We start from the raw sequence: 115,343 nt of genomic DNA, 5'->3' as shown, positions 1-115,343 counted from the left end.
TTTCATTAGCGAATGAAAAGTTCTTAGGAAATCGTGAACCGTTGCTTGAAGAAGGGGTTGAGCTTTTAAAAGACGTGATTTTAAAACCATTAGTGATTGATGGTGGTTTTAAAGAACAAGTGGTTGAAATAGAAAAGCGTTTATTAAAAGAATACATTGAATCGATTTATGATGATAAAGTATCATACGCCTTACAAAAGCTTGTTGAAAATATGTGTGAAGGTGAAACTTTCAGTATTAATTCAATTGGTTATGTGGATGATTTAGAACAAATTAATGGTCAAACATTAATGGAAACATATGAACAGATGTTAAATGAAAATCAAGTGAATATTACAGTGGTCGGAGATATTGATCATGATAAAGTTTATGAAATCTTTAAAAATCACTTCGATTTTGCGCACCGTTCAGTAAATTTACAAGTCGTTGATCATCAAGATAAAGAAATCGAAGAAGTGAAGGTCGTTAAAGAAGAACAAGATATTTCACAAGGGAAATTAAACATCGGATATCGTACCCATACCCGTATTGGTGATGAAGATTATTTACCATTACTTGTATTCAATGGTATGTTCGGAGGATACGCACACTCTAAACTCTTTATGAATGTTCGTGAAAAAGCATCATTATGTTATTACTGCGCATCTCGCTTAGATAACTATAAAGGTGTGATGTATGTTTACTCTGGAATTGAGTCTCAAAACTATGAAAAAGCCCTTAAAATTATTGATGAGCAACTAAAAGATATGGTGGCAGGTAATTTTACAGATAAAGAAATTGATTTAGCTAAGAAGTCATTAATTAATTCAAAATTAGAATCAATGGATCAAGCTTCAGGAATGATGGCGCATGAAGCTTTAAATAAATTATTACCAACTCCATTAACAGTAGAAGAATGGGTAAACCAAGTGAATTTAGTGACAGCTGAACAAATTGTTTCAGTTGCTAAAAAGATTAAAGAAGATACAATCTTCTTCTTAACAGGGAAAGAGGTGACTGAGTAATGGAGTTTAAAGAATTCCCTCAACTACAAGAAAAGTTATATTATGAACAATTAGAGAATGGTTTAGAAGTATACATGTTACCTAAACGAGGTTTCAATAAGTCATTTGCAACCTTTACAACAAAGTATGGATCAATTGATAATCATTTCGTTCCAATTGGGCAAAGTGAGATGAAATTAGTTCCTGATGGAATTGCGCACTTTTTAGAGCACAAAATGTTTGAAAAAGAAGATTATGACGTGTTTGAAAAATTCTCTGCACATAGTGCCTCATCTAATGCTTTCACATCGTTTACAAGAACATGCTATTTATTCTCTTGTACGAGTGACTTAAAAGAAAACTTAACAACATTAATTGATTTTGTACAATCTCCTTATTTCACAGAACAAACCGTGGAAAAAGAAAAAGGGATTATTGCGCAGGAAATTAAGATGTATGATGATAATCCAGATTTCCGTGCTTACTACGAAATTATTGGAAATCTATTTAAAGAACATCCAGTAAAAATTGATATTGCTGGAACAGTCGAATCGATTCAACCGATTACAGCAGAATTATTATACGAATGTTATAATACGTTTTATCATCCATCAAATATGTTATTATTTGTGATTGGAGATTTCGATGTTGAAGAGATGATGGCATTAGTCCGTGAAAATCAAGCGAAAAAAGATTATAAAAAAGAAGAGCCAATTCCACGTGAATATCCAAAAGAAGAGCCTCAAGCTGTTCGTCCGGAAAGTACGTTAGAAATGGAAGTTGGAACAGCAAAAGTTTTTGTTGGAGTTAAAGATGCAAGTGCGGATCAAGATGGTAAAGATTTGCTTAAAAAGGAAGTGGCCTTAGACATTATTTTTGATTTAATATTTGGTAGCTCATCAACGTACTATGAAGAGATGTTAGATAAAGGCTATATTAATGATACGTTCTCATATGAAACAAATTGTGAATTATCATTTGGCTTCTCAATTGTTGGTGGAGATACACGTTATCCTGATGAGTTAGCACACAGTATTAAAGAAAAATTATTAACAATTCCAACGATGACATTTGATGAAACTGAATTCACACGTATTAAGAATAAAAAGGTTGGACGTTTCTTATCAGCATTAAACTCGGTTGAATTTATTGCAAACCAATTTACTCAGTATGCATTTAATGGAGTTCAATTATTCTCAATTCTAGATATTTTAGATGAATTAAGAATTGAAGATTTACAACAATTAGCAAAAGATTACTTTGTTGAAGATCGTATGAGTATCTTTAAACTTTTACCTAAACAAGCATAAAGAAAAGCTCCCTTTTGGGGAGCTTTTCTTTATAGCTATAATGAAGAAAATAAAAAAGGAGAACTGGTGGGGGGCACCAGTTCTCCGAGAGGGGAATAGTATAAGGTTGCATTGGTACTTAGCGAAAAAAGTTTGCTAAGTTCATAACCCAATACGTTTGTTTGATGAGGGGATGTAAAAAATTAAAAATGGAATGAAAAACAATAATGAAAGGAATGTATTGCATGAACGGGGGGGGTGTTCATGAATACATTTGAAATTATATCAAAATTCGACAAAATAATGTGTCCTTTCTGTGTTCAGTTATGAAAACTTACATGAACACGTTTTCTTTTGAAAAAAGAAAAAATATAAAAGGAAGTTATAAAAGATGAGCGTATATATAGATAAGTGCGCACAAATAAAGAAGTTAAAGGAGATTATTGATATGTTAAATAATGTTGTGTTAGTTGGGCGTGTTGTACGCCAACCTGAATTGATTCAAACTCAAGAAGGGAAAAAAGTTTCGACTGTTACACTGGCCGTAACGCGTTCCTTTAAAAATGCAGCCAGTGGTGAATATGACACTGACTTCATCAATATTACGTTATGGGAAGGGATTGCTAAGAGCGTCGTTGAATATTGTGGTAAAGGTGCTATCATCGGTGTTAAAGGACGTTTGGTTCATAAAACATATGAAATTCCTAATCATAAATCATTACGTGCAGTAGAGGTGGTTGCAGAAAAAGTATCATTTATCCAGACTCGAACTGGTGATCAAAGAAGCGAATTAGAGAATCAGGAAGTACAAATTGAAGAAATAGCTATGTAAATTAAATGAAGCTAAAAAAGTCGTTACTAATGTAGTAGCGGCTTTTTTTATAAAAGTAAGTTAGTTTGAAAAACATAAAAAGAAGTTATTTAAAACGGCTTGAACTTCAAAGCATTATCTGTCAAAATATTAAGATAGAGTTTAATGAAAAGCGGTGACATGATGATTATTACAACAGCATTTGATGAAACAGAAGAATTGATTATAAAGGCGAAAGAGTTGTCTGAATCTTTGCAAGTTCCATATATGGCACGAAATAAAAAAACCGTTAAATATCTACTTGAGCATGTCGATCCTCATATTTTTGTTGTGAATAACCAACGTGGACTAAGTTATTATGAACAGGGACAAGAGGAAGTCTTCTTTCATCCGAATATGGCGATGCATCGAATTAAGCAAATTAAGAATGGGCAATCGGATAGTTTAATGACGGCTTGTCAGCTTAAAGAAGGAATGACTTTTTTAGATTGCACGTTGGGATTAGCTTCTGATACATTAGTTGCAAATTATATTGTTGGACCTACTGGGAAAGTGATCTCACTTGAGAAAAGCTTCCCTCTATCTGTTTTAGTAAGGGAAGGATTACAGTATTATGCCACTAATGAAAAGCTGGAGTGGAAAGCAATAATTGATCAAGTATCCATTATTAATACTGATAATTTGGATTATTTAAAACAATGTCCAGATGAGTCAGTGGATGTTGTTTACTTTGATTTTATGTTTAATCAATCAGTAGAAAGTTCACATGGTATTAAAATAATTAAGCCAATTGTATCATATGATGTGATGACGGAAGAACATGTTCAAGAGGCATTAAGGGTAGCTAAAGAGCGTGTCGTTGTTAAATCGAGTTATGGGAATCATCAGCTAGGGAAGCTTGGTTTTCAAATAGATCGTCAAAATCAAAAACGTCATTTCTTCTATGGAGTTATTGAAAAATCTTACAAATAGGTTCATTAAGTGTGCATCGTTTATACTGTTCGGAACGTAGAAGTCAATAAGATTGAATGAGTGAGGAAAGAACATTATGATTTCATTGATTGTTGCCTTTGACCGTCATCAATTGATTGGGTCAAAAAATCGATTGCCTTGGCATTATAAAGAAGACCTTGCTTATTTTAAGCAAACAACGATGGGGCATGATATCCTGATGGGACGTCAAACGTTTGAATCCATTTTATCGTATCAAAATAAGCCGTTACCAAATCGACATCATTATGTTTTAACAACTACAACGAACTATGATTATGAAGAGGTAACGGTACTTGCGAATTGGAAAACGATAATACAGAATTATCCAAAAGAAAAAGAGTTATTTATCATTGGGGGACGTTCGGTTTATGAACAGATATTACCTTATGCTGATCGCTTATATATCACACATATTGATCAAGTATTTGAAGGAGATACCTATTTTCCAACGATTGATTGGAACGAATGGGTGTGTATGAAAGAGTACTTAAGTGGTGAATTACGATTTGCTGTTTATGAAAGGATGAGTTAAGTTGTTAAAATTTTTATGGATTGTATTAGGAATTTTATTAGTTATTATTGTGTTAGCTATTATTGTTGTTTTATGTGTGAACGCTCGTGTTCAACAATTAAAAGATGAAAAATATTCTGCACAGGAGCGTTTTTCATTTATTAGTTGGGTTGTTTCATGGGCGATTCCAGTACTATTTAATGTAAAAGTGAATGCTAAAGGATTAGAAAAGTTAGACCAAGTTAAGCATGGAGTTATTTATGCAAATCACCAAAGTAATATAGATATTGTCGCAATGTTAAAAGCGATTAAAAAACCACATGGCTATGTCGCGAAAAAAGAGTTAGATAATATTTTCTTATTAAGTGATTCAATGCGTTTAATTCAATGTCAATTCATGGATCGTACAGATGTTAGACAATCAGTTAGAGTCATTTCTGCAGCGGCGAAAAGTGTTAGGGAAGGACATTTAATGGTTATTTTCCCTGAAGGGACACGTATGGTTCAGGCTGAAGTTGGTAGTTTTAAAGCAGGAAGTTTTAAATTAGCTCAAAAAGCAAAGGCGGATATTGTGCCAGTAACCATTTATAATAGTTATGAAGTATCTAAACGTTGGCCACGTCGTACAGTAATTAATATGGAAATTCATGATCCAATTCCATACGAAGCATATGAATCATTGTCGACGAATGAAATTTGTGAACAAGTTGAATTAATTATTAAAGAGCCAATGAAGGCATAAAAAAAAGACTGTTTTGATTTTCAAAACAGTCTTTTTTTTGTCAGAAAAATACATAAATAGGTATAAAAAAATGTTTTATTCAAAAAATATAAATATCTTTTATGATGGAGGATATAAAAATCGTGGAACCTCGACAAGAGAAGGAGTCATTGCAAGCAGTGGTTAAAATAGAAGAATGGCTTTTTCTTATCTTACTTGGAATGATTCCAGTCATCAATTTAATTGCCTTTCTTTACTTGAGCTTTAGTCGAAAGATTAATGTTAACAAGCGTAATTTTGCAAGAGCTGTCTTAATTTACTTAATCATTATCTTAATCTTAGTGATTTTGACAACTATTTTGTTATAAAAAGGAGTCATCGACATGAAAAAAAATCGTTCTGTTCAAAGTAATCAGGATTATCCGAGTGCTTTTTCTCACGCTTGGCAAAATGAGATAAATCGCTGCATGTTTGGAAATTTATTAACTCCATTTGAATATGGAAATGAATTTGGGTCAGAATTGATATTTAATGATTTATCTATGACATCAGATGAAGAAAAAAAGAATAGTAAAAAATAAAACTGTGAAGGAAATACCTTTACAGTTTTTGTTCCTTAAGACGAAGTAAAACGCTTACTGAAGTTGAGATAAGAAGTGATAATCGCTCGATTATCACTTCTAAATGGAAGATATGTTCGTTTATCGATAAAGACTTACTACATTTGTGGCGTAAGATTTTGGCTTACGATGTTGATTGATGAATAAATCTTTAACAATGGTTGACTGATAGACGATTCTCACATGATTTCCAAGACATTTAATATTATGTTGGTTGAAGTAGTCAATAATTCGTGATTCAAGGGTCATATTTGAAATTTGAGAGAAGATATTTTTCATCGTATCTAAATCAATTTGTTGATCATAAAGAAAAAGATAGATGACTGTTTCTTTATTTTCGCATAAAATTTTGTGTTGTCGAAACATGTTTTCACCTCAGTTTGTTAAGGTTATATTTCTATTTTTCCACGAGCCAGTCTAAGTATTCAATAAAACAAATTTTTTAGCATATATTTTATTGAAGCAGTTTCAAGAGGAATAACTTTAGGGTATAATTTAAGGGGATTTTATTCTGTGTAAAGAAATAGGTGATAATAATGAGAATGGTAGATTTAATTTCTAAGAAGAGACATAATATTGAGTTAACAACCGCTGAAATTGAATGGATTATTAATGGATATACAAACAAAGAGATTCCGGATTATCAGATGTCAGCTTTATTAATGGCTATTGTTTTTAATGATATGACGAAAGCAGAACGTTTAGCATTAACTCAAGCAATGGTTAATAGTGGAGATGTTGTTGATTTATCGGCTATTGAAGGAGTTAAAGTCGATAAACATTCAACAGGAGGTGTTGGAGATAAAACGTCTTTAATCTTAGGTCCTCTTGTTGCATCAATGGGGGTACCTGTTGCGAAAATGAGTGGTCGTGGTTTAGGTCATACTGGTGGAACACTTGATAAACTTGAATCAATCTCAGGAATGAAAATTGAAATTGAGATGGATCAGTTTATTCAGCAAGTGAATGATATTAAGTTAGCGATTATTGGTCAAACAGGAAATTTAGCCCCAGCTGATAAATATTTATATGCTCTTCGTGATGTAACCGGAACTGTTGAGTCAATTCCTTTAATTGCCTCTTCAATTATGAGTAAGAAAATTGCAGCGGGTGCAGATGCGATTGTCTTAGATGTTAAGTTTGGAGCAGGGGCCTTCATGAAAACATTAGATGATGCAAAAGAATTAGCCACTGCAATGGTTGAAATTGGACGTGATGCGGGTCGTGAAACAGTTGCCTTTTTAACAGATATGAATCAACCATTAGGATTTGCCATTGGAAATGCCCTTGAAGTCAAAGAGGCGATTGAGACATTAAGTGGAAATGGTCCTAAAGACTTAGAAGAGCTTGTTTTACAATTAGCGAGTCACATGGTTGTGTTAGCCAAAAAAGCTGCTAATACTGAGCAAGCTTATGCGCAACTAAAAGAAAAATTACAAAATGGTGAAGCTTTACAAAAGTTTAAAGAGTTTGTTGCGGCACAAGGTGGAGATACTTCTCAAATTGAAAATCCTGAATTATTACCAACGGCGTCTTCTGTTATCCCAGTTACTGCAACAGAAGCTGGATATGTTGAGAAGATTGACGCATTGTCAATTGGAATTGCTGCTATGAAATTAGGAGCAGGTCGTGCGACAAAAGAAGATACCATTGATATGGGTGTTGGTGTAGTATTAAATAAAAAAGTTGGGGAAGCCATCAATCAAGGTGATGTCTTAGCTTATGTTCATACAAACCAAGCAGATTCCCAAGAAGCTATTGAATACATTAAAAAAGCTTATGAGATTTCTTCATCTCCAGTTTGCTCACCTACTTTAATTTATGATATTATTGCCTAGGTTAATCTAATTTTAGTTTGACAAAATAGGTGTGTTTATTTTTGTTTTTTTCATCTAGTTTTAAAGGAGTCGAAAGCTTATCGACTCCTTTTTATATTTAATTCAGTTATTCAACGGACTTGAACAAATTGGGTGAGTGTCCCTCGTTTTTCTATTTTATCCGCTAATCTCTTCATAAGTTGCAAAACAAAAATTAGCGGACTTCCTAGAGACACTGCATATTTTAATTCTTCTTTTCATACATGTGTAGTAACGCTGCAGGTAGAAAAAGAGGTGCAAAAATGAAAATAAGAAAAGTGTTAATCAGTCTAGTTACATGCTTTATCGTTAGTTGTTTTATTCATGTGACCATCGTTCGAGCCGATGACTTAGTGACGGATGGAAAAGCAGCCATTCTAATCGAAGCGGAAACCGGAGAAATTTTGTACGAAAAAAATTCACATGAACAACTTGCTCCAGCTAGTATGACGAAAATGATGTCAATGTACTTAATTCTTGAAGCAATTAATAATGGATCAATGCAATGGGATGAAGTGATTCGCGTAAGTGAACATGCAGCGAGTTTAGGTGGATCACAAATCTATTTAAAACCAGGTGAAGAAATGCCAGTACGCGATTTGTTTAAAAGTATTGCTATTGCTTCAGCTAATGATGCAGTGACTGCGCTAGCGGAACGTGTAGCGGGTACGGAAGAAGCCTTTGTAGAAAAAATGAATGCAAAGGCCAAAGAGTTAGGAATGAATGATACAGTCTTCAAAAATCCAACAGGATTAACAGAAGAAGGCCATTTGACAACTCCTTATGATATGTCGATTATTGGACGTCATTTAGTACAAGATTATCCTGAAATTATAGAATTCTCTGGACTTTATGAAGATTATATTCGTCAAGATACAGAGTCACCATTTTGGCTTGTTAATACGAATAAGCTTCTAAAATATGTAGATGGTGTAGATGGCCTAAAAACAGGATACACGCAAGAAGCAGGTTACTGTTTGACAGCGACAGCGAACCGTGGAGAGATGCGCGTTATTGCTGTTGTAATGGGAGCAAGTAAATCCGATATTCGTAATCAAGAGGTGACTCGCCTAATTGAGTATGCTTATGGACAATATGAACTTATACAAAAACTTGAAGGCCAAAAAGTTGTTTCAAATGGTTATAATATGCTAGCTAAAAATCGTAGTTTTGAAATTGTTACATCTGAACCAGTAACAGTGCTTAAAAAGAAAACGGATGCTGAACAAGAATCAAAATACGATGTAAGTTTAAATGAAGAAATTAAATTACCGATTCAACCGGGTGACCAAGTTGGAACATTAACTTACTACTACAATGGAAAAGCATACAAGGAAATTCCGCTAACCGTTAAAGAACCAGTAGAGAAAAATAGTTTTATTGGACTTTTAGGATATATAGTGTCACAAATTTTATTCGGGGAAAATGCATAACATGTTTTATGCATTTTCCTCTTTTTTTTTAATTTTAAGACAAATAGAGTGGTGATTTTAATCTTTCTTTATTTACGTATAAAAAAATAAAAACACTATAATTGTCGAAAATGACATATAAACTCAAACTTTCATTTAAAATGAAATCAATCTGACACGGGAAGGGGATTATTATGAGTATAACTGTCTCACTTTATGTTGAAAATCAAGTGTTATATGTGAATTTAAATGGAGAGTTAGATCATCATACATCTGATCAATTACGTAGCCGACTTAATACTGTGATGAGTGAATCACAGATTAAACATATCGTTTTTAACCTTAAACATTTGGACTTTATGGATAGTTCAGGAATTGGGATTATTTTAGGACGATATAATCAATTAAAAGCTGTCAATGGATCGGTCATGGTTATTGGTATGAAACCATTAGTCGCGAAAGTGTTTGAATTATCAGGACTTTCACAAATTATTAAAGTAATTAATGATGACTCGCATCTCGAGTCTGTAATTAGGGGGATTGCATAATATGAATAATGAAATGCATTTACAATTTCCTGCAAAAAGTATTAATGAAAGTTTTGCAAGACTTGTCATTATTGGCTTTATTGCACCGCTTGATCCAAATGCACAAGAATTAAATGAAATTAAAACGATTGTCTCAGAAGGCGTTACGAATGCCATTATTCATGGCTATGAAGATAATGAAAATGGAATCATTGATATGAAAGCAAGTCTTGAGGGACGACGCTTGCGTGTGACAATCCAAGATTTTGGAAAAGGGATTGAAAATATCGAATTAGCTAAACAGCCTCTTTATACAACGAAACAAGAAGAGGAACGTAGTGGACTTGGATTTATGATCATGGAGTCATTTAGTGATCAATTTGAAGTTAAATCAGTTCTAGGAATAGGAACAACCATTTCATTTGAAAAAGAATTTTTACCAGTAGATTCATCAACGAAGTAACATGACAAACATGATACTTAAATGACAAGGCATGAGGGATGGTTAGATGAATAAAAAAGAAATTCAAGAGCTGATTAAAAAGGCTCAAAGTGGTGATGAAGAAGCAAAGTTAATATTAGTTAAGAATCATATGGATTTAGTTTGGTCGGTTGTTCATAAATTTGGTCATTTAGAAGTTGAGAAAGATGATTTATTTCAAATTGGATGTATGGGCTTATTAAAGGCAATTATTCAGTTCGATGCTTCTTATGATACGACATTATCTACTTATGCGATTCCTCTAATTATTGGAGAAATTAAAGCCTTTATTCGTGAACAGAGTCCGATTAAGATTAGCCGTAGCATTAAAAGTAATATCCATAAAATTCAAGAAGTTAAAGATCAATTAAATAAGTCATTAGAACGAGAGCCTACGATTAAAGAACTCGCAGAAGCAACAGAATTAACAGAAGAGCAAATCATTTTGGCATTAAATGCTCCAATGAATGTGGCTTCTTTAGATAATTATGAAAAAGAAGATATGCCACTGATTGAGCGAATTCCAAATCATCAAGAAGGGATGCAACTTGAGCAAAAGATTGTGTTAAAGCAATTAGTCTCAAGTTTAGATCCAATCGAGAAAATGCTCATTTATTTACGCTTTGACTTAGGATATACGCAATCTGAAGTAGCAAAACGCTTAGAAATTAATCAAGTAGCTGTTTCTCGTTTGGAGAAGAAGATTCTAAAAGAATTAAAAGAAAAAATGACGATTTAAAAAGAGCGTGTCTCAAAATGACTGAAGTTTTATAGTCATAGAGCGATACGCTCTTTTTTTGTTTTTATTCGTATATACCTGTCATCAATGTTAATTTTAAGTCTATCTATTATTATCACGCATGACAAATAGAAGGTGTTTATGTTGCAAAAAATGAGTTTGTATGATTATTTTTTGATTGTCATCGAATGATAACAATCTTTTTTATTAGTTATTTATATGAAATGTTAGTTTATAAGGAAATTTGAGTGACTAGCTAATAATTTCTAGAAAAAAAGTCATATTAAAGTGTAGAGTTCATTTTTGAGGAGTGGTGACAAGACGTGAAAACGAAAAAATATGAAGAAGTCATAAAAAATCATGAAGTAAAACCCAATTATGTAAAAAACGCTGCTGTTTCATTTTTCTTTGGTGGCCTAATCTGCTTGGGTGGTCAATTACTGATCGAAATGTATATTCATTGGTTTGGGTTTGTTCGTGAGACCGCTAGTACACTTACGTTAGTAACTGTTATTTTGATTACAGCTATTTTAACCGGTTTAGGTGTTTATGATGAGTTTGGCCAAATTGCAAAAGCGGGAGCTTTCGTTCCAATCAGTGGATTTGCGAACTCATTAACTTCAGCGGCGTTAGAAAGTAGAAGTGAAGGAGTGGTCCTTGGAATTGCAACGAACCTCTTTAAGCTAGCAGGGGCTGTTATTGTGTTTGCTGTTGTTTCTGCTTATGTGTTTGGAATTATTCGCTATTGTTTAGTAGAGTTTAATATTTTCCCTCAACTTAAAGAGTTTGAGGAGATGATGAGGGTAGTGGGGTTTCTAATTATCCGATGATGATTAATCAATGAATTTCATAAGAAAAGGATGGTAGCGATGAAAGTTGGAAGTCAATCATGGAAATTTACTAATAACGTCTATTTACTCGAGACGGCAACGGCAGTTGGTCCATTAGAGTCACAGGGACCATTAAAAGATGATTTTGATATTTTATACGATGAACCTTACTGTGGTCAAAAATCATGGGAACAAGCGGAATCACAATTAATGAGAAGTGCTATTCAAAAAGTTATTAATAAAGCAAAAATTAAAGAAAGTGATATATCTGTTTCATTTGCTGGAGATCTTGTGAATCAAATTGTTCCAACACACTATGTCTTTAGAGAAACTAACATTCCTTTTTTTGGGATTTATGGAGCGTGTTCAACATCAATGGAGTCTTTATTATTAAGTTCCATTTTTGTTGATAGTGATAATGCTAAAATTGCATTAGCAGCAACAAGTAGCCATAATTCATCAGCAGAGCGTCAGTATCGTAATCCAACAGAATACGGTGGCCCTAAACCGGATACAGCTCAGTATACCGTAACTGGTTCAGGTGTTGCGTTAGTAAGTCATAAAAAAACTAAAATTCGTATTGAATCTGGAACTGTTGGAATTATCGTTGATGCTGCGCAAAATGACGCAAATGATATGGGATCAGCGATGGCGCCAGCCGCGGCTCAAACGATTAAACAACATTTCCAAGACTTAGGGCTTGATCCTTCATATTATGATCTTATTTTGACAGGTGATTTAGCAACGTGTGGAAGCCCAATTTTAATTGATATATTAAAAGGTGAAGGATACGATATTAGTCAACAACATAATGATTGCGGAAAGTTGATTTTCTCTGATGACCAACCGGTATTTGCTGGTGGTAGCGGTTGTGGCTGCTGTGCGGTTGTAACTTATGGGCATATTAAAAAATTATTAGAAGAGAAAAAACTAAAACGTGTATTAGTCGTTGCAACTGGTGCTTTATTAAATCCAATAATTTTACAGCAAAAAGAAACAATTCCATGTATTGCACATGCTGTTGCTTTATGTGCTGCAGATTAAGTAAAAGATTAAAGATAATTTTAATAAGAAAGAAGCGATTATAGAGATGATATTTATAAAAGCCTTTATTGTCGGTGGTATTATTTGTGCAATCGGACAATTGATATTAGATTATTTTAAGTTAACGCCGGCACATATTACTTGTGGATTTGTTGTTGTAGGAGCTGCACTTGATGTATTTGGATTATATGATAAATTAATTAAATTTGCTGGAGCTGGAGCTCAGCTTCCAATCATGAGTTTTGGACATTCAGTCATTCACGGTGCCATGGAAAAATCAGAACAGTTAGGTTTTATTGGAATCGGGATGGGAATGTTCGATTTAACAGCCGCCGGAATTACAGCCGCCATTTTATTTGCATTTATAGTTGCCTTGATTTTCAAACCAAAAGGATGAGAGATAAAGGACAGATTTATCAAGGGAAAGGTGGGATAATATGGCCTACGATCCATATGTACCAGTCGAGAAAAATATCGATGAGACTCAAAAGATATTAGAAGACAAGTTAGGCTTCGGAAAAAGTTTTGATGTTGGTCAGCGTGAGATTGTCGTAATGGAACGTCGCATTCAGCTGTATTATATAACAGGGTTAGTTGATTCAGAACTAGTTGTAGATTTAATGACGCAGTTATTGTTATTAAATAGTTTACCACATCCAAACGATGATGTTTTTCAAACGATTCATAATCGACTTGTTCACCAGCAAGTCACGGTTACAGATAAAGTCAATGATATTTGTACCTCTGTTTTAAGTGGATTAGTTGCGATTATAGTTGATAAAGAAACTCAAGCTTTTGTTGTCGATGTTCGTAGCTACCCAGGACGTGGTCCTTCAGAACCAGATACAGAAAAAACAGTTCGTGGATCAAGAGATGGTTATACAGAAAATATTATTGTCAATACGGCTCTGACGCGTCGCCGTATTCGAACAGGAAAACTTCGAAATATTATTTTGAAGGTTGGCGACCAATCGAAAACAGATGTGGTATTAATGTATATTGAAGGTATTGCAGATCAAGGTATGGTTGATGAGGTAAAGCATCGTATTGAGCAAGTTAAAGTCGATGGATTAACGATGACTGATAAAGAATTAGAAGAATTTATTACTGGTCAAGTCTATAATCCTTATCCTCTTGTACGATATACGGAGCGTCCAGATGTTGTAGCTGCTCATTTATATCAAGGAATGATTGCCATTATTGTTGATACGTCACCAAGTGTTATGATTGGACCCGTGACTTTGTTCGATCACTTAACAAGTGTGGAGGAGTATCGTCAAACTCCTGCTGTGGGAACCTTCTTACGCCTTATTCGTTATGCTGGGATTATTGTATCAGTCTTCCTAATGCCAACATGGCTATTATTCGTGCTTCATCCAGAATATTTACCTGATTTTCTGAATTTTATAGGACCACAAGAAGAAGGCAATATCCCAATTGTTCTTCAAGTTATATCAGGTGAAATTGGAATGGAGTTTTTACGTCTAGCCTCTATACATACGCCAACGGCTATTTCCTCAGCTCTTGGGATCGTATCTGCGATTTTAATTGGTCAAGTGGCTGTTGATGTAGGATTATTTGGACCAGAAATTTTATTCTATGTAGCTATTGGAGCTTTAGGTGCTTTTGTTACACCAAGTTATGAGCTAGGACTAGCTAATAAAATGTTTAAATTATTTATTATTGTCGGAACAGCACTTTTAGGATTATGGGGGTACATTGGAACGATTGTTGTTGGATTAATTTTCTTAGCAACAATGAAAAGTTTCGGTAAGCCATATTTATACCCACTGATTCCATTTAACTTTAAAGCTTTATTAAAAAGTGTCATTCGTTATCCAATTCCTTATCGATATAATACGCATAAAAGGCAAGAACAACAAAAATCACAACCTGAATAAAAGAGGAAAGTTCCTAATCACTCATGATTGTATGATAGTGAAGGAACTTTTTTTCAATTCTTTAGCTTATTGAGATAAATAGAGAAGTTAGGGATATCATGAACTAAACATCAATAAAAGGAAGTATGTTTTTTTCTTAGACTTATTGTACAAATGTTAAAAATTCGCTACAATTAAGAAATGTTATTAAGTAGGAAGTAGGTGGGTTATGAGTTATGAAGTACGAATTGATGCGTTTGAAGGGCCACTTGATTTACTTTTACACTTATTAAAAGAAGCCAAAGTAAATATTTATGATATTAAAATTGCCGAGATTACGCAGCAGTACTTAGATTATATTCATGCCATGGAAGATTTGAAGCTTGAGATTGCGTCAGAATATTTAGTAATGGCCGCAACTTTAATTGAGATAAAGAGTAAGAGCTTATTACCGAAACAGGTCGTTGAAATAGAAGATGAATATGAAGAGGATTCAAGAGAAGCTTTGATTCAACGATTAGTTGAATATCAACAGTATAAAGAAGTGACGAAAGAGTTACGAGAGTTAGAAGAAGAACGTGGACAGTTCTTTACGAAACCACCGATTGATTTTTCTGATTATATTGATCAAGAAGCTAAGCTTCCACAAAACCTTCAAGTAGAACAATTAATTTCAGCTTTTGAGAAATTACTACGTCGTCATAAATTAGCCAAACCATTGAAGACAAGAATTGTACCACAAAATATTTCCGTAGAAGAACGAATGCGATCATTAGGTCAACAGTTAAAATATAAGAAACGCGTTGCATTTATAAGTTTGTTTGATCGTTTTGATAAAGAATATATCGTTGTAACCTTTTTAGCACTACTTGAACTGGTAAAAGGAAATCAAATCAGTATTTCTCAACAAAATTATTATGAGGATATTTATATTTCTAGTTTAGAAGGTGATGAAATTGTTTAAACAAGAACGTTTAGGTATTTTAGAAGGGTTATTATTTGCTGTTGGTGATGAAGGGATTAGTACACAGCAATTAGAATACGTTTTAGAAGTAAATGAAGTTGAAATTAAATCATTATTGATTGAATTAAGAGAACGATATGCAAGTATTAGTAGTGGAATTGATATTATTGAAGTTGCAGGTGTCTATAAAATGACAACTAAAAAAGATCATGCAATTTATTTAAAACGTTTAATTCAAAACCCAAATCAACGTGGATTATCGAATGCGGCACTTGAGGTTCTAGCGATTATTGCCTATCGTCAACCAATTACCCGTCATGAAATTGAAAATATTCGTGGGGCAAGTAGTGATAATGTTCTAAGAAAGCTTTTAACGTTCTCTCTTATTGAAGAAGCGGGACGTTTGGAAGGACCAGGACGTCCTATTTTATTTAGAACGACGGACGATTTCTTAGATTACTTTGGTATTAAGACATTAGAGGAATTGCCAGAGTTACCATTTGTTACACCAGACTTTAATTTAGATGAAGAATCAGACTTATTTAGTTTCTCTGAGGAAGAGTAAATACTCATTATCATTTTGTACATACTAAAAAGGTATCCTATTTTAAGTACAGGAGGTTTTAGTATGCCAAAAGATCCGAAAAGTAAAAAAGTATCTAAAGCTAAAGCTGCTAAAAATACAGTAGATGTAGAAATTGCAGCTGAAGTGGTTGATGATTCAAAACCAAAACTTAAAAAAGGTAAAAAACCGAAAAAAACATATAATTAAGCATTGAGAGCTAAAGCTACCTTATCAATAGATGGGGTAGCTTTTTTTGTTAAAAGTCGTATACAAATCGTGTAGATGTTTAAAAATCTGTCATAACAGGTGCTTTTATTCACTGATATTTTACGGACATTCATCATACAGTTGTAATAGTTACAGGACTGAGGTGAGCAGAAAATGAAAAAAATTAAGATACTATTGACTATTGCGATATTCGTTGTCTTATTAGCGAACGATTCGAACGGGGTATCGGCAATGGAGATTAGTTCGCAATGTGGGATTCTGATGGAACAATCGACAGGGCGTGTGTTATATGAAAAGTGTCCAGATGATCAAATGTATATTGCAAGTATTACGAAAATCTTAACAACCATTGTTGCGATTGAAAATGCAAATCTGGATGAATGGGTAGAAATATCTGATAATGTCACACGCCAAGTGGGTTCAGCTTTGTATTTAACGTTAGGCGATCAAGTGAAACTAATTGATTTACTATATGGTCTCATGCTTCGATCTGGGAATGATGCCGCAATGGCAATTGCGGAATTTGTTGGGGGCGATGAAGCAAGTTTTGTTAAGATGATGAACGACAAGGCAAAAGAAATCGGAATGACAAATAGTGTATTCCAAAATCCTTCCGGGTTAGATGAGACCACTTATAATTTATCGACGGCTAGAGATATGGCACTTATCATGCAATATGCGATGAATAATCCAATTTTTAGAGAAATTACAAGAACAGAAACACATAAGGCAACCACTAAAAATGGGATGACTTATGTTTGGCACAATAAACATAAATTAGTAACTGGTTATTATGAGTATGCTATTGGGGGAAAAACAGGGTTTACAAAGCAAGCTAGACGAACGCTTGTGACATCTGCACGTAAAGATGATATGGAATTAGTTGTAGTAACATTAAAAGCAGGAGATGATTGGAACGATCATATGAATTTATTTAATTATGGATTTGATAATTATCAGATAAAGACCATTATTGAACCAGGGGAAATTCAAGTCTCGAATCAAACATTAAGTGATAAGTTATATGTTGAAAAAATGGTCAATGTGATTGTTAAAAAAGATGGAAGTGAAAAAGTGACAACTAATTTATCATTATATAAAAAAGCAAAGGACAATGAAGTTGGGGTACTGCAAGTTTTAATTAATGGAGAAATTCAACAAGAGATTCCTGTTTATAAGGCTATTACACCAAAAGTTGAAAGCCAATCTTGGTTTGATAAATTAATGAATTGGTTTACAGGGGCGGTGAGCTTCTAATGATACATAAAATATGGATGGGACTTTTTACAGTCGGTATTATCTATAGTTTTTTTTATGGAACAACAAGTGAAGTCAATAACGCGATTTTATCTGGAGCACAAGAAGCTATTAATTTAGTCATTTACCTAGCAGGGATTATGGTGTTTTGGACGGGCGTGTTACAAGTGGCTAATCATTCGAAGATGCTTGATGTCCTTTGCAAGGTATTGGCTCCAGTGACACGCTTTTTATATCCAAAACTTCGAGCGGATCATCCAGCTTTAAAATATTTAACGACAAATATGGTAAGTAATTTATTAGGATTAGGAAGTGCCGCCACGCCAACAGGTCTTAAAGCAATGAAAGAATTACAAGCGACCAATCCCGATCCAAGCAAACCTAGTTTTGAAATGTATACACTTCTTGTCATGAATACAGCAGGATTTACAATTATTCCAACTACTATCATTGGGGTGAGGCATATGTATCATTCAACTAATCCGAGTGAAGTGTTTTTACCTATTCTATTTGCTTCAGGAATCACGACGATTGGTGGGCTAATCATTCATAACATTTATAGTCGAATGAAACGAATTCCTTCGTCTGGTGATAAAACGATTGCTAAGCGCTATGAAAGAAGGTGATGCGGTGGGAACGATTAGTGTCTATGTTTTACCTGTATTTTTACTTTCTGTTTTCATGATGGCGTTTGTTAATAAAACAAATGCGTTTGATCACTTCGTTGAAGGGGCTAAAGAGGGGATGAGAACGACAGTATCTCTCGTTCCGAATATTGTTGGAATGATTGTAGCAATTAAAGTGTTTCTTGCCTCAGGGATTGTTGATGCCATTGCACAGTTTCTAAATCCTGTCTTAACAGCGATTCATGTGGATGCTCATGTGTTACCTCTTATGATTCTTAGGCCACTTTCAGGATCAGCTGCTTTAAGTGTAACAACGGATTTAATCTCTATTTATGGTCCAGATTCAACAGTTGGTCGTTTAGCTTCAATCATGCAAGGAAGTACAGATACAACGATTTATATTATTACGGTTTATTTCGCTGCAGTGGGACTAAGTGAAATGAAACATGCCCTTAAACTAGGGTTAACAGCTGATTTAATCGGATTTTTTGCTGCTATTTTAGCAGTCTCACTTTTCTTTTAAGAGTTAAATCACATATGAAATAACACCTCGATTGGATTAAACATTGATTTTTACTTATAATAAAGGTAAAATGATGGTTAAATACAAATTCTTGTCGAATTTAGTATCATCTCTGATTGGAGGATTTTTTACATGGAACGATTACAGAAAGTTATTGCCCATGCTGGAGTTGCATCACGTCGTAAGGCAGAGCAACTAATCTTAGAAGGAAAAGTAACTGTTAATGATAAAGTAGTTCGCGAATTAGGTGTTAAAGTAACTGGAAAGGAAAAAATCGAAGTAGAAGGCATCCCGCTACAACGTGAGAAAAAAGTTTACTATGTTTTACATAAACCACGTGGATTTGTAAGTACGGTATCAGATGAGAAGAATCGTCGTACGGTTGTAGACTTCTTCCAAGATAAAGTATCAGAACGTGTTTATCCGGTTGGTCGTTTAGATTACGATACAGCAGGTGTTTTATTAATGACTAATGATGGTGATTTTGCAAATAAAATGATGCATCCAAGTGGAGAAATCGATAAAGTTTATTTAGCACGTGTTAAAGGAATCGTGACACAAGAAAGTTTAAAGCCATTAGCTCGTGGAGTTAAAATTGATGGATATCAAACGAAACCAGCAACAGCTCAATTAGTGTCAGTGGATAAGAAAAATCAATCCTCATTAGTTCGATTAGTGATTCATGAAGGCCGCTACCATCAAGTTAAAAAGATGTTTGATGCAATTGGATTCCCTGTTAAGAAGCTACGTCGTGAGCAATTTGGAAACATTGATGTAGCTGGACTTGCGGCGGGAGAATTCCGTCCATTAACGCCACATGAAGTTAAAACATTAATTTCGATGGCAAATGATAAAAAAGAAAAACCGAAATTACGCTTTACAAAAATGCGTCAATTCTAAAAAAGAGCGATTAGTGATCACTAATCGCTCTTTTTTTGAATAAAACATAAAAAAATCCTACATAATAATGTGTGATTTGGTAATATTAGTTAAAAGGTGAGTCTTGAACTTTGATTGCTTCAGTTGGGCATCCTTCTGCAGCATCAATAACATCAGCTTCTAAGCTAGCTTCAATTGCAACAGTACCAGTGTTGTTATCTCCTGAAAATACGTTTTCTGCGTATCCTTCATCATCATATCCGAATACATCTGGAGCTACAGCACCACATGCACCACAAGCGATGCACTCATCTTTTGAAACAATTGTGAATTTAGCCATTGTTTTGTCCCCCTTCACAGGAATGATAGTTTGATATCGTATAATTCAGTTGAATTACATGACTTATTATAAACTAAAAAGACAAAAAAATTCAAATTTAATACTCTAAATAAAATAAAATTATGATATAATTACCTAGTCTTATTTGTTTTTTTTACAAAATAGTAAATAAATCGATATTAAATGTCGGTGCATGATATAAAAATTGTTTAGGAAAAAGGAGTGTGAGTGAGGTGGAACAAAAGGCGGATTATGCTGAATTACGAAGATTGTACTTTAGTCATCCTGAAAAAGATAAAACGCCATCTCATTCGATTGAATCTAACTTTGAATCAGAATTAGATGAACCACTTGAAACGCCTTCTTCTCGTCTACATGAGGTGATGACATCAACTCTAGATGCGAATGAGATGTTTTCATCGATTGGTCAAGATGAGGTAAATGAATTTACGACGCAATTAAGTCAACGTTCAAATGACATTATTCATGCGTTACACGATAAATATGGGGCCCGTACCTATTCAAAAATTACCCAAATGATTAAAAGTGAAGATTTCAGTGAATGGGAGCAATTAGAACAAGAATTACTTTCTGTTCAAGTGGAGTCATTAGTTGAGGAGTCAAGCGATGCTAAATTAGAACCGTCTGGTTTATCACTGTTTGAAGATTCATTTGAAGAATTAGCACTTGATGCGGACGCAGATTTGGATTATTTAGATGCCCTTGTTCAACATGATTACGGCCGTTTACGAAAGTTACAATCTGATAGTGAATGTATTAGCTCTATTTTTAGTGAAATTATTGAAAATGAGCAAAAATCAAGTTCTAATTATCAAGATGATGTTTTTAATAAAAATATTGAATTAATCTTTAATTCAGATGTTGATTTAGATGATTGTGAGTGGGAAGAATTTGAGCGACCGATGATTCAACCGTTAACAACAGATTTAAATGAAACCATTGATCAATTGAAACAAAATACTCAATCATTAGAGACGGAGAAAGTAGTAGCAGTTGAACATAAGCAAGCAAGTTTAGAAGTTTTTTATTCTGAACAAAAGAAAGAACAATTAGCAGTGGACGAAGCAACAATGATGGATGAAGTCGTTACTCAACCTATTAAATACAATAAAGTTAATGCATTAAATATGTATATTTTAATGACAGGAATAGTTGTTTTAGCCATTATAATCTATTTAGTGTTACAATCTAAATAAGTAATTTGATTAAACTAAACAGAATCGAATTTAATTCGATTTTTGTTTAGTTTATTTTTTGTAAATATTATGAATAATTGGGGTGAGAACCCTATTTTGTTGTTGTTTATAAATGAAATAATGTGATAAAATAATTACAGTCGAGGTGATAATATGGTTCGTTCTAAAGTAATTGCAATTGATGGACCAGCAGCAGCAGGAAAAAGCACAATTGCTCAAAAAGTAGCTCAAATGTTAGGGTATGTATACATTGATACAGGTGCGATGTATCGTGCAGTAACGCTAAAAGCATTAAATCAAAATATTGATGTCGAAGATGAAGAAACAATTGCAAAAATGCTTCAAGATACAAGTATTCGTTTAACGAATGATAAAAAAGTATTCTTAGATGGAGAAGATGTGACGGATGCAATTCGACAACCGATTGTATCACAAAATGTTTCAGCCGTTTCAGCTCATAAATTTGTTCGTGATGAATTAAAACGTCGTCAAATTGAGTATGCTAAAACAGATAATGTGGTCATGGATGGACGCGATATTGGGACAAACGTATTACCAGATGCAGATTATAAAATCTTTATGACTGCTTCTGTGGAAGTTCGTGCACAACGTCGTTATGATGAAAATTTAAGACGTAACATTCCATGCGATTTAGAAACTTTAAAACAAGAAATTCAAACGCGTGATGAATTAGATTCAACACGTAAACATTCACCATTAATTAAGGCTGAAGATGCGATAGTCGTAGATACTTCAGATTTAACAATTGATGAAGTGATCGATGCAATTATAAATATTGTAAAAGGTGGGGAAAAGTAATGAAACAATTCGATGGTTTCAACCATGAAGAAATGACAATGGGTGACGTATTAGCAATGGAAAACTTTGATTTACCATCAGTAAATGATGTGATCGAAGGTGAAGTTGTTCGTGTAACAAATCAAGAAGTAACTGTTGATATCCATGGGGCAACCGAAGGAACAATTTATTTAAGTGAATTAACATTAGATAAAGTTGATTCAGCTAAAGAAGTTATTAAAGTTGGAGATAAAATCAAAGCGATGATTAAAAAAGTAGACGATGAGCAAATCTTATTATCTCGCCGTGCTTTACTTGAGTATCAACGTTTCCAAGACTTAAAAGTAGCGTTTGAAAAAGGGGAAACATTAGAAGCAAAAGTTGAACGCACTGTAAAAGGTGGATTAATTGTAAACATCGGAATGGAAGCTTTTTTACCAGCCAATATGATTGACGTTGTGTATGTTTCTGATTTAGAACAATATGTAGGACAAACCGTTTCAGTACGTATTGTTGAGTTCAATGCTCGTAATAAAAAAATTAAAGTATCTCGCAAAATCGTTGTGGCTGAGCAATTAAAAGCACAACGAGAAGACCAATTCTCAACATTAACAGTTGGAGAAGTGGTTGAAGGGACAGTTGTCCGTATTGAAAAATACGGGGCATTCGTTCGCTTTGGGGCTTTAGAAGGATTAGTACATATTTCTGAGATTTCTCACTTACCAGTAGAAAAAGTTGAAGATGTGTTAGCTGTAAATCAAGCAGTGACAGCTAAGGTGATTAAAATTGAAGGAACAAAACTTCAATTATCAATCAAAGCTATTTTACCAACTCCATTTGAACAATTCGTTTCAGCCCATCAGGTAGGGGATATTGTTGAAGGTGAAGTTGTTCGTTTAATGGATTTTGGAGCATTTGTTGAGGTAGCACCAGGCGTAGAAGGATTAGTTCACCTTTCTGAATTATCTTGGGATCATAAAGTGAAGCTTGAAGATATTGTATCTGAAGGAAAACGTGTATCTGTACGTGTTCTTTCAATTGATAGCCAAAATCAGCGTTTAGCTTTATCAATCAAAAAAGTTGAACAAGATCCATGGGTAGCCTTCGGACATAACGTTGGAGATGTAATTAAAGGTCAAGTGACGAATATCACGGACTTAGGGGCATTTATTAAAGTTGCTCCATATATTGAAGGTTTATGTCATTATACAGAAACTTCATGGAATCCTAATGTGAAATTAGCGTCATTAGTTGCTGTTGGGGATGAAGTTGAAGTGAAAATTATTTCATTAGATGCTAAAAAACATCGCTTAGGATTATCTTTACGTCAAGTAAAATCAAATCCTTGGACAGAAGTAACATTTAAATCTGGAGATGTGATCACTGGGAAAGTAGAATCAGCGAATGATCGTGGTGCTTTCGTGGCAGTTGCTGAAGATGTCGTTGGCTTCTTACCAATGAATCAAATCACTGAAAAACGTATCTCTCGTGTAGAAGATGCGTTATCAATTGGACAAGATGTTGACGTAAAAGTAGTTCGTTTTGAACCAAATAATTTTAAACTAGAATTAAGTATTCGTCGTATTAAAGAAGATGCAGAGCGCGAAGAATTCAATAAATATATGCAACAACAAGAAACAGTAGAAAATGAAACATTAGGGGATTTATTTGGGGACGCTTTAAAAAACTTACTATAATAAATTCCAAGTTTCAGTTATAAAAAGGGGGAATTTCCCCCTTTTTATATTCATGATTGAAAATTTGACTAATGCCGTCAAAAACTACTATAATATTAACGATTTATTTTTTGTGTAAAGATGAAAGAAGGTGGCAACATGGTATTACCTGTAGTAGCAATCGTAGGACGTCCGAACGTTGGAAAGTCTACAATTTTTAATCGTATAGTAGGATCACGTGTGTCAATCGTAGAAGATGAGCCAGGGATTACTCGTGACCGTATTTACAGTAGTGGAGAATGGTTAACACGTAAATTCAATGTTATTGATACGGGTGGTATTGAAATTGGTGATGAACCATTTATGAAACAAATTAAGCATCAAGCGGAAATCGCAATGGATGAAGCCGATGTTATCGTATTTGTTACAAATGCTCGTGATGGAATCACACAAGCGGATCAAGAAGTGGCAAATATGTTATATAAGACAAATAAACCAGTCGTTTTAGTTGTTAATAAAGTGGATGACGTAAACTTTAAGGAGCAAATTTATGAATTCTATTCATTAGGTTTAGGTGATCCAATTGCAACATCAGCTGTTCATGGGATTGGATTCGGGGACATGTTAGATCAAATTGTGTTAAACATGCCTGAGAAAAAAGGAATGGAATATGATGAAGATGTCACAAAATTCTGTTTAATCGGACGTCCAAACGTTGGGAAATCTTCGTTAACAAATGCGCTTCTTGGTGAAGAACGTGTTATTGTTAGTGATATTGCTGGAACAACACGTGATGCAATCGATACAGAGTTCACTAAAGATGGACAAAAATATGTAGTTATCGATACTGCTGGTATGCGTAAGCGTGGTAAAGTATATGAAACAACTGAAAAATATAGTGTTCTTCGCGCTTTAAGTGCTATTGATCGAAGTGATGTTTGTTTAATTGTAATTGATGCCTCTAAAGGGTTAATCGAGCAAGACAAGCGTGTGGCAGGATATGCACATGAAGCTGGAAAAGCAGTTGTGATTGTAGTAAATAAATGGGATGCAATTGAGAAAACTGATAAAACGATGAAAGAATGGGAAGATTTAATTCGTACTGACATGGCGTTCTTAGACTATGCCCCAATTGTCTTCTTATCTGCTTTAACAAAACGTCGTTTACATACTTTATTTGAACCATTAAATTTAGCGGCTGAAAACCATAAGAAACGTGTCGTAACACATGTCTTAAATGATGTCATTATGGATGCAGTGGCAATGAATCCAACGCCAACTCATAATGGACAACGTTTACGTGTTTACTATGCGACACAAGTTTCAACACAACCACCAACATTTGTTATTTTCGTAAATGATCCTGAATTATTACACTTCTCATATAAACGTTATTTAGAGAACTGCTTACGTCAGGCATTTGGATTCGAAGGTACACCAATTCATATCATTGCAAGAAATCGTGATTAGTGATAGGTTAATGAGGAGGATTTATAATGGCTAAGAATGTAACAGTAGTGGGTGCTGGGAGTTGGGGAACAGCATTAGCACAAGTTTTATGTGATAATCAAAATAATGTAAAATTATATGACTTAAATCAAGAAATTGTGGATGATATTAATCAAAATCATCGTAATTCACGTTTCTTTGCAGATGTTCAGTTACCAGTTGGACTAGTTGCAACAACAAATTTAACAGAAGCATTAAAAGATGCACAAATAATTTTACTTTCTGTTCCAACGAAAGTGATTCGTGATGTCTTAAAAACGATTAATGAGCATTTAGATCACGCTGTCATGATTATTAATGCAAGTAAAGGGATTGAACCTGGAACGCATAAGCGTGTATCTGAAATTGTAGCTGAAGAAATTGATCAAACTTACTTAGAGGCGTTTGTTGCCTTATCGGGACCTTCTCATGCTGAAGAAGTGATTGAGCGTGCGCTGACAACCGTGACTTGTGCGGCAACAGTAGCAGATAAAGCAAATGAAATTCAAAAAATGTTTAATAATGAATATTTCCGTGTTTATCGTGTCGATGATTTAATCGGTGTTGAAATTGGTGGGTCAATTAAAAATGTGATTGCACTTGCTGCTGGAATCATTGCGGGACTTGGATATGGAGATAATCCGAAAGCCGCTTTAATCACACGTGGCTTAGTTGAGATTAAACGTCTTGGAGCAGCTGTTGGAGCAAAAGAAGAAACATTCAGTGGTTTAAGTGGTTTAGGAGACTTAATCGTAACATGTACGTCTGTTCATAGCCGAAACTGGCAGGCTGGATATAAAATCGGAAGTGGTTCAAATCTTCAAGAGGCGATTGATAGTATGACGATGGTCGTTGAAGGAGTACGAACTTGTCAAGCGACATATGAAATGGCACAAGCTTTACAGATTGAAATGCCAATTGTTGAAACAGTTTATGAGGTTATTTTCAATAAATTAGATCCACGTGTTGCAATTGCTCAATTAATGACTCGTGAGATGAAACCTGAGTTTTATTAATGATAAAAAACTTTTAGGCTTGGACAAAAAATATAAATTATTTGCCTAATAGGTACAAATTACCTCCTGGTGTCATATGTTATATTGAACATGAGACATGAGGAGGTTTTAATTATGTTTGATAATCTTTTTGGACGATTTGGGAAAGATGTAAATGTGAATCAAGCGGATCTTTTTAATATTGCCGACCAAGCTTCTACAATGGATTTGAAAAATGAAGAGCAAGTTCGTGCTTTGATTCAAAGTGTTGGGGCAATGGTAGGACGTAAAGTAGATAAATCAGTTGAAGATCAATTAACAAAAATGATTATTAATGGGGAAGTTCCAACTGATATGAATGAATTATTAAAAATGATGATGTAACCATCATCAATGGTTTTAATTAAGATGGTATTGATTGAGAAAAGAACTTAGCTACGCTAAGTCCTTTTTTTGTTTGAATAAAGTAAAAGATAATCAAGAATATAAAATTCATTAAAAGTTATCATATCTGACACACAGTGATGCATATAATTCGAAGAAAACGCAGGCCTGCAGCCTAATTCACAATCAAATTAGGTTAGAGTGAATCATAAAAATTCATTCAATCGCAGTACAGTAGAAAAGTTTTTAAAAGTTTTATTTAAATTCTCTCATAAAGTAGAGGATAAGCATCATACATTGATATTGACAAATATAAGTGAAAATGGAGGTTTACGATATGGAAACTAATGAACTGATGAGAGACGTCTTTGCCCGCACTAATGGAGAATTCTATTTAGGTGTAGTAGGAGCAGTTCGTACGGGAAAATCTACGTTCATCAAAAAATTCATGGAAACACTTGTTATTCCATTAGTTGAAGATGAAAACGTAAAAAAACGTATGATTGATGAATTACCTCAAAGTGCGAATGGAAAAACAATTATGACAACGGAACCAAAATTCGTTCCAGCACAAGCCGTAAATGTAACGGTTGAAGGAGAAGTATCAGCAAATATTCGCTTAATTGACTGTGTGGGATACGTGATTCCGAGTGCGGTTGGTTATGAAACAGAAGAAGGACCACGCATGGTTAATACACCATGGTATGAAGAACCAATTCCATTTGTTGAAGCCGCAGCAATTGGAACACAAAAAGTGATTGAAGATCACTCACATATTGGAATTGTAATGACAACTGATGGATCGATTGGAAACTTTGATCGTGAGGATTACTTAGAAGCTGAGCAATTAGTTATCGAGCAATTAAAAGCGATTAATAAACCATTTATCGTCATCTTGAATACGACGCATCCAAAAACAGAAGATGTGGCGGAGTTACGTGGACAATTACAAGATGAATATGGGGTTCCAGTTATTCCATTAAGTGTTGAAAATATGACGAAAAAAGATATCTATAGTGTGTTAACTGAAGCATTATATGAATTCCCAGTTTCAGAATTAGATATCAAATTGCCAAGTTGGGTGGATGCTTTAAGTGATGACAACTGGTTAAAAGCTCGTTTCTTAAAATTAATTAATCAAAGTACAAATGAGTTTTATAAGCTTCGTGATATCAACTACTTAGCTGAAGAGTTAAAAGCAGAAGATATCGTTGAAGATTGCTATATTAGTGCCCTTGATGCTGGGGTGGGGTTAGCTGAATTAGAAATTAAAGTTCCTAATCAGTTATACGATCAAATCTTAACTGAATTAGTTGGACCAATTAAAGATAAAGCAGATTTAATGTATTTATTACAAGATTATGCAAATATTAAAAAAGAATACGAACCAATCGCGGGTGCTTTACAAATGGTAAAACAACTTGGATATGGGATTGCCACACCAGCTATTGAAGATATGACTTTAAGTGAGCCAACAGTCGTTAAACAAGGGGCTCGCTATGGCGTACGCTTAAAAGCGATTGCACCATCTATTCATATGATTCGTGTTGATGTTGAATCTGTTTTTGAACCAATTATTGGAACTGAACAACAAAGTAAAGATTTAATCGACTACATCTTAAAAGATGCGGATGAAAATCCATTATCAATTTGGTCAACTGAAGTCTTTGGACGTTGCTTAAGTGACATCGTTCGTGATGGAATTTCTGCTAAACTATATGCAATGCCAGAAAATGCTCGCATGAAACTTCAAGAAACATTAATTAAAATTGTCAACCAAGGTAATGGCGGATTAATTGCGATCATGCTATAATGTATGCGAAAATTCTCTCATCAGCCTGTTGATGAGAGAATTTTTATTATTATTTTGAAAAATTTTGCTTAGTTGTTTAAAGCTTACGGAATTATTACATAATAGGATAAAATAGTGTTATATCAACAAAATATGCAAATAAATGTTTGCAACCCTATAGGGGGTGTGGTAAACTTTTACTTGCAATGAAACATCTTAGGAGGTATTTAAAACTTATGAACCGTTCTCAATTAGTAGATAAAATCGCTGAAAAAGCTGAGTTAACAAAAAAAGATGCAGATAAATTTTTAAGTGCTTATATCGAAACAGTAACTGAAGCGTTACAACAAGATGACAAAGTAGCTTTAGTAGGATTCGGTACATTCGAAGTTCGCGAACGTGCTGCACGTCAAGGACGTAACTTACATACTGGAGAAACTATTGAAATCGAAGCTAGCAAATACCCAGCTTTCAAAGCTGGAAAAGCTTTAAAAGACGCTTTAAAATAATTGATAGATGATTGACAAGACAACTTCTGATGAGTTGTCTTTTTTTTCATTTTTTTAGCACCTTTAGAACATGGTATAATAACAATAGATTTCATCGTTTAGCATACATGAAAATCAACCATATTACACTAAAGGATAAAGAGGTGAGAGTATGAGTATTCGTTTCATTGTGGGACGATCTGGGGTAGGAAAAACTCGTGTTATTTTAGATGAAATTAAACAGGCTTGTGACAGTGTACCACAAGGGGATCCTATCTATGTCATCGTTCCCGATCAGATGTCATTTCATATGGAGTATCAGTTACTGAAGCAAAGTGAGCATCCGAGTTTAATGCGTGTTCAAGGATTAAGTTTTAGCCGCTTTGCTTATCGTATTTTACAAGAAACTGGGGGATTAAGTCGTTATCATTTGGATCAAGTGGGACTGGCTATTTTACTTCAAAAAGTAATGAACGAAAAAAAGGAAGACTTAACAGTATTCCCGTTTTATGCAAACAAGCCCGGTTTTATCAATAAAGTCAGTGAAATGATTGCGGAGTTTAAAAACTATTGTGTTAGTCCATCGCAGTTATTTCAATGTGTGAATCAACCACATGAAGATCTAAATTGGTCATTACAATCAACGAAAAAAATTAATGACTTGGCGGTTTTATACGAAACATTTCAACAAGTCTCTTTTAATAAATATTTAATGAGTGAAGATTATTATACGCTTTTAAGTGAGCAAATTGCCAACAGCCAAACGGTGGCAAATAGTGATTTTTACGTCGATGGTTATCATATTTTTAATAAGCAAGAGGAATTAATTTTATTCCAACTCATGAAATATGCTAAATCAGTGACCGTTGTTTTAACACACGATTTAAACTCAGAAAGTCAAGTGTTTGAAATGTCAGGGCGTACACTCACTCGTTTACAAAATGGGGCAGAAGAACGAGGATTAACTTATGAAATATGTGAGTTAACCGCACATGAACAGTCTCGATTCTTTAAGGCAAGTGCACTAAATCACTTAGAGAAACATTTTTTACAAGTTCCACTTGTTCCCTCAAATGAAGAGGGGATTTCTTTCTTTACAGCTGCCAATCGTCGAATCGAAGTGGAGGAAGTCGCGAAACGAATTCATCACTTAGTTCATCATGATGGGTGTACTTATAGTGATATCGCCATTTATACAGGAGACGCGGCTGCTTATGATGAATTAATTGCGGCCATCTTTACGAAATTTGAAATTCCAATGTTCTTAGACTATAAAGAGTCTATGTTATACCATCCGTTAATGACGATGATTTATCATTTATTTGATGTTATCTTAAATCAATGGCGTCACGAATCGTTGTTTACGGTGATCAAGACCGGTTTGCTAATGAATGTCGAAGGATTTAAAAAAGGACAGTCTTTTTATGAGTTGTATCAAGCTTATCAACGACAAGTTGACTTATTAGAAAACTACTGCTTAGCTCGAAATCTAAAAAAATCAGATTGGCAAACATCAGAAGATTGGGTCTATGAACGTTATCAAGGTCTTGGACGTGGGTATGTTAAAACGGATGCCGACCTTGAATTAGAACAAAAAGTGAATCGAATTCGTAAAGAAGTCAGTACACTTATTTCTTCCTTTGAATCGAAGTTAAAGAAAGCTAAAACGTACAAGGATTATGCGATCGCTACGTTTAGTTTCCTAGAAGAGTGTCAAGTTCCACAAAAACTGGCATTATTCGAGGAAAGTGCTCAAGAGTTACAAGACTTGAAGCTATATAAACAGCACGGTCAGGTTTGGAATCAATTGCTTTCTCTTTTTGAACAACTGGTTGAAATTGGTCAAGAAGAAGCCGTTAGCTTAGAAGACTTCGTGAATGTCTTTAAGTCTGGGATTGAAGAGATGGCGTATGCAACTGTTCCACCACGTCTGGATCAAGTGTCGATTGGGGAGCTTCGTCGTGCCCGTTATCAGCTCGTGAGTGATTTAACGACACCTGGACAATATGGCATTAAGCATGCCTTTGTCTTAGGAGTTAACGAAGGACAAATTCCAAAATCGATGACGGAAAGTAGTTTATTAAGTGAAACAGAACGTGAATCATTGAAAGCATTTGGAATTGAACTAGCGCCAAGCCTTGTTCAAACGCAAATCGATGAGCAATTTATTTTATATACCGTGTTTACGTCGCCCAAAGAATCATTAACGTTATCGTATGCAAGTAGTAACGATGAGGGAAAAGAATTTTTACCATCGTATATTTATGCGCATTTAAGAAGTTTATTCCCAGATGCTCCTGAAGATCATGTTGGACGTGAATGGGAAGAGGAAGTGTATGAGCATTTAACAACCCATTCACAAACGGTGGCTCATTTAATTGCGACGTTAAAGCAATATCCGAATCGTCGTTCGTACTATGAACCGTTATTAGATTATTATCAAGAAACGCAGCCTATTGTCTACCAAATGATCATGCAAATTTTAAATTATCAAAATGAAGTGACAAATTTAGATGCACAGATTACGAAGCAATTATACAGTGATGAAATTGTTGCTAGTGTTTCACGCTTAGAGCTATTTAACCAATGTGAGTTCGCTCATTATCTCCGTTATGGGTTAAAATTAAAAGAACGTGAACAATATAAGCTTGATTTACCGCATATTGGAGAGCTTTATCATGAGGCCTTAAAACGGATTGCGGAGTTGATTAAGAAAGAGAATCGTACCTTTGCGGATTTAACACCTGATGAATGTTTGACGTTATCAAAAATGGTATCCGATGAATTAAGTGAGCAATTATTATATAAAATTTTACGTCAAAGTAAACGAATGATGAAACTAACGGAACGTTTAACCCAAGTCGTCTATAAGACGTTACTTGGACTAAAATATCAAGGGAATCATAGTGCATTTAAGCCACTATTCTTTGAATTACCCTTTGATACGCAACAAACAACGGGAATTCACTTAAAATCACGCGAGTTACCTAATGGTTTTAAGTTATCGTTAAAGGGAATTATTGACCGTGTCGATGTGGCGAAAAATGAAAAAGGTGATCACGCGTATTTACGAATCATTGATTATAAATCGAGTGAAAAGGATTTAGAGCTTGATAAAGTGTATTATGGACTCAGTTTACAGTTACTGACGTATTTAGATATCGTTGTTTCAAATGCTCTACAGTTAATCGACATGCCAGCTGAGATTGGAGGATTATTATACTTCCATGTGCATCGCCCATTTATTAGTCATGATGTTGATGATTTATTACGGCAAGAAGCGTATGAACAAAAAGTTGAGCAAATGCAGCATGAAAAATATAAGATGAATGGTTATTTACCAGAAGATTATGAAGTCGTTCATTTAAGTGACCAGCGTTTAAGTGAGCAGTCAAAAAGTGATATTGTGCCGATTACACTCAAGAAAGATGGAAGCTTCTCAGCAAGAGGAAATGCAACGTTAACGGGGGAGTCATTACAGATGCTTCGTAGATACACAAATCAAATGATTGAGGAGTCAGCCACAAGAATTACGCAAGGCCAATTAAATATTAATCCAATGAAGTACGGAAAAAGTACAGCCTGTGATTATTGTCAGTATCGAGGAATCTGTCAATTTGATCCCGATTTCTTAGGAAACGAATCCCGACTGTTACCTAAAATGAAAGCTGATCTTGCGTTGGAAGCGATGAAATGTAAATTAGAGGAAGGAGGAGACGGAGATGAGTAATATTCCTAAAAAGCCGGATGATACAATATGGAATGATGAACAATGGCAAGCTATCTATGAGAAAGGACATGATTTATTAATCTCTGCTGGAGCAGGATCAGGAAAAACAGCCGTCTTAGTTGAACGAATAATTCAAAAAATTTTAATTGATCATATTAACATCGATGAATTACTCGTCTTAACCTTCACAGAAGCAGCAGCAGCTGAAATGAAGCAGCGTATCCGTGCTCGTATTGAGCAAGAACTTGCTAAACAACCAGGGAATTTAGTTCTTTCGGCTCAATTAAATAAAATTTCAGCAGCCAATATTTCGACCTTTCATGCCTTTTGTAATAAATTAATTCGTCGTTACTATTACTTACTTCAACTCGATCCAGTGTTCAAAATTGCAGATGACATTGAAGTGGGTATTTTACAAGATGATGTCATCGAAGAATTATTTGATGAACTGGCGGAAATTGAGGATGAGAATTACCTTTGTTTAAGTGAGAGCTTTAATAGTGATCGCGATGACGAGGCGTTAAAAACGATGTTACTGAAAGTTTATGAGTTGGCTCGTTCTAATCCACAGATGCATCAGTGGCTCATGAATTTACGCTCTTTATATGAGTGGGATGGACATGATTTACAGTCATGGCGCTATTATCAGGAAATTGGAAAACTAATTGCGCCTTCGATTGATGAAGCCCTTTTAGATTTAGAAAAGGCACGTGAATTTGCGAAAGATGCTGAAGTCATGGGAATTGATCATAAATATCGGACAGAAGTTTATGACCAAGACGTCGCTTATGCAACTCGTTTAAAAGAAAGCCAACAATCAGCTTATGCTGATTTGCGTGAAGCCTTTAAAAATACGAAATTAGCTACCTTCCCTCGTTTTAATGCAAAACAATATGATAAAGAAGCTCATGAACAGAGTAAAAATGCACGAGATGCTTTTAAAAAACGTTTAGGAAAACTTGAAGAGAAGTATTTCGTGTACTCTAATGAAACACATGCCCGCCATTTTAATGAAAGTGAACACTTAGTCATCGCATTATCAACGCTTGTGATGAAGTTTCATGAACGATTTCTGAAGGCGAAGCGTGAACGTCAGATGCTTGACTTCTCCGATTTAGAATGGAACACGCTTCACTTATTAGTTCAAGAGGATCAACCAACCGATGTTGCAAGGGATATTTATCATCAATTCAAAGAAATTATGATTGATGAGTATCAAGATACGAACTCGATGCAAGAATGTATCATTACCTCAATTGCAAAGGTTGCCCAGCCTGAAATTCCGATCTTCATGGTAGGAGATGTGAAGCAATCAATTTATCGCTTCCGTTTAGCAGAGCCGAGCATTTTTCAAGGTAAGTATCAAGTCTATTCAAGTAATAAAGAGGCCGGAAATAAAATCGACCTAATGAAAAACTATCGTTCACATCAACAAGTCATTGATGCGACGAACTTTATCTTTAAGCAACTCATGGATGAACCAGTTGGAGAAATTGAGTATGATGAAGCGGCCATGTTAAAGCTTGGAGTAACCGGTGAAAATAATGATGAATTTAACAAAAGTGAAGTGCATTTAATTGATAAAAAACAGTTTGATGAAGAGAGTGAAGCAGACTTAAATGCTATCGAAATTGAAGCCCATCATATTGCCCGTCTGATTTTACAGTGGGTAAATAATGGACAAGAAATTTATGATCGTAAAAAAGGATGTTATCGTCCTATTACGTATCAAGATATTGTGATTTTAATGCGTTCACTTGGTAGTGTGACGATTTTCCAAGATGTCTTCAGACTTTATAACATCCCACTCTTTACGGAACAAAATACCGATTTATTTGACTCGATTGAGATTATTAACTTAGTCTCTTGCTTAAAAGTCATTGATAATCCATATCAAGATATTCCACTCGTTGGTTTGATGCGTTCCCCATTATTCTTCTTCACTGAGCGTGAATTGTCATTGATTAAAGTGGCAACAAAAGCTAATTCATTTTATGATTTAGTTCTTTACTACCGACAGGCCGGAGAAGATGAACTGTTAAAACAAAAAGTGGCTCAATTTGTACAGACGATTGAACGTTGGCGTTTTGAATCAAAAACGACATCGTTATCTCAATTGATTATTCGTATTTATGAGCAGACCTTATACTATGAATTCGTTTTAGGACTCCCACATGGCTATTTACGAAAAGCGAATCTTGATGTCTTTGTTGATAAAGCGCGAATGTATGAAAATAGTACGAAAAAAGGATTGTATGGGTTTGTGAATTATATTGATCGTATGCAAGCACTTGGGAAGCATTTCGGAAAAGCAAAGACGGTGACAGCGAATGAAAATGTCGTTCGAATTATGTCGATTCATAAATCAAAAGGATTAGAATTCCCAGTTGTCTTTGTGTCACAAATTCATAAAACATTTAACCGTCAAGATGAATTAGGAAATTATCTCGTGCATAAAAAGTATGGGGTTGCTGTAAAATACATTGATCCTGTGCTTCGACTAAAGCAAAAGACGATTGCTCAAAGTGTGGTAGGGTCGATGATCCATAAAGAGATGTTAGCTGAAGAGATGCGTCTGTTATACGTAGCCATGACGCGTGCAAAATCAAAACTGATTTTTACGGGGGTCTTTGATACTGAAAAGAAATTGGCTTCAATGAATGAAGTGATTAAAGATTCATCTTGGTTACTACCATCAAGTCATCGTTTAAGTGCAAAAAATTATGCAGATTGGGTGATTCCGGCCGTCTTAAAGCATAAAGACTCAAAGGAAATCGTCGAAACGTGTTGTGAAGCGAAGCCGTTCTTCTTAGATGATCAAAGTTCATGGCGTTTACGTATCATTACCGAGCATGAGCAACTAGAAGAACAAGAAATTGAAAACCAACAGGTTGAAATGCAACCACCGGCTCTTGACTTTGAGAAGATTTTTGATCATTCATATGATTATCAACCGCTTGTTGAAATTAATGCGAAACAATCCGTCTCTCAACGAAAAGAAGAAGAAACCACCCCGATGTTTAAAGGGATTCCTGAAGTTAAGCCACAAGTCGCCTATGATCGTCCATCATTTATGAAAGAACAACAAGTGAGTGGACCAGAAGCGGGAACTGCACTACATCAATTCATGCAACACTTGCCGATAAGTCTCGATCATACGCTTGAGAGTTTGCAAGATATGAAAACTCGTGTGATAGAAAAAGAAATGATGACTGAGGCAATGGCTAATAAAATTGATTTACAACAAGTATTAGCTTTCACAAAGAACCCTCTTTATGAACAATTGACGAAAGCAATAAGTGTGAAAAAAGAGGTTCCATTCATGACGCTTGTTAAAGTTGCCGATCATGAACAATCTCAAATTTTATTACAAGGGGTTATCGATTTATTAGCAGAATTTGAGGATTACGTTTGGATTATTGATTATAAAACCGATTATGTTCGTAATTTTGATACTCAATATGAAGAGCTAAAAGAGCGCTACGCGGTGCAAATGAAGTATTACTCAAAAGCCATTAAAGAAATTTATCCCACTAAAAAAGTAAGCTGTTATGTATACTTTTTAAAAGTTCAACAATATATTGTTTATGAATAGAAAAAAGCTGAATCCCAAAAGGGTTCAGCTTTTTTAATCATCAAATTTTACATTGTCTTTAATATAGGCTTTTGTTTTTAAATAGAGCGTACGCTCATGATAATCGACTTCGTTATGTTTAATCTTAATGCCTTCAATATAAGAAGCTAAGACGAGACCGAATAAAATCATGTAAGAAAGTGAAGAACTCCCCCCATAACTAACAAATGGTAATGTTACCCCTGTGATCGGAAGAAGACCAATCGTCATTCCAATATTTTCGATTTGTTGGAAGAATAACATACCAAAAATTCCAATACAAACATAACTGTTATAATGCCCACGGTTTAATGTGGCGGTATTTAAAATTTCATAATCAAATAAACCGCATAAAATAACGGTAATTAACGTTCCAATGAGTCCAAAGTCCATCCCGATGACCGCAAAGATAAAATCGGTATGAGCTTCTGGGAAGTAGACTAACGAACTTTGGAATCCATTCCCAATTAAATTTCCAGAACCAATGGCTAATAACCCTTTAGCAAGTTGCATTCCTTCATTTCCCATCGTTCCAAAGGGGTCAAACCAACCAGAGAAACGACTTAATTTATAAAGGTCAATCTTTAATGTTTCCGTTAGAAACTCAGGAAAGACGCCTACTAATAAAATAAATAAAGTAACGATAACTACTACAAAGCCACCAACACTTAAAATATAACGCCATTGAATACCAGATGCAAAAATCATCAGCGCGACGAAGAATAAAATAATCATCGTAATTCCTGAATCAGGTTGTTTAAAGATAAGAAGAGATGGTGGTAAGACAGCCGCCATAATTTTAACTAACAAATGTAAATCTGTTTTAAATGTTCGTGTCAGATGTGGATATCGTTCATTATGCGTTTGAATAATATCAGCGACAACTAGCACAATTCCAATTTTCATAAATTCAGAGGGCTGGATGGTTCCGATACCAGGTAAATTATACCAAGAAACAGCGCCGTTTGTTGCTTCTTTTACCAATGGAATGGGGATATGAAATTTTTTATAAATGAATAAACCTAATAAAGGAATCATCCAAAAACCGTAAATCCACCAACGAAGGGCGCGAATTCGATCCACACCAATAATGACAACTAAAATAGCGACAAATGCACCTAGACTAACGAACATTAATTGCTTCGTCGCATAGTTAGCCGGAAGGTTAGGATAGTTGATTTTAGCAAGTGGAATGGCAGATTGGATAGCTACAATTCCAATTCCGATAATTAAAATCAAGTACACGATAATGGGATTATATAATAAAATCCGAAATTTATTTAAAATAGTTCTCAAGTTTATCACCTATCACATAAGGATAATTTTATTCTATCAGATAATCGTGGAATTGATAAGTAATTGAAGGGAAATGTTTTGATAAAATCAAATTCATTACTTTAAGTCTACTCTAGAATTAAAAAAAGCTGGTAGTGACTTCTGACGGGTGATTGCATAGATTATAGTATGACGAAGGTAAGGGAGGTTAGTTTAATGGCAAAATCATTTGAAAAAGAGCCACTTTTATTTGTTGATACAACGTATAAAGGATGTTTTGTGAACGAACAAAGCTTTTTTAAAACACCAACGCCAAAGCCAAAAGATATTGTAGCGGATAATTACGTTCATAATTTTGATCAGATGAGTGAAAGTAATTTTAAATCATTAATTCCATCCAATGTGACCATCCGTGAAGTTGTTGAAGAGCGACCAAGTATAGTGCCAACATCTCCATTAGTTGATGAGTCAGAAGCGATTGCTTCTTATGAAGAAGAGAGTTGTCCGTATGAAACTGTTAATATTTTAGTCGATTATGGAGAGCATCCACAAACATCATTCTTTAATGAAAAAGAGATAAATGCTTCAGATGAACAAGATACTTTGGTTGAAGAAGAAATTAGCCCCTTCTATGAAGAAGGTGTTCTGGCAGAAGAAAAGATGAGCGACTTATCTGAAGAAAACACTCTAGCTGAAGAAGATAGCCATTCGATTACAGAAGAAAGTGTTATTCATGAAGCAGAGGATAATGAGGTGATGATAAATGATGTCAATGAAAGTAATCAGGATGTTGTTCATGTTATGAATAGCGAAGGTGCTGAACAAAATGGTTCTGAATTGCAGTTAGATGAAAAACAACAAGAGATTTTAATGTTTATTCAAGATTTAACCAATCGACCTTCAATGATGAAAGCTCCAATTGTTCAAATTGTAAAAAAAGATGGAAGTTTAAAATCGGGAATGATTGAAATTGTAGATGATCGGCACATCACCATTGATAATTTGATGGACGACGTTGAAACTATTTCATTGGCAGACATTGAAGGAATTAGAATTTTACATTTATAAAAAGAAGCCAGTTAGTTGGCTTCTTTCACTTATTAAACTAATATTGACACCCTTTTAAGTTTAAATGAACGTCATCAAGACATTGAATAGCACTGATATCATCTAAATTAATGGTTACGCATGTTTGGGTAACTTTATAGAGTTTAGATGTAGAAGGTGAATATAAGTTTATTTCCTCATTATGATATGGACAAATTGGAATTAATAATCTTAAAACTGCACAATTCCCTTTGACTTCTTCAACTCGAAAAATGAGATGAGAGGCAGAAGTATTCTCTTCACAATAGATAATTTCAAATGGATCGCCATTTTTTAAATATAGAATAATTGGTCGAGTATTAGCTGTTGAACGATGTCCTAGAAATGGCTTATCACAGCGTGTACAAAGACTTTCCTTTTCTTTAGATTGGCATTGATGTTGTAATCGATCAATTAATTTTAATGTGTCTGCTATACAATTTTTCTCAACACAAGAAGGACTAGTTTCACAATGAATAGTATGATAATAACTACAACTCACACGGTTCACCCCCTTACACTTTATAATTTATGCTCACTGCGATAGGCCGTATAGTGAGTTTCCCTAAATATTAAAAAAAGAGGATTAATCCTCTTTTTTTTAAATACAATCACAAATCTCTAATTTTAAGAATACATCATCTAAACACTGAATAGCAATAAAATCATTTAAGTTGACAGTGACACAAGAACGTGTCGGAATGAATTCTGACTCTGGATTATTTGAATTAAATTCATTAAGCATATCACGGTCATTCATACAACAAGTTCTTCTTGTTGTTAAAGCTCTTAAGGTAGCACAATTTCCATTAACATCTTCGACCCGAAAGACTGGAATTGGTTCATTTGGACTATCTGTTAATACGGCTAGTCTAAAGGGTTCACCATTTGGAAGATATAAAATAAATGGCCGTGTATTAGCCTTAGAAGTTTCGCCTAATACAGGCGTATTACAACGAGAGCAACCAATTTCAGTTGGAACAACCGCTTGTTGTAATCGATTAATGAATCTGACTGTGTCAGCTACACAATTTGCTGCTCTATTTGTATTTGAGTTATTGTTTGTTGATGGAGTACTACATTCACAACTCATATCCTCACCTCCTAGATACACTATTAATTTATGCCTATTTCAGACAGATGACTATTTAAAATCCCCAAATTTGATAGTTAATTTATCTATTTTAATTGTTAAATTTTAGGTTTATTTTAAAAAAGATGGTACATACTAAACATGATGTGGAAAGGGGTGCTTGTTAGATGCAAAAAGTATTAGTTCCTATTGGTATTGTCACTTTGCTTGGGTCAGGTCTATTATTTTACTCCTATATGATGAGTGATGAAATGGTGTTAAGACGACTTGGTTATGATAAAACACTGATTGAGAGCCTAATAAAGGAACAACCTGACCTTGTTCAAAATTTAATCGAGGATGATCGAAATAGCGAAGATATTTCAGATTATCTAACGATTAAAGGATTTAATTATGATTGTTATAACGCTTATGTGCAGTTAGCCGAGTATTATCCAACTCTTGAATCGAGTGAAGTGGTTTATTTAGCGACATTTTTAGATCATGTCTTTTTTCCCACTTTGCTTCAGCAAGGATATGAAGAGGAGACCATAAAGACCTGGTTCTCTGATCCTGATTTTAATACATATGTGGAATCAGTTGATATCGTAGCGTTAAATCGTCTATTAAACTATGCTAAAGAAACAGAAAGTGATTTGATGACTTTGTTTAGTTATGTTAATTATGAAAAGCAAAATCCATATTTAAAACTTGATGAAGTTATCTCAGCTATTGATGAATATCAAACAGTTGTGCTACCTAATTTAAAATCTAAAGGGTATGAATCACAAGAAGTTGAGGCATTGTTTTATCAATTTGGCTTATCTGATTTGAAATCATTAATGGAAACGACTTTAAATCCAGATCAAGCTTTTGAGTTGATGGCGGCAAGTAGCTTTGATTCTTCATGTTTTGCCATCTATGATGAAGTGTTAAGTCAAGATGAAAATTATTCGGTGACTTATGCATTGCAATATGCTAAGTATCCGAACGTAAAATCTAAATTTTATCAAGACATCGTTGAAACACCAAATACGAACAGCTTACTTGTTTTAGTGAATCAAAATTATCGTTTAGATGAATTTTATGCACCGACAGATTTTGTTCCTGTGGAGGTGCCAGTCACACCGTATTCTCAAGTGAATACGAATTATTTACGTCGTGACGCTGCTGATGCGACGGAATTATTATTTTCTAAAGCTCAAGAAGCAGGATATGAATTAACACTAAGAACAGGTTATATTTCGTATAGTGTGCAGAAGAATTTATACAATCAAGACGTCTATGAAATGGGGCTTGAGTATGCTGATAAATTCAATAGTCGACCAGGACATAGTGAACATCAAACTGGACTAGCTATTGATATTACGACTCCATCGATTAATAACGAGCTATCACTAGAGTTTGCTGATACTGAGGAAGGAAAATGGGTATTAGCACATGCGCATGAGTATGGATTTATTATTCGTTATCCGGAAAATCGTGAATCAGAAGTTGGTTATTTCTATGAACCGTATCATCTTCGTTATGTTGGAGTTGAAGTAGCAACTGAGATTTTTGAAAACAATTGGACGTTAGAAGACTATATTTTAAACTATGGTTTATTAGATGCTGTATCAGATGAGGTTCAGACTCCGGAAGAAGGAACACTAGAGCAAGACCCTTCTTTAGAGGACTCTAATGAGGCAGATGATACAGATGAAGAGGAATCGAATGATCACCTTGATGAATCAGATCAAGAAGTGTTGCCCGATAAAAGTAATGCTAGTCAGTCTGGTTCAACGGATTCTGAATTAAATGAAGATTCCTCTACCGATGATTCATCATCAGATGAGGATAGACAACAAGCGATTCAAGAAAATAGGGAATTAAGTGATCAAGAAAAATATCAATTATAGATTGATTTATCCCCAGTTTAAAGTGCAGATTTGCACTTTTTTTATTTCCAATTTAACTGAAAAAAATGTCGGGAAATAGGTAATGTTTTAGGCTCGATAAAAAACGTGTCGGGAAATTGTTTGTCGATAATTAGAGGGTAGAAAAAGTTGTCGGGAAATAGTTTAAAAGGATTGTCGAAATGTTCGGAAATAAGGTGGATTTGTCAGAAAAATAAAAAAAGCTAGCGAGGTTTGCGAGAGGTAACCAAAGCTAGCTTTTTCAATAAAAAATGTAATGAATGAGCATGATTGTTGAAGAGATAGTCATATATTTTTAAAGAGGTAGTTATACACAAATAAGGAGGACGTCATAAGATGAAATCTATAAAAATCTGTGTCGGGAGTTCCTGTCATTTAAAAGGATCATATGAGGTGATTCAACTGTTACAACAACTCATTAAATCTGCGGGTTTAGAAACATGTATTGAACTAAGAGCTGCATTTTGTTTAGGTCATTGTACAGAGGCTGTTTCATTGGTGTTACCAACAGGGGAAGTGATAGGTGTATCACCGGATCAAGTTCAACATATTTTTAAGTCTGTTATTCTTCCTCTTGTAATGGAGGAAGAGTAAGATGAGTGTGATTAATTTTGAGTCAACTAATTGTAAGAACTGTTATGCCTGTGTGAGAGCATGTCCTGTTCAATCAATTAAAATAAAAGATGAGCAAGCTATCATTATGGAAGAGCGTTGTATAGCATGTGGATTATGTTTAAAGGCTTGTCCTAAAAATGTAAAAAAGGTTGAAACGGAACTTGAGAAAGTTAAGTCTTATTTAAATAAGGGGGAAAAGGTCGCTATTTCTTTAGCACCGACTTGTTTTGGTGTATTTGATGTTTCAGCCCAAAAGATTTGTGGTGCATTAAAGAAGTTAGGTTGTTTTTATGTTGAGGAAACAGCTGTCGGTGCCTTAGCGGTCACCAATGCTTATCAAAAGATTCAAGAGGAAATGGAAGAGACTTGTTGTATTACAAGTTGCTGCGCTTCAGTTAACTTATTGATTGAAAAACATTTTCCTAAGCTCATTCCATTACTTATTCCTGTTTTAACTCCATTAATGGTGCATGCTAGATTATTAAAACAAAAATATGGTCATGAAACGAAGGTGGTTTTTATTGGTCCATGTCTAGCAAAAAAGATTGAAGGAGAAGAAGATGAGTTTATTGATGCGGTCCTTACAATCGAGGAGCTCATTCAGTGGATTTCTGAAGAACATCTCGATTTTGATCAAGTTGAATCGATGAACTTAGATGCCACGGAACAAAGTCAACGAACGTATCCTATAGTTGGGGGAATGAGTAGTTGCTTTACTAAACGAAAGAAAAACATTGAGATTGTTCCAGTAGATGGCATTGAAGATTGTATTAAAGTCTTAGAAGGAATTGAGCGTAGAGAATTTGAAAATTGTTTTTTTGAGATGAGTGCTTGCCACCATAGTTGTATCGGAGGACCTGCGATTGGTGATAAGGAGGTTAATATTTTCAAACGTAAAATGAGAATTAAAAAATATCGGGAACTTAATGATCCAAATCAAATTCCTGCTTCACAAACCTACCCGCTTCACGTTAACGTAGGTCGAATATTTAAAAATAAATATGCCCCCATCCTTCAGCCAAGTGAAAAAGAAATTGAACAGATCTTAAATCATATAGGCAAATATTCATCTGCTGATGAGCTGAATTGTGGTTCGTGCGGGTATAAAACATGTCGGCAGAAGGCGATTGCTGTTTATAATCATATGGCTGAACCATCAATGTGCTTACCTTATATGAAGCATAAGGCAGAGACATACTCACATGTTATTTTTGATGTGACGCCAAGCATTATTTTAGTAGTCAATCATGAATTAACGATTGTTGATATGAACCCGGCCGCACAACGTTTTTTTGATATTACGAAAGATCAAGCGATTGAGCTGCCCATTTCCGTCTTTTTAGAGGAGGAGCCTTTTTTAGAAGTGATGGAGTCAAAACAAGATTTAGTAGGGTTACGTTTGACACTTAATAATAATCAAACAACCGTAATTGAGAGTATTATTCGAATCGAGCACCAAGAGGTAATGCTTTGTATTTTACATGATTTAACTGAAGAAATTCGTCATGAAGAACATTTACAGCGGTTAAAAATTAATGCGATTGATATGGCTCAACAAGTCATTAATAAACAGATGATTGTAGCACAAGAAATCGCTAGCTTACTAGGAGAGACAACAGCTGAGACGAAAGTAACCTTAACCCGACTAAAAGAATTAATCCAAGAAAATGAGGTATAAGTGATGAATTACTTTGTCGATTTTGCTTGTCGTAGTTTAAATAAGGTAGGAGAAGAACTTTGTGGAGATAAAGTTGAATTTTTTCGAACGACTGATTGTGTGATTGCAGTTTTATCGGATGGACTAGGAAGTGGAGTTAAAGCAAATATTCTAGCAACGTTGAGTTCAAAAATTGCAATTACGATGCTTAAAGCGGGACTTTCGATTGATGAGGTGGTTGATACAATGGTTCATACCCTCCCGGTTTGTCAAGTGAGAAAGCTTGCCTATTCGACCTTAACTATCGTTAAAATTGACGTCTCTAATAATGTCTATGTGGTAGAGATCGATAATCCTAGTGTGTTTTTTATTCGAGATGGAGGGGTAAAACCTTTAGAAAGTACAGAGCGTTGTATTAATGGGCGAACAATTAAAGAAAGTCAATTTGTTTTACAAGAAGGCGATACACTGGTGTTAACAAGTGATGGTGTGATTCATGCAGGCGTTGGGACGATTTTAAATTTAGGATGGAGTTGGCCAGAAGTGTCTTGTTTTTTACAGTCAGTCATTGATGAAGAAAAGACAGCTCGTGAAATCACGAATTTATTGCTTGACGTGTGTTCTGATTTATATGTCGGTCAACCGGGGGATGACACAACGGTGGCGACTTTAAAAGTTATGAAACCCAAATGGGCAACCTTATTTGCTGGACCGCCACAGGTGAAATTAGAAGATCAACAGGTTGTCAAAACACTCATGAAAAGTAGCGGGAAGAAAATTATTTGTGGAGGAACAGCCGCAAATATTGTGGCACGAGAAATTGGTGAAGAGATACAGACGAGTTTTGATTATATTGATCCACGTTTTCCACCGATTGGTTCCATTCGTGGGATTGATTTAGTCACAGAAGGCGTATTGACGATTAAAGGAGCCGTCGAGATTTTAAAAGATGTGCAAATGAATTCGAGATTTGAAAAACTTGAAGAAGGACATGGAGCAGCACGTTTAGCGAAGTTATTGTATGAGGAATGTACGCATATTCAATTACTGATTGGTAGGGCCATTAATGCGGCTCATCAAAATCCTGATTTTCCTAAAGAATTGAGCATTAAATTACGAGTTATTGAGGAGCTAGAAGAAATTTTAATTAAAGTTGGAAAAGTTGTTCATATTCAATATTTTTAAAGCAAAAGGCATCCTCGATTAGTAAGGATGCCTTTTATGATGAGGTTAAAATTTTTAAAAACTCGTCTTCATTTAAAAAGAGGATTTCTTGACCATGATACACTAGTTGAATGGCTTTTTTTAGCTTTGTGCTCATTTCATCAGGAGAGAGTTCATAAATGTTTTTAATCCCTGTCACAATAATGTTTGTCTTTTTCGTAACTGAGCTGCCTACCGTTCCACCTAATTGGCCGATTAAAGCAATCGCTTCTGTGCGTGAGAGTGATTGAAGAGGACCAGTAAAGACGACTGTTTTGTGCTTGAAAAAGTCTGTTTGACTATTAAACAACGGTGAGGTAATTCGTTGGAATTGACGGTTAGAAGTTAAGGTCGAATGCCCTTTTTTGGGTGCTTGATAACCTTTATCATACACTTTTCCGGGTTTAATTCCAACTTGATCAAACACGTCGTGAATCGTTAAGGAATTAAGCTCATCTTTAACTTTTAATAAAATATTTGCGCAGGCAAACGCATCGGCGCCCGCATGATGGTGATTAAATTCAAGTCCTAAGTAATGATTAACAGTATTTAGTTTGGCATTTTCAAGCATAGGAAAGAAGTTTTTTGCTAAGAGCATCGTACAGCCATAGTCAAATGATGGATAAGGAAGGCTATAGGCGTCTAAGGTCGCACGTAAAACACTGATATCAAAGGATGCATTGTGAGCAATGACAAAGTTATTTCTAAAGTAAGGTTCAAGTTCAGGCCAAAGAGCATCAAATTCTTTTGCATTTTTCACATCATGAGCTCTTAATCCGTGAATCCATGTATTCATCGGACTAAATCTTAACTCCTTAGGTTTGATTAAATAATATAATTCATCAACGACTTGTCCATTTTTGACAATCGTCATCCCGAGTGAACAAGCACTCGCACGTTTTTCATTTGCTGTTTCAAAGTCGATGGCGATAAAATTCATGACGAAGCCCCCTATATAATGGTTGTATTCACTATTATAACTGTCAAATGGTTTTCTGTTAAGGGTTAGAAGCAAAAGTACAGAAACTGACAACCATAGAGACTAGCATCAGATTTAATGAAAAAAGAATCATCGAAATATGATGAATGCGTCGTTGATTTACAAAAAATGACGAATTTCTATTTTTAAAGTTTGCTAGAATAATGCCACAGCCCCGCTCATATATTGGGTAGCAGTGACTACATATGAGGGGGCGGTTGCTTTGAATAAAGAAGTTCAAATAAGTGTTCAAAGTTTAGGAAGAAAGCAACTACGTTTAACACCACAACTAACTAGGACATGCTATTTTTATAAGATTGGAAACGATCAAACAAGAAATAATTTATTGCATACAGTTTTATTAATTGACGGCTCAGCAAGTATGCTTCCTTATTTAGAAGACCTCAAGCAGATTGTTCATGAAACCATTCATCAATTAAATGTATCCCATAAACTTTCCATTTTACTATTTGGGAATGAATTTGAAGACGATTGGCTTGTCAATCAAGAGTTTATTATAGATAAAGAGCTACTTACTGAAGCGTTACACAAGCGGCTAGAAGAACGATGTGGTGATGAATGGACGGTGTTATCGTCTGCCCTTGAAACCACATTTGGCATGTTAACGAAACAAAAGGAGAAGGAAGAAATCCAGCTCATTGTGGTGACAGACGGTCATCTTTATCCATCGAGTCATTCCATTATCGTGGAGCAATCGAGATGTTATGGCTGGATGCTTGATTTGGCGAAGCAACACGTCATGACGCATATTGTAGGGATAGGAACATATAACTTGAATTTTTTAACTCGGTTAGCTACGACGAGTCGGACAGGTGATTTTTATCCTTATCAAAACTTAAAGACATATCGAACTCATTTCAAGCAATGGAAAAGTTCACTAAAAAAAGGCGCTCATCAGGAAATCTGTCTATTTAATAAGGACTATTTTCTCATGGCCCAAACGTTACATCTTCATCAGCCTAAACAGTTATTGGCGCTTCCTCAACTCGTGGTGACCTTTGATGAAACGTTAAAACTTGAACAACAAGAAGTTCCAGCGTCAGCTGATGAAGTCTCAAAGGAGATTGAACAACACTTTAAGCTTGCTTATGGCTACTATCTCATCAAGCAACGTCAGATTGATGATGCTTCTTTTTTACTTCAAGAGACAGACCTTTTCCCAATCATCCATCAAGGATATTCCATCAATGAAATAAGTCGAAGTTTAGCATCGATTAATCAAGCCCGATACACACCGCAGGCATTAAGAGTGCAATCGTTTATTCCATTATCGGTGTTTGAATTGATTCAAATGATTTTAGACGATTCCTTCTCTCAGCTTTATTATAAAAATGAAGCTCGATTTCCCATTAAACAAGACGATGGTCGGGTGACCTTTACGGCACATGATAAGCTATATTTTCCAATTATTCAAGTTCGAGCTAGTACGACCAAACAAAATGTGACGTTCACGGTAAAAGTCGAAGGTGTTGCGAAGCAAAATCAAACGGACTTGAAGTTAGATTGTTATATTTTTCGGGAATATTTTTTAATTGAAGGTGGAAATTTAAAGTTACAAACGTTAGCGTGCCGGTTATCACCGACACTCAGAAAGCGATTCGTAGCATTAAAGCTCATTTCAGGGCAACTCAATCATGAATCTGAAATTGATTTAATTGATTTATCACGATTAAAGTTAACTCATTTTCAATGTTTTTCATCTGATATTAGTCAAATGATGGCTCAACAATTATATGAACTCGAACAATTAACCTTGAGACAACAAGTCTTAAAAACACTTATTTCAACGAATCAATCGACGTTTAGATTAGACAAGCATCAAATAGATGAATCGATTAATCGCATCCGGAGTCAGTATCATGTGAGTCCGTCAGGATTATTTATTCCAAGGGTGAAATCAAACGCATTAGCGAAACGGGATGCTTATGATGAGAGCTTCACCAAATGGTCAATAGAAAATTTTCCAAAACAGAGTGAATGGCAACGACTCTATGAAAATATTCAACAACAAGTGCTGATGAGTCAAGAGAATCCTCTTCAGTTATTATATACACGGTTAAATGAGACGAAAAAGCAACGATTAATACTTCAAAATAAAATCTACTTATTAAGAATCCAGTCTCAGTTATGTGGGCAACCTATTTTTTATTGGGATGAGGTATATGAGAGAGAAGTGAAAAAACAAGGTCAACACACGCACCTAACAACTGGGAAAATGCTGACTTCAAAACAAAAAATTGGTGAAATTGTCGTCTGTGAGAATAAATATTACATTCACTCGACAACCTAAGAAGAGACACTAAAATCATTAACAAAGGAGGTATATAGGAGATGGAGATGAATCAAGGACGAATCATTCGCTTAATCATTGCTTCTTTAAATACGGTGTTTATCTTATCGTTCATTGCATATAAGGTGTTTGAATTTCAAGATGCGAAAGCGTTAGTGTTAGCGTATGAAGACATCGCCTTACCAAATATCTTCATTAATGATTTAGACGTGTCGAACTTAAATCGAGATGAGATTAAAGCGATGATTGATGATCAAATAAAGCAGTATAAAGAACGGAAAATCATCGTTCATGTTGGAGAAAAAGATTTTGAAACAACGTTATCACAGTTTAATCCGACGGTTAATCAAGAGATGGACCAGTTAGTTGATGAAATTATTGCGATTGGAAAAGATTTAGAACTAATGGAACAGGCCTCTCAAATCAAAGAGCCGATGCGTTATGAATTTACGGTCAACTATACTTATGATCATGATGAAGTTGAAAAATGGGCGCGAATGATTGAGAAAGAGGTTTATGTTGAAAAAGTGGAACCGAAATTCGAAATGGCTGGTTACGGAATTTTAAAATTAAATGAAGGTCAAGATGGTCAACTCATTTTGACCGAAGAATTAAGGGATATGTTAATTGAGGAACTGGATATAAGTTCTATGGATCCGATTGAGGTTGAGGCAAATGTGATGACTGATCCTCGTGAACGAGATATTGAGCAGTTAAAAATGATCAACACTAAGATTTCCTCTTATTCGACAGATTATCCAACAGGAATTCCTCGTGCTAAAAATGTTGAGCTAGCGGCATCTAAAATCAATCATACGATTTTGATGCCGGGTGAACAGTTTTCTTATGCAGAAAAGGTGTCCCCGGTTGATGGGGCGCATGGTTATGTGAATGCAACCATTTTTTTAAATGGGAGAGCTGTTCCTGGAGTTGGAGGGGGAATCTGCCAAGTCTCTTCAACCCTTTATAATGCTCAACTTAAGGCAGGTATTATCGCCACTGAGCGACGCAATCATAGTTTGCCAGTTAGTTATGTTCCACTCGGTCAAGATGCCACGATGGCGGATAATGCGATTGATTTAAAGTTCATTAACACGCTAGAATATCCAATCTACATTCATACTTATGCGCAATATGGAAGCCTAACGGTTGAAATTTGGTCGAATTCCGAAGCGCTACATGGCATTACTTATCGTCCTAAAACGATCATCTATGATGGCGGGCTAAAGGCAGATACGACGCTTTATGGCTATAATGCTGATGGGGAAGTGGTCTACGAACAGTTTTTACATACGAGCGTTTATAAAAAGAAAACTCATTAAAAAAGGATTCCATCAAGGAATCCTTTTTGTTATTTTAATTTCGTTAAGTTCATAATGAAGCTTTCATCTGGATCGATATAAATCGTTTTTTGATTCTCATATCTGACGAATCCAAGATGGGCAGCAGGTACTTTTTTAACGTGGCGTACGCGTGTGTAATCAATAGGCACACTTGATGATAAGCGCCCTTTTGAGAAATAAGATGCGAGCTGTGCCGCTGAACGAATCGTAGCTTCGCTTAACTCATCGGCATCGCTTCGAACTAAGACGTGCGAACCTGGCATATCTTTAGCGTGGAACCACCATTCGTGACGACGGGCGAATTTATGGGTTAAGTAATCATTTTGTAAATTATTTTTCCCAACGAAAATCTCGACACCGTCTGTTGATAAATATTTCTCGATGTTTGGTTTTCCATTCGTTTTACGTTTTTTTATTTGACGTTTACGTAAATACCCTGCTAACTCAAGTTCTTCTTTAATCTCATAGGCATCTTTTAACGTTGCTGTTTCAATTTGAATCATCAGCGTTTCAAAGTAAGCAATCTCTTTTTCGGTTAACTCGAGTTGCTCTAAAATATAATTCACCGCATTTTTAGCTTTGGTATACTTTTGGAAGTATTTTTGAGCATTTTCAGATGCTGATAACATCGGCTCTAATGGAATATCAAGTTCTTCTAGGTTCTCTGAATAGAAGTTTTGTACACGCACAACTGAGTCACCGCGTTTAATTTGATAGATATTCGCTAAAATTAACTCACCTAAAACTTTATACTGCTCCGCTTTTTCGGAATTCACTAATTCCTCATTTAACTTTTCAAGTTTTTTTACATTTTTGTCATATTCTTGACGGATAAAACGTTCAATATCATGGAATTGTTGTTTAATACGATCGCGTTCAGCTTTTCCAAAATAATAGCGGTCAAACATGTCCCATAATGTAACGCACGGAATCAGTTCTCCTTCAATATGATATAGCGGAAGAAGGTAGAAGTATTCTTTGGACGCTATCATGACATGAGGAGAAGGTGCTTCTTGAATTTTAGTCAAGACATTTGTAAACGAGTCATAGATATTTTGGATTGAATCCGATTCACTGCGATAAATAATTTCGCGAGCAATGAGTGGAGATAAGCCTTGGAATTTAGCGACCAGTTGTTTATCGTAACGCTCACCTTCAACCATTAAGCTTGAGAAGGTTTCAAAGTCAACATCTGTTGGGAGTTGTTTTTCTTGCGTAGGCGGTAAAATATAGGTAGCACCCGGTTGTAAAGAACGATAACGATTGACAAGAGGTGAGATATGTTTAATCGTATCTAAAATACGATGCGTCGCATCTGTTAAAATTAAGTTACTATGTTTCCCCATAATCTCAATATATAAAAATTTAATCATTTGATCACCGAGTTCGTTGATATGACGAATCGTAAACTTGATGATACGATCATGGTTAATCTGTTCGATGTTATAAATAATTCCACCTTCTAGATGTTTTCTTAAAAACATACAAAACATCGGTGGCTCATCTGGATATTGATAATCAAGCTTTGTGATTTGCACACGAGCATAAGATGAATGTGTTGAAAATAACACTTTCTGATTTTTTCCTTGCGCACGAATTTGCATTAAAATTTCGTGGTTTGATAATTGATAAATTTTATTGATACGCCCAGCAAGTAGCGATTCCTTTAAGGAAGCAGCGACACTAGACGTCATAAGACCATCAAAAGCCATTAAAAATCACCTCTTTAACAATGAATTTATATTCAAAAGTATATCATTTTTTAAAACTGTTAGACATAAAAATAACTGAAAAATCTCATAATAATCATACTGTGTGTATAGATATTTCTAAAATGTCTAAAATGAACTGTAAAATAATTCATGATAAATTCTGTGTCGAGCTATTTAATTTTGTTGAAATTCATGCTATTATAGTGGAATGAAAGTTTAAGGAGAAGTGAATGCATGAGATTAGTAGAAAAAGGCGTACTAATAGTCATATCAGGTCCTAGTGGTGTAGGAAAAGGAACTGTGCGCGCATCAATATTCGAACAAGAAAACCATAATTTAGAGTATTCAATTTCAATGACAACAAGAAAACCACGCGTTGGAGAAGTTCATGGTGTGGATTATTTCTTCGTTGAAAAAGAAGAATTTTTAGATAGAATTGATCAAGGTCAATTATTAGAGTGGGCTGAATTCGTTGGAAATTATTACGGAACACCGCTTGATTATGTGAAACAAAAATTAGATGAAGGAAAAGACGTTGTTCTTGAAATCGAAGTTCAAGGTGCATTACAAGTTAAAAATGTAATGCCAGATGCATGCTTCATCTTTATTGCTCCTCCTAGCATGGAAGAGCTTCGTAATCGCATTATGACTCGTGGAACAGAAGCGATGGAAGTTATTAATAAACGTATGCAAAAAGCAGAGTCTGAAATTGGACTTGCTCATGAATACGACTATATCGTTATCAATGATACGGTAGAAAATGCTCGTGATCGTATTATGGCAATCATTGAAGCTGAGCATTCACGCTCAAACCGTGTCTTAGAATATTATAATAAGAATATTGTGGAGGTTGAATAGTAATGACAGGAATGCGCTATCCATCAATCGATAAATTATTAGATAAAGTAGATTCTAAATACAAAATCGCTTACATCGCTGCAAAACGTGCACGTCAAATTGTTGACGCTGGACAATCACAATTAGATTATGTTGACGGATTACCAACAGCTAAATGTGCAAAACCAGTTGGGGTTGCTTTAGAAGAACTATTAAACGACGTTGTTGATTTCGAATTAAAAGAACAATAATGATTAAACCTTAGCGAATGCTAAGGTTTTTGTTTTGCGTACGTTTATCAAAATGTGTCGTGTGTTATAATAAAAGTAATGAATTGGGGAGGTGCCAAAGTGATTGCTGAAGTTGTTGTTGATATTAAAAATAAAGCTGTGAATAAAGTCTTTGATTATACGGTGCCAGAAGAATTAGCACATTTAATTCAACCTGGTGTTCGTGTTTTAGTTCCATTTGGACCTCGCACGATTATGGGCTTTGTTATTTCGTTAAAAGAACAGACGGAGTTACAAAATCTACGCCCGATTAAAGAACTGATTGATGTCGTTCCAGTTTTAAATGATGAGTTGCGTGAGCTTGGAATGAGTTTAAGTGAAGAAACAGGAAGTACGATGATTCAATGTTTCGAGGCGATGATTCCAAATGCCATGCGTGCAAAATATAAGAAAAAGCTTCTTTGTTTAAGTGACACGTTATCGCCCAATTTAGCGTCGCTATTTCAAAATTCACGCGTCATTGATTATGAGCAAATCCCTGCTAACCTTTTAAAAGAAGTTAAACAAGCAATTGAACATAAACAAGTTGAACTCATTTATGAAGTGAAAGATCAGCTTGGTAAAAAGATGATTAAATATATCGCACTTGTCGATCGGAACTTAGATTTATCATCATTTAATCGCGCAGCGAAGCAAAAGCAAGTGTTAGAATATTTAATAGCACAGCCGAACCCCGTTTTAAAGTCTCAACTAATGGATGAGTTACAAGTTACTCATGCCATTATGAAAACACTTGTAGATAAATCGGTCATTAAAGAAATCGAGGTAGAAGCCTATCGTGATCCATACGCAGATGTGGTGCATCAACAATCGAAGGCGTTAAAATTAAATCAAGAACAGCAAGTTGCAGTGACTACTGTCGCTCATGCGTGCGAGGAAAATGCATGCGATATCTTTTTGTTACATGGTATTACAGGAAGTGGGAAGACAGAAGTTTATTTACAAATGATTGAAAATGTGTTGGTTAAAGGGCAACAGGCGATTATGTTAGTACCAGAGATTGCCTTGACACCACAAATTGCAGGGCGATTCAAAAGTCGCTTCCAAAATAAAGTAGCCGTTTTGCATAGTGCTTTGTCAATGGGTGAGAAGTATGATGAGTGGCGTAAGATTTTAAAACAAGAAGTACAAATTGTGGTGGGGGCCCGTTCAGCCATTTTTGCTCCATTTAAAGACATCGGTATTATTATTATTGATGAGGAGCACGAGGCGACATATAAGCAGGAAGAGGCGCCACGCTATCATGCAATAGAGGTAGCTAAACAGCGTGCAATTACACATCGATGTCCAGTTGTGTTAGGAAGTGCGACACCGTCTTTAGAATCATTTGCTCGTGCTCAAAAAGGGGTTTATCGATTATTAACGTTATCGAAGCGTGCCGTTTCTACAGCGAAGTTACCCACGGTCAAATTGATTGATATGCGTCAACATTCAACGGTCAGTGATCAAATGATTTTAAGTGATGTTTTGCAAGAGGCGATTGCAAAGCGTTTAGAGCGTCAGGAACAAGTCGTGTTACTTTTAAATCGTCGAGGTTATTCGAACTTTATGCAATGTCGCGAGTGTGGAGAAGTGGTGAATTGTCCAAATTGTGACGTCTCACTGACCTATCATAAGCCAAATCAAAAATTAAAGTGTCATTATTGTGGCTTTGAGTCATTCATTTTAAGACGATGTCCATCTTGTCAGAGTGAAGAATTACGATTTTTTGGTTTAGGAACTCAAAAAGTTGAAGAATATTTACAAGATCAATTTCGGGGTGCACGTATTATGCGAATGGATGTAGATACGACATCAAAAAAAGGTTCACATCAAGAGCTCATTGCGGCCTTTGAACGAAAAGAAGCAGATATTTTAATTGGGACACAGATGGTTGGAAAAGGACTTGATTTCCCAGATGTGACCCTTGTTGGTGTCTTAGCGGCTGATTTAATGCTTCATTTATCTGATTTTAAAGCCGCTGAACGAACCTTCCAATTATTAACTCAAGTTGCAGGTCGAGCCGGTCGTCATGAATTAGAGGGGGAAGTGCTCATTCAGACCTATAGTCCAGAACATTACGTCATGAAATGTGTCGTTGAGCAAAATTATCATGCATTTTATGTCGAAGAAATGAAGATGCGCCGTCGTTTTGGCTATCCACCATATTATTATTTAGCGAGTGTCATGATTAGTAGTGAAGAGTATAATGATCTCATTATGGCATGCGATAAAGTGAATCAATATTTACGAAATCAACTCGGACATAGCTGTATTATTGTTGGTCCAACTATGCCGTATGTTGGGCGAATCAATCAGCGATTCCGCATGTATTTTATGATTAAATATAAGCAGGAACCAAGGTTAAGAGCTATTTTGTCTCAGCTGTTAATGTATTTCCAAGAAGGTTCAGTGAGCCTATCACTTGATTTTTTTCCAAATCAGTTTAATTAATTAAAAAAACTTATTAAAGATGGTAGTAAAATGTCGATAGATGTGGTAATAATAATTAGAGTCTAGATTTATCGTTTAATCTCACATCCATATGCTAGATGTGATTTGAGCTACAATAGAGGAGGGACAACATGACACGTGTTGTATTTATGGGAACTCCTGACTTTTCAGTTCCTGTTTTAGAAACAATTATTAAAGAAGGTTATGAAGTCGTTGGGGTTGTCACACAACCTGATCGTCCGGTTGGACGTAAACGTATTTTAACACCAACACCAGTTAAACAAAAAGCGTTAGAGCACAACATCCCAGTGTTCCAACCTGAAAAAATTAAAGAAGATTATCAGACAGTTTTAGATTGGAATCCAGATTTAATTATTACAGCTGCCTTTGGTCAAATCATCCCGAAAATTTTATTAGATGCACCAAAGTTCGGATGTATTAATGTCCACGCTTCGTTATTACCAAAATATCGTGGTGGTGCACCGATTCATAAAGCGATTATTGATGGTGAAAAAGAAACAGGAGTTACAATCATGTACATGGATGTCAAAATGGATACAGGAGACATGATTAGTAAAGTGGTTGTTCCAATTGAGGAAAAAGATCACACAGGAAGTATGTTTGAAAAATTAAGTGTCGCTGGGGCGAAGCTTTTAGCAGAAACATTACCTAAATTATTAGCAGGTGAGATCGAGGCAATTCCTCAAAATCATGAAGAAGCGACATTTGCATGGAATATTAAGCGCGAAGATGAGCGTATTGATTGGTATAAACCAGCCAATGTTTTATATAACCAAGTTCGTGGACTTCACCCTTGGCCGGTAGCATTCACGCAATTAGATGAGTTATCAGTAAAAATTTGGTGGGCCGAACCAAATAATCATTTATATGATGCTGAACCTGGAACGATTGTGAAAGTTGAAAAGGATGGAATCGTGGTGGCATGTGGTGATCATGCCGGATTAAAGATTACAGATATTCAAATCTCAGGTAAAAAACGTATGGATGTTGCAAGCCTTTTAAATGGTTCACATCCAATTGAAGTTGGAAAGAAATTCAACTAACAAATAATCTATAGGAGGTAGTAAGACATGGCAAAACAATATGTTGGACAAACAGAATACTCAAAAGATACGAATCCAGTGGCAACAATTGAAATGGAAAACGGTGGAGTAATGAAAATCGAATTATATCCAGAAGTAGCTCCACAGTCAGTTCGTAACTTCATCTCATTAGCAAACAAAGGATTCTACAACGGTGTTATTTTCCACCGTGTCATCCGTAGTTTCATGATTCAAGGTGGAGACCCACAAGGTTTAGGAATTGGTGGACCAGGGTACAGCATCTACGGAGAATTCAAATCAAATGGATTTGACAACCCAGTGAAACATGAACGTGGAGTTATTTCTATGGCGCGTACAAACGTTCCAAACTCAGCTGGATCACAATTCTTTATCATGCATAAAGATTCTTCACATTTAGATGGAAGCTATGCAGCCTTCGGTAAAGTGATTGAAGGAATCGATGTTGTTGATCAAATTGCTAGCGTAGAATGTAACCATTTAGATCAACCAGTCATTGGGCAAGTCATGAAATCAGTGACAGTTGATACTAAAGGTGTTGACTACGAAGAACCAAACAAATTATAATTTCTAAAAGGACTAAACGAAAGTTTAGTTCTTTTTCTATATATAACCTTCATTAATTTTTTCATATCGTAAAAAATTTAAGTAACTATTCAGCCTAGTAGAAAAGAGTATCACAAAAAGGAGTGCTCATTTAGTGAAGTACTCCTTGTGAATGTTATGAAAATTGAATCGTATTTCCCATTAAAATGGTTTCAATACTTTCGATAATATTTAATCCTTGCTTTTGACAAGTAGAGATGAAACCTCTGATTCGGGCGAAACAATGAGCACCTTTTTCTGTTCGGAAACATCCGGATATTTTTTGTTTAGTTTTAGTCATTCGGACATCACGCTCAGCTAAATTATTATCAAACGGAACTTCAACTTGATACAGAAATTCTAATACTTCTTCTTGTCGTTTCGATAAACGATTGAGTAATCGAACGGAATCCGTATTCTTTTCATGCAGTTTTAAAGGATTCTCACGGTAACCCTCTTCGATGATTTGTTGGTATCGTTTCTCAAACTCCTGTATTTTAGATAAGGGTAAAGGAGATTCCGTCTCTTCTGAATAAGTTTTAGCTTCAAGTAATAATTTCGTCATGTTTTTTGCCCACTGTTGGTTCTCAAAATCGATGATTCCTTTAAACTCTCTTAAATGATGAACGTTACATAAAGCATGCGTACAATCATCATATTTAAAATACGGGGTCCAATGGTCATGGATGACGGTTCCTTTGAAAGAGGGAAGAATGCCATTGGCTTCAATTGCTTGAGAGCCACGCTTTTCATGAACAAAGTAATGCGTGAATTTTTGATTTGAAGTCACGTGAAGCCAGTGTCTCTTTCCATTGACATAACAGCCTGTTTCATCTAAATGAAGATGATTTGATGCCAAAAGATTTTCTTTGATTGAAGCTTCAGTCGTTTCTAATAACTCATCACATCGTTTCGTCATATTCACCAGTGTTCCTTGGCTGATGGTCGCTTTGAAAATATCTTGAGTCAATTGTTTCAGACGGTTGAAAGGAATCAATTGATAGTGACTGAAATAAGTTAATACACTTGTTAAATGTGGCCCATATTGTGTCGGTTGTGTGACATGTTTCGGAAATAGTCCTTCATTTTTAAAGTGACAGTTAGGACATACTTTAATTTGGGATTGATGCTCAGTCACTTGAAGCCTTAAGCTCGGTAAATCAAAAACTTGACGTCGAATCGTTTTTTAAGGTTCAACGTTTTCTAAACAACACCCACACCCTTGGCAAGTTTTCGGATGATGTGTGACGACAAGATCCGGATCTTTTACCATTTTTAAGGTTGAACCTTGATGCCCGACTTGACCACCCGTTTTTTTATTTGAAGGTTGACGCAAACTTTTTGTCTTTTTAAAACCATCGGTTGACGGAGGTAAGCTACTATTTTGACTGGTTTGATTTGATTGTTTTTCAAGTTTCTTAAGGCGAGCATCTAAATCTGAAACAGTCTGAGATAACTCAGAGATTTGAGTGGAAAGTCCTTGAACTAAACTAATAACGGATTGAATCCCCTCCTGATAAACTTTGATGATTTCAGATTCTGACATGAGATGACACCTTCTTCTAAAGTTGGAATAGTAAGGATATTATAACGTAAATCTTACAAATAGGTAAGTTATTCACGAGAGCTACATATCATTAACAAAAACACCAAGAAACGGAATTCGTTTACTTGGTGGCTGAATAGTTACAAATTTAATTAGACTGTAGGATTTCTTATACACTGCTACTTGAGGATTAATGCTTCGCATGGTAGGTGACCGAGTATCAAAAAGCCTTAAGAACTATGTATTATTCAAAAAATTTGAAAGATATTTCGGCTTATATATAGTCACACATGAAGCTTATTTATTGAAGGTATAAGTCTTAAACTCATTAAATGTTTATCACATAGGCTAATAATAGAAACAGTAAATTTTTATGATTTATAAAAATGATGATTTCTTATTTATCATTTAAGGTAGCGTTTGTTTTTTTGGAGTAAAGCTAGTAAAATGATAGATAAAAGAGGGGGGAGATTAATGTTTAAAAATATTCATCATGTTGCGATTATTGCTTCTAATTATGAGGTATCGAAATCATTTTATGTGGATGTCTTAGGTTTTGAAGTGATTCGAGAAAATTATCGTATCGACCGTAATTCGTATAAATTAGATTTAAAAATTGGAGACAGTGAAATTGAGCTATTCTCATTTCCAAATAGTCCAAAGCGTCCATCTTATCCAGAAGCATGTGGATTAAGACACCTTTGTTTTAAAGTAGATGATATAGAAGCAGCTGTTAACATGTTAAAAGATAAAGGAATTGAGACTGAAGAGATTCGTCTAGATGAATATACTAATACAAGATTCGTCTTTTTTAGAGACCCAGATGGTCTACCACTAGAGTTACATGAGTAGAAATAAATTTAAAACATAATAATGTTTAAAATTAAAGTGCATATTATTGGGAATAAAAAGGATAGTATGTTAAACTTTAAAGGTAAAAAAACTATATAAAATACTTCGCAATTTTCTAAAGGAGAGATCAGTTAATGGAGAGTTTGAAGCTAGTTGAAAATGTTTACTGGTTAGGGATTCAAGATCACGATCTTGAAGTGTTTGACGTTGTTATGGAAACAAAATATGGAACATCATATAATTCTTATTTTGTAAAAGGAGAAGACAAGGTTGCGTTATTTGATACAGTGAAAGCGCCTTATTTTGAAGATTATCTTCAAAAAATTCAAAAACATGTTTCAATTGATGAAATCGACTATATCATCGTTCATCATACAGAGCCCGATCATGCAGGATCAATTGAAAAATTAATCAAATTAAATCCAAATATTACGGTTATTGCTTCAGCCGTAGCTATTCGTTATTTACGTAACATTGTGAATATTGATTTCAAATCACAAGCTGTAAAAATGAATGATGTATTAGATTTAGGTGGGCGTACATTAAAATTCATCTCAGCACCAAACTTACATTGGCCAGATACTATTTATAGTTATTTAGTAGAAGAAGAAATTTTATTTACATGTGACTCATTTGGTAGTCATTATGCGTTTGATGATGTATTAATGTCAAAATTACCAGTAGAAAAAAATGACGACTACATGGATGCATTATTAAACTATTATAATCCAATCTTCGCACCATTTAAAACGTATGTGTTAAAAGCAATTGCGACTCTTTCGGGATTAAATATTAAGATGATTTGCCCTGGACATGGACCGGTATTAGATGCACGCATTGAAGAAATTATGAATATCTATAAAGAATGGTCAACGGAAGACTTCTCAACAGAAAAATTAGTGGTAATTCCATTCACATCAGCTTATGGATATACAAAGATGATGGCTGAGACAGTTAAAGAAGGAATCGTAATGGTTAACCCGAATGTCACAGTTCGTTTATACGATTTAGATATTAAGAGCTTCCCAGAGGTAAAAGAACAATTATTTGCGGATTTATATGCAGCTGATGCAATTGCTATCGGAGCAACAACTGTGAATAAAGATGCAGTGCCAATCGTTTGGGATGTCTTAACAGGAATGAATCCAGTGACTCATGGTGGAAAATTTGGTGCAGCCTTCGGTTCATATGGATGGAGTGGAGAAGCGGTGGATAATGTTCATGCCCGTTTAACACAATTAAAATTAAAAATGGTTGAACCGGTTAAGTTATGCTTTAAACCTGATGAAGAAAAATTAGCTGACGTATTAACACTTGGAAAAACAATTGGACGTAGTTTATTAGAAGGACGTTTAGTTTGTGATTTAGATTAGTTATTTAAAAGACAGTCATGTTTGACTGTCTTTTTTATAGTGGTTATTTTGAGTGATTCATGTTATAATTTAAGAAAATTTTGGAAGAGAGGGTGCTTGAATGGAATTAGGAAATCAGTTAGATACCAGTCAAGGTTGTGTGATTGAAAAGAAAAAAGGATTAGATGCCTCACAATTAAAAATAATCGCTCTAGTCACGATGTTAATTGATCATATTGGTGCAATTATCATCCCTTTTTTACAAGGATATACTGAAAATATGACCACGTTTATTGCGCTTGAAGGAATGATGGTGATCATGCGTTTAGTTGGACGAATCTCATTTCCAATCTTTGCTTTTTTGGTTGTCAATGGGTTCTATCACACGCGTAATCGGAAAAAATATTTATTAAGATTAAGTATTTTTGCTTTGATTTCCGAGCCATTTTTTGATATTGCTATTTCAGGGAGATGGTTAGAATTCACTCACCAAAATGTCTTTTTCACCTTGGCTTTAGGTTTATTAGCCATTTGGGGATATGATAATATCTCTAAAGATCAAGGATTTAAATTTATAGGGGGATTATTTATTATTCTCATAGGCTTAATAGCTGCAAATTTAAGAACAGACTATGACCTTTATGGAATTCTCACCATTTTTATGATGTATCTCTTTTTTGAAAATAAAACTCGTATGAGTATTATGTTGGTTGTCCTTAATTTATTATTATATGGTCAATCGATTGGCATGTGGTCCTCTGTTTCATCTTTTATTCATGATGGATATGGCTTTGTGACGACCGATGGGTTTGGAATGATTCTACAAGTTTTAGTGTATTTACAGTGTGTTGCTCAATTGTTCTGTCTTGCTGCCTTATGGCCAATTTCGAAATACAATGGAGAGAAAGGATCAATAAAGCTGAATAAATATTTCTTTTATGCTTTTTATCCTCTTCACCTTTTTATTTTAAGTTTAATGATTGTTATTTTGAAGAATATATTATAACTCATTAGCGAAGGCTGGTGAGTTTTTTTTGATATAAGATTTTTATTCATGTAAAATAGTGTATTTTTTACTAAAAATATATTATAATTTACTTAAGTTTTAGTAAAAGGTGGTGTTGGTTATGGCGAGAATGAATATTAAAAAGGCATATAAGAAAAATTTCATGTTAGCAAAAGTGTTATATGAGGATGGCTTTTTTGCCTCTTATCATGTCTCGAAACACTTAAAAAATTTATTACGTATCCGTTCAATTTTATTGTCATTAGGTTCAGAGTGGCAACAATATGGTTATTTAGAAGCTTCATTGTATAAAAAACTTGAGGATTTACAGCATCATACACAAAAAAGTTTAAAACAATCAACCATGAGTATTAAAGAGTGGGAAGCAAAAGTGTATGAATTAGAAGCTCATGTGGAACGATTACCACTTAAGACTGGAAATGAACAGTTATTTTTATATCTTCAAAAGTTAAAAAGTTTAACGGTTGATTTAAATGATAAATTATTAACGTATCATCGCCGTTATGAGCGAGTTGAAGCTGATTTATTATTTATTATGGAACAAGTTGAAAAGGAAGACTTCGTTGCTTAATTTGAAAGAGAAAAAAAGCCTTAAGAACCCTTTAGGAGTTTCTAAGGCTTTTAATATGAGCAGATTAACGTTCATCCGAATCGCTATAAACATAAAATGAATGTTGCAAAGTCATACAGTTTTCATGACTTTATGCTTCGATATATAAGTCCAGATAAGTTTTTTACATTGTAAAAAATTTTAAATCCCTAGCAGTTGAGGATTAGATTGTCTTCGACAATCTGCCAGGTGACCCATTCCCTAGCAATGGTGGATTGTTTCACAAGTGAAGCTGCTAGGTGACCCCTGGACGATAGTCTGCCTTGCATTCCCTACCAATGGAGGAAACATGCTTCGCATGGCAGGTGACTCACGGTATGACTATCATATATTTGAGTTGCTATATTAAATGTAGAAAAGGTTTCTGTTTCTATATAGATTTGTCATCGTGTTTGAATGAGTAGAAATCTTTGGTTTTAGTTAGGTAGGGTTGATCTTTTATTTTTTCCTGCTCATGACGGTAAATGTTTTTTTAAAAATGAATATTTAATGAGTAGATGTTCAAATTTAAAAAATAAGAAAAAGATGGATTGATTTAAGTAACGTCGGTGATAATAAAATTATATGTGATTTGATACATAAAACGATTAAATAGAGTGAAAAAGCAATTTCCACTTTTCACGAATTTTGGTGCATGTTATAATATATTGACTTTAAAAGGAAAGTAAGTGATGAAATGTTAGCAGGAAAATTTCATGAAATGAAAGTGGAGCGTCAGACGCCACTTGGTTATACATTAATGCTAGATGGTGAAGAGTTCTTCTTACATCAAGCAGAAGTAACGCATCCTATCGAAGTTGGAGAAACAATCGAAGTCTTCGTTTATTATGATGCAAAAAAACGTTTAACAGCAACGATGCAAGAGCCAGCAGTGACAACAGAAGAATTCGGTTGGGTTGAAGTAGTAGATGTGCGTAAAGATTTAGGAGTTTTTGTTGATATCGGAATTAACAAAAACATTTTAATCGCACCATCAGACTTACCAATTTTCGAATCATTATGGCCACAAGTCGGAGATTATGTGTATTGTTATTTAAAAGAATCACAATCAAACTACTTATTTGCAATCTTAGCTCGCCCACAAGAGTTTGGCGGAGTTAAAGAGGAGGCTCCACAATCATTACATGGTAAAAAGGTAAAAGCGCGTGTAATTCGTACAGGTAAAATCGGAACAAACGTCATTACAGAAGAAGGATACATGGGATTCATTCATGAAAGTGAACGTCGTGAAGAACCACGTCTTGGAGAAGTAGTTGAGGGACGTGTCGTACGTGTAAAAGATAATGGTGAATTTAATATGTCATTAATTCCACAAAAGGAATTTGCGATTGTGGAAGACTCAGACATTATTTTAGAATATTTAATGGGACGTCGTGGGGCGATGCCGTTTTATGATAAATCAGAACCAGACGATATTCGTCGTGTCTTTAAAATGAGTAAGGCCTCATTTAAGCGTGCATTAGGGCGTTTAATGAAAGAGGGAAAAGTTTATCAAGAAGATGGATGGACTTATTTAAAAGAAGACACAGATTCAAACGAATAAGTCTAATTATTCATCAGGACATCAGAGAAGGAGTGTGGAACAGATGAATATTTTAAAAAATGAACAAGTTTCAATTAAACTGAAGAACTTAGGGATTATGATTATAGGGGTATTTTTATATGTGTTAGCGATGAATATGTTTATTTCGCCTGCTAATCTATATACAGGTGGAGTGACAGGGATTGCGCAGTTAATAATAGCCTTTGCTTCTTCTGCATTTGGGATTCAATTAAGTTTAGGTGGATTAATTTTCTTATTGAATGTGCCACTTTTATATTTAGCGTGGCGTTCAATTGGAAAACGATTTGCTGTCTTAAGTATTTTAACAGTTGTGTTGCAATCCATCATTTTAGAATTAGTTCCCATGGGAAAATTCTCTGATGATATTTTACTAAACGCTGTATTTGGTGGGGTGTTAATCGGTGTTGGTGTAGGAATGATTTTAAAAATTGGTGCATCAACTGGGGGAACAGATATTGTCTCACAATACATCTCAATGAAGTTTAATGGTTCTTTTGGAAAGTACTCATTTGGTATTAATGCAGTTATTATTTTATTAGCTGGAATTACACAAGGATGGGAAACAGCCTTATATACTATTATTTCAATTTACATTACGTCCGTCGTCGTGGATAGAATTCATACGATTCATCAAAATTTGACATTATATATCGTAACGAGTAAAGAAGATGAAATGATTGATGCGATTCAAAAACAACTTTATCGAGGAATTACGGTTTTAGAAGGCCGTGGTGCTTATACAAAGAATAATAAAAGTGTGTTGATGATAGTATTATCAAGTTATGAGTTATATGAAGCATTAGCGGTTATTAAAATGGTTGATGATCATGCTTTCACAAACGTCGTGCGTAGTGAGATGGTTCAAGGTCACTTTGTTAGAAAAGAAATTAAATAGATTTCTGTTTTTTGACAAAAATTCAAAGCTTCGAATGGTATTCTGTCTTTAATGTGATAGGAGGGAGACAGAATGTCGGTTCAAGTGAAATGTTTTGATGAAGAACATGAGCTAGATTTAGAAAGTGTCGTCAATGAATTTTTAAAAACATTACCTTATCAATCGGTCATAGATATTAAATACTCTATCTCTCACTTCAGTGATACAGAGGGACAGGTTTATAGTTATTCGGCTATGATTATTTATGAAGCATAGACAAAAAGTACCTTTTTTTAGGTGCTTTTTTTCATGGAATAATGATGTCTAAAATCATGGGATAAATTGTATGTAGATGTACACAAAATAGTAACAATTTTTTCGTTTCCTGTCGGGAGAAAACATGTTATAATTTCTCAAGAATTAAATCAAAGATTCCGTTTTAATAGAGAGAATGCTGCGTGAAAAACGGAAGTGGAGGAATTTGGTAATGGGTATTATTAAGGCAGAACATTTAAAAAAAGAATTTAAAAGTTTAGCAATGATTTCGGTTGGGATTTTGCTATTCGCCATTGGAATTAACTGGTTTATCAACCCATCGGGGTTATATGTAGGTGGGGTTACAGGGATTTCTCAGTTAATTAGTCGATTCCTTTATAGTGCATGGGGGATTAAGATTAATCTTGGAATGCTTATTTGGTCCATTAACATCCCGTTATTACTAATTGCATATAAGTTTATTGGGAAACGTTTCACCTATCATACGCTATATACGGTAACACTGATGACGTTAGGTTTGAATATTGTTCCAGAAATTTCTTTTTCTGATGATGTGTTATTAAATATCGTTGTTGGTGGAATGATTTATGCTTTAGGTAGTGGAACGATCTTAAAGTATGGCGGTTCAACTGGAGGACTTGATATTTTATCACAAATTTTATCCATGAGAACGCAAGGGTCATTTGGTCAATACTCATTTGCTGTAAACTGTGTGATTATTGCAATTGCAGGATGTGTTGATGGATGGGAAATTGCATTATATACGATTTTATTAATCTTTGTTCAAATGCAAATTATTGACCGTATTCATACTCCACATCAAAGCTATACAGTGTTTATTGTCACAAATAAGCAAGATGAGGTGATTTCAACTTTACAAAGTCGATTAGGTCGTGGGATTACTATTATTAATGCGGAGGGAGCTTACACGCATCAAAATCGTAGTTTATTAATGATGGTTGTTTCAAGCTATGAATTATATATTGCTTTACAATTATTAAATGAGGTCGATCCAAACTCGTTTACGAACGTCTTACAAAGTTCACAAGTTCAAGGGAACTTCGGGCGTAAAATTGTTGATAAAACACAATAATCAAAAAGTTGCTTCTAATTTAGAAGCAACTTTTTTAAAATTTCTCAATCAATGAGGAAAGACTGATGAATTTAGGGGAGAATTGTGTGAAATGACAGATGAAAGTAGGCAGATTATGTTATAATATAAAATGACATCACTATACATACATCAGGTAAACAGGAGAACGGAGTGGTATTATGGCAAATGCCCGCGAATTGGCATTGCAGACGTTAACCGATATTTTAATAGATGGAGCTTATAGTAATCATGCTTTAAGTGAACAAATTGAAAAAAATGAGTTAACAGTTCAAGATAAAAATTTCATGACTGAATTGGTTTATGGAACATTACAACATGAACAGTTATTGAATTTTTATGTGACACCCTTCTTTAACGGAAAAGTCAAAGCATGGGTTCGTATTTTAATTCAAATGACCCTATATCAAATGTTATTTTTAGATAGTGTCCCAGAACACGCAGCAATCTCTGAAGCGGTTAAGATTGCTAAAAAACGTGGAGGGCAATTTAATGGCAAATTAGTGAATGCTATTTTACGTGAAATGACACGTACCCCATTGCCAAGTCTTGATACGATTAAAGATGAGGCGGAGCGTTTGGCGGTTGAAACGTCACATCCACTTTGGTTGATTAAATTGTGGAGTAAGCAATTCGGTTGGGAAAAAACGATTCAGATGGCTCGTGCTAATAATGAGCGTGTCAATGTGACGATTCGTGTCAATGGTGTTCGTGGAACACGTGAAGAATTAAAGCAAAAACTTGAATCGGAAGGCATCACATGTGAGTATGGTAATTTGAGCCAAGATGCACTAGTTATTTTAAAAGGTAATGTGATTAAGACGAAGGCTTTTGAGCAAGGATGGTTCTATGTTCAAGATGAATCGTCAATGCTAGTCGCACGTGCGTTAAAACCAAAACATCATTCGAAAGTATTAGATACATGCTCAGCACCTGGTGGAAAAACGACACATGTAGCAGAGTTAATGCGTCAAACAGGAACGGTTTATGCCCATGACGTTTATGAGCATAAAATTAAATTAATCGAAGATAATGTGAAACGTTTAGGGTTAACAAACGTCGTAGCGACATTGCAAGATGCAACAACTTTAAATGAACGTTATGAGTCAGATAGCTTTGATGCCGTTTTAGTGGATGCTCCATGTTCAGGATTAGGTATTTTAAGACGTCATCCAGAAGTTAAAATTACGAAACAACCTTCGGATTTAGATGAAATCATGATGATTCAAAAGAAAATTTTAAATACAGTTGCCCCATTAGTTAAAGTAGGGGGAACACTGGTTTATAGTACATGTACCGTAAATCGTAAAGAAAATGATAAAATGGTTGAGCAATTCCTAGCACAACATCCAGAATATGAACTCGATGCAACATTAGTCAATCGACTTCCAGAGGTTTTACACGAGCAAACGAAAAAAGGAAGGGTTCAATTATTCCCAGGTGATTATCAAACAGATGGTTTCTTTATTGCTTGCTTAAAGCGCCAAGCTTAATTTCAGAAATGATTGCATGAGAATCTGTGTTTTAGCAGGATAATATATAGAAGAAACAGTCGTTTTTTTACATCGGTAAACGTGATTATTTCTGGCGTTAGCCTTAGTTTAGGATAGTTTAAGACTATAACTTTGAGTTAGGCAATGTAAATGATTGATCTGTTTCTATATAGATAGATGACTGACACAGCAATGACTTTAACGAATTTAGTAGAAATGGTGGTGCTAATATGGAGTTTAAATCCATTTTTAGTTTAAATATTGAAGATTGGCAGAATTGGTTAGTAGCCAATAACCAACCAAAGTTTCGTGCGAAACAAATTTTTGATTGGTTATATAAAAAACGTGTGCCATCAATTGATGAGATGAGTAATTTACCGAAAGATTTAAAACATTTATTAAGTGAAACATTTGATTTCACAACCTTATCAGAACGTAAAAAACAAATCGCAAGTGATGGAACAACAAAGTTTTTATTTGAATTAGCAGATGGAAACTTAATTGAAACGGTGTTAATGCGTCACAACTATGGTTATTCTGTTTGTGTGACGACACAAGTTGGGTGCCGCATTGGATGTAAGTTCTGTGCTTCTACCTTAAGCGGCTTAAAACGTAATTTAGAGGCAGGGGAAATTGTAGCACAAGTTTTACGTGTTCAACAATACTTAGATGAAACAGAAGGTCGTGTTAGTCATATTGTTGTGATGGGAATTGGAGAACCATTTGAAAATTATGATAATTTAACTCGATTCATTAATATTATTAATGATGATAAAGGGTTAAATATTGGAGCACGTCATATTACTGTTTCAACAAGTGGGATTGTTCCGAAAATTTATGATTTTGCCGAGCATCATCCTCAAGTTTCATTTGCGATTTCATTACATGCACCAACCGATGAATTGCGTACGCAATTAATGCCAATTAACCGTGCTTATCCATTAGAAAAGTTAATGGAAGCGGCGAAGTTTTATGTAAATAAAACACATCGTCGTATCACTTTTGAATATGGATTAATTAAAAATGTCAATGATACAGTAGAATGTGCAACAAAATTAGCGGACTTATTAAAAGGAATGAATTGTCACGTCAATTTAATTCCGGTGAATTATGTACCGGAACGTGGGTTTGATCGTACACCAATTGAACATATTGAACAATTTGAGAAGACATTAAAAAAACGTGGGATTAATGCAACTGTTCGACGCGAGTTAGGAAGTGACATCGACGCGGCTTGTGGACAGTTAAGAGCTAAAGAGGGGGCTTTATAGAATGTTTGACCAGATGTGTTATAAGACTGATGTCGGAAAAATCCGACCACATAACGAAGATGCTGTTAAAATTTATAAAAATCAACATTGCTCAATTATTGTAGTAGCCGATGGCATGGGAGGGCATGAAGCGGGAGAAGTCGCAAGTGCCATGGTATTAAAAACAATCGAGCAATACTTTAATGAGGACTTAACATTTGATGACTCAGAAATATTGAGAAAATGGTTAAAGAAGATTTTACATCAAGTAAATCAAGATATCTTGACGTATATTGAAGATCATCATATCTCACATGGAATGGGAACGACAGCTATTGTAACTGTGATGACTAAGTCTTTTATCGCATTTGCACATATTGGGGATAGTCGAGCTTATCTTTTATCCCATCACCAATTAAGACAGATTACAAAGGATCATACCTTCGTTCGTAAACTAGTCGAAGAAGGAAAACTATCTGAACAAGAAGCAAAAAATCATCCACATCGTAATATTATTATGAATGCTCTTGGGGTGAATAAAGAATTGAAATTTGATTATCTTGTGTTAGAGCATTATCAATTAGATGCCATCTTACTTTGTACAGACGGGTTAACATCGATGGTAGATGATCAAGAGATTCTTGCTATTTTAAGCAAACAAACGTCAACAGAAGAAAAAGTAAATTTACTGATTGAAGTGGCGAATCGTAATGGAGGAAAAGATAATATATCAGTGGCTTTATGCGAACGCCTCGAAGGGAGTGACTCTTTATGATTATCGGAACAACGATTAATTCGCGCTATGACATTAAGATGCTAATTGGTGATGGTGGAATGGCTAATGTTTATTTAGCGTATGACCGTACACTAAAACGACATGTAGCGATTAAAATGTTACGATATGAGCTTTCGAAAGATGAACGTTTCATTAAACGATTTAAACGTGAATCAGCACAAGTGATTAATTTGGATCATCCGAACATCGTTCATGTTTATACAGTTGGTGATTATAAGCAACAGCCGTTTATTGTCATGGAATATGTTAAAGGAAAAACATTGAAAGATTATTTACGTGAACATGGAGCGTTAGAACCTCAAACAGTGATTCATATTATGACGCAATTAGCTGAGGGGGTTTTATATGCTCATCAAAACAATATCATTCATCGCGATCTTAAATCGCAAAATATTATGATTACTGATGATCAAGTTGTAAAAATTACTGATTTCGGAATTGCTCTTTCAAGTAATGAGGCAGATATGACACAAACGAACACGATTATGGGTTCGGTTCATTATTTAGCACCGGAATTAGCACGTGGAAATTTAGCAACTGAGCGCTCAGATATTTATGCGTTAGGAATTATTTTATATGAATTATTAACGGGAGATGTGCCTTTTAAAGGAGAAGGTGCGGTTAATATTGCCCTTCAACATTTAGAAGCAGAAATGCCTTCAATCAAGCTAGTCAAAGAGGAATTACCGAATAGTTTAGATAACATTATTAGTCGTTGTACCTGCAAGCTACCAAGCGATCGATACCACAGTGTTGATGAATTATTAATTGATTTAAACTCAGCGTTAACAACTGAGCGTGTCGATGAGCCTCTTCTAAGTGAAAGTATAAAAGATGAGGCACTTGAAAAAACGATGGTGATGTCTGACCTGAAGAAGGAGGTATCAGAAGAAATGGCTAAGAAATCAAAGAAAAAGCGTAAAGGACGAAAAGGAAAGAAATTTGACTTTTTAAACTCAGCTTTATTAGTCTCTTTCACTGTTTTCTTAATTTGTGCCATCACGCTTTATTATGTCATTATCTATCGACCTGCCACTCATAAAGTCGCTGAAGTTTATGTTCCAGATGTTTCAACGATGACAGTGACAGAGGCAGAAAAGGAATTAAAAGACATCGGACTTAAATATGCAAAAGTCATTTATATTGAAGATGAGAATTATGAAGATGGTGATGTATTTAAAACATCACCGGCTATCGGAACACGCGTAAAAGTGAAGTCTAGTGTTACGTTATATGTCGCAAAGACTCCAGAAAAATCATCTTCAACGAGACAAGAATAATAGACAATAAAGAAAATGATGAGTGAACCTGATCATTTAGTAGGTGATAATTTGAAAAAGGGAATTATTTTAAAAGCCTTAAGTGGGTTTTATTACGTTGAAGATTTAGAAAGTAAAGAAATGATTCAATGTCGAAGTCGAGGATTATTTCGTAAACAGAAAATTACTCCGTTAGTAGGAGATGAAGTTGAGTTTTTAGTTGAATCTGATGGAAATGGTTATGTGATGGAAATCGGCCCTCGAAAAAATGAATTAGTGCGCCCACCTATTGCTAATGTAGATTTAGCATTAGTTGTTTTTTCAGTGAAAGAACCCGACTTCAGTCCGAAGTTGTTAGATCGTTTTTTAGCTGTTATTGAAATGAATCGCATTGAACCTGTTATTGTGCTAACGAAGATGGATTTATTGAGTGAAGAAGAGAAACAATCAATTGAACCAACGATTAATTATTACCGTGAAATTGGTTATGAAGTCATTGAAACCTCATCTAAACGACAATTTGGATTAGAATCGATTAGTGATTTAATTAAAGATCGTATTGTTGTGATTTGCGGTCAATCAGGAGTAGGAAAATCGTCATTACTTAACTCAATCGATCATACATTAGATATTCAGGTTAATGAAATTTCAAAAGCACTAGGACGCGGAAAACATACAACCCGACATGTTGAATTACATAAGTTAAGCGAAGGCTTAATCGCAGATACACCAGGATTTAGTTCTTTAGATTTAGATCAATTAGAACCTATCGATTTATCACAATGCTTTATCGAATTCTATGAGCGTTCAGAGCAGTGTAAGTTCAGAGGTTGCTTGCATGAAAATGAACCTCGTTGTGCTGTCAAATCGGCTGTGGAGGCAGGAGAAATCATCCCAACCCGATATGAGAACTACTTACAGTTCTTAACAGAAATTAAAACTCGTAAACCGAAGTATTAAGACATGAAGGAGTAGGAAAGATGTTGAAAATTGCACCATCAATTTTAGCTGCTGATTTCTCAAAATTAGCAGAAGAAGTAAAATGTGTTGATTCACTAGGAGCGGATTATATTCATATTGATGTGATGGATGGTCATTTCGTCCCTAATATTACATTAGGTCCAGGGATTGTGACATGTTTACGTCCTCATACAGAGTTGCCATTTGATGTTCATTTAATGATTGAAAATCCGGATCAATATATTAAAGATTTTAAAGAGGCGGGAGCAGATATTATTACAGTTCATGTAGAGGCATGCCGTCATTTACATCGTACGTTACAATTAATTAAGCAATATGAGATGCAGTGTGGAGTCGTTTTAAATCCGCATACACCACTTGAAATGATTAAACATGTTTTACAAGAGGTAGATTGGATTTTAATTATGTCAGTTAATCCAGGATTCGGAGGTCAAATCTTTATTCCGGATTCATTAAATAAAATTGCGACATTAAATCAGTGGCGTCAAGAACAAAACTTATCTTATGTGATTGAAGTTGATGGTGGAGTTAACGAGGAAACAGCCCGCTTATGTGAAGAAGCTGGGGCAGATGTGGTAGTTGCTGGATCAGCTGTGTTTAATGCAGTAGACCGTCAATTAGCCATTCAAAAAATTAAGGGGTAATTTGAATGAAAATTGCGATTATTAGCGGAGCACCAAATGCGTGGTTAGATTTAGAACATATTAAAGCGAGCTTCGTGATTGGAGTCGATCGAGGAGCTTTAACTTTAGTAGAGCATGGAATTTGTCCGGATATCGCCATTGGAGATTTTGATTCAGTGACGGAATCTGAGTTTGCTAAAATTAAAGATTCTGCGTTGGAACTTGTTCAATTACCAAGTGAAAAAGATGAAACGGATACTGAAGTGGCTTTGAATGTAGCGATGACGAAAGAAGCAACTGATGTTCGGATTTATGGATCATTAGGTGGACGAATCGATCATAGCTTAGCTAATATTCGCTTATTACTTCAGTTTGCTAAAAAAGGCTTACCGATTACATTAGTGGATGAAAGAAATCACTTAATGGTGTTAGCCTCAGGTCAGCATGAAATCAATCATCCAGGCTTGCCCTATATTTCATTTTTTGCCTTAGAGTCAACGGTAACTAATCTAACGTTAAATCGTTTAAAATATCCATTAACGAATTATGAGTTAACACAGGATGATATTCGTTGCATTAGTAATGAGACAACTGAATCTAGCTTTTTTGTCTCGTTTGATAGTGGTTATTTATTAATGATATTTAGTCGTGATTAAGTTGTAGTCATATCTTTTTCCATGAGGACATATAGTGTACAGTAATTAATATCCTTGAATAGGGGAGCGGATAAGATGAGATTTTATACGATTAAATTACCAAAATGGATCAGTGCAATTGTTGTAGGTATTATGAACATCTTTAAAAAACATTAAAAATAGTTGTCGATTTATTCGGCAACTATTTTTTATTATTGTCTTTGTTTTAAGGACGGGGGATATCATATTAAATTAGCTTGAAAATTATTTTGTGCTCATTGAATTAGAATAACGATTGAATGATATAAAACAGTAACAGTTATTTAAAACTAATTATTTTTCAAAAAATATATTGTTTTTTTAAATAATATTAATTTATATATTAATATTATTAATTATGGAGTTGGATTTTTAGATTCGTGGAGTATAATGGTAATGTAGAGACGTAGGAATTGAAAGGAGAGAAGCTTAAAGTGTCATATCTTTATGTTTTAGAGAAAATCGAAGACGGACGTCTGACAGTTCAGCAAGCAATTAAAGAGATTGAAAAAGAATCAAAACGGCGACAAAAGCATCGTGCTAAGAAGATTAAATTATTTATTGTCGATGATGGGAAGAGAATATATTTGCCGGCAGTTTCATTTGGATTGATTAAAAGTTTTTTTAGATTATGTGCTCCTTTTATTAAGTTTGATCAAGAGGCTATTAATGGAAAGTTTAGTAAAGAAGAGATACAGACTATTTTAGTAAACTTAGAAGAAGTGCTGAAGATTATGAAGGAGTATCCACCACTTGAGTTTATTAATGTGAAGTCTAAAAATACGGTTATTAAAATTATGACAAAGTAAGGAGGGTTTAGGTGAAACAGTACGAAGTGTTGGGACATTGTCCTATTTGCTATAAACGACTTTTAGTTACACAATTGACGTGCCAAGGATGTAAAACACAAATTAATGGTCAATACACATTAAATGAATTTTGTTATTTAGATAAGGAACTATTAAATTTTGCCATAGTCTTTATTAAAAATCGTGGGAATATTAAGGAGGTTGAACGTGAACTTGGAATCTCTTATCCAACCGTTAGACGAATGCTTGATCAAACAATTCAAGGATTAGGGTTTACAACAGGACAAGAAACAATCGATAAACAAGATAGTTTATCTCAGCTTGAACGAGGGGATATCACTGTTGAGGAGGCAACTGAGTGCTTAAAACGATAAAGAGGGGGAGTTTATATGGGTGATGAGTTAGGAAAGATTTTAAAAATGATAGAAAGTGGTGTTATTACGTCAGAAGATGGTCAAGCGTTGATCAAGGTGATTGATACAGCACATCGAAAAGTTAATGAGGTGAATCAGGGGATGACGGGACGTTTTTTACACATTAATGTAGACAGCCATGACAAAGAAGAAGAAGTCATTGAAATCAATATTCCTCTTAATCTTGCAAGGTCTGTTTTAAAAATGGGATTTATTCAAAAACAAATTAAGGCGCAGACTAGAACTGGAATTGAACCGGATTTAGATGAGATGATAGATTTGCTTAATCTAGATTCCATTGGTGATTTAATAACTATTGATCGTAATTCAGTAAATGTACGAATCTGGATTGATTAATGATTTTAGCTAGAAAGGATGATTAAAATGAGTGAAGAATTAATACGAGTATTAAAAATGATAGAAAGTGGTGTCATTACATCGGAGGAAGGTCAGAAACTGATTCAAGCTATGCAAAAATCTGAACAAAAAGTGGCCCGAGTAAATTCACACCCGATAGGACGATTCTTAAGATTAGACATATTATCGACGGAAGAGGGAGAAAAAGAAACAGTTCAAATTAATTTTCCATTAAATTTAGCTAAAGCCGTTCTAAAAATGGGAATTGTTCAAAAGCAATTAAATGCTAAAGTCGGTGAAAATGTTAATCTAGATATTGAAGAAATTTTAGCACTGATTGATTCAGAGGTAATGGGAGATCTAATGACGATTGATACGAAAGATTCTAAAATTCGAATTTGGATTGACTAAAGAGAGAAGAGAGAGATGAAGTAATCATCCTTAAAATGAGAAGATAATGAGGAACTTCATCGTTATGCATCAAAAGCTATATACGAATAGGCCCATGAAAAAAATCAAAATGTGGACTAAGAAGAAGTAGAAGTTGTAAAAATGTAAATAATTTGTTTAATTGTTTACTTTCTCAACAAGAGAAAATATTTGCTTGCTATCTCTATCTTTCGCTGGTAATTCCGGTATCTCATTGCAGAAGCTGTGCAATGATAAAGGCTTAACAAATTAAAGTTGTATGTTTTTGCACCTAATGAAGTGGCCGGCCATTTGTATAAGTTTTATGTTTGAGTCAATAAAGATTGATATGAAAAATTATTTAATAACATAAAAAAGGTTACCTCCGAAGAGATAACCTTTTTTATGTTATTAATAAACGCGTTCTACTTTTCCTGATTTTAATGCGCGAGCAGAAACGTATACTTTTTTAGGTTTACCGTTAACTAAGATTTTAACTTTTTGAACGTTAGACTTCCAAGTACGTTTTGAAGCGTTCATTGCGTGTGAACGAGCGTTTCCAGTTTTAGTACGACGTCCAGTTACTGTACAAACACGAGCCATTAGTAAAAACCTCCTTACTTCACATTCTTATCTAAGACTCCTATTAATTTATCATACTTTTTGTGGATTAGCAAGTTTTTTTGAAAGAAATGCAGAGAATAGTCATGTTAAGGCAGTTTTACACCTTCTAGATGACATTTTATATTTGTCAATGTGTATAATATATAGTAAAATTGAAAGTAAGAATATAGCGATGAGGGAGGTTTGTCACATATGACAGTCCAAATTAAAAATGAATATGGTCGAATTGACATTTCAAGAGATGCCCTTTCAACAGTCATTGGAAATGCAACAACAGAATGTTATGGTGTTGTCGGGATGGCTTCAAAGAATTTAGTTAAAGATGGTTTAGCTGTTGTTTTAGGAAAAGAAAACTATAGTAAAGGTGTTACACTGCGCGCAGATGAAAATAATAAACTGATTGTAGACTTATATGTAATTGTCGGAATCGGAATTAAAGTTTCAGAAGTATGTTTTGAAATTCAGAAAAAAGTTCAATATGTGATCGAAAAAACTTTCGGAGAACATGTTAAAGAAGTTAATGTGTTTGTACAAGGAGTTAAAGGGTTAGATCGCTAGGAGGAGTATTATTCATGTCGTTGAAACAGATTAATGGTATCGTATTTAAACAAATGGTAATTAATGGAGCTAACAACTTAGCGAACAGATCTAAATATGTAGACCAGCTTAACGTATTCCCTGTTCCAGATGGTGATACAGGGACGAATATGAGTATGACGATGACGGCTGGAGCTAAAGAATTAGTTTCTTTAGAAGAAGCTTCAATTGGAAAAGTTGCAAAAGTTTTATCACGTGGTTTATTAATGGGTGCACGTGGAAACTCAGGTGTTATTTTATCACAATTATTTAGAGGATTTGCAACAGGTCTTGAGGGGAAAGACGAAGCGGATATTGAAGATATTGCTAAAGCCTTAGAAAGTGGAGTTAAAACAGCATACAAAGCTGTTATGAAGCCTATTGAAGGAACAATTTTAACCGTTGCTCGTGAATCTGCTGAAGCAGCTGGTGCAAAATATGAAACAGTTGAAACAATTGTTGATTTATATGATTTAGTAGTAAATGAAATGCAAATTTCATTAAATCGTACACCAGAATTATTACCAGTTTTAAAAGAAGTTGGTGTTGTTGATAGTGGTGGACAAGGATTACTTTATATTTTTGAAGGATTCTTAAAAGCGTTAAAAGGAGAAACAATTGTTTTAGAAGCTCAAACAGAAGCAACAGGAGAATCTGCACAAACAGCTTTATCGAGTGATGAGGTAGAATTTGGATATTGTACAGAGTTTATCATCCGTTTAGATGAAGAACGTACACCATTTAAAGAAGATGTCTTCCGTGGACGTTTAGAGAAATTAGGAAACTCAATTGTTGTGGTACAAGATGAAGATATCGTTAAAGTACATGTTCATACATTAACACCAGGTGATGCGTTAAACTTAGCACAAAAACACGGTGAATTCGTGAAGTTAAAAATTGAAAATATGACGGAACAACATAATGAAATTATTGGTCAAAATGCACCACAATCAGAACCAGCGAAACGTGAACAAGCTGAATATGGAATTATTTCAGTGGTAGCGGGAGAAGGGATTAAGCATTTATTTGAAGAGCAAGGATGCCATTATGTGATTGAAGGTGGACAAACAATGAACCCTTCAACAGAAGACTTCTTAAAAGCTATTGATGAGTTAAATGCTAAAAATATTATTATCTTACCAAACAACAGTAATATCATTATGGCAGCTAATCAAGCCGCTCAAGTAACGGAAGATGTTAATGTCGTTGTTATTCCATCAAAAACAATCCCACAAGGATACACGGCTTTAATGATGTTTAATGAACATGCATCAGTAGAAGATAATACAGAAGAGATGAATCAGGCGATTACAGAAGTGAAATCTGGACAAGTGACATATGCAGTTCGTGATACACAAATGAATGGTGTAGACATTAAAGAAAACGACTTTATCGGAATTTTAGATAAGGATATTATCGTGTCTGTTCCAGAGCGTTTCGAAAGTGCTTGTGCTTTAGTGGATAAAATGATTGATGAAGATAGTGAAATCGTCACAATCCTATACGGTGAGGGTGTCGATGAAGATGAAGCAGATGAATTAGCTGAATACATCGAAAATAAATACGATGACGTTGAAGTTACAATCTTCGACGGTCAACAACCTGTTTACTCATACATTATCTCAGTAGAATAATTTACAAAAGATGTGAGGTTTCACCTCACATCTTTTTTATGCTTTGAATGCCTAAACTGTTTATGCTAAAATATCAATTAGAGAACACTTGTTCACCAAATCATTTAAAAAATAGTTGAAAGGGTGTGATGAAATGTCACTAGCAAGTATTCCTGTTGAAAAAATAAAAGGGGTAGGTCCTTCGCTGCTTGAAAAATTACATCAATTAAAAATTGTAAGTGTGAAAGATTTACTGGAGTATTTTCCTTATCGTTATGAAAACTTTGAGTTAATTGACATTCATCGCGCCATGCATGAAGAAAAAATTACAGTTGAAGGGAAAGTTATTACAGCTTGCCAAGTTCAATACTATGGAAAAATGAAAGCACGTATGACGTTTAATGTGTTAGTGAATCATGAGGTTGTGAAAGTCGTTGTTTTTAACCGTACTTTCTTAAAAAATCAATTAAAGCTAGATACATTGATTACCGTGACAGGTAAATGGGATCTCGGACGTAAAGTGATTACTGCTACTGATATAAAAATGGGTACAGCAGATGGACGAGGGATTGAACCGGTCTATTCCCTAAAAGAAGTTCCACTTAAAACGTTCAAAAAGATTGTAAAAGAGGCCTATGATCAGTATGCGATGCAATTACGTGATGACCTCCCGCTTCAACTCAGACAACAGTATCGTCTCATTTCTTATGAAGATGCGATATTGTTTTCACACTTTCCGGAAAATAAAGAGCAAGTACGACAAGTTCAACGACGTGTTAAATATGAAGAATTATTAAAATTTCAATTGAAAATCCAATATTTACGTTATCAAACGAAAAGTGAGCGCCAAGGAGCAGAGAAGATTTTTGATGAACACCAAGTTATTGAATTTATGAATCGACTGCCATTTACGCTTACGGATGCTCAGAAAAAGGTATTAGAAGATATTAAACAAGATTTGCGTTCGGGAAGTCGCATGAATCGTTTATTACAAGGGGACGTTGGATCAGGGAAAACAGTCGTCGCGGCGATTAGTTTATTAATGGTTATGCTATCTGGGTATCAGACGGCGTTAATGGTGCCGACAGAGATTTTAGGACAACAGCATTATAAATCACTCTTAGAACTCTTTAAGCCTTATCCGGCGTTTAAAATTGAGTTTTTAAGTAGCTCGGTTAAAGGGAAACGCCGACGAGAAATTTTAGAGCAACTAGCGAGTGGTGAGATTCATTTAATTATCGGAACGCACGCCATTATCCAACAGGATGTCATCTTTAAGCAACTTGGACTTGTTATTACGGATGAACAGCACCGATTTGGGGTTAATCAGCGAAAGATGTTGCGTGAAAAAGGGGACTTTGTTGATGTTTTAATGATGACAGCAACACCTATTCCACGTACACTTGCGATTTCAGCATTTGGAGATATGGATGTCTCGATTATTAACCAATTGCCACAAGGTCGTAAACCGGTGGAAACGTTCTTGATCGATAGCTCCAAACTCGATCGTGCACTTGGATTTATTCAAGATACTATTTTAGATCAAGGGCAACAAGCTTACGTTATTACGCCACTCATTGAAGAATCGGAAGCGATGGACGTTCAAAATGCCGTTGAAGTGTATCATTTATGGCAACATCATTTTGAGGGGAAAGCAAAAGTTGGATTAATGCATGGACGTTTATCACAAGCTGAAAAAGATGCCGTCATGGAAGATTTTGTCGCGAATCGTTCGCAAATTTTAATCTCGACAACGGTGATTGAAGTTGGGGTAAACGTTCCAAATGCGAACTTAATGTTGATTTATGATGCACACCGATTTGGACTTTCACAGCTTCATCAGTTAAGAGGGCGTGTCGGTCGTGGAAGTCAGCAAGCTTATTGTTTACTCATGAGTGATATTAAAAATGAGCAGAGTTTAGAGCGTTTAAAAATTATGACAGGAACAACCGATGGATTTGAAATTGCAGAGGCGGATTTAAAACTTCGTGGACCAGGGGATTTCTTTGGTGAAAAACAATCAGGTGCGCCAGTCTTTAAAATGGCAGATCTCGTTGAAGACTATAAAATTCTAGAAGTTGCGATGCAGGATGCTTATCATCTTGTGAGTTCAGATGAGTTCCATCATAATAATGAATTCTTAGGACTTCGTGATTATATTCAAGAGACTGTTGCTAATGAAATGCACCAATTTGATTAAAATAGTATTCTTTCTGTTATGAAATAGTTTATAATGGTAATTAGTGAAATAAAATAGAAGAGATAGGTGAACAAATACATGATTAAAATCGGATTAGATGCCATGGGTGGCGATTTTGCGCCAGAACAAACTGTCTTAGGTGCCTATGCTGCTGTTGAAAAATTTGATGATATTGAAATTAGCTTATATGGAATTGAATCAGAAATTCAAAAGTTTATGAAAGAACCACATGACCGTATTAAAATTGTTCATTGTGAGCAAGTGATTCCGATGGACGTTAAAGATCCTGCGATGGCGATTCGTAAATTTAAAGATTCATCAATGGTTCGTGCGTGTAAAGATGCGAAAACAGGTGATATTGATGCCGTCGTTTCAGCTGGAGCAACAGGAGCATTAATTGCAGCGGGAACATTAGTCGTTAAACGTTTAAAAGAAGTGGAGCGTCCAGCTTTAGCACCAGTGATGCCAACGATCAAAGAAAATAAATATACTATTTTATGTGATGCGGGAGCAACAAGTGACGCTAAACCTCAATATTTATATCAAAATGCTAAAATCGCTTCTATTTATGCACGTGAAGTGATGAATATTGAAAATCCTACAGTGGCGCTTTTAAATATTGGAACTGAAGATGGAAAAGGAACTGACTTACAAAAAGAAGCATTCGCCTTAATCGCAGCGGATCCAACGATCAACTTTGTTGGGAATATGGAAGGGAAAACGATGATTGCAGGTGAAGTGGATATCATTGTAGCAGATGGCTATTCTGGAAACATCGCTTTAAAATCAGTAGAGGGAACGTCTAAATCGTTATTATCATTAATTAAAGAAGAATTAATGTCATCCACTCGAGGTAAAATTGGAGCTTTATTATTAAAGCCAGCGTTTGCCCGTATTAAAAAGCGTATGGATGCATCAGAAGTTGGTGGTGGAATTTTATTAGGAGTTTCAGCGCCAGTTATTAAAGCACATGGATCATCAGATTCAATTGCGTTAATGAATGCGATTCGTCAGGCACGCGAAACGGTATCTAAAGATGTCGTAGCAAAAATTAGTCAGGCATTAAAAGCAGAGTAATGAGTGAATGATTTCGGCGAAAATATCATCTATTTTCGTCGAAACACGTCGTCTTAGCTTGAATCACTTGTGAAATAACAGGAAAAGGGTTATAATTATTTGGTCTTTGAATGGAGGTGAAAACACATGGCGTATTTAGATCAATTAACGGAGTTTTTAAAAGAAAATAAGATCCCATTTAAACAACTTGACCGTTATTGTCAAGCATTTACACATTCATCATACGTCAATGAACATCGTCACCTAAAAATTGAGGATAATGAACGTCTTGAATATTTAGGAGATGCAGTCTTAGAGTTGACGGTATCGAATTACTTATTTAATTTAAAACCTGCGTTATCTGAAGGGGAAATGACTAAAATTCGTGCCCAATTAGTCTGTGAGCCGTCTCTAGAGTCTTACGCGCGTAATTTAAATTTAGGAAAGCTAATGTTGCTTGGTCGTGGTGAAGAAAATTCAGGTGGACGTGAACGTCCAACTGTCTTAGCGGATGCATTTGAAGCGTTTATCGGTGCGATGTATCTTGATTTAGGAATGGATACCGTGTATTCATTTGTTCATACGATTATCCATAAAGCTTATCAAAAAGGTGAAGTCACACAAGTCTTTGATTATAAAAGTACCTTGCAAGAACTTGTACAGGCTGACTCTAAAAAGGCAATCGAATATCGTATTGTCTCTGAAACAGGTCCAGCCCATAATCGTTCATTCGAGGCGATCGTTTTATTAGATGGCATCACATTAGGTCGTGGAATCGGTAAAACAAAGAAAGAGGCTGAACAACAGGCAGCTAAGGGAGCTATCGAAATTTTAGCAAAATCATGTGAGAAAAAATAATCTCATGAAGGAAGAATGCAAAACTCTATTTGTTTAAAATATGGTTTTGCTTTCTTCTTTTTCTTTTATAAGGAGGAGGCGACTATGTCTTATTTCATTGTAACGGGTGCTTCATCAGGAATTGGAGAAGCAATGTGTGATGTTTTAGCTCAACAAGGACATGATCTTATCATTGTAGCTAGACGAGTAGATCGACTTAAACAAATAAAAGCAAAGATTGAATCTAACTATCTACGCGAGGTCATCATAATGCCAGCTGATTTATCTGATCTTAGCAGTTTAAAACAGTTGCATGAAAAGTGTCAAAGTTATCACGTTGTAGGATTAATTAATAATGCGGGTTATGGCTTATATGGTGAATTTTTAAATCTTGATATTGAAGATGAATTTAATATGATTGATTTAAATATTAAAAGTGTTCATTATTTAAGTAAGCTGTTTTTAAAAGAATTTGTCCGTCAAGATGAAGGATATCTATTGAATGTCGCCTCGACTGCTGCGTTTCAATCAGGTCCATTAATGGCAACCTATTATGCGAGTAAGGGATATGTCTTGCAGTTAACAGAAGCGATTGCAAAAGAACTAGAAGCAAAACAATCAAAGGTTGTAGTGAGTGTGCTTTGTCCAGGACCAGTTGATACCGAGTTTCAACAAAAAGCAGACATTAAAGTAGCAAAGTCAATATTAAAAGTTCCAACGGCAAAAGAAGTCGCAGAGTATGCGTATCAAGAGTTGATGAAAGGACAGACTTTAATTGTTCCAGGTCTTTCTAACCGAGTGTTACTCTTCTTCAATCGCTTCATTCCAAGAAAGCTAGGATGTCAAATTGTCTATCACACACAATTAAAGAAAAAATAAAAAATCGTCATTTCGGCGATTTTTTTCATTAAGATTATTAGAATTTAGGTATGGAATAAGCTTAAGTTTTTAATAGTGATAAAAATCAAAAGGAATATATTGTAAAATGAAAAAAGTTATGTTAAACTTAAATAGTCGCAAATATTAAATTAGCGCTTGTAGCTCAATTGGATAGAGCATCTGACTTCGGATCAGAGGGTTGTGGGTTCGACTCCTGCCAGGCGCGCCATTTTGATTTTTATAGCTTATAGCTATGTCATAGATAAAAAGCACTTTAGAACTACTAAAGTGCTTTTTTCGTTTAGATAGTCATAACACCACCGAATTTTTCAAGGTAAGCTTGGTGTTGTTTATAATTAGGATCATACATACCGACTTTACGCCAGAAGGAGCGGTCATGATTCATATGGTGAATATGACATAGCTCATGAATGACGACGTAATCAATGACGTTGGTTGGAGCCATTGAAAGCTTGTAATTAAACGTTAAATCTTTGTTTGAATTACAAGTTCCCCATGTGCGAGGGGAGTCAACAACGGTAATTGATTTAGCTTTGACGCCAATGATTTTTTCGAAATGAGTGACACGTTTCTTTACATACTGTTTTGTCTTTTTCGTATATAATTTCTTCAGTTGGGATTGAATTTCGACTTCTGTTTCAGGAATTTCATCTAGTAATTCATGAAGTGGGAATCCTTTTCCTAAATATAAAAATAATTCTTCATTATCATATGATTTTTGATTTGAAATATATTTTCGATTGTTTAATTTTTCTTGAAGATTTAATAAAAACTTTGATTGAGATTTCATATAGGTCATAATTTCATCTTCACTTGTTTTAGTCGGAACTTTTAATGTCAGATATCCTTCTGGGCTGACATCTAAGTTTATTTTCGAACGTTTTGAAAATTGAACCTCAAAATAAATTGGCACCTCATTAATAATAATTTGCATCTTATTACTCCATTACTCTTTAATCTTTTGTTTTATTATAACACAAATGAAAAAAAGATGACCGTTTATTCAAACTTCTTAACATTCGTAAGTAAAAAATTCATTGCTTTTATTTAGACGCTTAAGAAGATAGATGAACGCCATGTCATAACATCTGATTAAGGAAGGGCTATATTGCTTGTATGGGGAGGATTAAATATTGATGTGGAGAATGCAATTGCTGAAAAAATAAGTATTCTTTTAAATGCGAAAATGGTAGTCGTTTTTATAGATATTTCCTGGGAAAATGTCGAGTAGTTTGGATAAGTGAGTATGGTGATTCATGTTCTTAAAAAAATTAAGTGCATAGCTTAATTTTTTTGCATATTTCATTCATCTAAGCATACAGTTTAATGTGACGCAGGGCATTCTGCCAATATGAAAATGATAGTCGCATCAGATGTATTTTAATTTGTATAAGCAAAGGGAGAGAGAAATATGTGGAAAGATACTAACAATGGTTCTGTTAAACAATTCGAAACTAGACAAAAAGAAGTAGTCACAGTAGAAATTAAAAAGAAAGAAGGCGTTGCAGTCGTTGTACGTCCAAATTATGAACAGGTCATTGCAGGAATGCGTGATAATCAGGTGAAAATTTGGAATGATTTATTATTTGATCCTGTGAGTTATCATCAAATTAAAACTAAAATGGAGGCGTTATTGGTTAAAAAAGAAGCTAAAGGCAACGATAAGTCAAAGCGCCGCTAATTAAATACAAAGGCTCTGTTTTAGAAGCGTGTTGATATTTCTTTAAAACATACTAATTTACTTACATCATTGTTCGATAACTACAAGATATATAGTAGTTAATATCAATGGTTTTAAACCTCAACATTTATTTAAAACACAACCTAAAAAAGATAAAACTTTTTATTTCTTCTATTACAATCAAATCCTAAAATAGAAACGCTTTACATAAGTTGTGTAAAACTGTTAAAATAAGCATAAAACGGGGAATAAACATGAAGAAAACATTTTATTTAATGAGACATGGGCAAACACTGTTCAATGTTCGTCGAAAAATTCAGGGGGCTTGTGATTCACCTCTAACAGAGCAAGGAATCATTCAAGCAAAAGAAGCGGGAGAGCGATTAAAGGGAATTAACTTTGACCATTTCTACAGTTCAACAGCTGAACGAGCATCTGACACCTTAGAATTAGTCGTTGGTGAGTCCATTACTTATCAACGTCTAAAAGGATTAAAAGAAATGAATTTCGGAACCTTTGAAGGTGAAAGCGAAGACTTAAATCCAAAAACGCCAGAGGGATATAAAGACTTTTTCGTTCCTTATGGGGGAGAATCTCAAGAAGAAGTGAAACAACGAATGAAAGAAACTTGCCTTGGGATTATGGAAAAAGACGATCATCAAATCGTCTTAGCCGTTTCACATGCGGGAGCTTGTTTTCATTTCATGAGAAACTGGATAACTGAAGAGGAAGCAAAACAAGCGATGGTGAATGGTGCTTTTTCGAATTGTGCCATTTGTAAGTACGAATATGAAAATAAACAATTCAACCTGGTTGAAATAATTCGCTAAGAAAAATAAAAATGTATAATCTTGTAAAAAGTTTGGTGAAAGTGAGTGACGAGGAAGATAAATTTAGGTATGATAAGCACCTGAATATAGGATCATGGTTCATATAGGTACTCAATTTTTAAAGGTTGTCTAAACCAATGATTTACCCCAGTATCAATACCCTTAACAAACTATTTTTACCTATACTTTTAAACTAAGAACGATTTAAATAAAAACCTAATCCATTTAAATCATAGGCTGTGTTTTAGAAGAGTGTAGTTAATATTAATCACTTTAACCATCAACATTTATTTAAAACACAGCCAATACAAAAGAGGTGTATCCAAATTGATACACCTCTTTTTCTATTTGATTAAGTCATAAATTTCAGATTTAATTTGTTCATAAATCCCTTCAATGATTTGAAAGTTCATGGCTTTAATATAAATTTCTTCTAATACATCATGGAGTTTTTTTGCTTCGCCTAAAGCAGTTGTTCCTTTTTTTATAGTTGCTTTATATAAACTGGCGATTTCAGCTAATCGATCGGCATTAGCTTCATCGGTACCTGGAGTAATTAACGCTTCATACGTATCAATCACTTCATCTGTTTCAAGACTTGGAAAGTATTCATGAGGAGCCGTTGAATCGAAGAAGCAGATGTTTAGTTGAGGGATTAAAACCATATCTAATGATTCAGGGTCGAATGAACAGTGATAAATTTCAGTATCATACCCTAATGTTTCACTTTTTTTAGCTAATTCTTTTAAAAGTGTTGATTTCCCTGTTCCAGGACGACCTTTAATGAAATAACGTTTTAAATCATGTGTTAAGTCTTCAATGTAATCCACTGAACCAGTAGGAGTTGATGCACCAAAGAATCGATGTTTAACAGTTGGAGTATGGTCAATTGAAGGATATTTTAATAAGGTTTCGCAAATAACGTATCTAAATTGAGGAGCTAGGTTAAAATCCATCTCATCAATATAAATTTTTTCCCATGCATCATGAATTTCTAATGCATGAGCATATTCTGAATAAAGTCGTTCATAACAGGCACTAATTTCATGTTTTAATGACAGAATCTCATCTTTATAAGGGTAAAGTTTTTCTTTATCCCACGCTATCCCTAAGTTTACATATTGCTCAATTGCACCAGGAGCGGTTGGTTCAATCACATGTGGGGCTGTCCCATCAACAATCCCAACTTTTAAAGCAGGAATTAAAACACCATCTAATGAATTTGCATCAGATGAACAATAAATAAACTCAATATCGTAACCTAAATCATAGAAGTCAGCGCCAATTTCTTTCATCAACGTTGATTTTCCAGTTCCAGGCCCTCCTTTTAAAATATATAAACGTTCAAGCCCTTGAAGATTTGACTCAAAATAATTACAAAATCCACGGGAACTATTTGCACAAGCAAAATACCCTTTAATAGTTGCTGTCATTCAGATGCCTCCCTTAAGCTCACAATACATTATCCATTATTATCTTATGGGACAGTGCCTAAAAGGTGAATAATATCTTAAATTTTGTCTCAGGATGTAAGTGTTTTAACAATGGTTCTTGGATTGAAGTCTTTTTAAGATTATGTTAGAATTAATTTTGGAAAAGATTATCTTCTGTATACATAAAGTGGATAATATTAAAAGTAGAAATAACGGATGAAAATATTAGAATAGGTAAAGGTGAAAAACATGTTTATTGTTAATTTAATTCGTGGTTTTTTTATGGCCTTAGCAGATAGTGTGCCAGGTGTATCAGGAGGAACGATTGCATTTATTTTAGGATTTTATGATGAATTTATTGGATCATTAAATACACTTGTTTCAAAAAATAGCAAAGAGGAAAAAATTCAAGCATTACAGTTCTTGTTAAAAATTGGAGTTGGATGGGCTATTGGGATGATTACATCCGTTTTATTCTTAGCTTCAATCTTTGAAGAGCATATCTATAGTATTAGCTCTGTCTTCATTGGATTTATTATCTTTTCAATTCCATTAATTATTAAAGCGGAGAAAGAGACAATTAAAAATAAATATCTAAATATTGTTTGGACCATTACAGGGATTTTAGTGGTCGTAGCCATTACGGTCTTTAATCCAGTAGCGGGTGGCACAGGGTTTGAAGTTTCGTTAAGTCAGTTAAATATTGGATTGATTTTATATGTATTTATTGCTGGAATGATTGCCATCTCAGCTATGGTTTTACCAGGAATTTCAGGATCAACTTTATTGTTAATTTTCGGATTATATACAACGATTATTAGCTCAATCAAAGAAGTGTTAACGTTTAATTTTTCGTATTTACCTATTTTAATTGTATTTGGATTAGGAGTTATGATCGGGATTTTATCAACGATTAAAATTATTCGCCATTTCTTAGAAACAGCACGCCCTCAAATGATTTATTTAATTTTAGGATTAATGATAGGATCATTATATGCTGTTTTTATGGGACCAACGACATTAGAAGTTCCACAACCTCCAATGTCACTTAGTACCTTCAATATTATCTTCTTCATTATTGGAGGGGCCGTTATTATTGGATTAGAACAGTTCAGTAAAGTTATTGAAAAAAAACATAAATAATTGAGAAATAGCTGATGATTGTCAGCTATTTTTTAATAGCGTGTGATAAACATTTCCTTAATGAAGTAAGGCAAATTTCTATATTATAGTAGTGTTTTATTTTTATAAGTTGTATTGATAAACAAATTAAGTATAGTTACTCTTTGAAAAGAAACTAAATTTTTTTAGAGATAGGAGATAAGGGATTAGTACTTTTAACTGAAAGGTTGAAAGTCCTCCTTTGCTTTGTATTAAATGAGTGGGTAATGATTACACTTTTTTAAGTTACCTAAGATAAAAGAAGACTTTTGATTAAAGTAGAATAATAAAAAGAACTCGCTTCAAACGAGTTCTTTTTCATTTATAGTTTTTTTACCGATTGTCGTACAATTAGCTCCGGTTCATAAACATATTTAATCTCATAATCAGGATTTTCAATCATCATTAAAATAGATTCGGCTGCTAATCGTCCAAGCTCTTTTCCTGGATGAGTCACACTCGTTAAAGAGATCGTCCCGATTTGACTTAAGCTCGAGTTATCAAAGCTCACAAGCGATAAATCCTCAGGAACTGATAATTCGCTATTTGATAACAATTGCATTAACTTCATTGCAATTTGATCGTTGTAACAAACAATCGCCGTTGATTGATCTAATTTTTTTAGTAGAGTAGGGAGATTTTCGATTGAGAATTGTTGTTCTGCATTTTCAGTTGAATACCAGATAATCGTTGATTCATCCACGGATAAGTTTTGATCATACATTTCAGTTAAAAATCCTTTATAGCGAAGATTCCCTTGTATGTCATCATATTTGAAGATTCCAGTAATCTTTTGGTGTCCCTGCTCAATTAAATAGCGTGTGGCTAAGCGGCCCCCTTTTTCGTCATCGACGACAACGAAATTACAGTTTAGTGACGAATAGTAGTTGTTAATGAAAACAACTGGAATCCCACGATCAGCAAACTGACGATAAATATCAAGATTTGGATTTGGTAAAGCAGATTTTGTACCTTCAACTATTAAACCATCAATATCTGATTTTAAGAGTGATAATAATTGTTCTCGCTCATTATTAATCCTATTTCTTGTTAAGCGTAACGTCGTATTATAACCATTACTCGATAAAACTTTCTCCACCCCAGAGATGATTGCAGGAAAAATATAATCATCTAGATTCGTTGTCACCAATCCAATATTTTTAGAAATTGTTTTAGCTTCAGAGAAAATCTGACTAACATAAGTCCCGCTTCCTTGTTTTTTAAGAATTAATCCTTCTTTTTCAAGAACAGAAATGGCTTGGCGAGCAGTTTGACGACTAATTGAGAACTTTTCACACAATTGATTCTCACTGATTAACTTTTCTCCCGCTTTAAAGGTATGATTATAAATATTTTGTTTAATCCACTCTGCAACGGCTAAGTATTTAGGTAAGTTTTGATTAAGAATAAATATCGCCCCTTATCAAGTCATTTTTGTTTTTAAAAAAAGTTGTCTGTTAATAGTATATATTTTTTTTACAGAGTTAAGCAATGATTTTGAAGTAATTAAATGAGCTTGTACCATCCTTGAAGAATTGATAGTACAACTTGATTTGAAATGAGTGATTATGTCAATAATCCATAAAAAAAAACGATATATAAACAAATAAGTAGTCTACCTCTCAAGTAGCAAGTAAAAAATACTGATATGTTGTACCTATCGAGACAGCCTATCGTCCAGGGGTCACCTAGCAGTTTCACTTGTGAAACAATCCACCATTGCTAGGGAATGGGTTCCCTAGCATTTTGGAAGAAAATGTATCATCCACTGATAGGGCTGGGTCACCTAGCGATTTCTGAAAGAAATCTATTCCTCCATTACTAGGGCTGGGTCACCTAGCGATTTCTGAAAGAAATCTATTCCTCCATTACTAGGGCTTGGGTCACCTAGCGATTTCTGAAAGAAGTCTATTCTTCCATTACTAGGGCTTTAAATTTTCTCTGAAGAAAGTTTATCTGGACTTATATAGTAGCTGTCAAAATATAACCTGTGTTACTTTAAATAAAAATCACAAGACAGCAGGAGTGTGAAATCTTGAGGAAGACATAATTAGTTAATATAACATCTTCATAAGGGCCATTAGTCATCAATCGTAGTCGAATATCCAAAGTCATAGGATGAGTTTTATATCTTTATCACTAGATGGGATACCAGGTTGTGTTTAAATTCGGATAAAAAAATTGTTAATTGACGATTTTTTTGTATGTATTTCCTTGGTAATAAAGTAAGAAACTTGTCGATAGTTTGGAACCTAATTTCATTGACGGTTCTTGTAAAAAAAGCTTATAATGAGAACAAATATTCGCTTTTTTGAGGAGGAAATTGGTTTGAGGTTTTTACATTTAGGAGATTTACATTTTGGTAAAATTGTTAATTCATTTTCAATGATTGAGGATCAACAGTATGTGTTAGAGCAGGTAAAAGAGTATGTTAAAAAGTATAAACCAGATGCTGTTTTGTTAGCAGGAGATATTTATGATCGAAGTGTTCCACCTGCGCGTGCGGTTTCATTGTATAGCCAGTTTTTAAGAGATGTATTAATGGAGTTAAAGACGCCAGTTTTGGCGGTCGCAGGTAATCATGATGGGGCGGATTTAATCAGTTTTGGTCATGAATTATTTGAAGCTGCTCATTATTATGTAGCGGGGCGTTATACGAAAGAGATGAAAAAAGTAGTTCTACAGGATGAGCATGGACCTGTGAATGTTTATTTACTTCCCTTTGCTGATTACGCGGTTGTGCGTGAAGCGCATCAAGATGAAACCATTAAATCACTCGATGAGGCAATGAGGGTCACACTTGAATCTAACCCGATTAATAAGGAAGAGCGTAACGTGTTAGTGACGCATGCGTTTGTTGTTGGTGGAGAGGACCCACAAGAATCAGACTCAGAGAAAAAATTAGTGGTTGGGGGAAAAGAGTCTGTTTCTGCTACACATTTTGAGCCTTTTGATTACGTCGCCCTCGGACATTTACATCGAACACAAAAAGTTGGCAGTGATAAAATTCGTTATAGCGGTTCGTTACTCAAGTATTCATTCTCAGAAGAAAATTATCAAAAATCGGTCACGATGATTGATTTAAGTGGAACAGGAGAGCTAACGTGTGAACTTTTACCGTTAACGCCAAGACGTGATTTAAGAACATTAACAGGACAGTTAGATGATTTGTTGAATCAACCAGGTAGCGAGGATTATTTACGTGTCATCTTAACGGATAAAGGCGAATTATTAGAACCGATGGCAAAGCTACGTCAAGTGTATCCGAATGTGATGATTCTTGATCTGCTTGAAAATAATAGAGACTTTAAAGGAAGCGGATTAACAAAGCAAGCTCGTGAACAAAAAACACCTGAGCAATTGTTTGCTGATTTTTATGAACATCACAAGGGAGAAACTATCCATGAAGAAGGAGCTCAGCTCATTACACAATTAATTCAACAATTGAGAGGGGAGTGTTAACATGAAGCCATTGTCATTAAAGATTACGGCTTTTGGGCCTTATGCGAAGCAAACGACGTTGAATTTTAAGGAAGATTTAGACGGGCAAGATATTTTTGTTGTGACAGGACCAACGGGTGCAGGTAAAACAACGATTTTTGATGCGATTTGTTATGCGCTTTATGGTGAAACGAGTGGAGGTAGTCGTACAGGAAAAGAGCTCCGTAGTGATTTTGCAAAGGATAGTGAGTTAAAAACTGAGGTTGAGTTTAGTTTTAGAGTGAAGGATAAAACGTATCAGATTACACGTGCCCCCCAGCAACTTCAAAAGAAAAAGCGTGGAGATGGATTTAGAGAAGTTCCTGCAACGGTGGAGTTACTGGAGGTAGGAAGTGAGCAGGCACCAATAACGAAGGATGGCGAGGTAAAAGAGCAGATTCAACAAATCATTGGATTAAAAGTTGAGCAATTCCGTAAGATTGTGATGATTCCACAAGGAGATTTTAAAGAGTTTTTAGTTGCGAATACGACGAATAAAGAGGAGATCTTACGTAAGATTTTTGGAACTGATTTTTATAAAACGATTCAAGAGCAGTTAACTCAACAAGCTAATGCACTAAAGTTAGAGGTGGCAGATACACAAAAGTCGATTCAGGCAGAGTTAAAACTCATTAAAACGGATGAAGAACATGTGATTGAGCTAGAACAGCCGTTAATGAATGTATTAGCAATAGCTAAAGATCAGCAAGTGGTTTGGAAAGAATCGGTGAATACGTTAACTGAGATGTCACATCGCTTAGATGAAATGATACAAGAGCATCGCACGCATCATGAAGCGGGAATGAGATTGAATGAGAAGTTTATGCAATATGAACAAGTGATTCAGACACTAGAACAATTAAATCATTATCAAGCCTCGATTTCAGAACGAGAAAAACAGATACAAGAGGCAAAATCTGCACAAGGTCTCATTAATTTAGAGAATGAGTGTCTGAAATATCAAGTCCTGAAACAGGAGACAGCAACGAAACAAGAGCAGTTAACTCAATCATTAAAAGACTGTGAAACAGAGTTTATTTTAGTAGAAAAGTGCTACACTGCCATTGAATCATTAAGACAGGAAATTGCTAGTTTAATTCAGTCAAAAAGTAATCTTTCACGTTATATCGAAGGGGTCACTCAGTTAGAACAAAAACAGCAGTTACTTGAAAGTCTTAAAAAAAGTGGGCAGACATTAAAGACAGAACTTGAAGTCGAAGAAGGTCGTTTAATCGTGTTACGTCAAGAAGTGTCGCGATTGGAGCAATTGACATTGCAATTAGCGACTTTTAAAGATCAACAACATACGTTAAATTTGAAACAGTTGAAATTAAATGAAGATTTTGAATATGTTCAGTCACTGGTTAATCGACTCCATTCGTATGAAAAAACAACGAATTTGATTGAAACACAGCAGATTTATTATCAGCAATTGATGAGTGACGCTACGACTCAGCGTCACGCTTATGAACATCAAGCTGAGTTGTTCATTAATGCAGCCGCCATACGATTAGCGAATGAATTAAAGGTGGGTCAAGCTTGTCCGGTCTGTGGGTCTTTAGACCATCCAAATCCACGTCGTAGTGATGAGAAGATTTTGTCGAAAAACGAGCTTGATCAGTTTCGCTTTGACGTAGAATCATTAGAAAATAAAGTGCGTCAAGTCCAACAGGAGCTAACAGTGTTACAGACTACCCAATCAGAAGAGCAACGCTCATTAAATGAATTGGTTCAAACATTACAAGGACGACATGTCGTTTCATCTGATTTCATATTAAATCAAGAAGTGGCTGATCAGTTAAGTGAGGCGTTAAGAAAAGAGACTCATGAATTAGTACAATTAATTGAAAAAGTTCATTTAGACGTTCAAAGATTAGAGAATGAGATTCAACGATTGACACAATTGAAGCTTGAGATTGAACCATTAGAGCAGCAGATTGATCAAAAGCAAGGTGTACTTCAAGAGCAACGGGACCGTTATAAAGCTGAACAGCGTTCAAAAAAAGATTTAGAGGAAAGTATCCCAGAAAACTACCGTTCATTAGAGGTATTAAATCAAATGATGAGTGAGGTCGAATTAAGAAAAGTTGAACTGGAACAAAATATTTCTTCAAGTGAAGCGGATTATCAACGAGTCACGACACAAATCGCTGGTTTAAAAGCGGCTATTGAAGAGGTTAATCAACAATTAGCTTATTATATTGAACAGTTTGAGCAATCTAACGAGGCCTTTTTTGAACAAATTCAAACTTATTTTGAATCAGTTGAACGTTATGAAGAGGCAAAACAGTGGATTGAATTATTAGCTCAACTTGAGCAACAGGTTCAAAATTATTATCAAGAGCTTCATACGGCAACGAAGATGCAAGAAATGCTTCAAGAAGAGTTAAAAGGTAAAGATCGTGTCGATTTAAGTGTCTTGGAAGAAATGATGGCTGAACTTGATCGTCGAAAAGCTGAAATAACGAAAGATCGTGCGACATTAACGGCGAACCTTGAACAAAATGAGACGATTCTAGCCTCTGTCACCAAAAAATATCAAACGATTCAAAAGAGAGAACAAGAGTATGCGATTGTTGGTGAGTTAGACTCATTAGCCAATGGACGTAGTGGTGGAAAGATGTCTTTTGAAACATATGTGTTATCAAGCTACTTTGATGAGGTATTAGCGGCAGCTAATGCAAGACTTCAAAAGATGACCTCACGACGTTACTATTTACTTCGTCGTGAAGAGGTTAAAGGTGTAGGGCGTAAAGGATTAGATTTAGATGTTTACGATAGTCATACATGCAACAATCGTCCCGTCAATACATTATCAGGTGGTGAGAGTTTTAAAGCTTCGTTAGCACTTGCATTAGGGCTTTCAGATACAGTGCAACAAAATTCTGGAGGAATTCAATTAGATACGATGTTTATTGATGAAGGATTTGGAACGCTTGATTCGGAGTCGCTTGATCAAGCAATTGATATTTTAATGGAGTTACAGGATCATGGTCGATTAATTGGTGTAATTTCACATGTGAATGAATTAAAAGAAAGAATTCCAGCTAAATTAGTTGTTGAAACGGATGGTGCAGGAAGTCAGGCTTATTTTAGAAAATAGTACGAAGACGTTAAGTTTTATCAAATTTAGAGGGTACAAAAGAACTTAATCATTGAAAAACCTGAGAAAATCTATCACTTTAGTGTTGATTTCTCAGGTTTTTCTTTGTTTTTTTACAATATTTTAGATATCAAATTAAGAATACGGTTCTTAGTGTCGTTTATAGATAAAATAGCTGTTAGAGATAATGATTTGTATTATTTTTATAGAAAAATCGATCTCATTCCATAAAATGAATGTCGAAATGTGTCAAAATTGTGTTATAATTTTTTTAAGACAAAGAAAATCAAAGGAGGAAATGATGTGTTAAGTTTAATCGGTGTTTTTATTATCATTATTGGGTTCATCTTAAAAATCGACACACTGGCCATCGTTGTGGTAGCAGGGATTGCCACAGGGTTTGTTGGAGGATTAGATTTTAATGAAATTTTAACAAAGTTAGGGGAAGCTTTCGTTGCTAATCGTTATATGACGTTATTTGTTATTACGTTACCGGTTATCGGATTAATGGAGCGTTATGGTTTGAAAGAACGTGCAGCTTGGTTAATTAGTCAATTAAAAAGTGCAAAAGCGGATGGTGTTCTTTCGATTTACTTAGTGTTCCGTTTATTAATGGCAGCGTTAAGTATTCGTATGTCAGGCCATGTTCAATTTGGTCGTCCATTAGTTTTACCAATGGCTGAAGGAGCAGCTCGCGCTAATTATAAAGAGTTAAATGAAAAAGATTCTGAAACCATTAAAGGGTTAACAGCAGCAGCTGAAAACTATGGGAACTTCTTTGGACAAAACTTATTTATTGGTGCTTCTGGAGTAATGTTAATTGTCGGAACTTTAAATGAATTAGGTTATACGGTTGATTCAAAGCAAGGACCAACAACAATTGCGTTGTATACGTTACCAATTGCAGTGATTGCCTTAATTCTTGGGGTTATTCAGTTTAAATTGAACGAGAAAAAAATGCAACGCGCACATGGTGTGAGCGGTAAGAAAGGAGGAAATAACTAATGACGAATGTACTTTTATTTGTTATTTATGCGATTATTGGATTAATTTGTGTTTCCTTAGCTGTCTCAGCTTTACGTACTAAAGGACAACAAGCACGTGTTGGAACGGCTCTATTTTGGTCGCTTTTAGGGATTATCTTTATTTTAGGTGATTATATTCCAGCTAATATTGTTGGAGTTTTAATTATTGTAATGGCCATCTTATCAGCTACAAAGCAGGTTAAACTAGTTAGCTTCAACACAACGACAGAAGAGTTCAAAAAAGAATCAGCAGCTAAGATTGGAAATAAATTGTTTATTCCAGCGTTAGTCTTAGCGATTTTAGCATTCGTGATTGCCCAGTTTACAAACTTAGGATCGTACAATGCCATTGGATTAAGTGGGATTGGAGCGTTAATTGTCATCTTATTGATTTCAAAATCAAGTATTGGGGAAGCTAATTCTGAGGCGACTCGCTTATTAAGTCAAGTTGGACCAACAGCGATTTTACCTCAAATCTTAGCCGCTCTTGGAACTTTATTTACGATTGCTGGTGTCGGTGATGTGATTGCTGGTGGAGTAAGTCAAGTGATTCCTACCGGGAACATTTGGTTAGGGGTAACAGCGTACTGTGTTGGTATGGCGTTATTTACAGCAGTTATGGGAAATGCCTTTGCAGCCTTCTCAGTTATTACAGCAGGAATTGGAGTTCCATTTGTCTTTGCATTAGGAGCCAATCCATTAATTGCAAGTGCCCTTGCTTTAACTGCAGGATTCTGTGGGACATTATTAACGCCAATGGCGGCAAACTTCAATATCGTTCCCGCTTCAATTTTAGATATTAAAAATCAATACGGTGTCATTAAAGCGCAAGCTCCATTTGCGGTTATCATGTTAATTATTCATATTATTTTAATGCGTTTTTTAGCATTTTAATTTGTTGATTTGAGGAGGAATTGTAGATGAAAAAGATTTTAGTCACTGGATTTGATCCATTTGGTGGAGAAGCCATTAACCCAGCAACAGAATCTGTCAAACAATTACCAGATGAAATTTTAGGGGTACAAATTTTAAAACGTGAAATTCCAACAGTTTTCGATCGTAGTATTGAGGTGTTATACGGAATTTTAAAAGAAGAGCAACCAGATGTTGTGATTTGTGTGGGACAAGCAGGTGGACGCCCCAACATTACTGTTGAGCGTATTGCGATTAACCAAGATGATGCTCGTATTCCTGATAATGATGGAAAACAACCGATTGATCGTACGATTTTTGAAGAGGGACCAGCGGCTTATTTCTCAACTTTACCGATTAAAGCAATGGTACGTGATATGAAAGAAGCTGGAATTCCAGCTTCTGTTTCGAATACGGCAGGAACATTCGTTTGTAACCATATCATGTATGGAGCACTGCATTATGCAGCCCTACATCAACCAAGTTTAAAAGCTGGATTCGTTCATATTCCATATTTACCAATGCAAACAGTCGATAAACCAACGATGCCATCGATGTCACGTGATGAAATTGTTAAAGGGTTAACGACGTTAATTAAAACAGCCATTCAAGTCGAAGAAGATGTTAAAGAAACAGGAGGAGCTGTATGCTAACACATCAAGAAAATGAGTTACCTATTTTCGTTTATGGAACATTGATGTTGGGAGAGCGCAACTATATTGATATCTTACACGAAAACTTAGAGCATCATGAAGCTGCCAGTGTAAAAGGAGAGTTGTATTATTATCGTAAGGAAGATTATCCTGCATTAGCAGATGGAATTCATACGGTAAAGGGACAATTATTCTATGTTAAAAATTTAGACAAGGTTCTTCCACCACTCGATGTGATTGAAGGGTACATTGCTCCTAATCATCCAGAAAATATGTATGATCGTAAAATTCTTGATGTTAAAACTGCTAGTGGGGAAATTAAAAAAGCCTATGCTTACGTAATTAATCCACGATTAATAGAACTTGAACCTAACGAGTTTAGCTTAATGGAGACTCGTTGTTGGAAAACGTTTAAAGGTTAATCAAAAGAAAACAGGTCCAAAGTTTTGGACCTGTTTTCTTTTTGCTGATTGTAGAGTAATCATCTCTTGACGATATAAGTGAAAATACAAAAACAAAATGAAGTTGAAATTAGAGAGTATTACCTTCTTTTAAATCATATGATGAAGTTATCTTAAAAAGCACAAAAATTGCAACAATTTGCGAAGAAAAAAATTTCCTATAAATGGTATAATAATGATTACGGAGATGTTGAGATAGTTGACTGATTTTAGGGGGATTTTAAAATGGAAAAACAGTATGATGATAATTTATTTTTTAAATTGATTTACACATTAAGTGATATGGGAATTCTATCTATTTTATGGCTTATTGGGTGTTTGCCTATCCTAACAATTGGGGCATCGACAACTGCGTTACTTTATGTGGCTGGTAAAAAAGTAGGTGGAAAAGAGACTAAGATTATTTCTGATTTTATCAAAAGTTATAAAGAAAATTTTGTTCAATCACTTTGGATTACACTTGTCTTAGGAATTTTGTGGTTTAGTAGTACCACTTATTTTATGATGGGGTTTTCTTCATTAAAAGATGGCTTTAATCTGTCATTGATTATCATGATTTTAGTTGCTTTTGAGGTCATTATGATTAGTATTTATATGTGTGCTTTATTAGCAAAGTATGAATTAAAGATATTCACAATTATTAAAAATTCATTTTTATTTACACATGCTTATGTTTTAGAATCTATTAAAGCCTTTGGAGTGATTGTGAGCATGTTATTCTGCTTATTGATGGTACCAGGTCTTGTGATTATTTTACCAGGAGCTATCGCTTTAATTGCATGCTATTTTGTTCGCCAGTCTATTCTTAAGTTCCTTGAGCGTCAAGAAATTTTAAAAGAATTAAATGAAGAAGGATTAGATTTTTAGAAGACCAAAATTTTTGGTCTTTTTATATTTATTTGCAACTTTTTAAGATGAAATTCTGTCTAAGAGAGTGGATCCAAAAGTCAGATTATAAGGAGGATGAAATGAAAAAGGTTATCATGATGCCATGGTGTCGAGATTATAGTCAATTAGAGGAAGTACAACTGGTTAAAAAAGCAATGAAACAAGATGATTTAGCATTTTTAGAATTAATGAAGCGTTATGAGGGCTATTTTACTCAGATTGCTTATCGATATGTGAAGAATGATCAGGAAGTTTTGGATTTAATCCAAGAACTAGCTTATAAAGGGTTATTAACGATTGGGTAGTTGAAGGAACCTAAGTATTTTAAAACATGGATGACCAAAATTTTAATGAATTTAGCGCTTGATTCGATTCAAAAAGTAGATTTTTTAGAACTTGATGAAGGGATGATGAAGCATCATCATGTTTTTTCAATTGAAGAAAAAATCGATTTGCATGAAGCCATCAAGAACTTACGACCTGAATATCAATCCGTCATTCATTTAAAGTATTTTGATGATTTAAGTATTGAGGAAATTGCAACTCAACTTGGAATGAGCTCAAATACGGTCAAGAGTCATTTAAGAAGAGGGAAGCGAGAACTTCGATTGATGTTAAAGGAGGGGAGTTGCTAATGAATTCAAAAGCATATGAAGAAGCCGTATTAAAAGGGATAACGCGTGCTAAAACTGAAATGAAGCAACATAAAAAACCGATGAAGTGGAAAAAACGATGTCAATAGCAGCCTCTGTTGGAATCGTAGGTATCATTGGATTAAGTCAGCCAGAGGTGGCAAAAGCATTACAAGGAATGACGCAATCATTCAATGCGTTCTCGGCACATTTATTTGGGGAACCAGCCGGAAGGTTTCAAGAAGTGGCTAAAATGATTGGGGTATCAGAAGTTGATGAAGAAACAACTATAACACTAGCTGAAGTTGTATTAGATGATAATCTTTTAATGATGGCACTAACGGTAGAGAGTGACTTTTTAGCTGGCTATGAGAAATTAAATGAAAATGATTTTTTTAATTTAGATTATTATTTATTCGTTAATGGGAAAAAAACGATGGCTAATAGCCCAAAAGTTCGCCAAATTGATGAGAAAACCGGAGCCATTATTATTGAAGCAAGTATGAGCGATCTTCATTTACCAGATGAAGTTACCATTGATTTAAGAATTAGTCAGTTAACACGTGGATTTGAGTCATTAAAAGGAAAATGGAATTTTAAATTTAAAGCCTCTAAATTATTAGGAGGAGAACGTTTGAATCCGGATGCTACAATAGAGTATGAAAGGACAATGATTTCAGCCAATCAAGTCGTAAAAAGCCAGTTAGCTAATACGATTTATATGAGTGTTGAAGGGGAATCGGTTGATGACGTTTTTTATGAACTAGGAGATTTGGTCATTAAGGGTTCAAACGAAGAGCTTTACGATGTAGATGATGTTCAAGGGACCTTTGATTCTGAGAAAAAAGAGGCAACTTTCAAATTAAGAGTGAATTCGAATTGGTCAGATTTAGAGTGGATTGAGATTTATCCCAGAACAACCGAGCCGTATTGTTATATTGTGAAAGATAACATTCATTATCAGATTTATCAAACACCAAACACTCAAGTGATTGATGATCAATACCAAGCGATTACAAGAAAACCAACTGATCAGGAATTAGCCTCAGGATTTGCATTAGATGAAGTCATTTATTATTTGAATTTACAAAAATCAACCGAATTTAAAATTCTAACTGAGTTTATTGGAGAAGAAATATGGGTAAATTCAACTGAAAAAGTAATGATAGAAGATATTGAATTAATGGAGGATGAAGTGAAGATTATCTTTAGACTTCCAGATACTTATTGGCCACATAATTTAAGTAGTCTTGTTTTATTTGATGAAGAGTTGAATGATTATGCTCGACGAGAAGGACAATCAGTGATGGCGGTAGAAGATCAATCGCAAGGGTTATATAGTGTCAGAATTGACTATATTGATACATCAAAAGCTTATACGATTGCTATTCCTTTAATGCCTGAATTAAGTGAAGAAGCGCCAGCATGGAGTTTGCGAATTCCGTTAAAATAGAGAAAGTTTTAAAGAATTAGGAACCAAAAAAGAGCCCTATGTCATATATTGGATAGTAGATAAGGGCTCTTTTTTCATAAGTCAGAACGACCTTTATCAGAAAAATAGGAAAAATTTAAAAATCTTCATCAACCATTGTTGAAATAATCGACAAGAGGTCATATAATAAACGTGAAAAACAAAAAGAAAGGGTTTACATTAATTGGGGGAGAGGTTATGAAAGATGAGAATTTAAAAATTGTATTACCAGATCATTTACAAGGGCGTTCGTTAACCACGAAAGTTATTCCAATGCTATGTGGATTAAAAACGATGCTAACCCATTTAGTTGAATTAAACGGAGATGCTTCAATGTTACGTCAGTGGGAGAAACGTTGTTATAAGTCATATTGTATTAATGAAATCCAAGACTTATTATTAGAAAGTTATCAAGAAGATTGGCCTGAAATTTTGAAAGAACATCTTTTAAGTAAAGATCCTTGTGAACTAGGAGCTAGTGCGATTGATATTTATTTAGTGGCTTATATCACTGAAACATTTGGAGTTGGAAAAGATATTTTTATTCAATGTATTAAGGACATGGGAATTTCAACGAAAGATAATACAGCCAATGCGATTTGGAAAGTTGGAAAAAATGATGGAGTTTACTTAGGTTTATTAAACTCTGATGGCAGCATTCGTGATATTAATTTTTTCCGTCAATGGACGCATACGGAGTTTGTTTATTAAGGAGGGATTTCCATTAATTCATTTAAATAAGTTCAGACATAGGGGAAAAAGAGAACCTATGTCTTTTTTGTATGCTTACAAGTTAATCAAAATTTTGTTATAACAGTAGCATTAGAGAGCAGGGAATAAGATGAGTATCAAACTCCATTGTTGGTCCAACTAGGTGTGGGAAAATGACACTTATCAATTTAGTACTCAATTAAGAGATGGACAGGATACCGAAGAGGGGGGAATTTATCTCAAGGACAAAAGTAGTTATTAGGCATTGACCATATCATCCTACTTTAACCGCCGATGTTAATTTTAAATGAAGCAACTTTTTCGATTGATACACGTATGGAAAGGCAAATTCAGAAGACTTTTGATCATATCATGCAAGGGTGTACCACGTTCATTGTGCTTCATCGCCTGTCAACCATTTAAAAGGCTGATTAAATCTTCGAGATGAATAATGGACAGGGGATTGAGTAAGGAAAACATGACGAGCTGTTAGAAAAGAAAGGTTAAACTCAAACCATTAATTATCCTCTGAATAGGACAGTATGATGGATGAATTGGAATTCATCGTTGTACAGGGAGAGTAGGGATATAAAAATAAAATAAAAAAGAACACCATTACGGTGTCCTTTCGCTTGAATGGGAATATTTTTTATTGTGCTTCGGATGGATCAATGGAATGAATGGTTAATGTCGTTCCATCGTGTTCTAAGTGACCAATGATATCCCCTGCTTCACTTAAACCGATTAATGAAAAATTATCACCTGTAAAATCGGGCGAGTAAGCCATCCAGATATAAGTTCCTTCAACGGCTGATTCAAAGATTTTGGCACTATGAGCAATGTTAAAGGTTGGTTCCGTCACAAGCACTTCAAATAAGTCAGGATTTTTAGTGACCCCAGCATAAATCGTATAGGGAATATCATCCGATTGACGAAGAGCGACATAAGTTAACCCAGCTTGTTCTTCTAGGGTCGTTGTTTCATATTGAATCGAACCATCGATATATTCATAACCAGAAAAGCTACGATCTAAAAAGGCAAGAGAAATCTGTTCTTCACCTGGTACTCGATAAAGTAGAATCGATCCTTCTTCCGTCTTTTTCTCATAAAGGACTTCAAGAGCGCTTAAACCCGCTATAGTCATGGCTTCTTCTGTTGTTTTGGCACCAGAGTTATATTGTAAGACAAAGACGACGAGTAAGGCCGTGATAGATAGAGATAATGTAGCGATAATTTTTTTCAAATAGGTCAACCCTCTCTCTTATGATAAGTTTGATACATTATATTAAGCACGTTTTTGGTTTACGATTAGAGTGACAAATGATTACAAAATGAGCACAGGGATTAACGAGTCAATTCACGAAGTCCGATAAAATGAATCAAGGAAAAAGATTTATTTTTAAGGAGATGTCGAAATAAAGGAGGAGCTATTTGCTTCATAAGAAAATTGAAGGGTTATGATTTACATTTTTTTCTAATGCTTGTACAATGTAACGTGAGATTTATTTGTTTATGGGGGAGTTATGGAAAGAAAAGAGAGGGCGTATTTACAGCATTATTTATCGACAGCTAAAGAACGAAAGCAGACAGTGAATCAGAGTCAGTCGTTCAAAAAAGTGCGGAAATTACAACAAGGTGAAGAAATTAAATTATATGATAAAGTCAAATTATTAAATTTAACAGATCATCTTATTTTAAATGTGATGATTGTCCCTGATCATGAGGTGAACTTATTTGAAGGAAAATGGAGTGAAACTTCAGAATTAGGCCATCTGATTTTAGAAGGCTCAGTTTTAACAACGTTTGAGTGTCAAGAAATTGAATATAAGATTTTATCTGTCAGTGGAATGAGAGGATAGAAAGATGTCTTGCTTTAGGGGAGACATCTTTTTTATGCGTTTTCTTTTAAAAATAATGTCTAAAATGGTGAGGTGAACCATACAATGACAATGTAGTAAAAAAGACGACTACAATCGAATATCTTTGATAAAAGGGGAAATGGGTTCATGAGATTAAATCATCAATTCTGTACAACTTTTCAGGGACTAAATTTAAATTTAGAAGAGTTGTTAGGAAAATATGCTGCTCGTGAGTATGCTTATGGAAATTTAGTGGAATATGATATTTTAAATTACAGTATCTGTGTACCAGATCATTTGAATACGATGACCAATTGTGATGGTTATGAGTTTATTGCTTATGAGGCGAATCAGTATCATGATTATAGTATCGCGCCTCTAACCGTGACGATTAGTAGTCAACGACTTAATGACGCATCTTTTCAAACGAAGACAGACAAACTAGCCTTTTTAAAACGGATGGTTGGCATTATGCAACATCAATTTTCAATTAAAACGATGACTGAAGCCATGATCGATGGTTATCCAGCTGTGATTATCGAGCAGGCGATGAGTACCGCTGGAAGTCAAACGTATGCGATGCTTATTTCTAATCAATGTTTGACACAAATTTCAGTTTCTCTACACGGAAATTTTACGAATGCACGCGAAATCACGCATGCGATTGTGACGTCATTTAAAGTGAATTCGACACCAAGTCCTCAAAATGCCTCTTTAACCACGATGGAGAACCATCATGAGGTATTTGAACTAGAGGAAGAATATCGTTTAAAAGAATCGGTTCAGTATGTGATATCCCCTTCACATACTGAACCGGTGGATAATTTTTATATTCAAATAAAAGACTTGAAGCGGGATACACAGAGCGCTGTTGCTTTTTTAGGATGCGATGATTTAATTGATTTAATGTTTTGTACTTGGGGAAATACCGTTAATCATTTAGCTAGACTGATGATTGAAGCAGATCAAAAAGAGGAATATTAGGTGTTATTTTCACATATAAATGGTAACGGAATGTCTAGATAAATATTCGTTTCATCACTAAAGAAGCTATGGCTAATTGTGGTCATAGCTTTTTAATATGTCAAGTTTAGGCGAATCATTGAATATAATGTACTATCAAAGTCATAGAGACACTTAAAGGAGAGGAAATCTAATGAAACAAATAATGAGTGTGATTTGTTTTTCGTTAATGACTCTTTGCTTGGTAGCTTGTTCAATGAATGGTAAAAAAGTAGATGAGGGATTAGATGATCGAGAAGATGAATGGACGATTCCACTATCGAATGAACAAGTCGCAGAATTAAATGAATACTTTAAGGCATTGACTGTTACACATTTTGCTGATTATGAAGAAGGAGACGACTGTTCGTTACAACTATTAAATTTTTCCTCACAACTTTTGCAGTTAGACTATCCGGCGATGGTTGAACCGATGTGGCGAGAAGATGAAGCCTATGCTTCTTTTGATAAAAAAATGATGTTTTCATTGATAGAGCAGTATTTTAATCAAGAGGCACAATTGTCAGGAATCTATATTGATTTAGGAGATTATGTGGCACGACCAGATATTAAGTTAAAAACCTATCAAATCTATCCTGAAATTTATCAATGTCAGTTCAATGATGATGGAACTTATACGATTGATTTAGATTTATATGAAGTGGATGAAACAGTGATAGAACCCATCTCTTTAATTAAAAATTGGCATCAATCTATTGAGTGTCATCAAGTTGGGGTGGCAAGTGTAACCCTTCAACATGATGGAAATGAAAGTTATATTATTAGTTATCATCCTATTTATTTCGAATAAAAAAAAACCACCAGTTCTACTGGTGGTTTTTTTTTAGATCATTTGATCAGTTTCCATGATACCTTCAAGAATGTGATCAAGGTGATTCAGTTGAAGGGTTACAGTATTTAATTCCGTTTGACGCTTTTTATAAACCATTTGTAAATTCCAAAGCGATTCATAAAGAGGTTGTACGTCTGTTTCTAAAAAATTTGGATTAAGTTCAATCCCATGAATATTTTCTTCTAATAGGGTCATTTCAGTTTTTAGTGATGTTAGTTCATGTTGGATTTGAGATGCCTTTTGTTGTAAGTCTTCGTATGTCTCTTTTAAACTCATTTCAATCACTCCCAGTCTTAATCTAAATTTAGTTTATCCGAATGGGATGCTTTTATCAGGAGAAATAGATATTTTGACTAAGAGAGGTATGTGAACGGACCATAATGAAGGCTAAAGGATTATTAAACTGTTTAAACCCTAAGTACGATTTTAATTTTAAACGTTTCTTAATCTGATTTTATTGTACATTAAGGGATGAATTGGAGTATGTAATCATGAAAAATTACATAAATTAGTAATAATGGAGGTGAGGGAGGTGAAGTCCTTTACGCAAGAAAGTTTACGGATTATCAAAAAGGCATCAGAAGATAACAAGCTAGTCATCGTTGTTGGAGCAGGTGTTTCGATGTTATCTAATTTTCCATCATGGAAAGAAGTCATTGATCGATTTTCTGGTCCATTTTCAGAACAAAAAGAACGCTATTCGCAAAATGAATACTTACGAATTCCACAAAAATATTATAACCTGCGTGGACATAAAGAGTATTATGATTTATTACGAGATATTTTTGATCTCGATTTACAAAGTAATAAAATTCATGATGAAATTTTAAACTTAAATCCGATTCATCTCATTACAACGAATTACGATGATTTACTTGAGCAAGCGATTTATGCGCGAGGGCTTTTTTATGATGTTATTGCAAAAGATGAAGAAGTATCGCAAACCCGAACTAAGAAATTCCTCATTAAAATGCATGGCGATGTGAAACATCAAAATGTGGTGTTAAAAGAGAATGACTATCTCTCTTATAGTAGTCAATTTCGTCTCATTGAAACGATGGTGAAATCCATTATCGCCTCAAATATTACACTTTTTATTGGATACTCATTAAACGATCGAAATATGAAACTTATTTTAAATTGGGTGAAAGAATTACAGGGAAGTAGTTTTCAACCCGTTTATCTATTATATTTAGAGCAAACGTTGGATCAAAATAACTTTGATTATTATAAGTCACAAGGCATCCATGTGATTGATGTGAACCATCTTTTATCGAATGTGGATGATGCAACGTATGAACAACGCTATTTAACATTTTTTCAGGCACTTTCAAAACTAAATCTTGATGAATTATATCGCTATTCTAGCGATGATAATGAGCTTGGTGAGCGACTCACGCCTCTTGATGAATTAAATCGAGTCCGCTTAAATGATTTAAGGCATCTAATCAAAGAAGAAGTGACTGAAATGGGAGTCTTAAACTTATCTAAACCTTATGTTCTAGATGAACGGACGTGTTGGCAACTTAACAAAGCAGGGATTAGGACGGTTAAATTTCCAGATGGATCGGTGCATTCTATTCAAAATGATGATAAAAATTATTTGCTGCCACCGTATACGAGTGTCTTAACCGAGTGCATGAACCAAGGAGATGGGATTTGGCAACATTATCACCGTGCCTACTATCAATTTAAGCATGGGAATTTATTGTTAGCCTATGATTTGTATAAGAAAACAGCGGTAGAGGCGTTTAAATGTAAACATTATTTACTTCATTTTCTTGCTCAGTTTAATCGTTATTGGACCGGTCGCACGATTCAACGATTGTTAAGCAGTGAGCAATCACAGCAGATTGTGGATGAAATTCGTCAATTGAATTTAGAGTTGATGTATCATCATCTACCTGCCTCGTTTAAACGAAAATATGCCTTTTTAGCGGATTTGAGTAACTTTTATTTTATTTATAAATACTTAAATGATATGATTCAACTCATTAATGAATTGCCGAATCAAGACCAAGCGTTCGCGAGGTTAAATTTTAAGGCACAAGAATTATTTGAATTTATGCATGAAAATCAACTCGTGATTGATCAATATTTAGAAGTTTCGCACTTGTATAAAAGTTATATTGAAGCACGTTTGTATCATAATAGTGAGGAGTTAGACTCCTTTACCGTGCATTTGATTATTAAATATATGGGTGAAGAAGAACTCAAGCATCTCATGAAACGCCTCAATCGAAAACAGTTTCAAACCCCTCATGTCAATGAGTTAATTCTTTATTATAAACAGCTTTTAGCAGTCTTAACCCAACCTAATCTTACGACACTGATGAAAGTCCATGTTCAAAAGATGGTGAAGATCACTTTAGCTCTTCTTTCAGTAATTCAATTGAAGGAAGAAGAGCTACTAAGTATGTTACAGTTGTTGTTTAATGATGGTTCATCTATGATTTTGATAACGGATTGTCTCAACTTTTTGAGAGCTCAACTCAATCAATCTTCTCAGTTTCCGAAAGCAGTGGAGAACTTAATAGAAGAACAGCTCACTCATCAATTTATTAAGAAATATTTATTAAATGAGGAGATTGAGTCTTGCTACATTCAGTTCACGTCATTCTTAAGTCAACCGGTAGAAAAATTACGCCCATTGATTGACCTTTATTTGACACAGATTGATAGCTTTGAATTAGTAACCTTAACTCCAGTTATTGATGAGGAACTTCAAATGAAAGTCAGTGAGGCGTTAACAAGACGATTAAAAAAAGAATTTAATTTCAAGTTACTTAGACAAGCCTTTGAGTTTAAACTAGAGCTAGCTTATGATGAATTTGAGCAGCAAATTAAAGCACATATCACTCATCATCCAAAGGATTTATGTGCAGTTGGTGAGCTTATTGCGTGTGGTGTCCTCGATAGGAATAGCTTTGAATTTTTCATGAACCAAGATTCATGTGCTTATTTTTTAACTCATTATGAACAAATAGAGCAAGCCCCTTTAGAATCAGATTGGTTTTGGCAGTTATCAAGAGACATTCATCAACGCCTAGCCAAGACACATCACTACCAAGCCATTAAACAAGCATTAATTCAAAAAATCCGAACAAAGGTTGCAGCTCCTGAGCTGATTGACTTATATTTTGACTTATATCATCATTAGTTAGTCGTTGAAATGGAATCAATCCTAAAGAATGAAGTCTTTCATAAAAGAAGCTTCATTCTTTTAAAGGTTATAGTCATCATTTAATACCTAGGCGCATAGAATATGATGTAAGGGAAGAAAACGAAACATCGGGCGCTATAGCCAAGCGGTAAGGCAAGGGACTGCAACTCCCTGATCATCGGTTCAAATCCGATTGGCGCCTCCATTTTTCTTAGACTACAAATGATCATAAAGTCTGTCAGAGTGAGTCATGGAATGAATCCTTGTGACAGGCTTTATTTTTATGACGATGAACAATTAAAAGACTCCTACTAATTAAGGAGTCTTTTGATTGTTCAATTAATAAAAGGGAGAAATGGCATCATAGGATGGTCTAGTTCAAATTCAAGGTGTTTGTTTTTAGGAGGGGAAATGACAACCTGATTTGATTGATATAGTAGTGATAGCTTCTGAACAAGATGAGTGGATCATTCATCGGAGTTAAGGTTGAATCCATTTGAGATGGGTTGGCTGTGATGATAATATTTTGGTAACTGTAATGTTGAGATGATCCTTATTCAAGTTAAGGGAATATCAGTTATTAAACTCATTATTAAATACAATGAAATCAGGTTGAATATCTAGATTTGTTAGTCTTTGATTTTTCGTTTCAAGGAGATAGATATCTCTGAATTGCCCTTCAATAAGGGGAGTTGTAGCATAATATCCATAGATTTAAGTATTGAGAAGATGAATGATAAACTAATTAAACTAAACAATAGAAATAAACTCAATAAAGAGAACCGCATCAGCTGTCTCTTGTGCTTTCATCTTTTTTAAACTGTTTGAGACTCTTTTTCACGAGGTATCTTTCTCCTTTATCAGGGGGGATATCATTTAAACAGACTACTTGAAATCATCACTTCTTGAAAAAGAAATGGTTGTTTTATTCCAGATGGGTGTAGGAGTTTGAGCAATTGTTTGGTATAATTTTAAGTAATCAGAATCAGGAGAAAGGTACGATATATTGGGGAGAAAAGAGAATGTGCCACGCTGTGCGAGATTGATAAGTAGTAATCAAGAAGGGATGGATGACTATGTTAAATTCTTATTTTTATTTAACGATGAATAATGATTCAATTGTTTGCCAACAAAATGCATTAAATGATGACCAAATTTTACGTGCGATTTTCTTAATTTTAAGCCGTTTGGAACGTGATCCGGATTTAAAGATGGCACGTCATTGGATGCTAGAAAGTGAAACATGCTCATTAGAAGAATTAGAACAAAAACTGTTAGAGTTTAAACGTTTAATTCATGATAAAGATGATAGTGAATTATTACTCGAGTTTGATGTGGAAAAAATTAATGTAAAGGCTCATACAAAACTTGTTGGAATGTTCTGTGCTATTGCTTACCTTTATACAGGATTAGATGTGGATGGCATCATTAAGAAGAATCTTCATCAAGATATGGTGAATAACGGAATTGAAAATATTAAGCGTCACTTAGATAAAGAAGGATTAAAACCACATCGTATTGTTAATCATGTAGTAAATAATCAAGTTTGTTAATTAATCCTTATTTTACAAAAGTTTAAAAATAATTTAATTCTCTTCAACGTATACTATTAATAGGACGAAGGGAGAGATTGTAGAATGATTGATAAACAAGCGGGGAGTTTAGAAATCGATGTGTTTTCAGGGGGGAAATACGCGGTCACTATGAACGGGAAATCAAGTGAACGAAAAAATCGACTTGAAGAGATGCCACACCCAGATTTTATAAGCTATTTAAAATCGACTTGTCGTCAACGAAATGATGCTTTATTTTACAAAAAAATGACGCATAAACCACTCACCCCATTCAATCATCAAATCCATCAACACCTTATTCTAACGATGCGTACACAATATGAAGCGCGACCAAATAGCTAACCAAAAGGGGGACTTTCTCAAAATGAGCGAGTCCCCCTTTTTAATCATGATTTACCAAAATGGGACCATAAAGATGGAGTGATTTAATAGTTTATTAAATTGTAAATACTGATGATTTTGAGAGAGCCTTTTTGATCTCAGTGCAAGGAAGTTTCAGTGAGTGGTGAGGATTAAGTGAATGTTGAGTAAACGGAAAGGAGGTTAAGATTAAGAGAGAGTCCTTCCGACTGAAAGCTATTCCTTTACGGATTAAAAAATAAATATTTGATTGGACAATAGAATATCATGAAACACATAAGGATGATCAGATAAATAAGGATTGGATTAGGGTGATAGGGGAGGACCATTGCAGCAATGGTTGAACAGATTCCAAGTGCGATCCGATAGCCACCTTCAAAGAGGCAAAGTTCATCTTCATCAATCGAATGCTCATATCGCTCGCTTAACTCTTTAAGTTGAGAGGATTTCTTCGGAACCCAATTTAATAAAATCATCCTTGTTCCAATGAGGATGAGAGAAATTCCGATGGTAAAGAAAAATAAATGAATCATCCATATCATTTTGATCGCCCCTTTATTATTCATGACCTACCTTGTTGAAGAAATTATAGAACATTAAAGGTGTGAGATTTGTAGAAAAAGAGAGTAAAAAACAAAGTTCTGACTTTTAGTACCAAATGTTCTGTTGAGTTAACCAGAGATAATGTTAGTGGAGATTTTTTTAGTATCATTTTTTAAAAGGGGTCTTATCATAAGTCGTTTGAAGCGTCAAGTTCGTGTTTAATAAGAATCGTTCATCAAAGGCATCCACTTTCGTTACATGAAGATGAAGAAAACTGTCAATGGTAGTTTCAATCAATAAAAAAATCGGAGGCCGGTTGGCGCTCCGATTTTTTTATTCAGGGATGGTAAAGAATGAAGATAAGGTATATTCTTTTCCTTCAAGGATATCATATTGAATAAGTTCAAGTATTAATAAGAGTTGCTCTTGATGCTCTGTGAGTTCATCCACTTGGTTTTGATTAGCATCTAATTTGAAATTGTTATGTAAGACGCTAAATTCTTCATATAAATCTAACAAGAAGACATAGAACGGTGATAAGGGTAAGTTTAATTCACGTAAAATTAAGGGTGCAATAAAAATTGGACTGACATCATCGATATTTTCAATTTGAAAATCATCCATATTCGACATGATTAACAGTGGCGTTTCAAAGAACAGTTTGGCACGCAAAGCATCTGTATCTTTTTCAATGTAGCCATGTTGTTCATGAATGTCCGACTGGAAGTTAATCAGATGATCGCCAAAGAAGATGACTAAGGTTGGTTCATCGTAGTTTTCAATTTTAGTGATAAACTCTTTTAATGCAAGATCCGTTTGCTTTAGCCCTTCTGCGTAAGTTTCCATTTCAGTATTGTGTTCCCCATTAGCATCAAGGACTTCAATCGTATTTTCACCAAACTTTTGATCAAAAATGGCAATATGATTGGCCATGGTTAATCCGTAAGCAAAGATGGGGCGATCGGCTGCTTCTAACTCGGCATAAAGCTCATCAAAGACTGATTGATCTGAGACATACTTCTGACTATCGATGTAGTCGAGATGTTTCATTTTATCAATGGATAAGAATTCATCAAATCCTAAAGCTGGATAAACTTGACTGCGTTTATAGAAGGCTGCATTATTCGGATGAATGGCAACCGAGGTGTAGCCCAATTGATCCATAAATGAAATAAAGGATGGGATTTCAGGTTTTGAGCTGAGTGCTTGTTGGAATGGAATGGTTCCTTCAAGTAAGAGCGAATTGGTGAACCCAACTAAATATTCAAATTCAACATTTGCTGTTCGATTTCCTTTAAACGGTGATAAGAAATGACCAGACGAATAAGTCTCTAGATACTGACGAAGATTAGGAAGCGGGTCTTCACTAAATGTTAATTGGTTGAAGATGGTTGGATCACTTAACGATTCACTCACAATGGTAATGATGTTAGGTTGTTGACTTAAATCAGCTGATTCATTATAGTCTTCGGCTTTCTTCGTATAGTCATCCATGATCTTTTGTAGGTTTGCTTCAGTATAGTGGTCATTTTTGATCATTAAATCGTTTTGGAGATTTGTAATAAATCCAAATAAGAATCCATTTTGTTGGTAATTATTTAACTGATTCCACTTCGTAAAGTAAACGGTACTGTTGACTAAAGGCTTAAGTGGTGACTTTTCATAATAGAAAATTGAGGCTAAGTAGGCGATAAAAATCGCGAAGAAAATGACTCTTAGCTTCATTGTCAATTTAAAGCCTTTGCGACAAATGAAGGATAGGATGGCAAGTAAAGCAATGATTACCAGGAGTCCGATGATAAGTGTCGGTGATAAGAGGTTTTTTACGTAGCCAATAATCTCATCTATATTTGAAATCATGGATAGATCCGATGGATAAATCGGTTCCCCAACGACTAACATTTTATAATAGTTGGCGATAGCCACGATCAACATCACAAGTGAAGAGAGGCTAATGGCTAGAATTAAGTTGTTAAAGAAGCAGAAGAAAAGTACACTAACCCCTAAAATAATCGTTGAGGCTAAAAACATTAAATTCACGTGATGAGCAATCCAAGTCATCGTTACATCAAGGTTTGGGAAGAAATAGATTACTTGCATTATTATCAGCATAAGCATCGAGCTTAATAGAAGATAAAAGATGGTGCGACACCAGGTGCGGGCTTGTTGATGGTTATTTGTATGACATTTTTTAAATAAATATATTTCACTAATCGTGATCAACACAAAGAATCCAGCCAATAGCTGAGGTCGAATGCTGACATTGGCTAGCCCAATCCATTTAAATAAGGCAATGAATAAAGCTGGTAAACTAAAATAGAGAATGGTCATTGAGTTTAAAGTTGAACCTGGAAGTTTAACTTGTTTTTTACGAATGAGGCTATTGATTAATGTTAATAAAGAAAGATAAACACTTCCAATCATCCCGATATAGGCTGGAATTAATAGTAGAAGATGATCACGAGAAACTTTGATTTTAATTTCTTGCTCCGTTGTACTGAACAAATCAACAGTTTTAATAAGACGTTCATTTCGGTAAATTGAAACTTTTCCTGAAGTATTCGTTTTTAAAAAAGAGATACTTACCGATTCATTGGTTAGATTAGCTAACGTCAGCGGTGAGGTCGAGGTGGTTGATAGTGTTTCTTTATAAGACCAATCCGTTGAATCATTAAAAGTCTCTAATGCGATACTTTCATTATTGACACTAATCTGATTGATTTCGATTGAATTAGCTTCTTCATTTGGAACAAGATGAATTGAATAAGGTGACGTTAAAAAAGAAAGTGGTCGATCAATTGTCAGATTAGTCCAGCCTAAGACGACAACTGTAACTAAAAGGGTAATCAATTGAAGCGGCTGTTTAAAGTTAAACACCGTTTTAAACGTCTCCCTTTTAATCAGATAATAGTAAATAACAAGCCAACCAATCGAAGCGATGATGGCTATTAGTAAATACTCTGTTTGGCTATTGACCCAAGAGAGGATTCCATAGGTGGTCAGACAGCCGATTAGGATCCTTAGTAATGTATTATTTTTCATGATTATTATTCCCTCCCTTATGATAAAAAATAGAAGGACCGCAACAGATGTGCGAGTCCCATTTCGAACGTTTAACTTAATTGATACTTTCTTATTTTAAAGCAATTCGAGCAAAAAAGATAGAAAAAAGTCGAATTAGATAATGGGAAGTATTGACAATCTGATATCCTAATTAGACATTCTCACATATCAGTCTCCTACTTTTAAATATCAAATAACTGTGTCCCTTTTGTCGAAAAAACTATGGATTTAGTGTGAAAAAAATCTAAAGAAGATGGAGTTTTTGTATAGATATGTGACGATGACTTGATAAAAAGAGTCGTATCTTTTTAAATATAGAAGAGAAGATTTAAGAATGAGACAAATTAACGATGTTTAGTTAACCATGAAATGACAAACCATAATGAGTGGTGGTTAAATTGACCAGAATAAAGAGAGCATTTTATCCGTGACAAGCTTGTCATCATGCTCAAAAAAAGTGTCAAATTCTAAAAATACTGGTATAATATTGTCTTGTTGAAATGAATTGAAAGACAAAAAGGTTGTCTTTAAGTCATAAGAAAGTGAATGAGTGAGTTCTAAAAAGCATTATAATGACTGCTAGGTCAATTAAGGAGAGTACTATGGAAAAGATTATTTTGATTAACTTAGTGATTGCCATTATTTTTTGTATCTGCTATAGTTATCAATTTTTGTATGTCATCGTGTCTTTGATGAAAAAAGATAAACCTCATCAAGAGACGAAAGCACATCGTTTTGCTGTGTTAATCGCAGCCCGTAATGAAGAGACAGTCATTAATCATTTAATAGATAGTATTAATACACAGACGTATGATCAAGGAGAGGTCACGGTTTTTGTTGTCGCCGATAATTGCACGGATCAAACCGCAGCGTGTGCTCGAAAGATGGGGGCTATTGTCTATGAGCGATTTGATCAAACAAAAATTGGAAAAGGACATGCCATGGAGTTCTTACTTAATCAAATGGAAAAAGATTATGCGCCATTTGATGGGTATTTTGTGTTTGATGCGGATAATGTATTAGATCAAAATTATATTTTAGAAATGAATAAGACATTTTCGGATGGTTATGACATCATCACCAGCTATCGAAATTCGAAGAACTATGGCGACAACTGGATTTCTTCTGGATATGCCATCTGGTTTTTATGGGAATCGGAGTTTTTAAATCGAGGTCGTATGTTACTAGGCACAAGTTGTGCGGTTTCTGGAACTGGTTTTTTCTTTAGTCGACGTATCATTGAGAAATACGGCGGTTGGAAATTCTTTTTATTAACAGAAGATATTCAATTTACAGTGGATAATGTTTTAAGTGGTGAAAAAATTGGTTATTGTCGTCAAGCTATGCTTTATGATGAGCAACCGGTAAAATTTCAACAATCGTTCAGACAACGTATGCGCTGGGCCAAAGGATTCTTTCAAGTTTTTCATCGTTATGGACTAGATTTATTTAAAGGTTCTTTGCAACGTAATACCTCTTGTTATGACATGTTAATGGTCATCATGCCGGCGATTATTTTAACGCTTTTTACGCTTATTTTTAATGGGAGTATGATTTTATTTGGAGATTATACGACTTATCAAGACGATTTAATTATGATGATGATGGGACGTATGATTTTAAATATGTATTTGATGTTAGTCTTTATCGCGACGGTAACGACAGCCACACAATGGAAAAATATTCATACGACAAGCTTTAAGAAATTAGCTTACATTTTCACGTTCCCATTCTTCATGTTTACGTAT

General features: G+C 34.8%; 111 protein-coding genes and 2 tRNA genes (2 of these 113 only partly in view). 96 read left to right on the top strand and 17 right to left on the bottom strand.

What is annotated here, in order from left to right:
• The 8 genes from yfmF to AT726_RS01760 all read left to right on the top strand — a co-directional run.
• Positions 1-1,004: the 3' portion of an EF-P 5-aminopentanol modification-associated protein YfmF gene (gene yfmF / locus AT726_RS01795; protein WP_055242006.1), read on the top strand. Its footprint begins 271 nt before the window's first position; 1,004 of the gene's 1,275 nt are visible here — the last part of the coding sequence; its start codon lies beyond the left edge, outside the window; the stop codon is at positions 1,002-1,004.
• Positions 1,004-2,293 (top strand): EF-P 5-aminopentanol modification-associated protein YfmH, encoded by a 1,290-nt coding sequence (gene yfmH / locus AT726_RS01790; RefSeq protein ID WP_068758901.1) that lies wholly within the window; start codon positions 1,004-1,006, stop codon positions 2,291-2,293. Before yfmF ends, yfmH begins: the two co-directional genes overlap by 1 nt.
• Positions 2,294-2,720: 427 nt before the next feature.
• A complete protein-coding gene (locus tag AT726_RS01785; protein ID WP_055274769.1) occupies positions 2,721-3,104 on the top strand; it encodes a single-stranded DNA-binding protein in 384 nt (127 codons plus the stop codon).
• Positions 3,105-3,266: 162 nt separating this feature from the next.
• Positions 3,267-4,055, top strand: a complete 789-nt coding sequence (locus tag AT726_RS01780; RefSeq protein WP_055305466.1) for a class I SAM-dependent methyltransferase — start codon at positions 3,267-3,269, stop codon at positions 4,053-4,055.
• A gap of 76 nt (positions 4,056-4,131) precedes the next feature.
• A complete protein-coding gene (locus AT726_RS01775; protein WP_055242010.1) occupies positions 4,132-4,608 on the top strand; it encodes a dihydrofolate reductase in 477 nt (158 codons plus the stop codon).
• Position 4,609: 1 nt separating this feature from the next.
• A complete protein-coding gene (locus tag AT726_RS01770) occupies positions 4,610-5,329 on the top strand; it encodes a lysophospholipid acyltransferase family protein (RefSeq protein WP_068758900.1) in 720 nt (239 codons plus the stop codon).
• 122 nt (positions 5,330-5,451) lie between these two features.
• Positions 5,452-5,676, top strand: a complete 225-nt coding sequence (locus AT726_RS01765; RefSeq protein ID WP_055242015.1) for a hypothetical protein — start codon at positions 5,452-5,454, stop codon at positions 5,674-5,676.
• Positions 5,677-5,691: 15 nt separating this feature from the next.
• Positions 5,692-5,889, top strand: coding sequence for a hypothetical protein (locus tag AT726_RS01760; RefSeq protein ID WP_055242016.1), 198 nt, complete (start codon positions 5,692-5,694; stop codon positions 5,887-5,889).
• 120 nt (positions 5,890-6,009) lie between these two features.
• On the opposite strand, the gene AT726_RS01755 is transcribed toward AT726_RS01760, so the two are convergent.
• Positions 6,010-6,294 carry a hypothetical protein gene (locus AT726_RS01755; protein ID WP_068758899.1) on the bottom strand — a complete coding sequence of 95 codons (285 nt, stop codon included), beginning with the start codon at positions 6,292-6,294 and terminating at the stop codon, positions 6,010-6,012.
• A gap of 170 nt (positions 6,295-6,464) precedes the next feature.
• Between AT726_RS01755 and AT726_RS01750 the strand changes: the two genes are divergently transcribed.
• The 16 genes from AT726_RS01750 to AT726_RS01680 all read left to right on the top strand — a co-directional run bounded on the left by AT726_RS01750 (position 6,465) and on the right by AT726_RS01680 (position 19,760).
• On the top strand, positions 6,465-7,766 hold the full coding sequence (locus AT726_RS01750; protein WP_144436939.1) for a pyrimidine-nucleoside phosphorylase: 1,302 nt from the start codon (positions 6,465-6,467) through the stop codon (positions 7,764-7,766).
• A gap of 281 nt (positions 7,767-8,047) precedes the next feature.
• The gene (locus AT726_RS01745) at positions 8,048-9,217 is read left to right on the top strand and encodes a D-alanyl-D-alanine carboxypeptidase family protein (protein WP_068758898.1); all 1,170 of its coding nucleotides are present in this window, start codon (positions 8,048-8,050) and stop codon (positions 9,215-9,217) included.
• A 173-nt stretch (positions 9,218-9,390) separates the two neighbouring features.
• Positions 9,391-9,744 carry an anti-sigma F factor antagonist gene (gene spoIIAA / locus AT726_RS01740; protein ID WP_055242024.1) on the top strand — a complete coding sequence of 118 codons (354 nt, stop codon included), beginning with the start codon at positions 9,391-9,393 and terminating at the stop codon, positions 9,742-9,744.
• Between the two features lies 1 nt (position 9,745).
• A complete protein-coding gene (gene spoIIAB, locus AT726_RS01735) occupies positions 9,746-10,186 on the top strand; it encodes an anti-sigma F factor (RefSeq protein WP_055242025.1) in 441 nt (146 codons plus the stop codon).
• Positions 10,187-10,232: 46 nt separating this feature from the next.
• Entirely contained in the window at positions 10,233-10,943 is a 711-nt protein-coding gene (locus AT726_RS01730) for a sigma-70 family RNA polymerase sigma factor (RefSeq protein ID WP_055274773.1), read from the top strand.
• Between the two features lie 323 nt (positions 10,944-11,266).
• Positions 11,267-11,773: a stage V sporulation protein AC gene (gene spoVAC / locus AT726_RS01725; protein WP_068758897.1), complete on the top strand. Its 507-nt coding sequence runs from the start codon at positions 11,267-11,269 to the stop codon at positions 11,771-11,773.
• 39 nt (positions 11,774-11,812) lie between these two features.
• The gene (gene spoVAD, locus AT726_RS01720; protein WP_068758896.1) at positions 11,813-12,817 is read left to right on the top strand and encodes a stage V sporulation protein AD; all 1,005 of its coding nucleotides are present in this window, start codon (positions 11,813-11,815) and stop codon (positions 12,815-12,817) included.
• A 46-nt stretch (positions 12,818-12,863) separates the two neighbouring features.
• Positions 12,864-13,214, top strand: coding sequence for a stage V sporulation protein AE (gene spoVAE, locus AT726_RS01715; protein ID WP_055274776.1), 351 nt, complete (start codon positions 12,864-12,866; stop codon positions 13,212-13,214).
• Between the two features lie 40 nt (positions 13,215-13,254).
• Complete coding sequence (locus AT726_RS01710) at positions 13,255-14,718, top strand: spore germination protein (RefSeq protein WP_068758895.1); 1,464 nt, start codon at positions 13,255-13,257, stop codon at positions 14,716-14,718.
• 208 nt (positions 14,719-14,926) lie between these two features.
• The gene (locus tag AT726_RS01705) at positions 14,927-15,661 is read left to right on the top strand and encodes a segregation/condensation protein A (protein ID WP_055242037.1); all 735 of its coding nucleotides are present in this window, start codon (positions 14,927-14,929) and stop codon (positions 15,659-15,661) included.
• Positions 15,654-16,226 (top strand): SMC-Scp complex subunit ScpB, encoded by a 573-nt coding sequence (gene scpB, locus AT726_RS01700; RefSeq protein ID WP_082411166.1) that lies wholly within the window; start codon positions 15,654-15,656, stop codon positions 16,224-16,226. The genes AT726_RS01705 and scpB overlap by 8 nt, the downstream gene beginning before the upstream one ends.
• A gap of 63 nt (positions 16,227-16,289) precedes the next feature.
• Positions 16,290-16,433, top strand: a complete 144-nt coding sequence (locus AT726_RS12805; protein WP_156344111.1) for a hypothetical protein — start codon at positions 16,290-16,292, stop codon at positions 16,431-16,433.
• Between the two features lie 174 nt (positions 16,434-16,607).
• A complete protein-coding gene (locus tag AT726_RS01695; protein WP_055242040.1) occupies positions 16,608-17,711 on the top strand; it encodes a D-alanyl-D-alanine carboxypeptidase family protein in 1,104 nt (367 codons plus the stop codon).
• Entirely contained in the window at positions 17,711-18,337 is a 627-nt protein-coding gene (locus tag AT726_RS01690) for a nucleoside recognition domain-containing protein (RefSeq protein WP_055274782.1), read from the top strand. Before AT726_RS01695 ends, AT726_RS01690 begins: the two co-directional genes overlap by 1 nt.
• Complete coding sequence (locus AT726_RS01685; protein ID WP_068758894.1) at positions 18,324-18,860, top strand: spore maturation protein; 537 nt, start codon at positions 18,324-18,326, stop codon at positions 18,858-18,860. The genes AT726_RS01690 and AT726_RS01685 overlap by 14 nt, the downstream gene beginning before the upstream one ends.
• Before the next feature lie 132 nt (positions 18,861-18,992).
• A complete protein-coding gene (locus AT726_RS01680; RefSeq protein WP_055305516.1) occupies positions 18,993-19,760 on the top strand; it encodes a pseudouridine synthase in 768 nt (255 codons plus the stop codon).
• 85 nt (positions 19,761-19,845) lie between these two features.
• On the opposite strand, the gene AT726_RS01675 is transcribed toward AT726_RS01680, so the two are convergent.
• Positions 19,846-20,079, bottom strand: coding sequence for a ferredoxin (locus tag AT726_RS01675; protein ID WP_055242048.1), 234 nt, complete (start codon positions 20,077-20,079; stop codon positions 19,846-19,848).
• A gap of 233 nt (positions 20,080-20,312) precedes the next feature.
• Here AT726_RS01675 and AT726_RS01670 point away from each other — a divergent pair, with 233 nt between their 5' ends.
• The 10 genes from AT726_RS01670 to addA all read left to right on the top strand — a co-directional run bounded on the left by AT726_RS01670 (position 20,313) and on the right by addA (position 36,242).
• Entirely contained in the window at positions 20,313-21,296 is a 984-nt protein-coding gene (locus AT726_RS01670; RefSeq protein WP_055274788.1) for a hypothetical protein, read from the top strand.
• Between the two features lie 153 nt (positions 21,297-21,449).
• Complete coding sequence (cmk, locus tag AT726_RS01665) at positions 21,450-22,115, top strand: (d)CMP kinase (RefSeq protein WP_055242051.1); 666 nt, start codon at positions 21,450-21,452, stop codon at positions 22,113-22,115.
• A complete protein-coding gene (locus AT726_RS01660) occupies positions 22,115-23,791 on the top strand; it encodes a S1 RNA-binding domain-containing protein (protein ID WP_055274790.1) in 1,677 nt (558 codons plus the stop codon). The genes cmk and AT726_RS01660 overlap by 1 nt, the downstream gene beginning before the upstream one ends.
• Positions 23,792-23,929: 138 nt before the next feature.
• Complete coding sequence (gene der / locus AT726_RS01655; RefSeq protein WP_055274792.1) at positions 23,930-25,240, top strand: ribosome biogenesis GTPase Der; 1,311 nt, start codon at positions 23,930-23,932, stop codon at positions 25,238-25,240.
• A gap of 26 nt (positions 25,241-25,266) precedes the next feature.
• Positions 25,267-26,274 carry an NAD(P)H-dependent glycerol-3-phosphate dehydrogenase gene (locus AT726_RS01650; RefSeq protein WP_068758893.1) on the top strand — a complete coding sequence of 336 codons (1,008 nt, stop codon included), beginning with the start codon at positions 25,267-25,269 and terminating at the stop codon, positions 26,272-26,274.
• 114 nt (positions 26,275-26,388) lie between these two features.
• Positions 26,389-26,637 carry a stage VI sporulation protein F gene (locus AT726_RS01645; protein WP_055242059.1) on the top strand — a complete coding sequence of 83 codons (249 nt, stop codon included), beginning with the start codon at positions 26,389-26,391 and terminating at the stop codon, positions 26,635-26,637.
• Positions 26,638-26,974: 337 nt separating this feature from the next.
• Positions 26,975-28,450: a stage IV sporulation protein A gene (spoIVA, locus tag AT726_RS01640; RefSeq protein WP_055305520.1), complete on the top strand. Its 1,476-nt coding sequence runs from the start codon at positions 26,975-26,977 to the stop codon at positions 28,448-28,450.
• Between the two features lie 215 nt (positions 28,451-28,665).
• On the top strand, positions 28,666-28,938 hold the full coding sequence (locus AT726_RS01635; RefSeq protein WP_055242063.1) for an HU family DNA-binding protein: 273 nt from the start codon (positions 28,666-28,668) through the stop codon (positions 28,936-28,938).
• 151 nt (positions 28,939-29,089) lie between these two features.
• Entirely contained in the window at positions 29,090-32,647 is a 3,558-nt protein-coding gene (gene addB / locus AT726_RS01630; protein WP_068758892.1) for a helicase-exonuclease AddAB subunit AddB, read from the top strand.
• The gene (gene addA, locus AT726_RS01625; RefSeq protein ID WP_068758891.1) at positions 32,640-36,242 is read left to right on the top strand and encodes a helicase-exonuclease AddAB subunit AddA; all 3,603 of its coding nucleotides are present in this window, start codon (positions 32,640-32,642) and stop codon (positions 36,240-36,242) included. Before addB ends, addA begins: the two co-directional genes overlap by 8 nt.
• A gap of 33 nt (positions 36,243-36,275) precedes the next feature.
• Here the strand turns inward: addA and AT726_RS01620 are convergent, their stop codons facing one another.
• Positions 36,276-37,505, bottom strand: coding sequence for an FtsW/RodA/SpoVE family cell cycle protein (locus AT726_RS01620; protein ID WP_237297160.1), 1,230 nt, complete (start codon positions 37,503-37,505; stop codon positions 36,276-36,278).
• Between the two features lie 246 nt (positions 37,506-37,751).
• On the opposite strand from AT726_RS01620, the gene AT726_RS01615 reads away from it, so the two are divergent.
• Positions 37,752-38,603 (top strand): hypothetical protein, encoded by an 852-nt coding sequence (locus AT726_RS01615; RefSeq protein ID WP_055242071.1) that lies wholly within the window; start codon positions 37,752-37,754, stop codon positions 38,601-38,603.
• 37 nt (positions 38,604-38,640) lie between these two features.
• Here the strand turns inward: AT726_RS01615 and AT726_RS01610 are convergent, their stop codons facing one another.
• Positions 38,641-39,123, bottom strand: a complete 483-nt coding sequence (locus AT726_RS01610; RefSeq protein WP_068758889.1) for a CotY/CotZ family spore coat protein — start codon at positions 39,121-39,123, stop codon at positions 38,641-38,643.
• Between the two features lie 99 nt (positions 39,124-39,222).
• The gene (locus AT726_RS01605) at positions 39,223-39,714 is read right to left on the bottom strand and encodes a CotY/CotZ family spore coat protein (protein ID WP_068758888.1); all 492 of its coding nucleotides are present in this window, start codon (positions 39,712-39,714) and stop codon (positions 39,223-39,225) included.
• 167 nt (positions 39,715-39,881) lie between these two features.
• Here AT726_RS01605 and AT726_RS01600 point away from each other — a divergent pair, with 167 nt between their 5' ends.
• From AT726_RS01600 to AT726_RS01585, 4 genes are all read left to right on the top strand, one after another.
• Complete coding sequence (locus AT726_RS01600; RefSeq protein ID WP_082704858.1) at positions 39,882-41,591, top strand: M15 family metallopeptidase; 1,710 nt, start codon at positions 39,882-39,884, stop codon at positions 41,589-41,591.
• 354 nt (positions 41,592-41,945) lie between these two features.
• Positions 41,946-42,203: a (2Fe-2S) ferredoxin domain-containing protein gene (locus AT726_RS01595; RefSeq protein WP_055242077.1), complete on the top strand. Its 258-nt coding sequence runs from the start codon at positions 41,946-41,948 to the stop codon at positions 42,201-42,203.
• 1 nt (position 42,204) lies between these two features.
• A complete protein-coding gene (locus AT726_RS01590) occupies positions 42,205-43,902 on the top strand; it encodes a [Fe-Fe] hydrogenase large subunit C-terminal domain-containing protein (RefSeq protein ID WP_068758887.1) in 1,698 nt (565 codons plus the stop codon).
• A 3-nt stretch (positions 43,903-43,905) separates the two neighbouring features.
• On the top strand, positions 43,906-45,066 hold the full coding sequence (locus AT726_RS01585; RefSeq protein WP_068758886.1) for a SpoIIE family protein phosphatase: 1,161 nt from the start codon (positions 43,906-43,908) through the stop codon (positions 45,064-45,066).
• A 34-nt stretch (positions 45,067-45,100) separates the two neighbouring features.
• Here the strand turns inward: AT726_RS01585 and AT726_RS01580 are convergent, their stop codons facing one another.
• Positions 45,101-46,024 carry an exonuclease domain-containing protein gene (locus AT726_RS01580; RefSeq protein WP_068758885.1) on the bottom strand — a complete coding sequence of 308 codons (924 nt, stop codon included), beginning with the start codon at positions 46,022-46,024 and terminating at the stop codon, positions 45,101-45,103.
• Between the two features lie 262 nt (positions 46,025-46,286).
• Between AT726_RS01580 and AT726_RS01575 the strand changes: the two genes are divergently transcribed.
• On the top strand, positions 46,287-48,374 hold the full coding sequence (locus tag AT726_RS01575; RefSeq protein ID WP_068758884.1) for a vWA domain-containing protein: 2,088 nt from the start codon (positions 46,287-46,289) through the stop codon (positions 48,372-48,374).
• A gap of 41 nt (positions 48,375-48,415) precedes the next feature.
• The gene (locus AT726_RS01570) at positions 48,416-49,696 is read left to right on the top strand and encodes a VanW family protein (RefSeq protein WP_068758883.1); all 1,281 of its coding nucleotides are present in this window, start codon (positions 48,416-48,418) and stop codon (positions 49,694-49,696) included.
• A 29-nt stretch (positions 49,697-49,725) separates the two neighbouring features.
• Here the strand turns inward: AT726_RS01570 and AT726_RS01565 are convergent, their stop codons facing one another.
• A complete protein-coding gene (locus AT726_RS01565) occupies positions 49,726-51,429 on the bottom strand; it encodes an Rqc2 family fibronectin-binding protein (protein ID WP_068758882.1) in 1,704 nt (567 codons plus the stop codon).
• Positions 51,430-51,663: 234 nt separating this feature from the next.
• Between AT726_RS01565 and gmk the strand changes: the two genes are divergently transcribed.
• The 5 genes from gmk (at position 51,664) to AT726_RS01540 (ending at position 56,638) form a co-directional block, all read left to right on the top strand.
• A complete protein-coding gene (gene gmk / locus AT726_RS01560; protein WP_055242092.1) occupies positions 51,664-52,287 on the top strand; it encodes a guanylate kinase in 624 nt (207 codons plus the stop codon).
• 2 nt (positions 52,288-52,289) lie between these two features.
• The gene (gene rpoZ, locus AT726_RS01555; protein ID WP_055242094.1) at positions 52,290-52,517 is read left to right on the top strand and encodes a DNA-directed RNA polymerase subunit omega; all 228 of its coding nucleotides are present in this window, start codon (positions 52,290-52,292) and stop codon (positions 52,515-52,517) included.
• 99 nt (positions 52,518-52,616) lie between these two features.
• Positions 52,617-54,989, top strand: coding sequence for a primosomal protein N' (priA, locus tag AT726_RS01550; RefSeq protein ID WP_082704857.1), 2,373 nt, complete (start codon positions 52,617-52,619; stop codon positions 54,987-54,989).
• 131 nt (positions 54,990-55,120) lie between these two features.
• Positions 55,121-56,053, top strand: a complete 933-nt coding sequence (fmt, locus tag AT726_RS01545) for a methionyl-tRNA formyltransferase (RefSeq protein WP_055242099.1) — start codon at positions 55,121-55,123, stop codon at positions 56,051-56,053.
• 27 nt (positions 56,054-56,080) lie between these two features.
• Complete coding sequence (locus AT726_RS01540) at positions 56,081-56,638, top strand: peptidylprolyl isomerase (protein WP_055242101.1); 558 nt, start codon at positions 56,081-56,083, stop codon at positions 56,636-56,638.
• 154 nt (positions 56,639-56,792) lie between these two features.
• Here the strand turns inward: AT726_RS01540 and tnpC are convergent, their stop codons facing one another.
• Both tnpC and AT726_RS01530 read right to left on the bottom strand, forming a co-directional pair.
• Entirely contained in the window at positions 56,793-57,794 is a 1,002-nt protein-coding gene (gene tnpC, locus AT726_RS01535) for an IS66 family transposase (RefSeq protein WP_068758880.1), read from the bottom strand.
• Between the two features lie 48 nt (positions 57,795-57,842).
• Complete coding sequence (locus tag AT726_RS01530) at positions 57,843-58,202, bottom strand: DUF6444 domain-containing protein (RefSeq protein WP_068758879.1); 360 nt, start codon at positions 58,200-58,202, stop codon at positions 57,843-57,845.
• Between the two features lie 474 nt (positions 58,203-58,676).
• Here AT726_RS01530 and gloA2 point away from each other — a divergent pair, with 474 nt between their 5' ends.
• From gloA2 to AT726_RS01435, 20 genes are all read left to right on the top strand, one after another.
• Entirely contained in the window at positions 58,677-59,054 is a 378-nt protein-coding gene (gene gloA2 / locus AT726_RS01525; RefSeq protein WP_055242103.1) for an SMU1112c/YaeR family gloxylase I-like metalloprotein, read from the top strand.
• Between the two features lie 134 nt (positions 59,055-59,188).
• Complete coding sequence (locus AT726_RS01520; protein WP_068758878.1) at positions 59,189-60,427, top strand: FprA family A-type flavoprotein; 1,239 nt, start codon at positions 59,189-59,191, stop codon at positions 60,425-60,427.
• Between the two features lie 100 nt (positions 60,428-60,527).
• Positions 60,528-61,412, top strand: coding sequence for a TraX family protein (locus tag AT726_RS01515; RefSeq protein WP_055305955.1), 885 nt, complete (start codon positions 60,528-60,530; stop codon positions 61,410-61,412).
• A 121-nt stretch (positions 61,413-61,533) separates the two neighbouring features.
• A complete protein-coding gene (locus AT726_RS01510; RefSeq protein WP_055242109.1) occupies positions 61,534-62,004 on the top strand; it encodes a hypothetical protein in 471 nt (156 codons plus the stop codon).
• Positions 62,005-62,719: 715 nt separating this feature from the next.
• The gene (locus tag AT726_RS01505) at positions 62,720-63,586 is read left to right on the top strand and encodes a CvfB family protein (RefSeq protein ID WP_055274816.1); all 867 of its coding nucleotides are present in this window, start codon (positions 62,720-62,722) and stop codon (positions 63,584-63,586) included.
• Between the two features lie 43 nt (positions 63,587-63,629).
• Positions 63,630-64,502, top strand: coding sequence for a YitT family protein (locus AT726_RS01500; protein ID WP_055242113.1), 873 nt, complete (start codon positions 63,630-63,632; stop codon positions 64,500-64,502).
• 72 nt (positions 64,503-64,574) lie between these two features.
• Positions 64,575-64,757 (top strand): sporulation protein Cse60, encoded by a 183-nt coding sequence (locus AT726_RS01495; RefSeq protein ID WP_055242115.1) that lies wholly within the window; start codon positions 64,575-64,577, stop codon positions 64,755-64,757.
• A gap of 211 nt (positions 64,758-64,968) precedes the next feature.
• Positions 64,969-65,850 (top strand): YitT family protein, encoded by an 882-nt coding sequence (locus AT726_RS01490; RefSeq protein WP_068758877.1) that lies wholly within the window; start codon positions 64,969-64,971, stop codon positions 65,848-65,850.
• 179 nt (positions 65,851-66,029) lie between these two features.
• Complete coding sequence (rsmB, locus tag AT726_RS01485; RefSeq protein WP_068758876.1) at positions 66,030-67,361, top strand: 16S rRNA (cytosine(967)-C(5))-methyltransferase RsmB; 1,332 nt, start codon at positions 66,030-66,032, stop codon at positions 67,359-67,361.
• Between the two features lie 230 nt (positions 67,362-67,591).
• The gene (gene rlmN, locus AT726_RS01480) at positions 67,592-68,632 is read left to right on the top strand and encodes a 23S rRNA (adenine(2503)-C(2))-methyltransferase RlmN (protein ID WP_055242121.1); all 1,041 of its coding nucleotides are present in this window, start codon (positions 67,592-67,594) and stop codon (positions 68,630-68,632) included.
• Position 68,633: 1 nt separating this feature from the next.
• The gene (locus tag AT726_RS01475; RefSeq protein WP_055274823.1) at positions 68,634-69,386 is read left to right on the top strand and encodes a Stp1/IreP family PP2C-type Ser/Thr phosphatase; all 753 of its coding nucleotides are present in this window, start codon (positions 68,634-68,636) and stop codon (positions 69,384-69,386) included.
• On the top strand, positions 69,383-70,687 hold the full coding sequence (pknB, locus tag AT726_RS01470) for a Stk1 family PASTA domain-containing Ser/Thr kinase (RefSeq protein ID WP_082704855.1): 1,305 nt from the start codon (positions 69,383-69,385) through the stop codon (positions 70,685-70,687). Before AT726_RS01475 ends, pknB begins: the two co-directional genes overlap by 4 nt.
• An 18-nt stretch (positions 70,688-70,705) precedes the next feature.
• A complete protein-coding gene (gene rsgA, locus AT726_RS01465) occupies positions 70,706-71,626 on the top strand; it encodes a ribosome small subunit-dependent GTPase A (RefSeq protein ID WP_201023068.1) in 921 nt (306 codons plus the stop codon).
• Between the two features lie 20 nt (positions 71,627-71,646).
• Entirely contained in the window at positions 71,647-72,291 is a 645-nt protein-coding gene (gene rpe / locus AT726_RS01460) for a ribulose-phosphate 3-epimerase (RefSeq protein WP_068758875.1), read from the top strand.
• Between the two features lie 5 nt (positions 72,292-72,296).
• The gene (locus AT726_RS01455; protein ID WP_055274827.1) at positions 72,297-72,926 is read left to right on the top strand and encodes a thiamine diphosphokinase; all 630 of its coding nucleotides are present in this window, start codon (positions 72,297-72,299) and stop codon (positions 72,924-72,926) included.
• 75 nt (positions 72,927-73,001) lie between these two features.
• Positions 73,002-73,082 carry a stage V sporulation protein SpoVM gene (gene spoVM / locus AT726_RS13525; RefSeq protein ID WP_070099811.1) on the top strand — a complete coding sequence of 27 codons (81 nt, stop codon included), beginning with the start codon at positions 73,002-73,004 and terminating at the stop codon, positions 73,080-73,082.
• Positions 73,083-73,378: 296 nt separating this feature from the next.
• Positions 73,379-73,753 (top strand): hypothetical protein, encoded by a 375-nt coding sequence (locus tag AT726_RS01450; protein ID WP_055245023.1) that lies wholly within the window; start codon positions 73,379-73,381, stop codon positions 73,751-73,753.
• Positions 73,754-73,764: 11 nt separating this feature from the next.
• On the top strand, positions 73,765-74,127 hold the full coding sequence (locus AT726_RS01445; protein ID WP_055274829.1) for a DUF2089 domain-containing protein: 363 nt from the start codon (positions 73,765-73,767) through the stop codon (positions 74,125-74,127).
• A gap of 15 nt (positions 74,128-74,142) precedes the next feature.
• On the top strand, positions 74,143-74,523 hold the full coding sequence (locus tag AT726_RS01440; protein WP_055245026.1) for a hypothetical protein: 381 nt from the start codon (positions 74,143-74,145) through the stop codon (positions 74,521-74,523).
• A 27-nt stretch (positions 74,524-74,550) separates the two neighbouring features.
• Positions 74,551-74,934, top strand: a complete 384-nt coding sequence (locus AT726_RS01435; RefSeq protein WP_068758874.1) for an SHOCT-like domain-containing protein — start codon at positions 74,551-74,553, stop codon at positions 74,932-74,934.
• Positions 74,935-75,342: 408 nt separating this feature from the next.
• Here the strand turns inward: AT726_RS01435 and rpmB are convergent, their stop codons facing one another.
• On the bottom strand, positions 75,343-75,534 hold the full coding sequence (rpmB, locus tag AT726_RS01430; protein WP_055245030.1) for a 50S ribosomal protein L28: 192 nt from the start codon (positions 75,532-75,534) through the stop codon (positions 75,343-75,345).
• Positions 75,535-75,747: 213 nt separating this feature from the next.
• On the opposite strand from rpmB, the gene AT726_RS01425 reads away from it, so the two are divergent.
• The 7 genes from AT726_RS01425 to AT726_RS01395 all read left to right on the top strand — a co-directional run bounded on the left by AT726_RS01425 (position 75,748) and on the right by AT726_RS01395 (position 82,945).
• Entirely contained in the window at positions 75,748-76,113 is a 366-nt protein-coding gene (locus tag AT726_RS01425; RefSeq protein ID WP_055245032.1) for an Asp23/Gls24 family envelope stress response protein, read from the top strand.
• Between the two features lie 14 nt (positions 76,114-76,127).
• Entirely contained in the window at positions 76,128-77,765 is a 1,638-nt protein-coding gene (locus AT726_RS01420) for a DAK2 domain-containing protein (RefSeq protein WP_068758873.1), read from the top strand.
• 133 nt (positions 77,766-77,898) lie between these two features.
• Positions 77,899-79,944, top strand: coding sequence for an ATP-dependent DNA helicase RecG (recG, locus tag AT726_RS01415; protein WP_055245035.1), 2,046 nt, complete (start codon positions 77,899-77,901; stop codon positions 79,942-79,944).
• 78 nt (positions 79,945-80,022) lie between these two features.
• Positions 80,023-81,021, top strand: coding sequence for a phosphate acyltransferase PlsX (plsX, locus tag AT726_RS01410; RefSeq protein WP_055245037.1), 999 nt, complete (start codon positions 80,023-80,025; stop codon positions 81,019-81,021).
• 126 nt (positions 81,022-81,147) lie between these two features.
• Positions 81,148-81,858, top strand: a complete 711-nt coding sequence (gene rnc / locus AT726_RS01405; RefSeq protein WP_055245039.1) for a ribonuclease III — start codon at positions 81,148-81,150, stop codon at positions 81,856-81,858.
• Between the two features lie 84 nt (positions 81,859-81,942).
• Positions 81,943-82,716, top strand: coding sequence for an SDR family NAD(P)-dependent oxidoreductase (locus AT726_RS01400; RefSeq protein WP_068758872.1), 774 nt, complete (start codon positions 81,943-81,945; stop codon positions 82,714-82,716).
• A gap of 152 nt (positions 82,717-82,868) precedes the next feature.
• Positions 82,869-82,945: transfer RNA gene (locus AT726_RS01395), tRNA-Arg, on the top strand.
• Between the two features lie 72 nt (positions 82,946-83,017).
• Here the strand turns inward: AT726_RS01395 and AT726_RS01390 are convergent.
• A complete protein-coding gene (locus tag AT726_RS01390; protein WP_055245148.1) occupies positions 83,018-83,671 on the bottom strand; it encodes a M48 family metallopeptidase in 654 nt (217 codons plus the stop codon).
• A gap of 477 nt (positions 83,672-84,148) precedes the next feature.
• On the opposite strand from AT726_RS01390, the gene AT726_RS01385 reads away from it, so the two are divergent.
• Both AT726_RS01385 and AT726_RS01380 read left to right on the top strand, forming a co-directional pair.
• The gene (locus tag AT726_RS01385) at positions 84,149-84,418 is read left to right on the top strand and encodes a hypothetical protein (RefSeq protein ID WP_055245150.1); all 270 of its coding nucleotides are present in this window, start codon (positions 84,149-84,151) and stop codon (positions 84,416-84,418) included.
• Positions 84,419-84,672: 254 nt separating this feature from the next.
• A complete protein-coding gene (locus AT726_RS01380) occupies positions 84,673-85,248 on the top strand; it encodes a histidine phosphatase family protein (RefSeq protein WP_055274840.1) in 576 nt (191 codons plus the stop codon).
• Between the two features lie 344 nt (positions 85,249-85,592).
• Here the strand turns inward: AT726_RS01380 and AT726_RS01375 are convergent, their stop codons facing one another.
• Positions 85,593-86,681, bottom strand: a complete 1,089-nt coding sequence (locus AT726_RS01375) for a PRK06851 family protein (protein WP_068758871.1) — start codon at positions 86,679-86,681, stop codon at positions 85,593-85,595.
• 249 nt (positions 86,682-86,930) lie between these two features.
• On the opposite strand from AT726_RS01375, the gene AT726_RS01370 reads away from it, so the two are divergent.
• Positions 86,931-87,824, top strand: a complete 894-nt coding sequence (locus AT726_RS01370; protein ID WP_055245156.1) for a DUF368 domain-containing protein — start codon at positions 86,931-86,933, stop codon at positions 87,822-87,824.
• A gap of 340 nt (positions 87,825-88,164) precedes the next feature.
• On the opposite strand, the gene AT726_RS01365 is transcribed toward AT726_RS01370, so the two are convergent.
• A complete protein-coding gene (locus AT726_RS01365) occupies positions 88,165-89,193 on the bottom strand; it encodes a GntR family transcriptional regulator (RefSeq protein WP_237297228.1) in 1,029 nt (342 codons plus the stop codon).
• A 977-nt stretch (positions 89,194-90,170) separates the two neighbouring features.
• Between AT726_RS01365 and AT726_RS01360 the strand changes: the two genes are divergently transcribed.
• The 12 genes from AT726_RS01360 to AT726_RS13490 all read left to right on the top strand — a co-directional run bounded on the left by AT726_RS01360 (position 90,171) and on the right by AT726_RS13490 (position 101,601).
• Positions 90,171-91,304 carry an exonuclease SbcCD subunit D gene (locus AT726_RS01360; RefSeq protein WP_055274845.1) on the top strand — a complete coding sequence of 378 codons (1,134 nt, stop codon included), beginning with the start codon at positions 90,171-90,173 and terminating at the stop codon, positions 91,302-91,304.
• Position 91,305: 1 nt separating this feature from the next.
• Positions 91,306-94,425: an AAA family ATPase gene (locus tag AT726_RS01355; RefSeq protein ID WP_068758870.1), complete on the top strand. Its 3,120-nt coding sequence runs from the start codon at positions 91,306-91,308 to the stop codon at positions 94,423-94,425.
• A gap of 303 nt (positions 94,426-94,728) precedes the next feature.
• Complete coding sequence (locus AT726_RS01350) at positions 94,729-95,430, top strand: DUF969 domain-containing protein (RefSeq protein WP_068758869.1); 702 nt, start codon at positions 94,729-94,731, stop codon at positions 95,428-95,430.
• On the top strand, positions 95,430-96,344 hold the full coding sequence (locus AT726_RS01345; protein ID WP_055274850.1) for a DUF979 domain-containing protein: 915 nt from the start codon (positions 95,430-95,432) through the stop codon (positions 96,342-96,344). Before AT726_RS01350 ends, AT726_RS01345 begins: the two co-directional genes overlap by 1 nt.
• A gap of 26 nt (positions 96,345-96,370) precedes the next feature.
• A complete protein-coding gene (gene pcp / locus AT726_RS01340) occupies positions 96,371-97,015 on the top strand; it encodes a pyroglutamyl-peptidase I (protein ID WP_055243776.1) in 645 nt (214 codons plus the stop codon).
• Positions 97,009-97,437, top strand: a complete 429-nt coding sequence (locus AT726_RS01335) for a gamma-glutamylcyclotransferase family protein (RefSeq protein WP_055243777.1) — start codon at positions 97,009-97,011, stop codon at positions 97,435-97,437. Before pcp ends, AT726_RS01335 begins: the two co-directional genes overlap by 7 nt.
• A gap of 264 nt (positions 97,438-97,701) precedes the next feature.
• Positions 97,702-98,343: a YesL family protein gene (locus tag AT726_RS01330; protein ID WP_068758868.1), complete on the top strand. Its 642-nt coding sequence runs from the start codon at positions 97,702-97,704 to the stop codon at positions 98,341-98,343.
• Positions 98,344-98,444: 101 nt separating this feature from the next.
• Complete coding sequence (locus AT726_RS01325; RefSeq protein WP_055243781.1) at positions 98,445-98,669, top strand: hypothetical protein; 225 nt, start codon at positions 98,445-98,447, stop codon at positions 98,667-98,669.
• Positions 98,670-98,699: 30 nt separating this feature from the next.
• The gene (locus AT726_RS01320) at positions 98,700-98,999 is read left to right on the top strand and encodes an RNA polymerase sigma factor (protein WP_082411170.1); all 300 of its coding nucleotides are present in this window, start codon (positions 98,700-98,702) and stop codon (positions 98,997-98,999) included.
• Positions 99,000-99,096: 97 nt separating this feature from the next.
• The gene (locus AT726_RS01315; protein ID WP_068758867.1) at positions 99,097-100,449 is read left to right on the top strand and encodes a DUF4179 domain-containing protein; all 1,353 of its coding nucleotides are present in this window, start codon (positions 99,097-99,099) and stop codon (positions 100,447-100,449) included.
• 216 nt (positions 100,450-100,665) lie between these two features.
• Positions 100,666-101,178 carry a hypothetical protein gene (locus tag AT726_RS01310; protein WP_055243827.1) on the top strand — a complete coding sequence of 171 codons (513 nt, stop codon included), beginning with the start codon at positions 100,666-100,668 and terminating at the stop codon, positions 101,176-101,178.
• A 294-nt stretch (positions 101,179-101,472) separates the two neighbouring features.
• Positions 101,473-101,601: a hypothetical protein gene (locus tag AT726_RS13490; protein ID WP_335338311.1), complete on the top strand. Its 129-nt coding sequence runs from the start codon at positions 101,473-101,475 to the stop codon at positions 101,599-101,601.
• 226 nt (positions 101,602-101,827) lie between these two features.
• On the opposite strand, the gene AT726_RS01305 is transcribed toward AT726_RS13490, so the two are convergent.
• The gene (locus AT726_RS01305) at positions 101,828-102,421 is read right to left on the bottom strand and encodes a hypothetical protein (RefSeq protein WP_068758866.1); all 594 of its coding nucleotides are present in this window, start codon (positions 102,419-102,421) and stop codon (positions 101,828-101,830) included.
• A gap of 280 nt (positions 102,422-102,701) precedes the next feature.
• Here AT726_RS01305 and AT726_RS01300 point away from each other — a divergent pair, with 280 nt between their 5' ends.
• From AT726_RS01300 to AT726_RS01290, 3 genes are all read left to right on the top strand, one after another.
• Positions 102,702-103,037 carry a GreA/GreB family elongation factor gene (locus tag AT726_RS01300; protein ID WP_055274858.1) on the top strand — a complete coding sequence of 112 codons (336 nt, stop codon included), beginning with the start codon at positions 102,702-102,704 and terminating at the stop codon, positions 103,035-103,037.
• 147 nt (positions 103,038-103,184) lie between these two features.
• Positions 103,185-104,021 (top strand): hypothetical protein, encoded by an 837-nt coding sequence (locus AT726_RS01295; protein ID WP_055274860.1) that lies wholly within the window; start codon positions 103,185-103,187, stop codon positions 104,019-104,021.
• A gap of 172 nt (positions 104,022-104,193) precedes the next feature.
• Positions 104,194-104,850 (top strand): hypothetical protein, encoded by a 657-nt coding sequence (locus AT726_RS01290; protein WP_055274862.1) that lies wholly within the window; start codon positions 104,194-104,196, stop codon positions 104,848-104,850.
• A 33-nt stretch (positions 104,851-104,883) separates the two neighbouring features.
• Here AT726_RS01290 and AT726_RS01285 read toward each other — a convergent pair whose 3' ends face one another.
• Complete coding sequence (locus AT726_RS01285) at positions 104,884-105,168, bottom strand: hypothetical protein (RefSeq protein WP_068758865.1); 285 nt, start codon at positions 105,166-105,168, stop codon at positions 104,884-104,886.
• 256 nt (positions 105,169-105,424) lie between these two features.
• Here AT726_RS01285 and AT726_RS01280 point away from each other — a divergent pair, with 256 nt between their 5' ends.
• The 4 genes from AT726_RS01280 (at position 105,425) to AT726_RS01265 (ending at position 109,971) form a co-directional block, all read left to right on the top strand.
• Positions 105,425-108,052: an SIR2 family protein gene (locus AT726_RS01280; RefSeq protein WP_068758864.1), complete on the top strand. Its 2,628-nt coding sequence runs from the start codon at positions 105,425-105,427 to the stop codon at positions 108,050-108,052.
• A gap of 134 nt (positions 108,053-108,186) precedes the next feature.
• Positions 108,187-108,260, top strand: a tRNA-Cys gene (locus tag AT726_RS01275).
• Positions 108,261-109,131: 871 nt separating this feature from the next.
• The gene (locus AT726_RS01270) at positions 109,132-109,608 is read left to right on the top strand and encodes a hypothetical protein (RefSeq protein ID WP_068758863.1); all 477 of its coding nucleotides are present in this window, start codon (positions 109,132-109,134) and stop codon (positions 109,606-109,608) included.
• A gap of 84 nt (positions 109,609-109,692) precedes the next feature.
• Positions 109,693-109,971 carry a hypothetical protein gene (locus AT726_RS01265; protein WP_068758862.1) on the top strand — a complete coding sequence of 93 codons (279 nt, stop codon included), beginning with the start codon at positions 109,693-109,695 and terminating at the stop codon, positions 109,969-109,971.
• A 242-nt stretch (positions 109,972-110,213) separates the two neighbouring features.
• Here AT726_RS01265 and AT726_RS01260 read toward each other — a convergent pair whose 3' ends face one another.
• Positions 110,214-110,531, bottom strand: a complete 318-nt coding sequence (locus AT726_RS01260; protein ID WP_068758861.1) for a hypothetical protein — start codon at positions 110,529-110,531, stop codon at positions 110,214-110,216.
• Between the two features lie 334 nt (positions 110,532-110,865).
• Entirely contained in the window at positions 110,866-113,574 is a 2,709-nt protein-coding gene (locus tag AT726_RS01255) for an LTA synthase family protein (RefSeq protein ID WP_068758860.1), read from the bottom strand.
• Between the two features lie 623 nt (positions 113,575-114,197).
• Between AT726_RS01255 and AT726_RS01250 the strand changes: the two genes are divergently transcribed.
• Positions 114,198-115,343, top strand: partial view of a glycosyltransferase family 2 protein gene (locus AT726_RS01250; protein WP_068758859.1) — the 5' portion only. Its footprint extends 96 nt past the window's final position; 1,146 of the gene's 1,242 nt are visible here — the first part of the coding sequence; its start codon is at positions 114,198-114,200; its stop codon lies beyond the right edge, outside the window.

It is taken from the genome of Turicibacter sp. H121 (assembly GCF_001543345.1).
In the GTDB taxonomy this organism is placed as follows: Bacteria; Bacillota_I; Bacilli_A; order MOL361; family Turicibacteraceae; genus Turicibacter; species Turicibacter bilis.
The sequence above is the reverse complement of the archived record's forward strand: the minus strand, read 5'-3'. Positions and strand labels throughout refer to the sequence as shown.

Coding starts and splice junctions, on each gene's coding strand:
- yfmH (WP_068758901.1), top strand. CDS start 1,004: ATGGAGTTTAAAGAATTCCCTCAACTACAAGAAAAGTTATATTATGAA.
- AT726_RS01785 (WP_055274769.1), top strand. CDS start 2,721: ATGTTAAATAATGTTGTGTTAGTTGGGCGTGTTGTACGCCAACCTGAA.
- AT726_RS01780 (WP_055305466.1), top strand. CDS start 3,267: ATGATTATTACAACAGCATTTGATGAAACAGAAGAATTGATTATAAAG.
- AT726_RS01775 (WP_055242010.1), top strand. CDS start 4,132: ATGATTTCATTGATTGTTGCCTTTGACCGTCATCAATTGATTGGGTCA.
- AT726_RS01760 (WP_055242016.1), top strand. CDS start 5,692: ATGAAAAAAAATCGTTCTGTTCAAAGTAATCAGGATTATCCGAGTGCT.
- AT726_RS01755 (WP_068758899.1), bottom strand. CDS start 6,294: ATGTTTCGACAACACAAAATTTTATGCGAAAATAAAGAAACAGTCATC.
- AT726_RS01750 (WP_144436939.1), top strand. CDS start 6,465: ATGAGAATGGTAGATTTAATTTCTAAGAAGAGACATAATATTGAGTTA.
- AT726_RS01745 (WP_068758898.1), top strand. CDS start 8,048: ATGAAAATAAGAAAAGTGTTAATCAGTCTAGTTACATGCTTTATCGTT.
- spoIIAA (WP_055242024.1), top strand. CDS start 9,391: ATGAGTATAACTGTCTCACTTTATGTTGAAAATCAAGTGTTATATGTG.
- spoIIAB (WP_055242025.1), top strand. CDS start 9,746: ATGAATAATGAAATGCATTTACAATTTCCTGCAAAAAGTATTAATGAA.
- AT726_RS01730 (WP_055274773.1), top strand. CDS start 10,233: ATGAATAAAAAAGAAATTCAAGAGCTGATTAAAAAGGCTCAAAGTGGT.
- spoVAD (WP_068758896.1), top strand. CDS start 11,813: ATGAAAGTTGGAAGTCAATCATGGAAATTTACTAATAACGTCTATTTA.
- spoVAE (WP_055274776.1), top strand. CDS start 12,864: ATGATATTTATAAAAGCCTTTATTGTCGGTGGTATTATTTGTGCAATC.
- AT726_RS01710 (WP_068758895.1), top strand. CDS start 13,255: ATGGCCTACGATCCATATGTACCAGTCGAGAAAAATATCGATGAGACT.
- AT726_RS01705 (WP_055242037.1), top strand. CDS start 14,927: ATGAGTTATGAAGTACGAATTGATGCGTTTGAAGGGCCACTTGATTTA.
- AT726_RS12805 (WP_156344111.1), top strand. CDS start 16,290: ATGCCAAAAGATCCGAAAAGTAAAAAAGTATCTAAAGCTAAAGCTGCT.
- AT726_RS01695 (WP_055242040.1), top strand. CDS start 16,608: ATGAAAAAAATTAAGATACTATTGACTATTGCGATATTCGTTGTCTTA.
- AT726_RS01690 (WP_055274782.1), top strand. CDS start 17,711: ATGATACATAAAATATGGATGGGACTTTTTACAGTCGGTATTATCTAT.
- AT726_RS01685 (WP_068758894.1), top strand. CDS start 18,324: ATGAAAGAAGGTGATGCGGTGGGAACGATTAGTGTCTATGTTTTACCT.
- AT726_RS01680 (WP_055305516.1), top strand. CDS start 18,993: ATGGAACGATTACAGAAAGTTATTGCCCATGCTGGAGTTGCATCACGT.
- AT726_RS01675 (WP_055242048.1), bottom strand. CDS start 20,079: ATGGCTAAATTCACAATTGTTTCAAAAGATGAGTGCATCGCTTGTGGT.
- cmk (WP_055242051.1), top strand. CDS start 21,450: ATGGTTCGTTCTAAAGTAATTGCAATTGATGGACCAGCAGCAGCAGGA.
- AT726_RS01660 (WP_055274790.1), top strand. CDS start 22,115: ATGAAACAATTCGATGGTTTCAACCATGAAGAAATGACAATGGGTGAC.
- der (WP_055274792.1), top strand. CDS start 23,930: ATGGTATTACCTGTAGTAGCAATCGTAGGACGTCCGAACGTTGGAAAG.
- AT726_RS01650 (WP_068758893.1), top strand. CDS start 25,267: ATGGCTAAGAATGTAACAGTAGTGGGTGCTGGGAGTTGGGGAACAGCA.
- AT726_RS01645 (WP_055242059.1), top strand. CDS start 26,389: ATGTTTGATAATCTTTTTGGACGATTTGGGAAAGATGTAAATGTGAAT.
- spoIVA (WP_055305520.1), top strand. CDS start 26,975: ATGGAAACTAATGAACTGATGAGAGACGTCTTTGCCCGCACTAATGGA.
- AT726_RS01635 (WP_055242063.1), top strand. CDS start 28,666: ATGAACCGTTCTCAATTAGTAGATAAAATCGCTGAAAAAGCTGAGTTA.
- addB (WP_068758892.1), top strand. CDS start 29,090: ATGAGTATTCGTTTCATTGTGGGACGATCTGGGGTAGGAAAAACTCGT.
- addA (WP_068758891.1), top strand. CDS start 32,640: ATGAGTAATATTCCTAAAAAGCCGGATGATACAATATGGAATGATGAA.
- AT726_RS01615 (WP_055242071.1), top strand. CDS start 37,752: ATGGCAAAATCATTTGAAAAAGAGCCACTTTTATTTGTTGATACAACG.
- AT726_RS01605 (WP_068758888.1), bottom strand. CDS start 39,714: ATGAGTTGTGAATGTAGTACTCCATCAACAAACAATAACTCAAATACA.
- AT726_RS01600 (WP_082704858.1), top strand. CDS start 39,882: ATGCAAAAAGTATTAGTTCCTATTGGTATTGTCACTTTGCTTGGGTCA.
- AT726_RS01595 (WP_055242077.1), top strand. CDS start 41,946: ATGAAATCTATAAAAATCTGTGTCGGGAGTTCCTGTCATTTAAAAGGA.
- AT726_RS01590 (WP_068758887.1), top strand. CDS start 42,205: ATGAGTGTGATTAATTTTGAGTCAACTAATTGTAAGAACTGTTATGCC.
- AT726_RS01585 (WP_068758886.1), top strand. CDS start 43,906: ATGAATTACTTTGTCGATTTTGCTTGTCGTAGTTTAAATAAGGTAGGA.
- AT726_RS01580 (WP_068758885.1), bottom strand. CDS start 46,024: ATGAATTTTATCGCCATCGACTTTGAAACAGCAAATGAAAAACGTGCG.
- AT726_RS01570 (WP_068758883.1), top strand. CDS start 48,416: ATGGAGATGAATCAAGGACGAATCATTCGCTTAATCATTGCTTCTTTA.
- AT726_RS01565 (WP_068758882.1), bottom strand. CDS start 51,429: ATGGCTTTTGATGGTCTTATGACGTCTAGTGTCGCTGCTTCCTTAAAG.
- gmk (WP_055242092.1), top strand. CDS start 51,664: ATGAGATTAGTAGAAAAAGGCGTACTAATAGTCATATCAGGTCCTAGT.
- rpoZ (WP_055242094.1), top strand. CDS start 52,290: ATGACAGGAATGCGCTATCCATCAATCGATAAATTATTAGATAAAGTA.
- fmt (WP_055242099.1), top strand. CDS start 55,121: ATGACACGTGTTGTATTTATGGGAACTCCTGACTTTTCAGTTCCTGTT.
- AT726_RS01540 (WP_055242101.1), top strand. CDS start 56,081: ATGGCAAAACAATATGTTGGACAAACAGAATACTCAAAAGATACGAAT.
- AT726_RS01530 (WP_068758879.1), bottom strand. CDS start 58,202: ATGTCAGAATCTGAAATCATCAAAGTTTATCAGGAGGGGATTCAATCC.
- gloA2 (WP_055242103.1), top strand. CDS start 58,677: ATGTTTAAAAATATTCATCATGTTGCGATTATTGCTTCTAATTATGAG.
- AT726_RS01520 (WP_068758878.1), top strand. CDS start 59,189: ATGGAGAGTTTGAAGCTAGTTGAAAATGTTTACTGGTTAGGGATTCAA.
- AT726_RS01515 (WP_055305955.1), top strand. CDS start 60,528: ATGGAATTAGGAAATCAGTTAGATACCAGTCAAGGTTGTGTGATTGAA.
- AT726_RS01510 (WP_055242109.1), top strand. CDS start 61,534: ATGGCGAGAATGAATATTAAAAAGGCATATAAGAAAAATTTCATGTTA.
- AT726_RS01505 (WP_055274816.1), top strand. CDS start 62,720: ATGTTAGCAGGAAAATTTCATGAAATGAAAGTGGAGCGTCAGACGCCA.
- AT726_RS01500 (WP_055242113.1), top strand. CDS start 63,630: ATGAATATTTTAAAAAATGAACAAGTTTCAATTAAACTGAAGAACTTA.
- AT726_RS01495 (WP_055242115.1), top strand. CDS start 64,575: ATGTCGGTTCAAGTGAAATGTTTTGATGAAGAACATGAGCTAGATTTA.
- AT726_RS01490 (WP_068758877.1), top strand. CDS start 64,969: ATGGGTATTATTAAGGCAGAACATTTAAAAAAAGAATTTAAAAGTTTA.
- rsmB (WP_068758876.1), top strand. CDS start 66,030: ATGGCAAATGCCCGCGAATTGGCATTGCAGACGTTAACCGATATTTTA.
- rlmN (WP_055242121.1), top strand. CDS start 67,592: ATGGAGTTTAAATCCATTTTTAGTTTAAATATTGAAGATTGGCAGAAT.
- AT726_RS01475 (WP_055274823.1), top strand. CDS start 68,634: ATGTTTGACCAGATGTGTTATAAGACTGATGTCGGAAAAATCCGACCA.
- pknB (WP_082704855.1), top strand. CDS start 69,383: ATGATTATCGGAACAACGATTAATTCGCGCTATGACATTAAGATGCTA.
- rsgA (WP_201023068.1), top strand. CDS start 70,706: ATGAGTGAACCTGATCATTTAGTAGGTGATAATTTGAAAAAGGGAATT.
- rpe (WP_068758875.1), top strand. CDS start 71,647: ATGTTGAAAATTGCACCATCAATTTTAGCTGCTGATTTCTCAAAATTA.
- AT726_RS01455 (WP_055274827.1), top strand. CDS start 72,297: ATGAAAATTGCGATTATTAGCGGAGCACCAAATGCGTGGTTAGATTTA.
- spoVM (WP_070099811.1), top strand. CDS start 73,002: ATGAGATTTTATACGATTAAATTACCAAAATGGATCAGTGCAATTGTT.
- AT726_RS01440 (WP_055245026.1), top strand. CDS start 74,143: ATGGGTGATGAGTTAGGAAAGATTTTAAAAATGATAGAAAGTGGTGTT.
- AT726_RS01435 (WP_068758874.1), top strand. CDS start 74,551: ATGAGTGAAGAATTAATACGAGTATTAAAAATGATAGAAAGTGGTGTC.
- rpmB (WP_055245030.1), bottom strand. CDS start 75,534: ATGGCTCGTGTTTGTACAGTAACTGGACGTCGTACTAAAACTGGAAAC.
- AT726_RS01425 (WP_055245032.1), top strand. CDS start 75,748: ATGACAGTCCAAATTAAAAATGAATATGGTCGAATTGACATTTCAAGA.
- AT726_RS01420 (WP_068758873.1), top strand. CDS start 76,128: ATGTCGTTGAAACAGATTAATGGTATCGTATTTAAACAAATGGTAATT.
- recG (WP_055245035.1), top strand. CDS start 77,899: ATGTCACTAGCAAGTATTCCTGTTGAAAAAATAAAAGGGGTAGGTCCT.
- plsX (WP_055245037.1), top strand. CDS start 80,023: ATGATTAAAATCGGATTAGATGCCATGGGTGGCGATTTTGCGCCAGAA.
- rnc (WP_055245039.1), top strand. CDS start 81,148: ATGGCGTATTTAGATCAATTAACGGAGTTTTTAAAAGAAAATAAGATC.
- AT726_RS01400 (WP_068758872.1), top strand. CDS start 81,943: ATGTCTTATTTCATTGTAACGGGTGCTTCATCAGGAATTGGAGAAGCA.
- AT726_RS01390 (WP_055245148.1), bottom strand. CDS start 83,671: ATGCAAATTATTATTAATGAGGTGCCAATTTATTTTGAGGTTCAATTT.
- AT726_RS01385 (WP_055245150.1), top strand. CDS start 84,149: ATGTGGAAAGATACTAACAATGGTTCTGTTAAACAATTCGAAACTAGA.
- AT726_RS01380 (WP_055274840.1), top strand. CDS start 84,673: ATGAAGAAAACATTTTATTTAATGAGACATGGGCAAACACTGTTCAAT.
- AT726_RS01375 (WP_068758871.1), bottom strand. CDS start 86,681: ATGACAGCAACTATTAAAGGGTATTTTGCTTGTGCAAATAGTTCCCGT.
- AT726_RS01370 (WP_055245156.1), top strand. CDS start 86,931: ATGTTTATTGTTAATTTAATTCGTGGTTTTTTTATGGCCTTAGCAGAT.
- AT726_RS01355 (WP_068758870.1), top strand. CDS start 91,306: ATGAAGCCATTGTCATTAAAGATTACGGCTTTTGGGCCTTATGCGAAG.
- AT726_RS01345 (WP_055274850.1), top strand. CDS start 95,430: ATGACGAATGTACTTTTATTTGTTATTTATGCGATTATTGGATTAATT.
- pcp (WP_055243776.1), top strand. CDS start 96,371: ATGAAAAAGATTTTAGTCACTGGATTTGATCCATTTGGTGGAGAAGCC.
- AT726_RS01335 (WP_055243777.1), top strand. CDS start 97,009: ATGCTAACACATCAAGAAAATGAGTTACCTATTTTCGTTTATGGAACA.
- AT726_RS01330 (WP_068758868.1), top strand. CDS start 97,702: ATGGAAAAACAGTATGATGATAATTTATTTTTTAAATTGATTTACACA.
- AT726_RS01325 (WP_055243781.1), top strand. CDS start 98,445: ATGAAAAAGGTTATCATGATGCCATGGTGTCGAGATTATAGTCAATTA.
- AT726_RS01320 (WP_082411170.1), top strand. CDS start 98,700: ATGACCAAAATTTTAATGAATTTAGCGCTTGATTCGATTCAAAAAGTA.
- AT726_RS01315 (WP_068758867.1), top strand. CDS start 99,097: ATGTCAATAGCAGCCTCTGTTGGAATCGTAGGTATCATTGGATTAAGT.
- AT726_RS01310 (WP_055243827.1), top strand. CDS start 100,666: ATGAAAGATGAGAATTTAAAAATTGTATTACCAGATCATTTACAAGGG.
- AT726_RS13490 (WP_335338311.1), top strand. CDS start 101,473: ATGTTAATTTTAAATGAAGCAACTTTTTCGATTGATACACGTATGGAA.
- AT726_RS01300 (WP_055274858.1), top strand. CDS start 102,702: ATGGAAAGAAAAGAGAGGGCGTATTTACAGCATTATTTATCGACAGCT.
- AT726_RS01295 (WP_055274860.1), top strand. CDS start 103,185: ATGAGATTAAATCATCAATTCTGTACAACTTTTCAGGGACTAAATTTA.
- AT726_RS01290 (WP_055274862.1), top strand. CDS start 104,194: ATGAAACAAATAATGAGTGTGATTTGTTTTTCGTTAATGACTCTTTGC.
- AT726_RS01285 (WP_068758865.1), bottom strand. CDS start 105,168: ATGAGTTTAAAAGAGACATACGAAGACTTACAACAAAAGGCATCTCAA.
- AT726_RS01270 (WP_068758863.1), top strand. CDS start 109,132: ATGTTAAATTCTTATTTTTATTTAACGATGAATAATGATTCAATTGTT.
- AT726_RS01265 (WP_068758862.1), top strand. CDS start 109,693: ATGATTGATAAACAAGCGGGGAGTTTAGAAATCGATGTGTTTTCAGGG.
- AT726_RS01260 (WP_068758861.1), bottom strand. CDS start 110,531: ATGATATGGATGATTCATTTATTTTTCTTTACCATCGGAATTTCTCTC.
- AT726_RS01255 (WP_068758860.1), bottom strand. CDS start 113,574: ATGAAAAATAATACATTACTAAGGATCCTAATCGGCTGTCTGACCACC.